Source organism: Pontibacter russatus, from assembly GCF_009931655.1.
Lineage (GTDB): Bacteria > Bacteroidota > Bacteroidia > Cytophagales > Hymenobacteraceae > Pontibacter > Pontibacter russatus.
The window spans coordinates 2,175,515-2,290,857 of sequence record NZ_CP047984.1; the positions used below are offsets into that span (position 1 = coordinate 2,175,515).

The 115,343-nt window shown below is 55.9% G+C and carries 92 protein-coding genes, 3 tRNA genes and 3 rRNA genes (2 of these 98 running past the window's edge); 52 read left to right on the top strand and 46 right to left on the bottom strand.

Translation table 11 applies throughout. The features are described from left to right. Window positions 1-863 carry the 3' portion of a glycosyltransferase family 39 protein gene (locus tag GSQ62_RS08680; protein ID WP_161889141.1) on the top strand. It extends 766 nt beyond the left edge of the window, so 863 of the gene's 1,629 nt are visible here — the last part of the coding sequence; the start codon falls outside the window, past its left edge; the stop codon is at window positions 861-863. A gap of 5 nt (window positions 864-868) precedes the next feature. Here the strand turns inward: GSQ62_RS08680 and GSQ62_RS08685 are convergent, their stop codons facing one another. Together GSQ62_RS08685 and GSQ62_RS08690 are read right to left on the bottom strand one after the other, a co-directional pair. Continuing rightward, complete coding sequence (locus GSQ62_RS08685; protein WP_161889142.1) at window positions 869-1,264, bottom strand: GtrA family protein; 396 nt, start codon at window positions 1,262-1,264, stop codon at window positions 869-871. A gap of 583 nt (window positions 1,265-1,847) precedes the next feature. Then, entirely contained in the window at window positions 1,848-2,294 is a 447-nt protein-coding gene (locus GSQ62_RS08690) for a hypothetical protein (protein WP_161889143.1), read from the bottom strand. Between the two features lie 306 nt (window positions 2,295-2,600). On the opposite strand from GSQ62_RS08690, the gene GSQ62_RS08695 reads away from it, so the two are divergent. From GSQ62_RS08695 to GSQ62_RS08715, 5 genes are all read left to right on the top strand, one after another. Next, on the top strand, window positions 2,601-3,155 hold the full coding sequence (locus GSQ62_RS08695; RefSeq protein ID WP_237587096.1) for a hypothetical protein: 555 nt from the start codon (window positions 2,601-2,603) through the stop codon (window positions 3,153-3,155). Window positions 3,156-3,335: 180 nt separating this feature from the next. Beyond that, window positions 3,336-3,791, top strand: coding sequence for a nucleoside deaminase (locus GSQ62_RS08700; protein ID WP_237587097.1), 456 nt, complete (start codon window positions 3,336-3,338; stop codon window positions 3,789-3,791). Between the two features lie 76 nt (window positions 3,792-3,867). Beyond that, window positions 3,868-4,473 (top strand): superoxide dismutase, encoded by a 606-nt coding sequence (locus GSQ62_RS08705; protein WP_161889145.1) that lies wholly within the window; start codon window positions 3,868-3,870, stop codon window positions 4,471-4,473. Between the two features lie 198 nt (window positions 4,474-4,671). Further along, window positions 4,672-6,159, top strand: a complete 1,488-nt coding sequence (locus tag GSQ62_RS08710; protein ID WP_161889146.1) for an MBOAT family O-acyltransferase — start codon at window positions 4,672-4,674, stop codon at window positions 6,157-6,159. Window position 6,160: 1 nt separating this feature from the next. Continuing rightward, window positions 6,161-7,198: a DUF1574 family protein gene (locus GSQ62_RS08715; RefSeq protein WP_161889147.1), complete on the top strand. Its 1,038-nt coding sequence runs from the start codon at window positions 6,161-6,163 to the stop codon at window positions 7,196-7,198. A gap of 204 nt (window positions 7,199-7,402) precedes the next feature. On the opposite strand, the gene GSQ62_RS08720 is transcribed toward GSQ62_RS08715, so the two are convergent. After that, a complete protein-coding gene (locus GSQ62_RS08720; protein WP_161889148.1) occupies window positions 7,403-9,592 on the bottom strand; it encodes a protein-disulfide reductase DsbD family protein in 2,190 nt (729 codons plus the stop codon). A gap of 622 nt (window positions 9,593-10,214) precedes the next feature. Here GSQ62_RS08720 and GSQ62_RS08725 point away from each other — a divergent pair. From GSQ62_RS08725 to GSQ62_RS08735, 3 genes are all read left to right on the top strand, one after another. Further along, window positions 10,215-10,526, top strand: a complete 312-nt coding sequence (locus GSQ62_RS08725) for a hypothetical protein (RefSeq protein WP_161889149.1) — start codon at window positions 10,215-10,217, stop codon at window positions 10,524-10,526. Window positions 10,527-10,740: 214 nt separating this feature from the next. Next, a complete protein-coding gene (locus tag GSQ62_RS08730; RefSeq protein ID WP_161889150.1) occupies window positions 10,741-12,060 on the top strand; it encodes a hemolysin family protein in 1,320 nt (439 codons plus the stop codon). Continuing rightward, window positions 12,060-12,515 carry a hemerythrin domain-containing protein gene (locus GSQ62_RS08735; protein WP_161889151.1) on the top strand — a complete coding sequence of 152 codons (456 nt, stop codon included), beginning with the start codon at window positions 12,060-12,062 and terminating at the stop codon, window positions 12,513-12,515. The genes GSQ62_RS08730 and GSQ62_RS08735 overlap by 1 nt, the downstream gene beginning before the upstream one ends. Window positions 12,516-12,518: 3 nt before the next feature. On the opposite strand, the gene GSQ62_RS08740 is transcribed toward GSQ62_RS08735, so the two are convergent. Together GSQ62_RS08740 and GSQ62_RS08745 are read right to left on the bottom strand one after the other, a co-directional pair. Beyond that, window positions 12,519-13,037, bottom strand: a complete 519-nt coding sequence (locus GSQ62_RS08740; protein WP_161889152.1) for a gamma carbonic anhydrase family protein — start codon at window positions 13,035-13,037, stop codon at window positions 12,519-12,521. A 183-nt stretch (window positions 13,038-13,220) separates the two neighbouring features. Beyond that, on the bottom strand, window positions 13,221-14,198 hold the full coding sequence (locus GSQ62_RS08745; protein ID WP_161889153.1) for a radical SAM protein: 978 nt from the start codon (window positions 14,196-14,198) through the stop codon (window positions 13,221-13,223). A gap of 114 nt (window positions 14,199-14,312) precedes the next feature. On the opposite strand from GSQ62_RS08745, the gene GSQ62_RS08750 reads away from it, so the two are divergent. From GSQ62_RS08750 to GSQ62_RS08765, 4 genes are all read left to right on the top strand, one after another. After that, window positions 14,313-14,705: a RidA family protein gene (locus tag GSQ62_RS08750; protein WP_161889154.1), complete on the top strand. Its 393-nt coding sequence runs from the start codon at window positions 14,313-14,315 to the stop codon at window positions 14,703-14,705. 182 nt (window positions 14,706-14,887) lie between these two features. Then, window positions 14,888-15,490, top strand: a complete 603-nt coding sequence (locus tag GSQ62_RS08755) for a porin family protein (RefSeq protein WP_161889155.1) — start codon at window positions 14,888-14,890, stop codon at window positions 15,488-15,490. A gap of 187 nt (window positions 15,491-15,677) precedes the next feature. Then, window positions 15,678-16,601 (top strand): S66 peptidase family protein, encoded by a 924-nt coding sequence (locus GSQ62_RS08760; protein WP_161889156.1) that lies wholly within the window; start codon window positions 15,678-15,680, stop codon window positions 16,599-16,601. A 158-nt stretch (window positions 16,602-16,759) separates the two neighbouring features. After that, a complete protein-coding gene (locus tag GSQ62_RS08765; RefSeq protein ID WP_161889157.1) occupies window positions 16,760-17,497 on the top strand; it encodes a DUF4184 family protein in 738 nt (245 codons plus the stop codon). Here the strand turns inward: GSQ62_RS08765 and GSQ62_RS08770 are convergent, their stop codons facing one another. After that, window positions 17,498-18,205 carry an endonuclease III domain-containing protein gene (locus tag GSQ62_RS08770; protein WP_161889158.1) on the bottom strand — a complete coding sequence of 236 codons (708 nt, stop codon included), beginning with the start codon at window positions 18,203-18,205 and terminating at the stop codon, window positions 17,498-17,500. A gap of 232 nt (window positions 18,206-18,437) precedes the next feature. On the opposite strand from GSQ62_RS08770, the gene GSQ62_RS08775 reads away from it, so the two are divergent. Both GSQ62_RS08775 and GSQ62_RS08780 read left to right on the top strand, forming a co-directional pair. Continuing rightward, the gene (locus GSQ62_RS08775) at window positions 18,438-19,127 is read left to right on the top strand and encodes an MBL fold metallo-hydrolase (RefSeq protein ID WP_161889159.1); all 690 of its coding nucleotides are present in this window, start codon (window positions 18,438-18,440) and stop codon (window positions 19,125-19,127) included. 176 nt (window positions 19,128-19,303) lie between these two features. Further along, a complete protein-coding gene (locus tag GSQ62_RS08780; RefSeq protein ID WP_161889160.1) occupies window positions 19,304-19,930 on the top strand; it encodes a DUF2238 domain-containing protein in 627 nt (208 codons plus the stop codon). 254 nt (window positions 19,931-20,184) lie between these two features. Here the strand turns inward: GSQ62_RS08780 and GSQ62_RS08785 are convergent, their stop codons facing one another. The 7 genes from GSQ62_RS08785 to GSQ62_RS08815 form a co-directional block, all read right to left on the bottom strand. Next, on the bottom strand, window positions 20,185-20,892 hold the full coding sequence (locus GSQ62_RS08785) for an OmpA family protein (RefSeq protein ID WP_161889161.1): 708 nt from the start codon (window positions 20,890-20,892) through the stop codon (window positions 20,185-20,187). A 299-nt stretch (window positions 20,893-21,191) separates the two neighbouring features. Further along, a complete protein-coding gene (locus GSQ62_RS08790; protein ID WP_161889162.1) occupies window positions 21,192-21,947 on the bottom strand; it encodes an OmpA family protein in 756 nt (251 codons plus the stop codon). Window positions 21,948-22,229: 282 nt separating this feature from the next. Then, window positions 22,230-23,132 (bottom strand): acetyl-CoA carboxylase, carboxyltransferase subunit beta, encoded by a 903-nt coding sequence (gene accD / locus GSQ62_RS08795; RefSeq protein ID WP_161891376.1) that lies wholly within the window; start codon window positions 23,130-23,132, stop codon window positions 22,230-22,232. Between the two features lie 160 nt (window positions 23,133-23,292). Then, window positions 23,293-24,351 (bottom strand): class I fructose-bisphosphate aldolase, encoded by a 1,059-nt coding sequence (locus GSQ62_RS08800; RefSeq protein WP_161889163.1) that lies wholly within the window; start codon window positions 24,349-24,351, stop codon window positions 23,293-23,295. Between the two features lie 350 nt (window positions 24,352-24,701). Next, window positions 24,702-25,709 carry a M28 family peptidase gene (locus GSQ62_RS08805; protein WP_161889164.1) on the bottom strand — a complete coding sequence of 336 codons (1,008 nt, stop codon included), beginning with the start codon at window positions 25,707-25,709 and terminating at the stop codon, window positions 24,702-24,704. Further along, window positions 25,699-27,189 (bottom strand): cysteine--tRNA ligase, encoded by a 1,491-nt coding sequence (cysS, locus tag GSQ62_RS08810; RefSeq protein ID WP_237587099.1) that lies wholly within the window; start codon window positions 27,187-27,189, stop codon window positions 25,699-25,701. The genes GSQ62_RS08805 and cysS overlap by 11 nt, the downstream gene beginning before the upstream one ends. A gap of 105 nt (window positions 27,190-27,294) precedes the next feature. Then, a complete protein-coding gene (locus GSQ62_RS08815; RefSeq protein ID WP_161889165.1) occupies window positions 27,295-28,425 on the bottom strand; it encodes an endonuclease/exonuclease/phosphatase family protein in 1,131 nt (376 codons plus the stop codon). 333 nt (window positions 28,426-28,758) lie between these two features. Here GSQ62_RS08815 and GSQ62_RS08820 point away from each other — a divergent pair, with 333 nt between their 5' ends. The 3 genes from GSQ62_RS08820 (at window position 28,759) to infB (ending at window position 33,644) form a co-directional block, all read left to right on the top strand. Further along, window positions 28,759-29,232 carry a ribosome maturation factor RimP gene (locus GSQ62_RS08820; protein WP_237587100.1) on the top strand — a complete coding sequence of 158 codons (474 nt, stop codon included), beginning with the start codon at window positions 28,759-28,761 and terminating at the stop codon, window positions 29,230-29,232. 7 nt (window positions 29,233-29,239) lie between these two features. Continuing rightward, window positions 29,240-30,493, top strand: a complete 1,254-nt coding sequence (nusA, locus tag GSQ62_RS08825; protein ID WP_161889166.1) for a transcription termination factor NusA — start codon at window positions 29,240-29,242, stop codon at window positions 30,491-30,493. Window positions 30,494-30,617: 124 nt separating this feature from the next. Next, window positions 30,618-33,644, top strand: coding sequence for a translation initiation factor IF-2 (infB, locus tag GSQ62_RS08830; RefSeq protein WP_161889167.1), 3,027 nt, complete (start codon window positions 30,618-30,620; stop codon window positions 33,642-33,644). Between the two features lie 441 nt (window positions 33,645-34,085). Here the strand turns inward: infB and GSQ62_RS08835 are convergent, their stop codons facing one another. Next, window positions 34,086-34,421 carry a hypothetical protein gene (locus GSQ62_RS08835; RefSeq protein WP_161889168.1) on the bottom strand — a complete coding sequence of 112 codons (336 nt, stop codon included), beginning with the start codon at window positions 34,419-34,421 and terminating at the stop codon, window positions 34,086-34,088. A 95-nt stretch (window positions 34,422-34,516) separates the two neighbouring features. Beyond that, complete coding sequence (locus GSQ62_RS08840) at window positions 34,517-35,467, bottom strand: DUF3078 domain-containing protein (protein ID WP_161889169.1); 951 nt, start codon at window positions 35,465-35,467, stop codon at window positions 34,517-34,519. A gap of 275 nt (window positions 35,468-35,742) precedes the next feature. Here GSQ62_RS08840 and GSQ62_RS08845 point away from each other — a divergent pair, with 275 nt between their 5' ends. The 21 genes from GSQ62_RS08845 to GSQ62_RS08940 all read left to right on the top strand — a co-directional run bounded on the left by GSQ62_RS08845 (window position 35,743) and on the right by GSQ62_RS08940 (window position 62,114). Further along, a complete protein-coding gene (locus tag GSQ62_RS08845) occupies window positions 35,743-36,525 on the top strand; it encodes an enoyl-CoA hydratase/isomerase family protein (protein WP_161889170.1) in 783 nt (260 codons plus the stop codon). Window positions 36,526-36,557: 32 nt separating this feature from the next. Continuing rightward, a complete protein-coding gene (locus GSQ62_RS08850; RefSeq protein ID WP_161889171.1) occupies window positions 36,558-38,054 on the top strand; it encodes a lipopolysaccharide biosynthesis protein in 1,497 nt (498 codons plus the stop codon). 18 nt (window positions 38,055-38,072) lie between these two features. After that, on the top strand, window positions 38,073-38,522 hold the full coding sequence (dut, locus tag GSQ62_RS08855; protein WP_161891379.1) for a dUTP diphosphatase: 450 nt from the start codon (window positions 38,073-38,075) through the stop codon (window positions 38,520-38,522). A 123-nt stretch (window positions 38,523-38,645) separates the two neighbouring features. Continuing rightward, the gene (locus GSQ62_RS08860; RefSeq protein WP_161889172.1) at window positions 38,646-39,653 is read left to right on the top strand and encodes a nucleotidyltransferase family protein; all 1,008 of its coding nucleotides are present in this window, start codon (window positions 38,646-38,648) and stop codon (window positions 39,651-39,653) included. A 4-nt stretch (window positions 39,654-39,657) separates the two neighbouring features. Beyond that, window positions 39,658-41,415 carry a tetratricopeptide repeat protein gene (locus GSQ62_RS08865; RefSeq protein ID WP_237587101.1) on the top strand — a complete coding sequence of 586 codons (1,758 nt, stop codon included), beginning with the start codon at window positions 39,658-39,660 and terminating at the stop codon, window positions 41,413-41,415. Next, window positions 41,408-42,160, top strand: a complete 753-nt coding sequence (locus GSQ62_RS08870; RefSeq protein ID WP_161889173.1) for a DUF4292 domain-containing protein — start codon at window positions 41,408-41,410, stop codon at window positions 42,158-42,160. The genes GSQ62_RS08865 and GSQ62_RS08870 overlap by 8 nt, the downstream gene beginning before the upstream one ends. A gap of 74 nt (window positions 42,161-42,234) precedes the next feature. Continuing rightward, on the top strand, window positions 42,235-43,470 hold the full coding sequence (locus GSQ62_RS08875) for a murein hydrolase activator EnvC family protein (protein WP_161891381.1): 1,236 nt from the start codon (window positions 42,235-42,237) through the stop codon (window positions 43,468-43,470). 790 nt (window positions 43,471-44,260) lie between these two features. Continuing rightward, window positions 44,261-44,479, top strand: a complete 219-nt coding sequence (locus tag GSQ62_RS08880) for a Sec-independent protein translocase subunit TatA/TatB (protein ID WP_161889174.1) — start codon at window positions 44,261-44,263, stop codon at window positions 44,477-44,479. A 25-nt stretch (window positions 44,480-44,504) separates the two neighbouring features. Further along, complete coding sequence (locus GSQ62_RS08885; protein ID WP_161889175.1) at window positions 44,505-44,723, top strand: Sec-independent protein translocase subunit TatA/TatB; 219 nt, start codon at window positions 44,505-44,507, stop codon at window positions 44,721-44,723. Further along, window positions 44,720-46,156 (top strand): Asp-tRNA(Asn)/Glu-tRNA(Gln) amidotransferase subunit GatA, encoded by a 1,437-nt coding sequence (gene gatA / locus GSQ62_RS08890; RefSeq protein ID WP_161889176.1) that lies wholly within the window; start codon window positions 44,720-44,722, stop codon window positions 46,154-46,156. Before GSQ62_RS08885 ends, gatA begins: the two co-directional genes overlap by 4 nt. Before the next feature lie 8 nt (window positions 46,157-46,164). Beyond that, window positions 46,165-47,697 (top strand): lytic transglycosylase domain-containing protein, encoded by a 1,533-nt coding sequence (locus tag GSQ62_RS08895; RefSeq protein WP_237587103.1) that lies wholly within the window; start codon window positions 46,165-46,167, stop codon window positions 47,695-47,697. Window positions 47,698-47,954: 257 nt separating this feature from the next. Further along, complete coding sequence (locus GSQ62_RS08900; RefSeq protein ID WP_161889177.1) at window positions 47,955-50,228, top strand: NADP-dependent malic enzyme; 2,274 nt, start codon at window positions 47,955-47,957, stop codon at window positions 50,226-50,228. After that, entirely contained in the window at window positions 50,229-50,819 is a 591-nt protein-coding gene (gene ruvA, locus GSQ62_RS08905) for a Holliday junction branch migration protein RuvA (RefSeq protein WP_161889178.1), read from the top strand. It begins immediately after the preceding gene. A 49-nt stretch (window positions 50,820-50,868) separates the two neighbouring features. Next, window positions 50,869-53,541: a T9SS outer membrane translocon Sov/SprA gene (sov, locus tag GSQ62_RS20985; RefSeq protein ID WP_262886650.1), complete on the top strand. Its 2,673-nt coding sequence runs from the start codon at window positions 50,869-50,871 to the stop codon at window positions 53,539-53,541. After that, window positions 53,424-58,028 carry a T9SS outer membrane translocon Sov/SprA gene (gene sov, locus GSQ62_RS20990; RefSeq protein WP_262886656.1) on the top strand — a complete coding sequence of 1,535 codons (4,605 nt, stop codon included), beginning with the start codon at window positions 53,424-53,426 and terminating at the stop codon, window positions 58,026-58,028. Before sov (GSQ62_RS20985) ends, sov (GSQ62_RS20990) begins: the two co-directional genes overlap by 118 nt. 59 nt (window positions 58,029-58,087) lie before the next feature. Continuing rightward, entirely contained in the window at window positions 58,088-58,468 is a 381-nt protein-coding gene (gene gcvH, locus GSQ62_RS08915) for a glycine cleavage system protein GcvH (RefSeq protein WP_161889179.1), read from the top strand. 17 nt (window positions 58,469-58,485) lie between these two features. After that, window positions 58,486-58,860 carry a VanZ family protein gene (locus tag GSQ62_RS08920; protein WP_237587105.1) on the top strand — a complete coding sequence of 125 codons (375 nt, stop codon included), beginning with the start codon at window positions 58,486-58,488 and terminating at the stop codon, window positions 58,858-58,860. 544 nt (window positions 58,861-59,404) lie between these two features. Continuing rightward, complete coding sequence (locus GSQ62_RS08925) at window positions 59,405-59,812, top strand: hypothetical protein (RefSeq protein ID WP_161889180.1); 408 nt, start codon at window positions 59,405-59,407, stop codon at window positions 59,810-59,812. A gap of 18 nt (window positions 59,813-59,830) precedes the next feature. Further along, a complete protein-coding gene (locus GSQ62_RS08930) occupies window positions 59,831-60,358 on the top strand; it encodes a hypothetical protein (RefSeq protein WP_161889181.1) in 528 nt (175 codons plus the stop codon). A gap of 29 nt (window positions 60,359-60,387) precedes the next feature. Then, the gene (locus GSQ62_RS08935; protein ID WP_161889182.1) at window positions 60,388-60,732 is read left to right on the top strand and encodes a hypothetical protein; all 345 of its coding nucleotides are present in this window, start codon (window positions 60,388-60,390) and stop codon (window positions 60,730-60,732) included. 110 nt (window positions 60,733-60,842) lie between these two features. After that, on the top strand, window positions 60,843-62,114 hold the full coding sequence (locus GSQ62_RS08940) for a M28 family metallopeptidase (RefSeq protein ID WP_161889183.1): 1,272 nt from the start codon (window positions 60,843-60,845) through the stop codon (window positions 62,112-62,114). Window positions 62,115-62,214: 100 nt separating this feature from the next. Here GSQ62_RS08940 and GSQ62_RS08945 read toward each other — a convergent pair whose 3' ends face one another. Further along, window positions 62,215-63,093, bottom strand: a complete 879-nt coding sequence (locus GSQ62_RS08945; RefSeq protein ID WP_161889184.1) for a YicC/YloC family endoribonuclease — start codon at window positions 63,091-63,093, stop codon at window positions 62,215-62,217. Window positions 63,094-63,213: 120 nt separating this feature from the next. On the opposite strand from GSQ62_RS08945, the gene purQ reads away from it, so the two are divergent. After that, window positions 63,214-63,906 (top strand): phosphoribosylformylglycinamidine synthase subunit PurQ, encoded by a 693-nt coding sequence (gene purQ, locus GSQ62_RS08950; RefSeq protein WP_161889185.1) that lies wholly within the window; start codon window positions 63,214-63,216, stop codon window positions 63,904-63,906. A 341-nt stretch (window positions 63,907-64,247) separates the two neighbouring features. Next, the gene (locus GSQ62_RS08955; RefSeq protein ID WP_161889186.1) at window positions 64,248-65,780 is read left to right on the top strand and encodes a SulP family inorganic anion transporter; all 1,533 of its coding nucleotides are present in this window, start codon (window positions 64,248-64,250) and stop codon (window positions 65,778-65,780) included. Window positions 65,781-65,925: 145 nt separating this feature from the next. Here the strand turns inward: GSQ62_RS08955 and GSQ62_RS08960 are convergent, their stop codons facing one another. From GSQ62_RS08960 to GSQ62_RS08970, 3 genes are read right to left on the bottom strand one after another with little or no spacing between them, the layout of a single operon-like run. Beyond that, window positions 65,926-67,077, bottom strand: coding sequence for a serine hydrolase domain-containing protein (locus GSQ62_RS08960; protein ID WP_161889187.1), 1,152 nt, complete (start codon window positions 67,075-67,077; stop codon window positions 65,926-65,928). 9 nt (window positions 67,078-67,086) lie between these two features. Beyond that, complete coding sequence (locus GSQ62_RS08965) at window positions 67,087-70,305, bottom strand: hypothetical protein (RefSeq protein ID WP_161889188.1); 3,219 nt, start codon at window positions 70,303-70,305, stop codon at window positions 67,087-67,089. A gap of 4 nt (window positions 70,306-70,309) precedes the next feature. Next, window positions 70,310-71,398: an NAD(P)/FAD-dependent oxidoreductase gene (locus GSQ62_RS08970; protein WP_161889189.1), complete on the bottom strand. Its 1,089-nt coding sequence runs from the start codon at window positions 71,396-71,398 to the stop codon at window positions 70,310-70,312. Window positions 71,399-71,477: 79 nt separating this feature from the next. Between GSQ62_RS08970 and GSQ62_RS08975 the strand changes: the two genes are divergently transcribed. The 6 genes from GSQ62_RS08975 to GSQ62_RS09000 all read left to right on the top strand — a co-directional run bounded on the left by GSQ62_RS08975 (window position 71,478) and on the right by GSQ62_RS09000 (window position 79,529). Continuing rightward, complete coding sequence (locus GSQ62_RS08975) at window positions 71,478-72,113, top strand: MBL fold metallo-hydrolase (RefSeq protein WP_161889190.1); 636 nt, start codon at window positions 71,478-71,480, stop codon at window positions 72,111-72,113. A 19-nt stretch (window positions 72,114-72,132) separates the two neighbouring features. Next, the gene (gene pssA, locus GSQ62_RS08980; RefSeq protein ID WP_161889191.1) at window positions 72,133-72,840 is read left to right on the top strand and encodes a CDP-diacylglycerol--serine O-phosphatidyltransferase; all 708 of its coding nucleotides are present in this window, start codon (window positions 72,133-72,135) and stop codon (window positions 72,838-72,840) included. Beyond that, the gene (gene purS, locus GSQ62_RS08985; protein WP_161889192.1) at window positions 72,837-73,088 is read left to right on the top strand and encodes a phosphoribosylformylglycinamidine synthase subunit PurS; all 252 of its coding nucleotides are present in this window, start codon (window positions 72,837-72,839) and stop codon (window positions 73,086-73,088) included. Before pssA ends, purS begins: the two co-directional genes overlap by 4 nt. A gap of 108 nt (window positions 73,089-73,196) precedes the next feature. Next, on the top strand, window positions 73,197-77,057 hold the full coding sequence (gene porU / locus GSQ62_RS08990; RefSeq protein ID WP_237587106.1) for a type IX secretion system sortase PorU: 3,861 nt from the start codon (window positions 73,197-73,199) through the stop codon (window positions 77,055-77,057). A 48-nt stretch (window positions 77,058-77,105) separates the two neighbouring features. Then, entirely contained in the window at window positions 77,106-78,221 is a 1,116-nt protein-coding gene (porV, locus tag GSQ62_RS08995; protein WP_161889193.1) for a type IX secretion system outer membrane channel protein PorV, read from the top strand. Between the two features lie 18 nt (window positions 78,222-78,239). Further along, window positions 78,240-79,529 carry a M16 family metallopeptidase gene (locus GSQ62_RS09000; RefSeq protein ID WP_161889194.1) on the top strand — a complete coding sequence of 430 codons (1,290 nt, stop codon included), beginning with the start codon at window positions 78,240-78,242 and terminating at the stop codon, window positions 79,527-79,529. Window positions 79,530-79,728: 199 nt separating this feature from the next. Here the strand turns inward: GSQ62_RS09000 and rrf are convergent. From rrf to GSQ62_RS09050, 10 genes are all read right to left on the bottom strand, one after another. Continuing rightward, window positions 79,729-79,840 (bottom strand): 5S ribosomal RNA (rrf, locus tag GSQ62_RS09005). A gap of 99 nt (window positions 79,841-79,939) precedes the next feature. Further along, window positions 79,940-82,833 (bottom strand): 23S ribosomal RNA (locus tag GSQ62_RS09010). 215 nt (window positions 82,834-83,048) lie between these two features. Next, a tRNA-Ala gene (locus tag GSQ62_RS09015) sits at window positions 83,049-83,122 on the bottom strand. Window positions 83,123-83,204: 82 nt separating this feature from the next. Next, window positions 83,205-83,278 (bottom strand) — tRNA-Ile (locus GSQ62_RS09020). Between the two features lie 112 nt (window positions 83,279-83,390). Further along, window positions 83,391-84,913, bottom strand: a 16S ribosomal RNA gene (locus GSQ62_RS09025). The 16S, 23S and 5S rRNA genes sit together here with 2 tRNA genes alongside, the layout of an rRNA operon. 565 nt (window positions 84,914-85,478) lie before the next feature. Continuing rightward, window positions 85,479-85,724: a hypothetical protein gene (locus GSQ62_RS09030; protein WP_161889195.1), complete on the bottom strand. Its 246-nt coding sequence runs from the start codon at window positions 85,722-85,724 to the stop codon at window positions 85,479-85,481. Between the two features lie 483 nt (window positions 85,725-86,207). After that, window positions 86,208-87,491 (bottom strand): adenylosuccinate synthase, encoded by a 1,284-nt coding sequence (locus tag GSQ62_RS09035; RefSeq protein WP_161889196.1) that lies wholly within the window; start codon window positions 87,489-87,491, stop codon window positions 86,208-86,210. Window positions 87,492-87,499: 8 nt separating this feature from the next. Further along, window positions 87,500-87,850 carry an STAS domain-containing protein gene (locus GSQ62_RS09040; protein ID WP_161889197.1) on the bottom strand — a complete coding sequence of 117 codons (351 nt, stop codon included), beginning with the start codon at window positions 87,848-87,850 and terminating at the stop codon, window positions 87,500-87,502. Further along, window positions 87,822-88,322: a Fur family transcriptional regulator gene (locus GSQ62_RS09045; protein WP_161889198.1), complete on the bottom strand. Its 501-nt coding sequence runs from the start codon at window positions 88,320-88,322 to the stop codon at window positions 87,822-87,824. Before GSQ62_RS09045 ends, GSQ62_RS09040 begins: the two co-directional genes overlap by 29 nt. 11 nt (window positions 88,323-88,333) lie before the next feature. Next, window positions 88,334-90,544 (bottom strand): RelA/SpoT family protein, encoded by a 2,211-nt coding sequence (locus GSQ62_RS09050; RefSeq protein WP_161891385.1) that lies wholly within the window; start codon window positions 90,542-90,544, stop codon window positions 88,334-88,336. Window positions 90,545-90,802: 258 nt separating this feature from the next. On the opposite strand from GSQ62_RS09050, the gene GSQ62_RS09055 reads away from it, so the two are divergent. The 4 genes from GSQ62_RS09055 (at window position 90,803) to clpX (ending at window position 94,642) form a co-directional block, all read left to right on the top strand. After that, window positions 90,803-90,884 (top strand) — tRNA-Leu (locus GSQ62_RS09055). Window positions 90,885-90,958: 74 nt separating this feature from the next. Next, window positions 90,959-92,284, top strand: coding sequence for a trigger factor (tig, locus tag GSQ62_RS09060; protein ID WP_161889199.1), 1,326 nt, complete (start codon window positions 90,959-90,961; stop codon window positions 92,282-92,284). Window positions 92,285-92,368: 84 nt separating this feature from the next. Further along, complete coding sequence (locus GSQ62_RS09065; protein WP_161889200.1) at window positions 92,369-93,067, top strand: ClpP family protease; 699 nt, start codon at window positions 92,369-92,371, stop codon at window positions 93,065-93,067. Between the two features lie 351 nt (window positions 93,068-93,418). Further along, window positions 93,419-94,642, top strand: coding sequence for an ATP-dependent Clp protease ATP-binding subunit ClpX (clpX, locus tag GSQ62_RS09070; RefSeq protein ID WP_161889201.1), 1,224 nt, complete (start codon window positions 93,419-93,421; stop codon window positions 94,640-94,642). Window positions 94,643-94,768: 126 nt separating this feature from the next. Here clpX and lpxB read toward each other — a convergent pair whose 3' ends face one another. The 4 genes from lpxB to GSQ62_RS09090 form a co-directional block, all read right to left on the bottom strand. Next, entirely contained in the window at window positions 94,769-95,887 is a 1,119-nt protein-coding gene (lpxB, locus tag GSQ62_RS09075; RefSeq protein WP_161889202.1) for a lipid-A-disaccharide synthase, read from the bottom strand. A gap of 76 nt (window positions 95,888-95,963) precedes the next feature. Next, window positions 95,964-96,386: a 6-pyruvoyl trahydropterin synthase family protein gene (locus GSQ62_RS09080; RefSeq protein ID WP_161889203.1), complete on the bottom strand. Its 423-nt coding sequence runs from the start codon at window positions 96,384-96,386 to the stop codon at window positions 95,964-95,966. Then, window positions 96,387-97,394, bottom strand: a complete 1,008-nt coding sequence (locus tag GSQ62_RS09085; protein ID WP_161889204.1) for a FecCD family ABC transporter permease — start codon at window positions 97,392-97,394, stop codon at window positions 96,387-96,389. It lies immediately after the preceding gene. Then, entirely contained in the window at window positions 97,391-98,284 is an 894-nt protein-coding gene (locus tag GSQ62_RS09090) for an ABC transporter substrate-binding protein (RefSeq protein WP_237587109.1), read from the bottom strand. Before GSQ62_RS09090 ends, GSQ62_RS09085 begins: the two co-directional genes overlap by 4 nt. Before the next feature lie 92 nt (window positions 98,285-98,376). On the opposite strand from GSQ62_RS09090, the gene rfaD reads away from it, so the two are divergent. Further along, window positions 98,377-99,342: an ADP-glyceromanno-heptose 6-epimerase gene (rfaD, locus tag GSQ62_RS09095; protein ID WP_161889205.1), complete on the top strand. Its 966-nt coding sequence runs from the start codon at window positions 98,377-98,379 to the stop codon at window positions 99,340-99,342. Window positions 99,343-99,511: 169 nt separating this feature from the next. On the opposite strand, the gene GSQ62_RS09100 is transcribed toward rfaD, so the two are convergent. From GSQ62_RS09100 to GSQ62_RS09160, 13 genes are all read right to left on the bottom strand, one after another. Then, window positions 99,512-102,982: a hypothetical protein gene (locus GSQ62_RS09100; protein ID WP_161889206.1), complete on the bottom strand. Its 3,471-nt coding sequence runs from the start codon at window positions 102,980-102,982 to the stop codon at window positions 99,512-99,514. 22 nt (window positions 102,983-103,004) lie between these two features. Next, window positions 103,005-106,703 carry a sensor histidine kinase gene (locus GSQ62_RS09105; RefSeq protein ID WP_237587111.1) on the bottom strand — a complete coding sequence of 1,233 codons (3,699 nt, stop codon included), beginning with the start codon at window positions 106,701-106,703 and terminating at the stop codon, window positions 103,005-103,007. 66 nt (window positions 106,704-106,769) lie between these two features. Next, window positions 106,770-107,156, bottom strand: a complete 387-nt coding sequence (locus GSQ62_RS09110) for a DUF983 domain-containing protein (protein ID WP_237587113.1) — start codon at window positions 107,154-107,156, stop codon at window positions 106,770-106,772. Continuing rightward, window positions 107,153-107,398, bottom strand: a complete 246-nt coding sequence (locus GSQ62_RS09115; RefSeq protein ID WP_161889207.1) for a hypothetical protein — start codon at window positions 107,396-107,398, stop codon at window positions 107,153-107,155. The genes GSQ62_RS09110 and GSQ62_RS09115 overlap by 4 nt, the downstream gene beginning before the upstream one ends. Before the next feature lie 53 nt (window positions 107,399-107,451). Further along, entirely contained in the window at window positions 107,452-108,012 is a 561-nt protein-coding gene (locus GSQ62_RS09120; RefSeq protein WP_161889208.1) for a DUF420 domain-containing protein, read from the bottom strand. Next, window positions 107,990-108,601 (bottom strand): SCO family protein, encoded by a 612-nt coding sequence (locus GSQ62_RS09125; protein WP_237587143.1) that lies wholly within the window; start codon window positions 108,599-108,601, stop codon window positions 107,990-107,992. The genes GSQ62_RS09120 and GSQ62_RS09125 overlap by 23 nt, the downstream gene beginning before the upstream one ends. A gap of 52 nt (window positions 108,602-108,653) precedes the next feature. Beyond that, window positions 108,654-108,998 carry a cytochrome C oxidase subunit IV family protein gene (locus tag GSQ62_RS09130; RefSeq protein ID WP_161889210.1) on the bottom strand — a complete coding sequence of 115 codons (345 nt, stop codon included), beginning with the start codon at window positions 108,996-108,998 and terminating at the stop codon, window positions 108,654-108,656. 95 nt (window positions 108,999-109,093) lie between these two features. Next, window positions 109,094-109,840, bottom strand: coding sequence for a cytochrome c oxidase subunit 3 (locus GSQ62_RS09135; RefSeq protein ID WP_161889211.1), 747 nt, complete (start codon window positions 109,838-109,840; stop codon window positions 109,094-109,096). 22 nt (window positions 109,841-109,862) lie between these two features. Next, window positions 109,863-110,447 (bottom strand): cytochrome c oxidase subunit 3, encoded by a 585-nt coding sequence (locus GSQ62_RS09140; protein WP_237587115.1) that lies wholly within the window; start codon window positions 110,445-110,447, stop codon window positions 109,863-109,865. Between the two features lie 9 nt (window positions 110,448-110,456). Then, the gene (cyoE, locus tag GSQ62_RS09145) at window positions 110,457-111,311 is read right to left on the bottom strand and encodes a heme o synthase (protein ID WP_237587121.1); all 855 of its coding nucleotides are present in this window, start codon (window positions 111,309-111,311) and stop codon (window positions 110,457-110,459) included. A 38-nt stretch (window positions 111,312-111,349) separates the two neighbouring features. Beyond that, on the bottom strand, window positions 111,350-112,432 hold the full coding sequence (locus GSQ62_RS09150) for a COX15/CtaA family protein (protein WP_161889214.1): 1,083 nt from the start codon (window positions 112,430-112,432) through the stop codon (window positions 111,350-111,352). Window positions 112,433-112,440: 8 nt separating this feature from the next. Further along, complete coding sequence (locus GSQ62_RS09155) at window positions 112,441-114,267, bottom strand: cytochrome c oxidase subunit I (protein WP_161889215.1); 1,827 nt, start codon at window positions 114,265-114,267, stop codon at window positions 112,441-112,443. 19 nt (window positions 114,268-114,286) lie between these two features. Beyond that, window positions 114,287-115,343, bottom strand: the 3' portion of a protein-coding gene (locus GSQ62_RS09160) for a cytochrome c oxidase subunit II (RefSeq protein WP_161889216.1). The gene runs 14 nt beyond the window's last position; the window shows 1,057 of its 1,071 coding nt (coding positions 15-1,071); its start codon lies off the right edge, out of view — the gene reads right to left on this strand; it ends in the stop codon at window positions 114,287-114,289.

The following is a 115,343-nucleotide window of genomic DNA, read 5'->3' on the forward strand; positions in this document are numbered from 1 at the left end:
ACTCCATCGTAGCGTACTTTATATATAACTCCGAGAACGCCACAAACTACAGCACCGGCCCTGTTTACCGCTTTGCCCTGACGGTGCTCGGTTTCCTGGTGCCGCCCGTGAGTGTGTTCCTGGTGCTGGGCTATGCCCGCACCGCGCGGCTGGCTCCCACGCTTTTCTGGGGCGGCCTGATCTTTTTCGTGGCGCACTCGCTCTTCCCGAACAAGCAGGAGCGCTTCATTCTCCCCCTGCTCCCGCTGGTCATGATACTGGGCGTGATCGGGTGGCGGCAGTTTGTGCAGACTTCCGCGTTCTGGCACCGCCGCCGCAGGCTGCTGGCGTTCTGCTGGGTCTTCTTTTGGGTGCTGAACATAGCGGCTGCGGTGGGGATGGCCTTTACCTATACCAAAAAGAGCCGCGTGGCCCCGCTGGTGTACCTGTCAGAGAAGCCGGGCCTGGATGGCGTGGTGCTGGAGTTCGGCAACCACAGCGTAAAAAAGCCGCCGCTCTTTTACCTGGGCCACATGAGCGCCGAGTACGACAGGTATATAATGGATAAGGACATGGTGTGGGAGGAGTACCTGCAGGGTCGGACACAGCTGCCGGCGGATTTTGTAATGGCCTATACCCTGAACGAAGACAAGGCGCCGCAACAGTTGCAGCAGGAAATCACCGCCTCGCCCTACAAGCCGGACTACGTCATCGTGGTGGGCACCGACGATATGGAGGAGCGCATGGCGCGGCTGCACAGCCTGTTCCCGAACCTGAGACTGGAGCACACCATCACGCCCTCGTTATACGACCGTCTGCTGCACTTCCTGAACCCGCGCGTACACAAAGACGAGCATGTGCAGCTTTACCAGGTGCTGCCGTAGCCGCACTACCGCGTGAAAGTGTATATATAGTTGACAGAGAAATTCCAGAGGAAGACCAGCACCACCGCCACGAACTTGGCGATATAGAAGCTGAGCCGGGCGCGCTCCGTGAGCAGGTACACGATGAGGTTGTTGAGCAGCAGCCCGACCGCCGCCACGAAAAGAAACTTTGAGAACTGCCAGCCAATCCCGGGATCCAGACTGTGGAAGGTCCAGGTGCGGTTGAGGTAGTAGTTGCTGCCGCTGGCCAGCAGGAAGCCCAGGCTGTTGGCGATGTACTTGTTCCAGCGCAGTTGCTCCTTGGCAATATAGGTAACGCCGAAGTCCAGCAATAGGCCTGATAAGCCCACCACGCCAAATTTAAGAAACTTAAAGAAGAGGCTCTGCAGGCTTTCATTCATTCGCTCTGGCGTTACGCTTACCGACTGGGCCCAGCCACGGGGCACTGTTTGTTTCAGCGGAAGCAGCAAAAGTAGCAGACTTTGGCCATGCAACCAATTTTTCGCGGCGGGCACCATCCAGGCAGCCGCAAGTGGCGCCGTATTGGGGTAAGCTTGCTGGCACCATCGGGGAAAGTCTCCTGCACATGAAATATATTTCGGGGTGGCACACCAGAACAGCCCAGCTGCGCGTTATAGCCTAAGTGGTGGCTGACGGGGCGCTGTATATAGGCGGTTCGAATAATTTATCACTCGGCCCCTGTTATCCTGAGAGAATACTGGTAGAGGGGAAATTAAGCTTTTACGGCTTGCCGAAAGGTTCTCCGGATCAGGTTCATGACTCAGAACTTGCAGGGTTACAAAAATTTAAGCTAATTTTGACCCAATGCTTATAAAGACATTGCCGTGAGCGTTAAGCCCCCGGCGATAGGGCGCTCTTGTTTAAAGGGGGGAGCGCCCTTCCGATCCAAACAACCAAAGTGACGTTAACAAAGAAGCCGCACCTGCTGGGTGTGGCTTCTTTCATTTATATATGCCGGAGGCTTTATTTGAACAGGCCGCCCAGCTTTCCGCCAAGCCCTTTGGACACGGCGTCCTTAAGGCCGCCGCCCAGCAGGCTGCCCATAATGTCGGACTGGCCCATGCCCTCGGAAGTTACCTTGCCCGAGAGCTTGTTCATGATGAAGGTCATCACAAACGGTGCCACCTGGCTGGCCACGGAGGCCGGGATGCCCAGTTTGGTGGTCAGGTCGCCTACATACCGCTGGATGGCGCTGTTGACGGTGGCGCTCTGGGCGGCCGCCTTGTTGCCTTTCAGCACATCCATGATGTCGCCGAAATCGCCGCTGCCGGCGCGGGTCTTCATCTCGTCCCCCAGGTCGTCCTTGGCCAGGTCCACCGATTGGTTCGCTTTCTGCGGATCTAAATTAAACTTGCTTTGCAACTCGCCAGTCAGCTGCCCTTTTACACTGTTCATGATGTTTTCAAGCATGGTGTTAGTTTTTTGAATGGTATAATATTGATTGAAATTCCCCGAGAGGCACTAAGCGCGCAGCACGGCAACTCGCTGTTCCTGCTTCCATAGGAATACATTCCTGCTGCTGTCATCAGCACGCAAGCTTTGCGTGTGACTCTATCGCCACACACTCTATAACGGCAACCGGCCCCAGAGGATGCTGCAGATGCAATGACGGGGCGCCGAACTTCGTTAGAGACTTTGGCAGAGAAATTGCATCATTTGTGGCTAAGGCAACTATGCCCGCCATTTTTATAACTTTGCCTTCCGAAACACATGAATATGCGCTATATAGCTTTTTTAGGAGTTCTTTTCCTGGCAGGGGTGGCCTTTGCCCAGCCTAAACTGAAGAAGGTGCAGATTACCAAGGAGCTCAGCGTCATGCTGCCGCAGGATTTTACGCCCCTGCCCATCGAGGAAATTGCCCGTGAGTATCCGGCGTCTGTCGAGCCGCTGGCCGTATATACCAGCCCGAACGGCCAGGTCGACTTCAGCGTGACGCAGAAGCCCACGCAGTTCAGGCAGCAGGACCTGGATATGCTGCGCGAGTTTTACAAGGCCAACCTGCTGGAGACTTTCAGCAAAATAGACTTTATCCGGCAGGAGGTGACCCAGGTGAAAGGCAAGGATTTTATCGTGTTCGAGTTTGTGTCGACGGTGGCGGATGAGCGCGGCGTCACGAACCTGGCACCGGTGAAGAAGTACAGCATTGTGCAGTATACCATTGCCGGAGACCAGCTGCTGATCTTCACCCTGCACGTCCCTTTTATGATGAAGAACGACTGGCAGCAGCCGGCCCGCGAAATCATGAGCTCCATCGCCCTCAAGAAAAACTGAGGTTCATATATAACCCGCACATGCCTTGGGAAGCCTCTCCTTTTCCGGGGGGGCTTTTTGATTCTGTGCCCGCAGTGCCTTAACTTTGATAGGCTTGGTTATATGACTTCAGCCATATAACCTTCCTTCTTATATATAGCAGCCCGCAAATTCATGCGGGCTCCACCTGAGAGACTTGCCATGGCCACAGACTTCCTATCCATCTACAGCGACGACCACTTTATGCAGCAGGCCTACACGCAGGCAAAACAGGCCTACGCCGAAGGCGAGGTGCCCATCGGTGCAGTCATCGTCGCCAATAACCGCATCATCGCCAAGGCCTATAACCAGACCGAGAAACTGAACGACGTGACGGCGCACGCCGAGATGCTGGCCTTTACGGCCGCCGCCGAGTACCTGGGCAACAAATACCTCCACGACTGCACCCTGTACGTGACCGTGGAGCCCTGTGTGATGTGCGCCGGCGCCAGCTTCTGGGCGCAGCTCAAGCGGGTGGTGTTCGGAACATCTGAGCCCAAGCGCGGTTATAGACGTGTAGGGAATCTGCTGCACCCCAAAACAGAGATGGTGAGCGGCATCATGGCGCAGGAGTGCGCCGACCTGATGGCCGCTTTCTTTGCGGCTAAAAGAAATTAACTAACTTTGAGACCAAGCCGTACACCTTTAACAAGTGTACTGACATCATTTTTCAACCTATAACTATTATAAAACTATGGCTTTCGAACTTCCGAAACTACCTTACGCGTACGACGCCCTGGAGCCGCACATCGATGCGCGCACTATGGAAATCCATCATACCAAGCACCACCAAGCCTATACCACCAACCTGAACAACGCCATCAAGGGCACTGAGCTGGAGAACAAGTCCATCGAGGAGATCCTGCGGAACGTGGATGGCAACACGGCTGTCCGCAACAACGGCGGCGGCTACTACAACCACAACCTGTTTTGGACCATCCTTTCGCCGAACGGCGGCGGGAAGCCCTCCGGCGAGCTGGCCGATGCCATCGACAGCGCCTTCGGCTCGTTTGACGCCTTCAAGGAGGAATTCAACAAGGCAGCGGCCACGCGCTTCGGCTCCGGCTGGGCCTGGCTGTGCGTAGACGGCGGCAAGCTGACGATTTGCTCCACTGCCAATCAGGACTCGCCCATCATGAACGTGGACCAGGCCTGTGACGGACAGCCGATCCTGGGCCTTGACGTGTGGGAGCACGCTTATTACCTGAACTACCAGAACCGCCGCCCGGACTACATCAATGCTTTCTGGAACGTTGTGAACTGGGAGGAGGTAACGCGCCGCTACAACGAAGCGAAGTAATCTTCAAACACTATATATAAAAGCCAAAAGCCCCGGTCCTATAGGACTGGGGCTTTTGGCTTTTATATATACTTATTATGACCCTAAACATATATCAGTAAAATAAGCATCAAAATATATAAAAACCTGCATACGGTTATTAGTTTTACAGCCGTTTATCAGTAGTTGTAGCATCATTAAAATCTCCTTCGGCATCACATGCTTTTTAATTCACTTGATTTCCTTGTCTTTTTCCCGACGGTTGCAGCACTCTACTTCCTGCTGCCCTACCGTCTCCGGTGGGTGCTGCTGCTCATTGCCAGCTATACCTTCTACATGTTCTGGCGGGTGGACTACGCCATCATCCTGGTCATCTCCACCCTGATTGACTACGTGTGCAGCCGGATGATGGACAGGTACGCAGAATCAGAAAGGGCAAAGCGCAAGCCCTGGCTTTGGCTGAGCCTGCTTTCCAACCTGGGCATCTTGTTTACTTTCAAGTATTATAATTTCTTTAACGAGGCCGCTGCCGACCTTGCGCGTTTGCTGGACGTGCCGTACGCGGCACCCGCCTTTGAGCTGCTGCTGCCCATGGGCATCTCGTTTTACACCTTCCAGACGATGAGCTACACCATTGATGTGTATTATGGCAGGATAAAGGCGGAGAAGCACCTGGGCATCTTTGCCCTGTTTGTCACCTTCTTCCCGCAGCTGGTGGCCGGGCCGATTGAGCGGGCAGGGAACCTGCTGGGCCAGCTGAAGGAGAAGCATGACTTCAATTACCAGAATGCAGCTAATGGCCTCAAATTGATGGCCTGGGGCTTGTTCAAGAAAATCGTTATTGCCGATCGCCTTGCGGTGATGGTAAACCATGTGTACAATAACCCGACAGATTATGAGGGCATTCCGCTCATCATCGGCACCGTTTTCTTCGCTTTCCAGATTTACTGCGACTTCTCGGGTTACTCTGACATCGCCATCGGGGCGGCGCAGGTGATGGGCTTTCGGCTGATGGAGAACTTCCGCAGGCCCTACTTCTCCAAGTCCATCCGGGAATTCTGGGCGCGCTGGCACATCTCGCTCTCCACCTGGTTCCGCGACTATTTATATATCCCCCTGGGCGGCAATCGCGTGGTGAAGTGGCGCTGGTACTACAACCTGTTTATCGTGTTCCTGGTGAGCGGGATATGGCACGGGGCCAACTGGACTTTCGTGGTGTGGGGGGCGTTGCATGGGTTTTACTTGGTGTTTGCGGAGCTGACGAAGAGAAGACGCAACGCAGCCGTGGACGCCCTCGGGCTGGCTGGCCGGCCACAGACCTACAAGGTCGCCCAGATAGGCACCACATTCGCCCTGGTTTGCCTGGCATGGGTGTTTTTCAGAGCAAACACAATCGGAGACGCCTGGTATATAACAACGCACCTTTTTAGCGGACTGGCAGAAACTGCACAGGCCATCGTAACAAACGAAGACGGCGCACGGGGCAATCTGCTTTACCTGGGGCAAAGCAGAGAAATCTTCACGATAGGTTTGCTGGCCATTTTGGTGCTCATGCTGGTGGAACTTGCGCAGCGGAGCGGGAGCCTGCGCCTTGCGATTTCCAGCTATCCCTTCCCGGTGCGCGTGGCAGCTTATAACATCCTCATCGCTTCAATCCTGCTGTTTGGCAGTTTCTCCGAATCAGAATTTATATACTTTCAGTTTTAAGATGAAAAAGTTATTCTTCTTCAGAGGGTTTATCGTAATCGCGACAACATTTATCTTCTATTCCCTCGTCTCATTCCTTTACCTGGGCGTGCTGCCTACAGAGTCGAATAGCTTCAGAAACTGGATCCCCAACCTGTTGAACACCGCTGGTGGCTATGGCTATACCCTGTTGCGGTTAAATGAGGCAGAAAAAGCGACTGACGTGGACATGCTTTTTATCGGGTCGTCTCAGGTAAACAGGGGCTTTGACGTGCGCATTTTTGAAAAAAACGGCCTGGAGGCCTTCAACCTGGGCACATCCGCCCAAACCCTCTTTAATTCCTATTACCTGTTAAAGGAGTACCTGCCAACCCTCAAACCTGAGTATGTGGTGCTGGATCTTTATTGGGGGGTGGCAAAGAACGATGGCATAGAGCCTGCTATTGATATACTATCTAATTCGGACCTGGATCAGAGCACACTTCAAATGGTGCTTGACCTGGAAAACGGAACAGTTTACAACAGTCTGTTCGCAGCCTATATTACGAGGCTGCAAACTCCGCTCCATGAAATCAGGCAGCAGAAATTCGAGGAGTTCAGATACGTTTCCGGCGGCTACACAGAGTCGCTCTCAACTCAGAATGAACTGGATAAGGAAGAGCTTGCGGATATAGAGTATCAGAAAGCCACGATTCATGACCTTCAGCTAGCGTACCTGCAAAAGATCATCAGGCTCTGTAAATCCCACAACAAGAAGCTGATATTTGTCATGACCCCCGTTACAAAGGAGTATAAGCGCAAGGTAGTAAACTACAGCAGCTATACGAGCACTATCGCCAGAATCGCCAGGGAGAACAACATTCCTTACTTCGACTACAACGAGCGGAAAGAACTTTCCCTCATATCCTCTACCGACTTCTCAGACATGAACCACTTATCCCAGAGCGGGGCTGAGAAGTTCGATAAATTATTTATAAGCGATTTAAAATCTTCAGGCATCCTGAACCACAGCTTGACCATCCAGCCTAAGCAGGACAAACAGCCCTATGCCCCGCTATAAGCGGATGAGCCGGGAAGTGGTATCGCGCCGCTACAACTAAGCGAAGTAATCTTCAAACACTATATATAGAAATCAAAAGCCCCGGTCCTATAGGACCGGGGCTTTTGATTTCTATATATGAACTCGCAGCGTCCGAAGGTCCTGCGAGTGTCTGGTAATCAGCAACAAACGCTCGCAGGAGCTGCGAGTCATATATAAACAAACCTATTCCGCCAGCGCCGTAGCGTCGTGTCTGGCTTTGTAGGAGGCGACGCCGGCATCCAGGAAGTTGACAAAGTTCTCCACATCCAGATCGTAGGCTATGGGCTTCACCAGCACATTCTCCTGGGCGTCCATCAGCACGTAGTAGGGCTGCGCGTTCACGTTAAACTTCGTAATCTGGTAGTCTGCGTTTTGCTTGCCGATGGTTTTCTTCTCCTTGCTGTCGTAGGCGCTGGTGTACCACTCCGCCTCCGGCAGCTCGGTTTTGTCATCCACGTACAGCGCGACGATCACATAATTTTCGCGCAGGCGCTGCAGCACTGCCGGGTCCGACCACACGTTGGCCTCCATCTCGCGGCAGTTCACACAGCCGTGGCCGGTGAAGTCGATGAAGATAGGCTTGCCCTGCTGGGCCGCGCAGGCCTTTGCCTGCTCCAGGTCGAAGTAGCCCTGCAGCCCGTGCGGCAACTCAAATATGTCGCCATACTTCGGCTCCCCGCACAACTGATCTGCCCCGGCTGTTGCGCCGCCTCCGCCCGCATTCTGGCGGATGATGCTGTTCAGGTCAAAGTCGTGGGTAGACTGCGGCGGCAGGTAGCCTGCCAGCGCCTTCAGCGGCGCCCCGAACATACCCGGTATCAGGTACAGCACAAAGCCGAAGGTGGCGATGGCCAGGAAGAGGCGCGGCACGCTGATATAGGGCAGGTCCGAGTCGTGGGAGAATTTAAGCTTGCCCAGCAGGTAAAAGCCCATCAGCGTGAAAATCACGATCCAGAGCGCTATATATACCTCCCGGTCCAGAATACCCCAGTGGTACACCTGGTCGGCCACGCTGAGGAACTTGAGCGCCAGTGCCAGTTCAATGAACCCGAGCACCACCTTTACAGAATTGAGCCAGCCACCGGACCTGGGCAGGCTGCTCAGCCACGACGGGAAGACGGCAAAAAGGGTAAACGGCAGAGCGAACGCCAGCGAGAAGCCGAACATGCCCGCCACCGGGCGTATGGTCTCGCCTCCGGCCGATGCCACCAGAATGCTTCCCACAATGGGGCCGGTGCAGGAAAAGGACACCAGCGCCAGCGTAAAAGCCATGAAAAAGACGCCCGCCCAGCCGCCTTTGTCGGCCTGCGCGTCTACTTTGGTGAGCCACGAACTGGGCAGCGTAATCTCGAACATGCCGAAGAACGACATGGCAAAGAGCAGGAAAATGGCGAAGAACAGCAGGTTCGGCAGCCAGTGCGTGCTGATGAAGTTGGCCCCGTCGGCCCCGAAAAGCTTGGCCACCACCGTACCGATGAGGGTATAGATGGCGATGATAGAAAGGCCATATACCAGCGCCTTCAGCACTGCCTGCCCTTTGCTGCCGCTGCTGCCGGTGAAAAAACTCACTGTCATGGGCACCATCGGGAACACGCAGGGCGTGAGCAGCGCCACCAGCCCCGAGCCGAAGGCCACCAGCATAAACGCCCACAGGCTGTCCTGCCCTGTCATGGGCTCTGACGCCGGAACTGTGGCCGAAAACGTTTCAGTAGCCGCCCCCTCGGTTGTGCCCGGCTGCTGCGCAAAGGCCGAGGAAAGTGCTTCCGTTCCACTGGTATCCTCGGCGGTCATGTCCTGAAACGCGGCAACGGTGTCCCGAACGGGCTGTTGCGGGGCGGCCGACTTGGTTTTCGCGGGCGCTTTGTCTGCGGGCTTGGCGGCAGGTGTAGCAGCGGCCGTAACGGCTATCTGCTGGCTCGTGAAGGCAAAGGTATCGTCGAAGGGGATGCACTGGCCGGTCACGTCGGTACACACCTGGTACTCGTAGCCGCCCTTTACCTGCAGGTCGGGCTGCAGCACGCGGATTTTCTGCCGGAACTGCGCCGTGCCGGTAAAGTAGGTGTACTCCCCCTCCCATATATCGTCGTATTTTTTCTTGGGGTTGACGGGCTGAACATCGCCTACCAACTCGTAAGACGGGTGCTTCTGAAAGGAGAACTCCGTAACCATCGGCCCCAGGTCGGGGTCAAAGTCCGAGGAGTAGAGGTACCAGTCCTTGTCAATCTTCGCGTTGAAGATGAGGTCCACTTCCTCCCCCACCGCCACCTGCTTTTTAGAAACATCGTAGCTCCAGGAGGCGGGCTTCAGCACCTGCGCCTGCGCCAGCAATGCCACCAGGCAGAGCAGCCAGGTGGCGAGTAGTTTTGATCTCATGTTATAGCTGTCAATCATATATAGCCTGGCTCCTTATATATACTGGTGGAGGCGGTTGCAACCAGCGCGCCTTAGGTCTTGCCTCGTACAAAAATAGGCATTTTTGCCCTCACCCGGCACCTCCATTTACAGGTGCCCGCATAAACAACACGCAAACCTTCCTTAACGTTGCCTGCACCGCCACATAATACCTCCGGAGCGGCTCAATCTTTTATCAGTCTCAAATAAGGATTGCCCTCTTGCCAGGTTCTGCGGATTATTTTTTGTTTCTGCAGTGCAATTCATTTTACAGTAAAACAACCCCAAAAGCTTATACAGAGCACTTTATGCATATATATGCAATTTAAGTGCAATAAATTGCCATGAATCAAGTGCAACTTTTAATAAATATTCAACAAATTTTATATAATCCTATAACTATAATTAAACATTTTCCGTTGAACATGCTATATGAATCGCCGTTTACCACTTAATATTCAAGTTACACCCTTTAATCTGTAGGGTCTACGTAATAAAAGCGGCAAAAAGGCAACCTTTTATATGAAATGAAAAAATATCTTGCAATATTTACATAACACAACGCGCCAAACCACCACTTTTACCACCCTTTAACACATTAGATATGGATACGACCTTACAGAGCTATGTTGACTTCACCCTCCGGACTGAATGCGGCAAAACGTTTGAGAATGTATTCAAAGCCATTAAGCTGATGCGTGACGAGCAGCACAACTTCCACGTCATCTACCGGACTTTTTCGGATGAGTATATCTACTCCTTCTGCAACCCCTTCCAGGACGACATGATTTCGAATGTCTACAGAATCATCTCTGAGCCGGAGGCGAAGCGGATATTTCAGCACCGCCTGTCTCAGGACAACGCCCGCGAGTTGTTTACCACCGCCCAGGCGTCCTATACGCAGTTGCGCTCCTGATTTTCGTTGCATGTCTGAAAACAAAAAGGTGCTTCGCGGCACCTTTTTGTTTTACCGGCGTCCGGGCGCTGGCTATATATAAAAAAACCCCATCCTCTGCCCGCTACGGGCATTTCCGGAATGTTTTAGCGGCAACGGCTTGTACTCTTGCGCCAAAAGCGCGTATTTTAGTTAATTTTACACCTTTGCTGCTACATCACAGCAAATGCTCCCTATGGCGTTAGACATCCTGTTAACCATATTCCTGGTATTTCTGAACGGTTTCTTTGTTGCGGCTGAGTTTGCCATCGTCAAGGTGCGCTCCTCGCAGATAGAATTGCGTGCGCAGGCAGGCAATACCATGGCCCGGATGGCGCAGAACATGCTCACCCACCTCGACGCCTACCTCTCGGCCACGCAGCTGGGCATCACGCTCGCCTCCCTGGGCCTGGGCTGGATTGGCGAGAGCGTGGTGTCCCAGATTGTGATCAACGTGATGGGGTTCTTTGGTTTTGGGGGAAGCGAGGAGCTGGCGCACAAGATAGCCCTGCCCATATCCTTTGCCATCATCACGGTGCTGCACATCGTGTTCGGCGAGCTAGCCCCGAAGTCGCTGGCCATCCAGCGCTCCGAGTCCACGGCCCTGGCCATCGCCTTTCCGCTCCGGTTCTTTTATATCATTTTCAAGCCGTTTATATGGCTGCTGAACGGTTTGGCCAACATGGTGCTGCGCGCGCTGGGAATCCAGGCAGTGCATGGCGCGGAGGTACACTCGGCCGAGGAGCTCCGGCTCCTGTTTGAGCAAAGCGTGGAGAGCGGCGCCATCCAGGACGCGCACCACCAGCTGATTGAGAACGTGTTCGAGTTTAACGAGCGGATGGTGAAGCAGATACTCGTGCCGCGCACCAAGATGGTGGCCGTGGACGTGAATGTGTCGGAGCACGAGCTGATGGAGCTCATCTTCAATGAGGGCTACTCGCGCCTGCCCGTTTACAACGGCAACATCGACAACATCGTCGGCATCCTGTACGTGAAGGACATCCTGAGCATCGTGCGCCGGGGCGAGCCCATCGTGATTGAGCAGCTCATGCGCCCTGCCTATTTTGTGCCGGAGACCAAGAAAATAAACCTGCTGCTGAAACAGTTCCAGCGCCGCCACATGCACATGGCCGTGGCCACCGACGAGTTCGGCGGCGTGTCGGGCATCGTCACCATCGAGGACATCATCGAGGAACTGGTGGGCGAGATACAGGACGAGTACGACGAGGAAGTGCCCATTGTGGAGAAAGTCGGCGATTTCGACTACAAGGTGAGCGGCTCGGCCACCATCTCCGACGCCAACGATTTCCTGCCCTACCCGCTGCCCGAAGGTGAAGACTACGAAACAGTGGGCGGCCTGCTGAACGTGATATATGGCCAGATACCCGAAAACCTGAACGAGGTGACAGACTTTAACGAGTACGAGGTGCGGGTGCTGGAGAAATCAGAGCGGCGCGTGGAGTGGGTGCTGCTGAAGGTGCGCCAGGAAGTGCTGCAGGGAGAGGAGGACAACTAATGAAACGCCATGAAAGCCTTGCCCCTATCTCGCGCCAGCACCAGGAGGGACTGCTGGCCGCCCGGCTGCTGCAACACGGCGCGCCGCCGTTCAAAGGCATGCCCACCACGCCCCCCGGCAAGCGCGACCATATCCTGGGCCTGCTGCAGCGGCACCTGAAGCCGCATTTCAAACTGGAGGAGGAGACTGTTTTCGCGCTGTCCGCCTCCCTTTCAGAGGATCTGCGCCGCCAAACAGAGGAATTGCAGGCGGAGCACCGGCAACTGGAGGCACTGATACTGGCGCTGCCCCGAATCGCTGAAGACCTGCTGCCCGACAAGCTGCACGAGGCGGGGAAACTCCTGGAGCAGCACATCCGGAAAGAAGAGCGTGTATTTTTTGAGCAGGTGCAGGGCGATATGACAGAGCAGGAGCTACAGCAGTTGCAGGAAATGGTGGCCCTGCACATGCATTGATTCTTACCCTCTGCCCGTAAACCAGCTGCTGTACAGCACGTAGTTGTCTGCTGTTTTCGCCAGCCCCTCCACCTGCTCCGGGCTCAGTTGCTTCACCTTTTTGGCCGGGATGCCCGCATATATATAACCCGCTTCACACACGGTGTTTTCCAGCACAATAGCCCCCGCCGCCACGATGCAGTTTTGCTGCACCACCGCATTGTCCATCACGATGGCCCCCATCCCAATCAGCACATTGTCCTCCACGGTGCAGCCATGCACAATGGCATTGTGCCCCACCGACACGTTGCTGCCAATGGTAGTGGCGGCTTTTTGGTAAGTGCAATGAATCACGGCGCCATCCTGTATGTTGGTTTTGTCGCCGATACGGATGCTGTTCACATCCCCCCGAATCACCGCGTTGAACCACACCGAGCACTCATTGCCCAAAATCACGTCGCCCACAATCGTGGCGTTCTCGGCTATATAGCAATCGCGCCCCATCTGCGGCTTCACGCCTTTTACCGGTAGTATAACTGGCATATTGTTGAATTTTGAATAAATTTGAATGGCTTGATTATGAAATGGCTAAATTGTTGATTGTTGATTGTTTATATATAAGCTGCTCTTAACGGCTCCTGCAGCTACCCATATTCTTCTATCTAATTCATGAATCAACCATTTAACAATTAAGCCATAAAGCCTTCAACAATCAACAACCAACCATCAAACCAGCCGCTTCCAGGTGCCTTTCATGTAGTTGTATTTGAGGGTGCTGGGCAGGGCCTTCCAGAAATATTTGTTCACCTCCACCGCGAAGCTGGGCTGCATATAGCAGTTGATGGTGCAGCCTTCGCATTCCGGCAGCCGCCCCTCCAGCCGCTTCAGCTCCTCCACCTCCCCTGATTTGTAGAGCGCATAGAGTTGTCCGTTGATGAGGTAGCTTTTGGTGCCGAGGTGGTAGCAGGGCAGCACCAGTTCGTTTTCGGGCGAGATGACCAGCGTGGTGCTGGCGGCCTTGCAAACCGGGTCGGCTGTATGGTTGCCGCCGTCGCGGCGCAGCTGCAGAAAGCCCTCGTTCATATACACGCTTTTGCGCTTCCCAAAGGCGGTCAGGTAATCCAGTTCTTCCTCCGTCAGTTGCTCGCCGGTTTCCACGGTGTTGTACTCAAACGCCGGGTTGATGATGAGCAGCAGCTTGTTCGGGAGAATAATCTTCTGGTACACCTCCTCCAACTGGTGCAGGTTGCTCCGGAACACCGTGAACAGGATGTCCGGCCGCTCCCCCAGCGCCTTCGCCACCTGAATCGACTCCATCACAAAATCATAGCAGGCCACGCCACGTCCCTTGTCGTGCTCGTCCTTGTCTGAAGAGTCCAGTGAGAAGTGCAGCATATCGATTTTGCCCTTCAGCCGCTCGGCCAGTTTGGGGTAGAGCATGCCGTTGGTGGTGAGCGTGGTGATAAAGCCCATGTCGTGCGCCAGGCCCAGCATCTGGTCTATCTGGCGATGCAGCAGCGGCTCACCGCCCGTAAAGTCTATCACCTGCACACCCAGCCGCTTCAGGTCGCGGAGGTTCTGCGCCACGTCCTCCAGCGTGATATAGGGCGAGGGCTTTTCCCAGATATCGCAGAACGAGCACTTTGCGTTACAGCGGTAGGTAACGTAATAGTTGCAGAGCACAGGTTTGGAGGTCAGGCGCATTCTTGAGTCTTATAAAATCAAAATTAGGGATTATGCCCGGGAAATAAAGGGGGAACCTGCTTTCGCCTGTCTCAACCCCAATTTATATATAGATACGAAACAAAGCCGTAAAAAATGAAAAGACAGAATATCTCCTCCGGGGCGGTGTGGGAAGACCAGATAGGCTACAGCCGCGCCGTGCGCATGGGCAACACCATTGAGGTTTCCGGTACCACCGCCACCGAAGGCGACCACGTAATCGGCAAAGGCGACGCCTATGAGCAGGCCATATATGCCCTCCGCAAAATAGAGCAGGCGCTGGCGCAGGCCGGGGCCTCGCTGCAGGATGTGGTGCGCACCCGCATCTATATGACCGACATCAGCCAGTGGCAGGAAGTGGGCCGCGCGCACGGGGAGTTCTTCCGGGATATAAAACCGGCCTCCACCATGGTGCAGGTCAGCGCCCTCATCCACCCCGACCACCTCGTGGAAATCGAGGCCACCGCCGTCCTGCCCGCCTCCACCTGAAAAAGTTTTGCACTCCCTCAGCTATATATAAATGCTGCTTGAGCCGGATACCCCTCCCCCTCGTCTCCCTTAAAAGCCGAAAGCCCACACGCCCTGCGGGATGGTTTTTGCCGTATAATACCAATTCTTGTTCGCAGCCGTTATGAGTAGGCAAACAAACATAGACTTAAACGATAACAGATATGAGGAGAATCGTGCTATTGATGGCATTTGTGGCGACGAGCGTGGCTGCAAAGGCGCAGATACAGGCGGGTGTGAAAGCAGGTTTGAGCACCGCTAACGTGGAGATTCAGGAAGTCCGCAACGACCCGTGGCAGTATGCCAAAGCCGAGAACGTGACCGGCTACCATGCCGGTGCCTTTGTGCGGCTGCAGTTTGGAGGCGTTTTTCTGCAACCGGAGGCCATCCTGACCTCTACGGGCGGCAAGGTGGAGATTTCGAGCGCCGACGATACCATGCCGGTGCATGTGGAGGACATCAAATTCAACCGCCTGGATATCCCGCTGCTGGTAGGCTATAATTTCGGCAACGTGTTCCGGGTGCAGGCCGGGCCGGTTGCCTCGTCCCTGCTCAGCGCCCGGCGCGAGGGACAGGATATAAAGGAATATATGAACAACTCGGACTGGGGCCTGCAGGCTGGCGTGGGTGTGGACATTGGCAGCATCACCGCCGATGTGCGCTACGAGCGCATCAACCGCCAACTGACCAACCCCACGCAGCAATCGGGCATGGAGTTCAACAACCAGCAGTTTATCGTGAGCCTGGGTTATAAGCTGCTCAGGTAACGCTGCTTTCTTATGGGAAGGCCGCCGGAATATACATTCCGGCGGCCTTCCCATATATAGGATATATGAGGCGACCTCAGCCTAGCACCCATATATAACCAGAGGCCTTTTTGTCTCCGACGATGTAACTCCTCGCCGGAACTTTACCTGAAAAACGCTAACTTAGCCCCAACACCCCTTACAAAGCATGATACCAGCCCTACGCCCCGGCGACCGCATCGCCATTGTTGCCACTGCCCGAAGAATTACGTTTCCTGAAATAGAGTTGGCGGTGCGCACCTTCGAAAGCTGGGGGCTGGAGGTGGTGCTGGGCGAGACGATTGGCGCCAGCTACAACTATTTTGCAGGCGATGACGCCCTCCGCCTGCAGGACCTGCAAAAGGCGTTGGACGACGAAAGCATCAAAGCCATTGTGTGCGCGCGCGGCGGCTACGGCACCACCCGCATCATCGACCAGGTTGATTTCACGCGTTTCAGGAAACACCCCAAGTGGCTCGTGGGCTTCAGCGATGTCACCACCCTGCACAGCCATGTCCATACCCTGGGCATCGAAAGCATACACGCCATCATGCCGCTGCTTTTCCCCCAGGCGGGCACTGCGGATTCTATTGAGACGCTGCGCAAAGTCTTGTTCGGCGCGGAGCTTATTTATACCGTGGCACCCCACCGCTTCAACCGCACCGGCACGGCGCAGGGGCAACTGATAGGCGGAAACCTCTCACTGCTCGGCTCCCTCATAGGCACCCGCTCCGATAGCAGCACCGCTGGCAAGATTCTTTTTCTCGAAGACCTGGACGAGTACCTCTACCACATCGACCGCATGCTGGTACACCTCGACCGCAGCGGCAAACTGGAGAAACTGGCGGGTTTGGTTGTGGGCGATATGAGCGACATGAAGGATACTGCTGTTCCGTTTGGCAAAACGGCTTATGAAATCATTCTGGAGCACACGGGCAAATACAACTACCCGGTGTGCTACGGCTTTCCGGTAGGGCACGAGCCGCTGAACCTGGCCCTGGTCTGCGGCCGCGAAGCAAAGCTGGAGGTGCAGCCGGAGGGCGTCAGCATGCGTTATATAGCTGCAGACAACGCCGTTTCCGCTTCCCTTTAACATCCCGTGCCGGAGTTCATTCTCCGCTCTTAATCCTATATGATTTATATATAACCTTTCTGTTTCAACTGCTTTCGGGCCGCTGCCTGCGGGCAACAATATGTTTTCTGTGGCAGTATAAAGCCGAAATGCCGCCGCAAAAGCTACTACCCATCTAAATGCCCTTTACGTTTTCGCACCCTGCCCTTGTTTTGCCTGTGTATGCCGTTTTCAGGCGCTGGACCTCTCTGACAGGATTGGTGGCAGGCAGCCTGGCCCCGGACTTCGAGAAGTTCATCCGCATGTCGGCTAACGACCCCTACAGCCACACCTGGCGCAGCATTTTCTACTTCAACCTGCCCGTCGGGCTGCTGATTGCCTTTATCTTCCACCTCATCGTGCGCGACGCCCTCATCAACAACCTGCCCGGCTTTTTACGCAGGCGTCTCGCGGGGTTCAGGCACCAGGACTGGGTCGGCTACTTTAAGAAACACTACCTCATCGTCATTCTCTCCGTTTTGCTTGGCGCTGCCTCCCATATATTCTGGGACAGCTTTACCCACAAGGGGGGCCGCGGGGCCAACTTGCTGCCCTTCATGCTGGGCCACGTATATGTTTCAGGCGAGAAGTTCTCTGCTTTCTACATCATGCAGCGCCTCAGTTCGCTGGTGGGGGCGTATGTGGTGCTATATGTTATTATCCGGATGCCGGCAGCCCCGCCGCTGCCCGTTTGCCGCAGCGTCGCCCCCTACTGGCTGGCTGTCAGCGCCGTGGCTGTTACCGTTGCAGGCCTGCAGCTTTGGCTCGGGGAATACATCAGCAGAGATCTCATCTACATCTATATCGCGGCTGTGCTTGTGGGCCTGGTGGCGGCCCCGCTCGTCCTGAGAAAGCTAGGGCTTCGGCAGTATACATAGCTACCCCGCCTGGTCTGTTCCCTTCTGCCGTACATCCTGATAATAGTTGCAGAAACCGTTGAGCACGCACTGCCCGCACCTGGGGCTGTAGAACGTGCAGATGCGCTGGCCGTGCCAGAACAGGTGCTTATGGAAGTTGAAAAGCTCGGTAGCATCCGGGGGGAGCATCTTCAACAGGAGCTCGTGGGCTTTGTTGGCGGTCACCCTGGCCCCAATCAACCCTACCCGCTGGCTCACCCGGAACACGTGCGTATCGACGGGCAGCACCGGCTTTTTGAAGTTGAAGAGCAGGAGCAGCGTGGCGGTTTTCAGGCCGACGCCGGGCAGGCGCGTGAGCCAGGCCATGGCCTCCTCCACCGGCATCTCCTGCAGGAAACCGATGCTGATCTCGCCGCGCTCCTCCTTAATCATCCGCAGCGCCTGCTGTATCTGCGGCGCCTTCTGGCCGGGGTAGCGGGTGGTCCTGATGGCGTCCGCCAGTGCGTCCGGGTCCGCATGCAGCACCCCCTCCCAGTCGCCAAAGCGCTCCAGCATGGTATAGTAGGCCTTTTCCTCATCGGCGTGGTTGGTGCGGTGCGAGAGCATGGTTGAGATCAGCTCGTGCATGGGGCTGCGGCGGCTGTCGAGGGTCAGCCGTTTGTAAGCCTCGTTCAGCAACTGGTGGGTCAGCAGCGTTTTCTCCTGCGGCGGCAGCGTGTGGGCATCCATGGGCGGCGTGTCTTACAGCTTTCCTATACGGCGGCGCGGGCGCCTCCGTTAGCTGCAGGGGCGGGCATTTCAGGCAGCAATTATCCGAAATTTGCATCCTACAGGCCTTCATTTTGCCATACATGCACTAATCGACAGAAATTATAACTATATGCAAAACTATTTTAAAGGTTTCCCGCTATATGCTTTAGTCAATATGGTATTGTCCTGCTGACACTTTTTAGGAACCCGTATGCAGATAAAATTTTTAGGGACAGGAGGCGCGTTTGACACCGATTACCGAAACTCAGCCGCCTTGCTGGAGTTCAGAGACATCCATATACTGATCGACTGTGGCTTCACAGTGTTCCCGACGCTGGTAGAGAAAGGCCTTGTACGGAAGGTGGGGTACATCCTCCTCACGCACCTGCACAACGACCACTGCGGCAGCCTCGCTAACCTGCTCCTGTACAAGCATATCATCGAGAAGAGCCCCCGGCCCATTATTCTTTACCCATCCGAGCAGTTCAGGCAGCAGGTATACCAGTTTCTGCAGATACAGGTGAAGGACCCGGAGAAATACGTGGAGTTCGTGCCGCTGGAGCAGGTGGAGGGCATTACGCCCATCGACACTTATGGGCAGCACGCGGAGGGGATGCAAAGCTACGCCTACATCTTCGACAACGATACCCGCATCGTGTACTCCGGCGACCTGGGCAGGCCCGAGGGGCTGTTTGAGCGCCTGGAGCGGCTGCCCGAGAAGAGAACCTGTGTTTTCCACGACATCACCTTCTCGGCCGACAACACCGGCCATACCTACTACAAGAAGCTGCTGCCCTATATGAGCGGCATCACCATGTTCGGCTACCACTGCGACCCTACCAAAAGCCCCGACGACAATCCCATCCGGCTCGTGTTCTACGAAAAGGCCCTGATGGCCTGAGACTAAATTGTTCGCCCAGATACCATACCTTCGGGCAGCACTGTACACGGCCCCCTGCGACAGCTGGCATATAAATCTATATATGCCCTGATATGGCCTGCGCGCACCGAAACTATATATCCTTTTTGTGGTTATTGCAGCGGAACAAGAGCTTCTGAAAGAGGCACCCACAAAGCATGACCGCGCCCCGCGCCACTAACCCCTCTTACCTGCGCCAGCCGCTGCACCTGCTGTACAGCGTGCTGTTTGCCGCCTTCTGGGTATATACCGGCCTCACCACGCCGGATTTAGAAAACTGGCTGATGGAGAACACGCTCACGCTCTCGCTTATCATCTTTCTGACAGCTTTTTACAACATCTTCCGCTTCTCCGACACCAGCTACACCCTTATTTTCCTGTTCCTGCTGCTGCACGTGTATGGCAGCCAGCACCAATATGCCGACAACCCGTTTGGCGAATGGCTAAAAGACCAACTGGACCTGCAGCGCAACCACTACGACCGCCTGGTGCATTTTGGCTTCGGCCTGCTGCTGGCATACCCCCTGCACGAGGTGCTGGCTCACGCCCTCGGCAAGAGAAATGTTTTAAGCTACCTGCTGCCTGTGGAGTTCATTCTCTCGCTCAGCGCGCTGTACGAGGTGGTGGAGTGGCTGGTGGCCGATGTGGCATATGAGGGCGCCGCGCAGGGCACGGCCTTTCTTGGGATGCAGGGCGATATATGGGACGCGCAGAAAGACATTGCGCTGGCCTTGCTTGGCGGTATGCTTGCCATGGGTGCAGCGTTCGCGCTGCGGAAGAAGTAGCAGCATCTGCTGCCAGCCCCGCCGTTGCCAGTAAGCGCCTCTACAGCCAGTAAATCCAGGATGCGATTGCAGCCACTAATATAGCCATGATCAGCACGCTCAGCAGTGCAGTGAATCCCCTTTTTCATTTTGATGAATGCCCATACAACGCGCCATAGCTACAGCTGCTTCTTTATATATAGGCTAAACTGGCAGTATAAAAAACCAGCCGCACCTTTGGGCGCGGCTGGCATATATTTAAAACTGTTATCTTTTTATAACTCGCCTTTCTCAGCGGCTTTCTTCATTTTCTCGTTCGCGAAGATGGCGATCTCCACACGGCGGTTCTGCTGACGGCCGGCTTCGGTCGAGTTGTCTGCAATCGGTTGCTCGGCAGCGTAGCCCTGGGTCGTCATACGGCTCCGGTCTACGCCCATGGAGGCGGCATAATCGGCTACGGCCTGCGCACGGCGCTCCGAGAGCGGCTGGTTGATGGCTGGCGAACCCGTGTTGTCTGTGTGGCCTTCAATCAGGATGTTGGTATCAGGATACTTCTTCAGCGTCTCGGCCAACTTGGCAATCTCAGTTTCGGCACTTGGCTGCAGTTGTGCAGAGTTCGTGTTGAACAGGATGCCGGAGTCGAAGGTGATCTTAATGCCTTCCCCCACACGCTCCACCTCGGCGTTCTCCAGGTCGCGGCGCAGTTCCTCGGCCTGCTTGTCCATGCGGCGCCCAATGATGGCACCCGTGGTGCCGCCCACCGCGGCCCCGATAATAGCGCCTGCGGCCGTGTTACCCGCCACCCGGCCGATAACGCCGCCTACCACGGCACCGGAGCCCGCACCGATGATGCCGCCTTTCGCGGTTTTGCTCATGCCACGGTCGTTGCCGGAGCTTGTGCCTGCCTGCTGGCCTGTTGTACACGAGGTGGAGAGCAGGCTCAGAATAGCAAATATGGAGAGATAAATTCTTAAGTTTTTCATGGTTTTAGTCATAAGTAAGTTTTACGAACCCAAAAGCTCTGTGGTACATACTCCTATAATTTCAAAATGTTTTATTTACAGGAGCCCCATACTCCTGTTACGTGCCGATGCAAATAAGCGCCCGCCTATGCTGCCTGGAGACTAACACGTCATATACTCTATACTATATACTTAAACGTCAGCAATATTTTCAGGTTGTAGCCGCGCCTAAGCTAGACCGTGACGGAAGCAGGCGTCGTAAAAAAGGCGCCTGCCGGTTCACACCCGCAGACGCCGCTTTAATAGAACAGGAATTTATTTTACTCCTGTATCTCGCCGCTTTCAGCAGCCTGTTTCAGTTCCTCGTTCGCCACGATAATGATTTCCACGCGGCGGTTCTGCTGGCGTCCTTCTGCCGTGCTGTTGTCTGCAATGGGCTGGTCGTAGCTGTAGCCTTTGGCCTGCAGGCGCGAACCGTCCACACCCAGGCTGCGGGCGTAGGCGGCCACGGCCTCTGCGCGGCGCTCCGACAGCTTCTGGTTCAGCTCGTAAGAGCCGGTGTTGTCGGTGTGGCCTTCAATGATCACGTTGGTGCCGTCGTACTCTTTCAGCGTCTGGGCCAGTTTCTGCACATCGCTTTTGGCGCTTGGGCTCAGCTCGGCAGAGTTCACCTTGAAGAGAATACCGGAGTCGAAGTTTACGCGAATAGCCTCGCCCACACGCTCTACCTTCGCGTTCTCCATCGATTTCTCAAGCTCCTCAGCCTGCTTGTCCATGCGCCGCCCGATGATGGCACCGGTGGCACCGCCTACCGCCGCGCCCACGATGGCGCCCGCCGCCGTGTTGCCCAGCCTGTTCCCGATAAGGCCGCCTATCACGGCGCCGCCACCGGCCCCGATCAGTCCACCCTTGGTGGTCTTCTTCATGCCCGGCTTGTCCGCTCCCGTATCATCGGTTTTGGCTTGCGTCGTTGTTTCTGTATTGCCTGAGCCTGCCACAGGTGCCGTGGTCTGGCACGAGGAGAAAAGCACGGTAACGGCTAAAAGCGAGCTCAGGGATAAGTTTCTTAGTTTCATGGTCTTGTCTGTAAATTTTCGCAATATAGGTTTTGGTGATACTGTTTATATGGTGTTTCTGTCTGTTGTGCTGCCTGCACGCCTCACTGTTTGCAACTCTTATGCCAAAACGCAGGGAAGGCGCGTTTATATATTCTGCTGGCCATATATCTTTCCTGCTTTATCCTTAACCTCATGGCTTCCAGCCATATAAAATTACAGGCTCGCATTGATCATATAGGCATATAAAAGGCGTGGCCTGCTGCCGGCAGCAGGCCACGCCTTTTATATGGAACCGCGTACTCAGGAGGCTTTGGTGGAGGCTGCCAGCTTTTTGGGTTGCTCACGCTTTGGCGCCTCTGCCGGCATCACCATCGCCAGCAGGTCTGTCAGCTTCTGCTTCAGCGCCTTGCGGTCCACGATAAAGTCGAGGAAGCCATGCTCCAGCACAAACTCCGCGCTCTGGAAGTCCTTGGGCAGGTCCTTGCCAATCGTCTCGCGGATAACGCGCGGACCGGCGAAGCCGATCAGGGCGCCCGGCTCGGAGATATTAAAGTCGCCCAGCATCGCATATGAGGCGGTCACGCCGCCGGTGGTGGGGTCGGTGAGCAGCGATATATAGGGCAGGCGGTCTTCTGACAGCAGCGCCAGCTTTGCCGACGTTTTCGCCATCTGCATCAGCGAAAAACCGGCCTCCATCATGCGGGCGCCGCCCGATTTGGAGATCATCAGGAAAGGCGTGCGGGCCTCGCGGGCATGGTCGATGGCGCGGGCAATCTTCTCGCCTACCACCGAGCCCATCGAGCCGCCGATAAAGGCGAAGTCCATACAGGCGATGGTGATGTCCTGGCCGTTCATTTTGCCGTAGGCTGTCCGTACGGCGTCTTTCAGGCCTGTCTTTTTCTCTGTGGCGGCAATGCGCTGCGGGTACGGCTTGGAATCCACGAAGTGGAGCGGGTCGCCGGAGGTCAGGTTATCGTCCATCTCCGTGTACTTGTTGTCGTCGAACAGGATGGCAAAATACTCCTCCGAGCCAATCCGGTCGTGGTAGTCGCACTTCACGCAGGTGTTCAGGTTTTTGCGGTGCTCGGCCATGCTGGTCACTGCTTTGCACTCCGGGCACTTATACCACAACCCGTCCGGCGTCTCCTTTTTCTCTTCTGTGGGGGTGTGTATTCCTTTCTCGACTCTTTTAAACCAAGGCATCATAGACAAAAGCGTGCTAGCCGCACTTTTAAATTTGGGTGTATGCTTTGCCGGGCAGCAAGGCATCTATAAACGCACTACCTGCCCCGTACATCCCCTAAAAGAGGTGCCGGAAAGGCAGGCCACAAAAATATGTAATTATCCGCAGTTGTGCTACAAATTACGCGACTGTAATCTCGCTGGCCAGGTACACGTCCTGCACGGCGTTCAGCAGCTCCACGCCGTCGGCAAACGCCCGCTGGAACGCCCGCCGCCCCAGAATCAGGCCCATACCGCCCGCCCGCTTGTTGATGACCGCCGTGCGCACCGACTGCTGCAGGTCGGTATCGCCCTGCGACTCGCCGCCGGAGTTGATGAGCCCCGCGCGGCCCATATAGCAGTTGGCCACCTGATAGCGGCACAGGTCAACCGGATGGTCTGTGCTCAGCTCGGTGTACATCCGCTTGTCTGATTTGGAGAAGCCGATGGCGGTGAAGCCGCCGTTCGTTTCGGGCAGTTTCTGCTTGATGATGTCGGCCTGGATGGTGACACCCAGGTGGTTGGCCTGCCCGGTAAGGTCGGCGGCCACATGGTAATCGGTGCCGTCTTTTTTGAAGGCGCTGTTGCGGGTGTAGCACCACAGGATAGTGGCCATGCCCAGCTGGTGCGCCCGCTCGAATGCCTCTGCCACCTCCAGGATCTGCCGCGACGACTCCTCCGAGCCGAAGTAGATGGTGGCCCCCACGGCCACTGCGCCCAGGTTCCAGGCCTCCTCCACCGAGCCAAACATAATCTGGTTGTATTTAGTGGGGTAGGTCAGCAGCTCGTTGTGGTTTATCTTGACGATGAAAGGAATCTTGTGCGCGTACTTTCTCGACACCATGGCCAGGTTGCCGAAGGTGGTGGCCACGGCGTTGCAGCCGCCCTCCAGGGCCAGCTCCAGTATATTTTCCGGATCGAAGTAGATGGGGTTCGGGGCAAACGAGGCGCCCGCCGTGTGCTCGATGTCCTGGTCTATGGGCAGAATGGATATATAGCCAGTACCCGCCAGGCGGCCGTGGCTGTAGAGCTGCTGCAGGTTGCGCAGCACCTGCGGACTCCTGTTAGTCTGCGCAAAAACCCTGTCCACGAAGTCTGGGCCGGGCAGGTGCAGTTGCGCCCTCGGGAAAGTTTTGCTCTCGTGCTGCAGCAGGCTCTCCGCATCAGCACCAAGCAGCGAGACAATGTCTTTGTAGGTCATATGCCTTACGTTTTGGTGATGGGATATGATTTCCTGTTTACGAGTCTGCAGGGAATTCAGGCGAAAGGCGCGGCCGTAGCGGGATAACAGGGCGCGCTGCCGCAGGTGCCGTTGGGCTGCTCGGTTAGCGGCGACTACATATTAACGGGGTTTCTAAAACATACTGCCTCTCGCTGATGGCTATATGAACCGAGCTGGCCGGGAGGGCCCCAGGCTATATATCGGTTTAGAAAATGGCAATGGCCGTACACGCTACAGCCCTATATGCCTATATATAAGAAGAGCGTCCCGCAGTGCAGCGGGACGCTCTTCTTATATATAGGCATAAATTATATAGGCTCAGACGCCGGTTACTCGTTATATATAACATGCAGCAGCGTCTGCCCCACCGCCTTCAGCGTATTTTTGCTGATTACGTCCATGTTGTCGGAGTGGCGGTGATGGTACGGCCCGAAGTAATCGTCCGGGTTGCTCATGTTATACTCAATAATGTCGATCATGCGGATGCCGCCGAGCTTGTTCACGTAGTAGTGGTCGTCGATAATGGCCGGGGCATTCTCGTATTTAAAGTAATCGGAGTAGCCGATGCTGTTTCCGGCCTTCCACACTTTGCTCACTATCGGGCGTGCATACTGCATGGAGTGGCCCTCGCGTGCAAAGCGGGCGTTTTCGGCGCCCACCATATCCAGCAGTATGCCGTAGTTGGCCCTGTAATTGGGCACATGCTTGTTCTTGCTCCAGTACTGCGAGCCCAGCGCCCAGGTGTCCTGCTGGTAAGGCAGGTCGCTGTTGTCCGGCTGCCCGTAATCCTCTCCGTCAAAGAAGACCATATCCACGCCCACGCCCGGCTTTTTCTCCGCCTCGTGCAGCGTTCTGGCAATTTCCAGCAGCACGCCCACACCGCTGCCGCCGTCGTTGGCCCCGTCTATCGGCTCATCCTTCTTCGTTTCGTCTTTGTCGGCGAAGGGGCGGGTGTCCCAATGGGCTGCCAGTAGCACCCGGTTAGCGGCGCCAGGGTTAAAAGAGGCGATGATGTTGCGCAGGTTCAGGGTGGTGCCGTCGTAGGCCTTCGCCTGAAACTTCTGCTCTGTCACCTCCGCGCCGTATTCCTTCAGCTTTTGTACTATCCACTCTCCAGTGGCGTAATGAGCCGCCGTGTTCGGCACGCGCGGCCCGAAAGCCACCTGTTTTGCCACAAAGGCGTAGGCCGAGTCGGCGTTAAAGGCGGGTGCCTGCACCGTCTCCTTCTGCTCCTCTGCCTGCGACTGTTGCGCGCCGCCCTTCTCTGCCGAGTCGCACCCGTAAAAGAAGAGGGAGCAGCACAGGAGCAGTGTCAGCATATTCAATCTATTCTTCATAAGCCCAGTCAATTCCTGTTTTCAGGTCTTTGATCGTGATGCCCTGCTTCTTCAGCTCGGCCCGGATCACGTCTACCTTGTCGTAATTTTTAGTTTCTTTGGCCTCTTTGTAAAACTGCAGCACCAGGTCCAGCATCTCCCCCAGGTCGCCCACCGGCTCTTCCTGCAGCCCCAGCACGTTCAGCACCAGCTCCTGGTAAGTGCTCCGGACGGTGTCGAAGGTGCCGCGCGACAGCTGCTCCATCCTGATCTGCCCCAGGTTCAAACTGTTGATCTTCTTCAGCAGGTTGAACAGCGCGGCGATGGTGCGGGCGGTGTTCAGGTCGTCGTTCATACCCCGGTAGCAGTCCTCCGCCAGCTTCAGCAACTCTTCGTTCAGTTTGGCGTCCGGCTCCGCCGGTTCCTCCGGGTACTTCAGCTTCTTCAGTATGCCCAGGCCGTTCATCAGCCTGGTGTAGCCTTTGCGGGCCGCCTGCAGCGCCTCGTTGCTGAAGTCGAGGGTGCTGCGGTAGTGCGCCTGCAGGATAAAGAAGCGCACCGTCATCGGCGTATAGGCCTGCTCCAGCATCTCGTGGTTGCCGCTGAACAGCTCGCTCAGGTTAATGAAGTTGCCCAGCGACTTTCCCATCTTCTGGCCACCCACCGTGATCATGTTGTTGTGTATCCAGTAGCGGGCGGCGTCGGTGTGGCTGTTGCTGGCCTGGCTCTGGGCAATCTCGCACTCGTGGTGCGGGAACATCAGGTCCAGCCCGCCCCCGTGTATATCAAAGGTTGTGCCCAAATACTTGCGGCTCATGGCCGAGCACTCCAGGTGCCACCCCGGAAAACCCTCGCCCCACGGCGAGGGCCAGCGCATGATGTGCGCCGGGGAGGCCTTCTTCCAGAGGGCGAAATCTACGGGCGAGCGCTTTTCCTCCTGCCCCTCGGTGTCGCGGGTGTTGCCGATCAGGTCGTCGATGTTGCGGCCCGACAGCTTGCCGTAGTGGTGGTCCTTGTTATAGGCCTGCACATCGAAGTAGATTGACCCGTTCACCTCGTAGGCCAGCCCGTTGTCCAGGATTTCCTGTATCATCTGTATCTGCTCGATGATGTGGCCGGAGGCGCGCGGCTCGATGTCCGGGGGCAGCACGTTCAGTTTCCGCAGTTCCTCGTGGTAGATGTTGGTGTAGTGCTGCACCACTTCCATCGGTTCCAGATGCTCCAGCTTTGCCCGCTTCTGGATTTTGTCCTCCCCCTCGTCGGCATCGCTCTCCAGGTGGCCCACGTCCGTCACGTTGCGCACGTAGCGCACTTTGTAGCCCTCGCTTTTCAGGAAACGGTAGAGCACATCATAGGTAACGGCGCTGCGGGCGTGGCCCAGGTGCGGCTCGCCATATACGGTCGGGCCGCACACGTACATCCCCACAAAAGGGGGGTGCAGCGGCTCAAACACTTCTTTCTTTCGCGTCAGCGTATTGTACAGGTTCAGTTTCTGTTGCATAATTCATTTCGGGTATTCATATCGGCAGGTGCCGCACTTCTATATTCGCTGCCTTTATCGGAAGGCCTACCGCGGCCCAAAGCTATATATATTGCCTTCTATCTCCTAACGGGTTTCCGCTGCGCGCGGCTCCACCACGTAGGTGGCGGAAATGGGGTAGTGGTCGGAAAGGCTCATTTCGTGGTGCGTCTCAAACTTGACAGCCCGGAGCCCATCCGTGTAAAACTGGTTGTCGATGCGCAGGAAAGGGAGCGGCCCGTTGTAGGTGGCGCCTATGCCTGCGCCGGCTTCCACAAACGCATTGTCCAGCTCCTCGGCCAGTTCGTTGTAAGTATAGCTGAAGGGGATGTCGTTGAAGTCGCCGCACACGATGGACCGGTAAGGCGACTCCCGCACATGCTCCAGCAGCATATCCACCTGCTCCCCCCTGGCCACGAAGCCGCTCCGGAGGCGCCTGGCCAGGTTACGGCCTTCCTTTTTAAAGCTCTCCTCGTTGCCGATGGCTGAGTACGTGTTCTCAATGTCCTCCGATTTGATGCTCATCGACTGCAGGTGCGCCGCATAGATGCGTACGGTGTCGCCGTTCACCTCCAGGTCAGTCCAGATAACACGGTTGGCGCTCGACTTGTTAAAATTAATCACCCCTTTCTCCACAATAGGGTACTTCGAGAAAATAGCGACCCCGATGTCACCTTTTTCCCGGTCTATGTTGGCCACCGAAAAGAACCGGTGCTTGTTGTACCGCACCCCTATCTTGCTGATGGTGTTATACAGGTTGGAGTGGCGCTTGCTGTAAAACTCCTGCAGGCAGTAAACATCCGCCGGGTGCTCGGCAATCCATTCAATCATCTCCTTGGCTGCCTCCGCCTCTCGCGGTGTCTGGCCCAGGTAAGCGTTGAACATGTGCGTGTTGAAGCTGAGCACCTGCAGGGTCTTGGCCTCCTGGGGCAGTTCCTGGCCGAAGTTGATGGGAAACAGGCGGGCGTAGTAGTTCCAGCCGAGCAGCAGCACGGCCAGCGGCAGCACAAACAGCCACGAGCGGCGCAGCGCCCAGTATAACAAAAAAAAGAAGTTGAACACGAGCGCACCTGGCAGCGAGAAGGCCACAAAACCGGCGGGCCAGAACTTTTGCGGCGGCACCTGCAGGCACAACACGCCCGCCAACACCCACAACACCACCCCGATGTTGAGGACAAGCCATATACGCCTGCGTATTTTTTTGAAGGTACCCGACACAAGAGCAAACTTACGAATTAAGAGAGTATGTACCCTACGCCGGAAGGCAGAATATATATAACCCCACTAAACCACACTGGTTTATATATAGACAGCCCCGGCCTTACCCGAACTATTGCCCGCGCGGTTTTGTCACATAACAGGCCTGCAAACAGCCCCTGCCCGAGCCGGTTTCTGCCGCCGCCGCTGTCATAATTAGAGCATTCCGATAATTTAATAGAGGCATCGGCGGCACCCCATGTTGTTTATCTTAGGATTTTGTAGTAAATTTGCCATTATTTCCAAGGAGATGAGGGGACACGGAGTCCCCTTCTTTATTTCTTAAAGTTTGCTATGGCACTTACCGCAACAACCATAAGAGCGATGGCGGAGGCAAGCCTGCCGGATCAAGACCTGTTTATCGTGGACGTGGCCGTGTCTGACACGCCGGTGCGCCCGAAGATAACAGTGCTGGCCGACGGCGAGCAGGGCATCACCATTGACCAGTGCGCCACCATCAGCCGCCGCATTAACAAAAGGATGGAGGAGGAGTTTGGCGAAGAAGTAAGCTACGTGCTGGAGGTAAGCTCGCCGGGCCTCGATTTCCCGCTTACGCAGCCGCAGCAGTTTAAGCGCAATCTGGGCCGCAGCCTGAAACTGAAGCTGCAGGACGGCTCGGAGAAAACCGGGAAGCTGGAGGAAGTGACCGAAGCGGGCCTCGGCCTGCTGGAGGAAGTTAAACTAAAAGGCAAGAAGGCTACGTATGTGCCTGTGCAAATACCTTACGCGGATATTGTGAAAGCAAATGTTGTAATATCTTTTAAATGATAAACAAATGAACAGTTCAGTCCTGATCGAGTCGTTCGCAGAGTTTGCGAAATTCAAGAACATTGACCGCCCGACCATGATGCGCATCCTCGAGGATGTGTTCCGCACCATGATCCGCAAGAAGTGGTCCACCGACGAGAACTTTGACATCATTCTGAACGTGGAGAAGGGTGACCTGGAGATATGGCGCAACCGCGAAATTGTGGACGACAACTCTGAGGACATCTGGGACCACGACAAGATCAGCCTTTCGGATGCCCGTAAGATTGAGCCTGACTTTGAGGTGGGCGAAGAAGTGTCGGAAGAGGTGAAGTTGGAGGACTTTGGCCGCCGCGCCGTGCTGACCGCCCGCCAGACCCTGATCCAGCGCATCAAGGACATGGAGAAGGAGCTGGTTTTCCAAAAGTACAAGGACCAGGTGGGAGAGATTATCTCCGGCGAGGTGTACCAGGTATGGAACCGCGAGGTGTTGTTGCTTGACCAGGAGGAGAACGAGTTGCTGATACCGAAGGCGGAGCAGATCCCAAAAGACCGCTACCGCAAAGGCGACGTGGTGCGGGCCGTGGTGCAGCGCGTGGAGATCGTGAACGGCAACCCGAAAATCATTCTTTCCCGCACCTCCCCCGCCTTCCTGGAGCGCCTGTTCGAGAACGAGGTGCCAGAGATATATGACGGCCTCATCGCCATCAAAAAAATTGTGCGCGAGCCCGGCGAGCGCGCCAAGGTGGCGGTGGAGTCGTTCGACGACCGCATCGACCCGGTGGGCGCCTGTGTGGGCATGAAGGGCTCCCGCATCCACAGCATCGTGCGCGAGCTGGAGAACGAGAACATCGACGTGATCAATTACACCGAGAACACGGAGCTATATATACAGCGCGCCCTTAGCCCGGCCAAGATCAGCAGCATGAAGATTGACGAGGAGAACGGCCGCGTGTCGGTTTTCCTGAAGCCGGATCAGGTGTCGCTGGCCATCGGCAAAGGCGGGCAGAACATCAAGCTGGCAAGCCGCCTGGTAGGCCTTGAGATAGACGTGTTCCGTGAGTCGGAGAGCTACGAGGAGGACATCAGCCTGGAGGAATTCACGGACGAGATCGAGGACTGGGTAATCGCAGAACTGCGGCGCATCGGCCTCGACACCGCGAAGAGCGTACTGGCCGTGAGCAAGGAGGATCTGCTGCGCCGCACCGAGCTGGAGGAGGAAACCATCGACGATGTGCTCTCGATCCTGCGCGAGGAGTTGGAAGAAGAAGACAATCAATAGTTGTGAGTTGTGCGCTGATACCTTAATTTTGAAGTAATTACGGTTGCGTGCATCTTTTCTGCTCTCTGGCAGGGCAACTATATATTTATTTAGACAGAATTAAAAGACAGCATATTAGAACAAAATGGCAGAAGAAAAAACAAGGAGGCTCAAACAGGTTGCGACGACATTGAACATTGGTACCTCTACCATTGTGGATTACCTCTCTGCTAAAGGCTTCGACGTGGAAAACAAACCCACGACCAAGATCTCCGCAGAGCAGTTCAATATGCTGGCTAAAGAGTACGCTTCTTCTATGCAGGACAAGCAGGAGGCAGAGGAAATTAACATTGGCAAGAAGCCGCAGGGCAACCAGGTGATTGACTCTGACAGGCACCCATACCAGGAGCCGAAGAAGCAAAGCGAGCCTGAGCAGGAGATTCTGATAAAGAACAGCAGCCAGCACAAGCAGGAGGCACCGGCCGCGCCGGCGCCTAAGCCCGTGGCTGCACCGGAACAGCCCGCCGCGAAGCTACCCGGCATAAAAGTGTTGGGCAAAATTGATCTGGACGCCAAGGGCCGCCCTGTTCCGAAGCAAGCGGAGCCCGCCCCTGAACCAGCGCCGGCCCCGACGGAAGCCCCGGCTGCAGCCGCCCCCAAACCAGAGGCTGCGCCGCCTGCGCCAGAGCAGACGGCGCCGGTTGCCCCCGAGGCTCCGAAGGCCACTGCGCCTGCCCCCCAGGAACCCGTTCCTGCCAAAGCTCCCGAGGCTCCTGCCAGGCCAGAGGAACCAGCGGCCCCGGCAGCGGCTGTAACGCCTGCCCCAGCCGCTGCGAAGCCAACGGCCGAGGCACCACAAACACCTGCACCAGCGACGGCGCCCCAGCAACCGGCCACTCCTGAGACAGACAGTAACCAAGAAAACAAGGAAAACATAGAAACGATCTCAGGAAGAGCAGACCAGCTAAAAGGTCTGACGGTGCTTGGCAAGATAGAATTGCCGGTAGAGTCGCGCAGAAAAGGTTCCAAGCCGGTGGCGTCTTCGGACGACAAGAAGGGCAAGAAGAAAAAGCGCAAACGCATTATTGTGGGCACGGAAGGTGGCGCCACGCAAGGCCAGGGGCCAGGACAGGGGAACCAACGCCCTACCGTTCCGGCGCAGCAACGCGGCGGCGCACAGCAGCGCCCGCCAAGGCCAGGTGCCGGCGGAAGAGGTGCTCAACGCCCGGGCGCCCCAACAGGCCGGCCGGTTAAAGCGGAGGTTACCGACAAGGAAATCCAGGAGCAGATAAAGGCAACGCTGGCAAAGCTCAGCGGTGGCAAGGGCAGCGGTGGCAACCGCGCCAAGTACCGCCGCGAGAAGCGTTCGGCCATTGCCGATGCCACGGAAGAGCGCCGCATGGCCGAGCAGGCTGAGTCGAAGACACTGCGCGTTACGGAGTTCGTGTCGGCCAACGACCTGGCGTCGCTGATGGACGTGAGCGTGAACGAGATCATCAAGGTGTGTATGCAGTTGGGCATGTTCGTGTCCATCAACCAGCGCCTCGACGCCGAAGCCATCACCATCATCGCAGATGAATTCGGCTACGACGTTGACTTCATCACCTCTGAAGACGAGCAGGCGCTCGAAGATATAACCGAGGAGAACGAGGAGGACCTGGAAGAGCGCGCGCCAATCGTAACGATCATGGGCCACGTTGACCACGGTAAGACCTCCCTGCTCGACTACATCCGGAACGCGAACGTGACAGCCGGCGAGGCCGGTGGTATTACGCAGCACATCGGCGCCTATAAAGTGAAGACCGAGAGCGGCCGCACCATCACCTTCCTCGACACACCTGGCCACGAGGCCTTCACGGCCATGCGTGCCCGCGGTGCCAAGGTAACGGACGTTGTCATTATCGTGGTGGCCGCAGACGACGCGGTGATGCCGCAGACAAAAGAGGCCATCAACCACGCGCAGGCGGCGGGATCGCCCATCATCATCGCCCTGAACAAGGTAGACAAGCCGTCTGCCAACCCAGACAAGATCCGGGAGGAACTCGCCCAGATGAACATCCTGGTGGAGGAGTGGGGCGGCAAGTACCAGTCGCAGGAGGTGTCGGCCAAATCAGGCGCCGGCATCCCGGAACTGCTGGAGAAGGTGTTGCTGGAGGCCGAACTGCTGGAACTGAAAGCCAATCCGAATCGTGCGGCAGTGGGTACGGTAATAGAAGCCTCGCTGGACAAAGGCCGGGGCTATGTGGCGACGGTGATGGTGCAGACAGGCACGATGAAAATCGGTGATGTGGTGCTGGCTGGCTCCCACTACGGCAGGGTGAAAGCCATGACCGACCACCGTGGCAAGAAGATGAAGGAGGCCGGGCCTTCCACGCCGGTGCAGTTGCTGGGTCTGGACGGTGCGCCGCAGGCCGGTGACAAGTTCCTGGTGATGGAGTCGGAGCGCGAGGCGCGTGAAATCGCCTCTAACCGCTCGCAGGTGCAGCGCGAGCAAAGCCTGCGCACCCGCAAGCACATCACCCTGGATGAAATCGGACGCCGCCTGGCCATCGGTACATTCAAGGAGCTGAACGTGATTGTGAAAGGTGACGTGGACGGATCAGTGGAAGCCCTTTCTGACTCGCTGCTGAAGCTGTCTACGCCTGAGGTGCAGGTCAGCATCATCAACAAAGGCGTGGGCGCCATCTCTGAGTCTGATGTGTTGCTGGCCTCCGCCTCCGACGCGATTATCATCGGTTTCCAGGTGCGCCCTTCGGTGAACGCACGCAGGCTGGCGGAGCAGGAGCAAATTGACGTGCGCCTGTACTCTATCATCTACGACGCGATCAACGAGGTGAAGGACGCCATGGAAGGCATGCTGGCCCCAACGCTGAAAGAGGAGATAACCGGAAACGCAGAGGTGCGCGACGTGTTCAAGATTACGAAAGTGGGCACCATCGCCGGCTGTATGGTAACGGATGGCAGCATCCAGCGAAACTCCAAGGTAAGGCTGGTGCGCGACGGTATTGTGGTGATGGACGGTGAGATACTGGCGCTGAAGCGATTCAAGGATGATGTTTCTGAAGTGAGGCAAGGCTTTGAGTGCGGTATCAGCCTGAAGAACTACAATGACATTCAGGAAGGCGACGTGATTGAAGCCTACACCGAGAAGGAAGTGAAGCGCACGCTGTAGTAGCACCAGCATTTATATATACACAGGACGCCCCGGCCGCTCAGGTAGCCGGGGCGTCCTGTGTATATATAAATGCTGTAATTTCTGGAGGTGACTTACATATGCCTGCGGATGAAAGTTGGATCTATATATAAATCACCTCCTCCTAAAGGAGAACCGTCTATTGTCCCGTCATCCTGAAAGGATGAAAATAAAATAGCTTCTTTGCCCTCAGGTGTTGCATAGGGTAACAGCGTGCCATATGGCAACAAGCCATATATGCTTCTCATGTGCCGCAGCAAAATGAAGGGCGAGCGTTGCGGAACCAGACAGTTATATATTAAAGCCATATATAAAGGAGCAACAGCGAGATCATTTTTGCTTCAGCAAAGAAGGGACATAAACACAAAAGAGCCTGCCACAGTATATATGGCAGGCTCTTCTATATAGAAAGCAGTGGCGCTACCGCTGGGCGCGGCGCAGGCGGCGCTTGTCGCGCCGGTGCTTCTTCATCATCTTCTCCTCTTTTTTCAGGATCTCTTTCATCCGCTTGCTTTGCGCAATCTTCTTCTTGTCGAAAGCTTTGCGTCGGCCATCTTCGTAGGTGTTAAAGCGGGTGTCCAGCCCCTCGGCGCGGCGGCTCACAGCATCCACAGCGGCGGCTTTGGGCGCCGCCTTGGCAGTTCCCCAGTATTCGTCCTTGGTGGATGCGGTGCTGCTCTGGGAGTTCTGTGCGTTCGCTTCAGCGCAAAACAGCACCATTGCAAATGAGCACAGCAGCAGGGTTAGTTTCTTCATATAGCGTGGTTCGTTCGCGTGTCAGCGATATAACGTGGAATCTACGAAAAAATTATTGTTCTCCCCTAACACGCAGTATTGAGGCAAAAGTTCTTTTATTTAAAATTATATGACAGGCCGATGCCCAACGTCTGTTTTACCTGCACGCGCGGGCCTCTGCCGTCCGCTTTGCCGTCGTCGTTCCGGTCCACGCTCACCTTGATGTCATCGTCGTAAATCATGTGCGCGAAGAGGCTGGCCGCTATGTATTTGTTCACCCGGAAGTTCACAAGGTTCTCCCAGGCCACGTCCACGTTCTTTGGGTTGCGGAGGTAGTTGGTGAAGAGGTCGAGCTTAGATTGCAGCGTCACGTTCTGGACAATCTCATTTTTATAGCGCACGTTCACGTAGCCGCCAAACTCCTTCCGGAAGTGCTCCCCTGTGCCCGGCACCGGGTTCCCCTCCACGTCCTTGCGGGCCGCCCTCACCCCAAAGGCGCCTTGGTCGGCCAGCGCCTGGCTGCTCACCACCGTAAACTTGCCCGTGAACGGCGACAGGAACACCGACAGTTTGTTGTTTGGCTTGTAGTCCATGCCCAGGGAAGTGAGGATATGGGCCGGTGCGAAGAAATCCGACAGCAGCGTGTCGCGCGTGATGGTGTAAGTGGGGGTAAGCTGCGTTTTGAGGTTTACCTGCGCGGTATAATACCAGCGCTTGGAGGCGCGGTACCCGTATTTCAGGTTCAGCTCCAGCCTGTCGTCGCTCTTCTGCATGCGCCTGCCCTCCAGTTTCACCAGCCCGTAAGTCATATCGAGGGAGTTGTTCCAGGTGTTTTTCCCGTGCTTGTAGTTGGCGTAGCCCGTGGCAATGCCCAGCACCGAGAGCGAGTTCTGCCCGCCGGCGGCCCAGTTGGTCAGGCTCACCTGGCTGAAGTTAAGGGTGCCGGTGCCCCCGAAGTCCCATATATTGGCTGTGTCTGCCAATACCGCCTGGGCGGCGGCGGCGAGGGGGTTTATATAGGCGAGGGTGATGCACAGGAATAAGGAGCGTCTTAAGAATACAAGCATTATGAAAACGTAAACATTACAAGGGGTTCTGCTATATAATTTTAGTGGCAGCCCGGTGGCGTTGCCCTGCAAACATCCCGGGTTCCGCCGGGTCAGGCATTTGCCTCCCTCCGCTGCAGGTTGAAAAAGATTCTGCAAACATAGGTATTACGCCAGACTTTCCCAGCCCGTAAGGCCCCGCTCTTGCGGCGCGGCGCGCATTTAGCGCTTTCTAATAAATGAAATCACTATCTTTGCGAAAGAAAAAATTGGTTTTAACCGGAGTTAAATCAACCATGGCTACATTCAAAAACCTGCTGCTTCACCTGGAGAACGGCATCCTTACCATCACCATCAACAGGGAAGACAAGCTGAACGCACTGAACATAGAAACCATCAGGGAGATAAGGGACGCCATGCAGCAGGTGTATGACGACGCTGCCGTGCGGGGCGTTATCATAACGGGGGCCGGTACAAAAGCCTTTGTGGCCGGGGCCGACATATCGGAGCTGACGGAACTGAGCGAGGTAACCGCCCGGAGCTTCTCGGAGCGCGGGCAGGAGACCTTCGACTTGATTGAGCAATGCAACAAGCCCGTGCTGGCCGCCGTGAACGGCTTTGCCCTGGGCGGCGGCAACGAACTGGCCATGGCCTGCCATATGCGGATTGCCAGCACCAGCGCCCGCTTCGGGCAGCCCGAGGTAAACCTGGGGCTGATACCGGGCTACGGCGGCACGCAGCGCCTGACCCAGCTGGTGGGCAAAGGCAAAGCGATGGAGCTGCTGATGACAGGCGATATGGTGACGGCGGAAGAGGCCCTGATGCTTGGACTGGCTAATTACGTGGTGGCGCCCGAGAAACTGCTGCCCCGCTGCGTGGAGATACTGCAGAAGATCATGAGCAAAGCCCCGCTGGCCGTCGGCCTGGTAATAGAGGGCGTGAACGCCGTGTATGACAAAGAGGAGAACGGCTACCAGACCGAGGCAAACGCCTTCGCCCGCTGCTGCGCCTCCGAGGATTTCGTGGAAGGCACCAACGCGTTTATGGAGAAGCGCAGGCCGGTGTTCAAAGGCATCTAAAATTTCCTCCCCCGAGTCCTCAACCACGCAACATGAGTATAGCCAAGAAACTGGTCGGGCAGACTGCCGCCTACGGATTAAGCAGCATCGTCGGCAGGGCCCTGAACTATCTGCTCGTACCCATCTACACGGCCGTTCTGGCAACAGAGGAGTTTGGCGTGATGTCTTACCTTTACGCGGGCGTCGGCTTTTTCAACATCCTGTACACCTATGGCATGGAGACGGCTTTTTTCCGCTTCGCCAACAAGACCGGGGCCGACAGGAACAAACTCTACAACCAGGTACTCAGCCTGATTATATGCAGCAGCCTCCTTTTCACAACGGTACTTATCCTGGCATCGGGGGCCATCGCCAGCTATATAGGCTTTCCTGAGCAGCGGGAGTATGTGGTGTGGCTGGCAGTGATTCTGGCCGTGGATGCGATTGTGGCCATTCCTTTTGCCAGGCTGCGGCTGCTGAACAAAGCCTTGAAGTTCGCCACCGTCAAACTCGCGAACATCCTGCTGACGGTGGGGGCCAACATGTTTTTCCTGGTGCTTTGCAGGGCTATATATAATGGCGACTACCTGCAGGAACTGCAACCGCTGGTTGCTTATATATATGATCCTGCTTTCGGCATCGGCTATATCTTCCTAATTAACCTGGTGGCCAACGCGCTGATTATCCCCATGCTGTGGAAAGAATTCGCCAGTTTCCGGTTCGAACTGAACATGGAGTTGCTGCGCCCCATGCTGGTGTATGCCTACCCGCTGCTGTTCATGGGCCTGGCAGGCGCTGTAAACGAACTGCTCGACCGCATTCTGCTGCAGGAGTGGCTGCCGGCGGGTTTTTACCCGGGGAAAAGCAATTTTGATGCGATTGGTATATATAGCGCCTGCTACAAACTGGCTATTTTCATGACGCTGGCCATACAGGCCTTCCGCTATGCCGCCGAGCCGTTCTTCTTTTCCCAGGCCGAGGAGAAAGACTCTGCTCATTCATTCGCCCTTATCATGAAGTGGTTTGTGATTGTCTGCGCCTTTATCTTCTTATTCATATCCGCCAACTTAGAAGATTTTGCCTTCTTATTTCTGCGTGGAGAGGATTACCGCGAGGGCATCATGGTGGTGCCCGTGCTGCTGCTGGCCAATCTGTTTCTGGGGGTGTATTACAACCTGTCAGTGTGGTTTAAGCTCACGGACAAGACAAAGTTCGGCACCTACATCAGCTTTGGCGGCGCGGCCATCACCATCATTTTTAACCTCCTGCTGATTCCGGTGCTGGGGTATATGGGCTCGGCCATCGCCACGCTCGTCTGCTACTTCAGCATGGCGCTGGTGAGTTACCTGCTCGGCAACCGCCACTACCCTATCCCCTACCCGGTCAAAACCATTGTCGGCTATATACTGCTGGCGGCGGGGCTGGTGTGGCTCGCGCTCGGGGTGGAGGTTGAGAACTTCTGGCTGCGCCATCTGTACCACCTGGCCATATGCGCCGCCTTTGCCGTGGTGGTGTGGCTGCGCGAGCGGCCGCGCTTTCTTAAATTTTAATCCTTATATTGAAACATGATGCACAGAGAACGCCTCCCGGTTGATGTGATAAACAAATCGAAACACGCGCTGCCGTCTTACCAGACGGTCCATTCGGCGGGCATGGACCTGCGGGCAAACCTGGAGGCGCCGGTTACGTTGAAACCACTGCAGCGCGCCCTCATCCCGACGGGTTTATATATAGCCCTGCCGGAGGGGCACGAGGCGCAGATACGCCCGCGCAGCGGCCTGGCCTACAAGCACGGCATCTCCATCGTGAACAGCCCCGGCACCATCGACGCCGATTACCGGGGTGAGTTGAAGGTGCTGCTGGTCAACCTCTCGGACGAGGAATTTGTGGTGGAGGACGGAGAGCGCATTGCCCAGATGGTGGTGGCCCGCTACGAGCGCATCGCCTGGCAGGAGGCGGAGGCGCTCACTGACACGGCGCGGGGCGCGGGCGGCTACGGCAGCACCGGCACCAAATGACGTTGTTCGTGTGTCGTTTTCCGTTGCTCGTTCTTTATTTATTTCGAAAAACGAATAACGATACACAAAAAACGAAACAAAAACCGGGTAAATAACTCAGAACTTAAAAATAAAAAACAGCTTATGAGAATCATCATACCAATGGCCGGTATGGGCAAGCGGATGCGTCCCCACACCCTGACTGTGCCGAAACCGCTTATTCCGATTGCCGGCAAGCCCATCGTGCAGCGCCTGGTGGAGGACATCGCCAAAGTTTGCCACGAGCCCATTGAGGAGGTGGCGTTCATCATCGGGCACTTCGGCGAGAAGGTGGAGCAGAACCTGATAAAGATTGCGGAGGCCGTTGGCGCCAAAGGCAGCATCTACTACCAGGAGGAAGCCCTGGGCACGGCCCACGCCATCCTTTGCGCGCAGGCGTCGCTGCAGGGGAAAGTGGTGGTGGCCTTTGCCGACACCCTGTTCAAGGCCGACTTCCAGCTCGACACCAACGCCGACGGCACCATCTGGGTGCAGCGCGTGGAAGACCCGCGCCCTTTCGGCGTCATCAAGCTGAACGAGCAGAACGAGATCACCGATTTCGTGGAGAAGCCGGAGCACTTCGTGTCCGACCTGGCCATCATCGGCATCTACTATTTCCGCGACGGCGAGTACCTGCGTAGCGAGCTGCAGTACCTGCTCGACAACAACATCAAAGACAAGGGGGAGTTCCAGCTAACCAATGCGTTAGAGAACATGAAGAACAAAGGCACCACCTTTATTCCTGCCGTCATATCGGAGTGGCTCGACTGCGGAAATAAAAATGCAACCGTATATACTAATCAACGCTATTTAGAGTATATAAGGGATGAGGAAGGCCTGGTGGCCCCTTCGGCGCAGCTGGAGAACGCGGTGATTATCCCCCCTGTGTATATCGGTGAGCATGTGCGCATCACAAACTCGGTGATCGGCCCGCACGTTTCCATCGGGAACAACACAAATGTCTATAACTCAGTGGTGAGCAACTCGATCATCCAGGAAGATACTTCCCTCAAAAACGGCAACGTTGCAAACTCAATGCTCGGCAACTTTGTTGTGTTTGAGGGGCGCCAGTCTGATCTCAGCCTCGGCGACTTCAACACGCTTACAGAGTAGAACCATGACCACATTCAGAAACGTCCTTATCGCCTCCTGCTGCCTGGCTTTGGTGGCAACCGGGGAGAGCAACGCGCAGTTCTCTAAAAAGAAAGCGAAAGCTGCCCCCGAAACGGCCCAGGCCACACCAGCCCAGCAGCCAACAGAGCGGGACCGGCAGGTGAGCGAGGCGCTTTTTCTGGATGGGATGAAATACTTTATGCTGGAGGACTACCAACAAGCCCTCCAGCTTTTTCAGAAAGCCTACACCGTCACACCTGACAACGCCGCCATCAATTACAAGATTGGCGAAACATACCTGCACCTGCAGAACGCGGAGGCGGCCCTGCCCTTTGCCAAGGCTGCCATCGCCCTGGAGAAGCAGAACCCCTACTACTACCTGCTGGCAGCCCAGCTGCACGCCGAACAGAAGCAGTTCGACCAGGCCGCTCAGGCCTACAACGACCTGTTGAGCAATGTGCCTGACTCCGAGGAGTACCTCTTCAACCTCGCCGACCTCTACCTGTCGCAGTCGCGGTATGAGGACGCGCTGAAGACATATGAGCGCATCGAGAAGCAGTTTGGGGAGATGGAGCAGCTACACGTAAACCGCCAGCAGATATACCTGCGCCAGAAGAACATAGGCAAGGCGATTGAGGAAGGAAACAAACTGCTGGCCAGCAACCCCACCGAGATACGCTATTTCCTGGCCCAGGCTGAACTGCTGAACGCTTCAAAGAAGCCGGACGAGGCCATCGCCATTCTGGACAAGGCGCTCCGCCTGGAGCCGAACAACCCCTTCGCCCACCTCATGCTCTCCGACCTGAACCGCCAGAAGGGCAATATGGCAGCGGCAGAGAAAGCAGTGACAACAGCGTTTGAGAGCCCGGAACTGGATATAGACACCAGGGTGCGCATTCTCGTGGACTTTATCCGCCAGCTGCCCAACCCGGAGATTGAGGGCGTGGCGCTGGAACTGGCGGACCTGACCATCGCAGCGCACCCGGAAGAAGCCAAAGCATATGCCGTAGCCGGCGACCTGCAGACGATTGCGGGAAAAAAAGAAGTGGCCCGCGACAACTATTTGAAAGCTGTAAAGCTTGACGACTCCCATTTCAAGATATGGCAGCAGATTGTGCTGCTGGATGCGGAGCTGTCGCAGGCCGAGGCAATGGTGGAGCACTCGGAGAGCGCGCTCGAACTCTTCCCCAACCAAGCTGTGTTCTGGTTTTACAACGGCACCGGCCACCTCATCACAAAAGAGTACGCCAAAGCGGTAAAATCTCTGGAGCACGGGAAGCGCCTCTCAGCGGGCGAGCCGGAGTTGCTGATGCAGTTCAACATGCAGCTCGGAGACGGCTATAACTCCATGAAGGAATACGCGAAGTCGAACGAGGCATATGAGGCGGTGCTGGCGCAGGACAAGGACAACGAGCACGTGCTCAACAACTACAGCTACTTCCTGTCGCTGCGCAACGAGAACCTGGAGAAGGCCATCGCAATGGCAGAGCGCCTCGTAAAACTGCACCCCACCAACCCCACCTACCTCGACACGTACGCCTGGGTCCTCTATAAAAACGGCGATTACGCCGGAGCCCGCAAGTACCTGGAGCAGGCAGTCGCCATCTCGGACGATGCCACCATTGTGGAGCATTACGGCGATGTGCTGTTCAAGCTGGGGAAAAAAGAGGAGGCCGTGAGCCAGTGGCAGAAAGCCAAACTGAAGGGGGAGGCCTCCGCCTATATAGACAAGAAAATAAAAGACAAGAAACTGTATGAGTAAGCCCCTTTTGCTTTGTCTGCTGGGGCTTTTCCTGCTGGCAGGCTGCAAAAAAGAGGCGGTGCCCACCGCTGCCTCCACCACTACAGAAAATATCGGCACCGTAGAGGTCAACAACTTCGATTTCAACTACCTCAGCTCCAAAGCCCAGATTTCGCTGAAAGACAGTGACGACAACCTCTCGTCCGGTGTATCCTTTCGGATGAAGAAGGACAGCGTGATATGGGTGTCGGTGCAGCCGGGCCTGGGCATTGAGGCCGCCCGCGTCATGCTGACCCAAGACTCGGTATATATAGTCAACCGCCTGCAAAAGGAGTATGTGGCCGCCGATTACGCGTACCTGCGCCACAAGCTGCAGGTGGACGTGAGTTTCGATTTGCTGCAGGCCATCCTGCTGGGCAACTACCAGGCACAGGGGGCGGAGAAGGCGCTGAACGAGGGGGACATGCAGCACGTGCAGCAGCTTCGCCAGAACCTCACCTTCGACTACTTCATCGGCCGCCTGAACAGCAAGCTGCAACAGCTCCGCGTGCAGGACAACAACACCGGCAACACCATTACCGTGAAGTATGACGGCTTCGAGAACGTGGGGCAGGTGCCGTTTGCGCACGACCTGGCGGCGCAGGTGCTGCAAAAAGGGCAGGTGTCGGACTTCTCCATCAGCCACAGTCGCATCAGCGTATCCGACGAGCCCCTCTCTTTTCCCTTCAGCATACCAGCCGGTTACGAACGCCTCGCGCTCAATTAAATCCCGCTGGCAGTTGGTTCTTCAGGTATAGTTTTACCATCTTTGTAGCCTTAGAGTAGAAGAACCCCCTTGTGATGAACGCCCTTTACAGATTCACTTTTTTCCTGCTAATCCTATGCCTGCCGCTGGCCTCCCAGGCCCAGAAACAGAAAAGCAAGGCGCAGCTGGAGAAAGAGAAGAAAGAAAACCTTGCCCGCATCAAAGAGGCCAACCGCATCCTGCAGCAGACAAAAAAGAAGAAAGAGGCTTCCATCGGCCAGCTCAATGCCATCAAAGAGAAAATAACGGTTCAGAAGGGCGTCATCAGCAACATCTCGCGCGAGATAAATTACATCGAGTCGGATGTGCGGGAGACGGAGGGCATGGTGAGTGCGCTCCAGAACGACCTCGAGAAACTGAAGGCCGAATACGCCACGATGGTATATGCGGCCTCCAAAACCGCCAACAGCTACAATAAACTCATGTTCCTGTTTGCCTCCGACTCCTTTAACCAGCTGGTGCGGCGCATGCGCTACCTGCAGCAGTACTCAGATGCCCGCCAGAAACAAGCCGAGCAAATAAACAAGGCGCAGACCGTCTTATCAGGCCAGTTGGCGATACTGGAGTCTAAGAAAAACCAGAAGGAGCGCCTGCTGAGCAAGCAGGTGGCGGAGAGCCAGAACCTCCAGAGGCTGCGGCAACAGCAGGACAGCGTCATCACCAACCTCACCCAGCAGGAAACCGGCCTGAAGAAGGAAGTGGCCGCCCGCCAGGAGTCGGTGAAGAAACTGGAGAGGCTGATTGCCGACATTGTGCGGGAAGAGATAGAGCGTGCGGCGCGTGCGGCGCGCGCAGCCGGCAAAGCCACGAGCGGCAGTTCCAACAAAGTGACGCTAACGCCGGAGGCGGCGCTTATCTCCTCTTCTTTCGCCGGTAACAAGGGGCGTCTGGCCTGGCCTGTGGAGCGCGGCTTCATCTCACAGACGTTTGGCCGCCACAACCACCCGGTGCTGAAGGGCGTGGTGGTGGAAAACCACGGCGTGGATATACAGACATCGCAGGGGGCCAGCGCCCGCGCCATATTTGAGGGAACCGTGCTCACGGTGGCCTCAGTGCCAGGCATGAACAACATTGTGATGGTGCAGCACGGGGAGTACTTCACGGTATATGCCAAGCTCAAGTCCGTGAACGTGAAACCGGGCCAGACCATCAAGATGAAGGACCCCATCGGCACGGTATACACCGACGGAAGCGGCACCACTGAGCTGCAGTTCCAGGTCTGGAAGAACCAGCAGAACCTGAACCCGGCCACCTGGATTGCCCCCAAATAGGACTCCCCTTTCACACCCGCGCCTCAACAGGAAAGCCACCGGTAATAGAGTGGCTTTCCTGTTGAGGCGGCTTTACCTGCCGGCCATATATAGCAGGCATAAGAGCCTGCTATATATGGCGATAGAACCTGGTACCCCTAAATAAAAAAACACCCCACAGTGCAGGGTGCCTTTCCAAGCTATGAAAACAAACTTAATTTTTTTATCTGAATGCAGCCCTGGCGGGCCTGCAGCAAATTCTGATTCAAATGTACGACGATCTGACTAATAATGCAACTTTATTACATCAGCCCGTAATATCGCATCATTCATGTATATATATACTTATATTTAAGAAAAATGTTACTTTGGGTTCCCTTTTATTTTTAACAATTCACGAAGCCCGGAAGTTGCTTTGCCAGCGAATAAGTTTCGGGCCTTCCGGCACCGGGATTTCCATCAAAAAATGCGCTGCGCCTGGGCCTCTATATGCTACAGCAATTTGATTAATTCGCCTTTTCTGTTTACTTTTCGAAAGCGTGTCCCTCCGCTTATACAGGCCTGCTGCCCTTGCTCAGGGTTCTGAAAACATACAGGCTGTTCTGTCTGCAGATAAAATGCTGCCAGCCTCCGCGTAATTACAATGTGCGGGTATGGCAGAAAACACAGTGCACGGCCCTTATTCGCCTTTGCTGCCGGAGGTTAAAAATAATTCAGGGCGGAAAAGAGGCACTTTAAACTTAAAGAATCCGTTTTGGGTTTAATCAAAATATAACTCTAATTTTGTAGCATTCATTTAAAATCGAAAAAGATGGCTATCAACAACATTTTCTTATTCTTAGGAGGCTTGGGAGGCACAGAGATCCTTTTGATCCTTTTCGTTATCCTGCTTCTGTTCGGTGCCAAGCGCATCCCGGAACTGGCAAGGGGCATGGGCCGCGGCATTCGTGAGTTCAAAGACGCCACTAAGGAGATCAAGAGCGACATCGAGAACTCCGTGAAGGACGATAGCCACAGCACTACGAAGTAATCCTCATCTAGCTTTCAGTAGCTCTATGAACGTTACATCTTTGCTTCTCTTTCTGGGGGATCTGGGGGGAGGAGAAATGCTTGTCATCCTAATGGCTGTGCTGCTATTGTTCGGCGCAGATAAAATTCCGAACATCGCGCGCTCCCTCGGGCGCGGCATCCGCGAGTTCAAGGATGCGACAAATGAAATCAAGAACGAACTCGAGCAATCCATCAAAGACGATCCTAAGTCAAAAATAGATTGAGACAATATAACACGCTACGCGATATCCGCGCCGCTATTGCCGACAGACAATTGACATGCCGGCAATTGGTAGAGCAGTACCTACAGAATATCAAGGAAAAGGCATCCCTGAACGCCTTCCTGGAAGTATTTGAGCAGGAAGCCTTTACACAGGCAGACATCGTGGACCACAAAATCACCAATGGCACAGCCGGGAAACTGGCTGGCATGGTGATTGGCATCAAAGACGTGCTTGCTTACAAAGGCCACAGCCTGCAGGCCTCCAGCCATATCCTCGATGGCTTCAAATCACTTTATACCGCATCTGCGGTGGAGCGGCTGCTGCAGGAGGACGCCATTATTATCGGGCGCCAGAATTGCGACGAGTTCGCCATGGGCGCCTCTAACGAGACATCCGCTTTCGGCAACGTGCTGAACGCCGACGACCCCTCCCGCGTGCCGGGCGGTTCCTCGGGCGGCTCGGCCGTGGCCGTGCAGGCTGATCTGTGCTTTGCCTCCATCGGCTCCGATACCGGCGGCTCTGTGCGCCAGCCCGCCTCGTTCTGCGGGGTGGTTGGCTTCAAACCCACCTATTCCCGCATTTCGCGCTACGGCCTGATTGCGTATGCCTCGTCCTTCGACCAGATTGGCGTCATTACGAAAAGCGTGCCGGATGCCGCCCTGCTGCTGGAGGTGATGGCCGGCAAAGACGATATGGACAGCACCGCCAGCCAGCGCGAGGTGCCACCCTACAGCGAACTGCTCTCCTCCGAAAAGAAGTACCGGATCGGCTATATCCGCGACTGCTTTGAGAGCGAGGGCCTGAACACAGAAGTGAAAGACGCCATCCTGGGTGTGAAAGAGATGCTGCGCGAATCGGGCCACCAGGTGGAGGCTGTGGATTTCCCGTACCTCGACTACATTGTGCCAACCTATTATATCCTCACCACCGCCGAAGCCAGTTCCAACCTGGGCCGCTACGATGGGGTGAAGTACGGCTTCCGGTCCGGGAACGTCACCGACCTGACCTCGCTCTACAAAAAGACGCGGGCAGAGGGTTTCGGGCAGGAGGTGCAGCGCCGTATCATGCTGGGCACCTTCGTATTGAGCGCCGACTATTACGATGCCTACTACACCAAGGCGCAGAAAGTGAGACGACTGATTAAAGAGAAGACGGATGAGTTGCTTCAGGCATATGATTTTCTTATATTGCCTACCGCCCCAACCACTGCGTTTAAAATAGGGGAAAACACAGCGAATCCGTTGGCCATGTACCTGGCGGATATCTTTACCGTGCAGGCCTCACTTGCTGGCGTGCCAGCCATCTCCATACCGGTTGGCCGCGATGCCAACGGCCTGTCCATCGGGTTGCAGCTAATGGCCCGATCATTCGAGGAACCGCAACTGCTGGCCTTCTCGAGTCAAATTATGGACATGATTTCCGTTGAAGCATAGATAATGCCATGACCTCTACAAAATTCCTTACACTGCTTTCGGCTGTGGTCTGTAGCATGTGGGCGGCTAACGCCCCCGCTCTCGGCCACGGCCGTTTGTTTGAACAGCCCGCCCCCGGCGACACGCTGACCAAGCCGAAGATGGACACCACCGTTCTCTCCCCAGACGAACTGGCGCTGCTGATTGAGTATATCCCCAACGAACCCGATGAGGTGATCGCCGACAGGCTGAGCTGCATTGAGACGGAGATCCCGCTTGAGTTTAACAACTATGTAAGGAACTTCATCGACTACTTCACCATCCGCAACCGGAAGTACACCCGCACCATGATAACGCGCGAGAACGTTTACTTTCCGATGTACGAGCGGTACCTCAAGAAGCACAACATGCCGATGGAGCTCAAATACCTCTCCATCGTGGAGTCAGGTCTTAACCCGAAGGCGCAATCTCCGGTGGGCGCGGCGGGCCTGTGGCAGTTCATGAAACCTACTGCCGGCGACTTCGGCCTGAAGTTCAACCAGTATATAGACGAGCGCCTGGACCCTGAGAAATCAACGGATGCCGCCCTGCGCTACCTGCGCCGCCTGCACAACACCTACGGCGACTGGGAACTGGCCCTGGCGGCCTACAACTGCGGCCCCGGCAACGTGAGGAAAGCCATTCGCAGGGCGGGGGGCGGCAAAAAGACGTTCTGGGAGATTTTCCCCTACCTGCCAAAAGAAACCCGCGGCTATATCCCGTCGATGACGGCGGTTATATATGCCATGCATCACGCCGCCGACCACAACATCTTCTCCGACTCTATCCTGTACCAGCCGGAGGTAGCCTACCTGGAGGTGTCGCAGGAACTGGACCTGGACCGCCTGGCTGCGGAACTGCACATTACGCCGGAACAGCTGATGGCGCTTAACCCCGAACTGAAGCAGACGGTTATTCCGAAGCACCTGCACTACAGGCTGCGCATCCCGGCGGCGCGCGCCGCCCTGCTGGCCTCTACTGACGATAAAAGCTGTATTCTGATGGCTGCCGCCCCTGTCCGGGAGCCAGCTCTAAAGCTGACGCCTGCAGAGACTCCCGCCATGCTGGCTTCCGCTAAGACGGATGAACCCGCAGAGGAGAAAAAGACTTTAGCGAAACAGGAGGACAAAGCCGCCAGGAAAAAGACACTCTACACCGTGCAGCGCGGAGATAACCTGACGCAGATCGCATCGCGGCACCAGGTGACACCTGCCCAGCTGCAGGAATGGAACAACCTGAAAGGCAGCCGCATACAGCCTGATCAGAAGCTGGTGATATATAAGCCCGCCTCCGCAGAAGAACAGACGGTGGCGCTTGCCTCCAATAGCGAGGCAAAGGCACCCGACAAAACTAAACAGGCGGCTGAGATGGGGCAGGAGCAGCTCATATACCACGTGCAGCCCGGCGACACCCTCTGGAACATCTCGCAAAAGTACAACGGCATCAGCATCGAGCAGATCAAGAAGCTCAACAAACTGAAGTCTGACAACCTGAAGCCAGGGCAAAAGCTGATCCTGAGTTAGCATTCACCGGCGGGCCACAGCAAAAGAGCACCTTCAGCAAGAGGGTGCTCTTTGCTTATCCGGGAGACTCCAGCGGCAGGGCCATATTAAAAAATTGATAAATGCTGCCCTTAAAACTGCTATACCCCTTATCTTTGGCAGTGCAACTTGGATAACCGCCGAATTCTTACAAAATTGGTATCCAGCACTATATTTACAAAGGCGGGCTGGCACCCAACGGCCTGTTCCGCAACGACAAAGCAAACGACCACGCATCTATGAGCAAAGTAAACAGAGAGGACGCACTCGCCTACCACCTGGAGGGAAAGCCCGGGAAGATTGAGGTGATCCCCACGAAAATGGTCAGTACCCAGCACGACCTGGCGCTGGCCTACTCCCCCGGTGTGGCAGAGCCCTGCAAGGAGATTCACGCCGACAAAGACAACGCATATAAGTACACGGCCAAGGGCAACCTGGTGGGTGTCATCTCCAACGGCACGGCGGTTCTCGGCTTAGGCAACATCGGCCCCGACGCCTCTAAGCCGGTGATGGAGGGAAAGGGCGTTCTCTTCAAGAAATTCGCGGGCATCGATGTGTTCGACATTGAGATTGATTCCACAGACCCGGAGGAATTCATCCGGATCGTAAAGTCGCTGGAGCCCACGTTCGGCGGTATCAACCTGGAGGATATAAAAGCGCCGGAGAGCTTCAAGATAGAAGTGGCCCTGAAAGAGCAGATGAACATCCCGGTGATGCACGACGACCAGCACGGCACGGCCATCATCTCGGCCGCCGCCCTGCTGAACGCGCTGGAGATAACCGGCCGGAAGATAGAGGAAGTGAAGATGGTGATGAGCGGGGCCGGTGCCGCCGCCATCGCCTGCGCCAAGCTATATATAGCCCTGGGCCTGAAAATAGACAATATCGTGATGCTGGACCGGGAAGGCGTTATTCACCCGGGGCGCAACGACCTGGATATATACAAGGCGCAGTTCGTGACGACACGCAGCATCCGCACGCTGGCAGAGGCCATGGAGGGCGCCGATGTGTTCGTGGGTCTGTCGGCGGCCAACGTGCTGGCCCCGGAGTTGGTGAAGACCATGGCGCCAGACCCCATTATTTTCGCGCTCGCCAACCCTGATCCGGAAATCTCCTACGATGTGGCCATGGCCACCCGCGACGACCTGATCATGGCCACCGGCCGCTCCGACCATCCGAACCAGGTAAACAATGTGCTGGGCTTCCCCTATATCTTCAGGGGGGCGCTGGATGTGCGGGCCACCGAGATAAACGAGGCGATGAAACTGGCGGCCGTGCGCGCGCTTGCGGCGCTGGCCAAAGAGCCGGTGCCGGACGTGGTGCTGAAAGCCTACAGCGACACCACCATCAACTTCGGACGCACCTACCTGATCCCCAAACCGCTGGACACACGCCTGATCACCACCATATCCCCGGCAGTGGCGCAAGCGGCCATGGAGAGCGGCGTGGCCCGCAAGCAGATCACCGATTGGGAGGCCTACGAGCATGAGTTGCGGGAGCGCATCGGCATCGACCAGAAGCTGATGACGCGCATCACGAACCAGGCCAAGAAAGACCCGAAGACAGTGGTGTTTACCGAGGCAGACAATTACAAGATCCTGAAGGCGGCCCAGATTGTGAAGGAGCAGCGCATCGCGCAGCCGATTCTGCTGGGCAACCGCGAGCGGATAGAGGCCATCATCGCCGAAAACAAGATGGACCTGCAGGGCGCCACCATCATCGACCCCTTTCTGGAAGACGCCAAACGCGCGGAGTATGCCGAGCTGCTCTTCCAGAAACGCCAGCGCAAGGGCCTGACGCTGTTTGATGCGGAGCGCCTGATGCGCGACCGCAACTACTTCGGCAGCATGATGCTGAACAGCGGCGAGGCGGACGCCCTCATCTCCGGCCTCACCCGCGACTACTCCAAAACCATTGTGCCGGCGCTGCAGGCGGTGGGCGTGGAGGAAGGCGTTAACAAAGTGGCCGGGATGTACATCATCCTGAGCCAGCGCGAGCCGCTTTTCTTTGCCGACACCACCGTGAACCTGAACCCGACGGCCGACGAGTTGGTCGACATCATCGGGCTGACGGCACGCGCCGTGAGGTTCTTCGACACGGAGCCGCGCGTGGCCATGCTGTCCTACTCCAACTTCGGCTCGGTGCGCGGCGAGGTGCCGGACAAATCAGCCGAGGCCGTGCGGAAGGCGAAGCAGCGCTACCCGGGCCTGCTGCTGGACGGCGAGATGCAGGCCAACACCGCCCTCAACCGCAACCTGCTGCGCGAGCACTACCCGTTCAGCGAACTGGCCGAGAAGGGCGCCAACACGCTGGTGTTCCCCAACCTGGCCTCCGGCAACATCGCCTACAAGGTGCTGCAGGAGATAGGCGGCGCCGAGGTGATCGGGCCGGTGCTGATGGGCATGCGCAAGCCGGTGCATATCCTGCAGTTGGGCAGCTCCATCCGCGAAATTGTGAACATCGTTTCCATCGCGGTGGTAGATGCCCAGAATTACAACAACCAGCATATATAAATGATAGCTTACATCGACGGCAAACTGACGCACAAAGACCCCACCTTCGTTATCATTGACGTGGGTGGGGTCGGCTACCAGATCAAGGTGTCGCTGAACACGTATTCTGCGCTGCCAGGGGGCGAACGCTGTAGGCTGCACACCTTTCTGCATATAAAGGAGGACGCGCACACGCTCTACGGCTTCAACACCGTTGCGGAGAAGGAGCTGTTCCTGCTGCTGATCTCCATATCGGGGGTGGGCCCCAACACCGGGCTCATGATTTTGTCTTCGTTGTCGGTGGAGGAGGTGCAGCAGGCCATTGTGCGGGAAGACGTGCGCACCATCCAGCACGTGAAGGGGATCGGGGCGAAAACAGCGCAGCGCATCATCCTGGAGCTAAAAGACAAAGTGAAAAAAGACGTGATGCTGTCGGAGGTGGGCGCGCCTGCGGCAGCGTACAATACGAACAGAGCAGAAGCGTTATCTGCATTAGTGACACTGGGCTTTGCGAAGAACGTGGCCGAGAAAACCCTTGACTCAATCATCAAACGCGAGGGCGGCAGCCTGAGCGTGGAGGAGTTGATCAAGTTTGCGTTGAAGTCTTCATAAGAGAATATATCCTGTTTTGATCTGGAAGAGTAAAAAAGGCCACCTGCTTTTGGCTACGGTTGCTACTATTTCTATGCTGGGCTGGTGGTCGCAGGCGGAAGAACTGCGCTCGGCAAGCCGTTTCAAATTTACCATCCTCAAAAACCTTCAGCTGCCGCAGGACACGGTCCGCAAAGACTCTTCCGAAGCGTATATCCCGAGCCGCAGGCCTACCTTTGTCCCCTCCGACAGGCGGGGGAGCCCTTTCAGCACGCGCCCCAACTCCTCCCCCCTGCTGCTGGGCCAGCCCAGCAACCTCCAGTTGAACGTGGAGTTGGACGACAGCCTGCAGGAGTACCGGATCACCGAAACCATCGGGGACATCAACTACCGCCCGCCCTCCACCATGTCGCTGCGCGAGTACTCGGAGTGGCAGCAGCGCCAGGCCATCCGCGACTACTGGCGGGCCAAGTCTGCCGGGCTGGACGGCGAGAGCGTGGTGAGCAGCAACCGCCTTATCCCCAAGCTATATATAAGCCCCATGTTCGACCGCATCTTCGGCGGCAACTACGTGGACATCCAGCCCAACGGCAACGTGTCGCTCAAGTTCGGGGCTCGCTTTAACCGGAACCAGAACCCCAGCATCCCGCTCAGCCAGCAGCGCACCGGCGACTTCGACTTCGAGCAGAACATCTCGCTGAACCTGGTGGGCCAGATCGGGGAGAAAATGCGCCTCAACTTCAACTGGGACAACAACGCCAACTTCGACTTCGAGAACAACATGAAGCTGGACTATACCGGCTACGAGGAGGAGATAGTGCGCAAGGTGGAGGCCGGTAACGTGAGCCTGCCGCTCAACAACTCCCTCATCATGGGCGCCCAGAACCTGTTCGGCATCAAGACGCAGCTGCAATTCGGCCGCCTCGGCGTCACCACCATCGCCTCCAGCGTGCGAGGCACCAACGACGAGGTGGTGGTGCAGAACGGGGCGCAGAACAAGCGTTTCTCCATCCGGGTGGATGAGTACGACAACAACCGCCACTTTTACCTGTCCCAGTTTTTCAGGGGCCGCTACAACGAGTCGCTCAAGAACCTGCCGCTGGTCAACTCCGGCATCGTCATCCGCCGCCTCGAGCTGTACGTGACCAACAACAACCGCTCCACCGAGAACCTGCGCAACATGGTGGCCTATATGGACCTGGGCGAGGCAGACCCCTTCCGGGACCAGTTCGGGAGCGGGAGGCCCGCCACGGCACCCGCCGACAACGCCGCCAACACCCTATATGGCCAGATAGCCCGGAACAGCAGCGCCCGCGACAACTCGCAGGTAGACACGTACCTGAACAGCCTCGGCCTGAAGAAGGGCATCGACTTTGAGCACGTGCGCGCCCGCAAGCTGGACCCGCGGGAATATAAGTTCAACCCGCAGTTGGGCTATATATCCCTGAACACGCAGCTGCTGCCCGACCAGGTGCTGGGCGTGGCCTTTGAGTACACGTACAACGGCAAGACCTACCAGGTGGGCGAGTTGGTGGACGATTACCAGAACCTGAACTCGGAGGAGGTGGTACACCTGAAACTGCTGCGCGCCACGAGCCCCTCGCTGGAGTACCCCACCTGGGACCTGATGATGAAGAACGTCTACAGCCTTGACGCCACGCAGCTGAACCGCGAGAACTTCCAACTCCAGCTTATATATAAAGACGACGAAACAGGCGTAGACATCACCAGCATCAAGGAGCCGAGCCCCATCCAGAACATCCCGCTGGTGGAGGTATTCAACCTCGACAACGTAAACACCAACAACGACAAGCCCAGCGACGGCAACTTCGACTTCCTGTCGGGCATCACCATCGACCCGGAGACGGGCCGCATCTTCTTTCCGCAGGTGGAGCCCTTCGGCGACTACCTCGCCCAGAAACTGGAGGGCCGCCCGGAGCTGATCGAGAAGTACGTGTTCCAGGAATTGTACGAGCAGACACAGACCGACGCGCAGCAGAACAACGTAAAAGCCAAGTTCTATATAAACGGCCGTTTCCAGGCCTCCTCCGCCGATGAGATCATGCTGCCGGGCTTCCGGATAGCGGAGGGCTCCGTGGCGGTGTACTCGGGCGGCACGCGCCTGGTGGAGGGCACCGACTACCAGGTGTTCTACGACCTGGGCCGGATCAAAATCCTGAACCCAAGCTATATCAGCTCGGCCAACGACCTTCGCGTGACCTACGAGAAGGCCGAACTGCTGAACATACAGCCCCGCACCATGCTGGGGGCCCGCTTCGACTACCGCCTGAGCGACGACGTAAACCTGGGCGCGACGGTGCTCACCATCAACGAGCAGGCCTATATAAACCGCGTGAGCATCGGCGACGAGCCCACCAACAACACCATCTACGGCTTTGACCTCAACCTGCAGAAAGAATCCCGTTTCCTGACGAAGATGACGGATGCCATTCCGCTGATCCAGACGAAGGAGCCCTCGCTCGTGACCTTCAGCGGGGAGTTTGCGCAGCTGATTCCGGGGCAGACCAAGTCCAACGCCAACGAGGACGGCGCTTCCTATATAGACGACTTCGAGGGGCGGAGACGCCTTACAGCCTGGGCGGCTTCAACAACACCAACTGGCGCCTGGCAGCCACGCCTGCCCCGCTGGTGCCGGGGCCTGGCCTGGAGTACTCGTACAACCGCGCCAAAATCGCCTGGTATACCATCGACCAGATCTTCTACCGCAACAGCGACAACCTGAAGCCCGACAACATTTCGGACGAGGATTTGGAGAACCAGTACGTGCGGCCGGTAAGGCGCACCGAGGTGTTCCCCGAGCGCGACGCGGAAATGTCGAACACGTTTGAGTACACGTTCGACGTGGCTTACTACCCACAGGAAAGAGGCCAGTACAACTACAACCCGGACCTGACGCCGCAGGGCCTGCTGGCCGGAGACCCGCGCAACAACTGGGGCGGCATCAGCCGGGAAATCTCGTTCGACACGGACTTCGACAACGCCAACATCGAGTATGTGGAGTTCTGGCTCCTGGACCCCTTTATTGGGGGCCCGAACGGCCGGACAGACGCGGAGGGCAATGAAATAACAAGCAACGAGGGCGGCGAACTGGTCCTGAACCTGGGCAGCGTGTCAGAGGACATCCTGAAAGACAACGAGTACGCCTTCGAGAACGGCCTGCCGACCGGCGCCGAGGATGTGCAGGACCTGGAGGAGACCATCTGGGGCCGCGTGACGCAGCAGCAGTTCCTGACAGACGCCTTCTCTGCCGTGCCGGGTGCGCGCCAGAGCCAGGACATCGGCCTGGACGGACTCGGCGACGCCAACGAAGGCACCTATTTCCAGCAAAGCTTCCTGGACCGCATACCGGGCACCCCGCCGCAGACGGTGCTCGATGACCCCTCGGCCGATAACTTCCTCCACCACCTCGACCCTATATATGACCAGCGTAACGCAGGCATCCTGGCGCGCTACAAGAACTACAACGGCATGGAGAACAACTCTCCCGAGGACAGCCGCTTCGCCAATTACGCCTTCCCCGACAAGGAGGACCTGAACCGCGACAACGTGATAAACGACCTGGAGCAGTACTACGAATACAAGGTTAGCCTGCGCCCCGGGCAGTTGGAGGTGGGCCAGAATTATATCGTGGACGCGGTGCAGGACGAGGAGACCGACGCCACGTGGTACCAGTTCCGGATACCGGTGCGCCAGCCTACCAACACCGTGGGCGGCATCAGCGGCTTCAAGTCCATCCGGTTTATGCGCATGTACCTCACGCAGTTTGCCGATCCGGTGGTGCTGCGCTTCGTGCAGTTCCAGTTTATCGCCAACCAGTGGCGCAAGTTTGAGCAACCCATCACCGACGGCACCCCCTGCCTCACCTGCACCGACGACGCCCGCAGCTTTACCGTGTCCACCGTCAACATAGAGGAGAACGGGCAGGCGCTGGCAAATGAGAACAATATTCCGTACAAGGTTCCGCCGGGCATCAACCGCCTCCGCGACTACGCCTCCGTGAACGACCGCCGCCAGAACGAGCAGTCGCTGCAGCTGTGCGTGGAAGACCTGAAAGACTCTTTCTCCAAAGCGGTATATAAGAACATCTCCCTCGACATGCTGATATATAAGCAGCTGAAGATGTTCCTGCACGCCGAGTCGAGCGACCCGTCTGTCCGGGACGGCGATGTGCAGGCCTTTATCCGGATCGGCACCGACTTTACCCAGAACTACTACGAATATGTGGTGCCCCTGAAAATAACCGCGCCGGGCAGCAACATGGTGGAGGACATATGGCCCGAGCAGAACCAGATAGCGATAGCGCTGCAGGACCTGGTGGATGCAAAGGTTGAACGAAACAGTGACCCCGACCACACCTTTTTATATGTGCCTTATGAGAAAACGCTGCCGGACGGCACCCTGATACGCGTGGTGGGCAACCCGGACTTCAGCGAGGTGGAGGGCATTATGATTGGCGTGCGCAACCCCCGCGACGCCAACGGCGACAACCGCCCGCACTCGGTGTGTATATGGGCGGATGAGCTGCGCGTGACTGACTTCCGCAACCAGACCGGCTGGGCGGGCAACGCGCGCCTGAACACCAAGCTGGCCGACTTTGCCAACATTACCGCCACGGGCGCCTATACCACCATCGGCTTCGGGGGCCTGCAGCAGAAAATAGCGCAGCGCGCCCGCGAGAACACCGCCCTGTTCGACGTGAGCGCCAACATTGTCATGGACAAGTTCCTGCCGCAGCAGTGGGGCATTAAGGTGCCGCTTACCCTGCAATACGGCACCCTCTACAGCGAGCCGCAGTTTGACCCGCTGGACAAGGACGTGCCGCTGGAGCAGTCGCTCACCAAGTTTGACTCGGACGATCAGCGGCGGGCCTACCGGAAAGAAGTGACCACCCGCGAAACCCGCAGAAGCATCAGCCTGCTGAACGTGCGCAAAGAGCGGGTGGACCCGGCGGCGCGGGTGCGCCTGTACGACGTGGAGAACCTCTCTTTCTCCTATTCCTACGCCGAGCGCCTGTTCACCAACGTGGAGACAGACCGCGACTACAGCAAGACCTACACGGGCGGCGTGGCCTACACCTACAACAACGAGCCGAAGAACTACACGCCGTTTGCCAATGTGCAGGGGCTCAACTCGCCGTACCTGCGCCCGATTAAAGACTTCAACTTCTCGCTGGTGCCGAGCCGCTTTGCAGTGCGCGCCGACCTCAACCGCTTCTACAACGAAGTGTACCTGCAGCGCCCCGACCAGGAGACCGGCTTCGTGACGACCAGGGGGCTCACGCCGACCTTCCAGAAGTACTTCTACTTCAACCGCATCTACGACATGCGCTGGGACCTGACCAAGAGCCTCTCGCTGGACTACACGGCCACGAACCGCGCCGTGGTGGACGAGCCCTACGCACGCATCAACAACGAGGTGGATTCCCTGCAGTACAAGAACAGGGTGATATGGGAGAACCTGATGCGCGGGGGCCGCAACACCAACTTCAACCAACTGGTGGCCCTCAACTACAAGCTGCCCTTCGACAAGTTCCCGCTCACCGACTGGCTGGATGCCGAAACCCGCTACGCCGCCACCTATATATGGACGGCGGGCTCCACGGCCCTCAACCAGGCGGCGGATTTCCAGCTGGGCAACACGGCCGAGAACAGCACCGAGCTTAGCGTAAACGGCAAGATCGACATGGTGAAGCTCTACAACAAGGTGAAGTTCCTGAAAGATGTGAACTCGCCCACGCCAGCCAGCCCGGTGGCTGCACCGGTTCCCGGCGACACGGCAGCCGCCACCAAGCCGAAAGCCGACCTGAAGGTGCTGAGGGGGCTGGCGCGGCTGCTGATGATGACGCGCTCGCTGAACGTGGCCTACCTCGAGAACCGCGGCTCCATGATGCCGGGCTACCTGCCGACGCCTTCTTTCTTCGGCTTCGACGATGACTTTGAGGCACCGGGGCTGCCGTTTATCCTGGGCCGCCAATATGATCTGGACGACCTGTATTACCGCGCCCACACCAACGGCTGGTACACCGACAGCAGCCAGTACCTCAACACGCCGTTCAGCGCCCTCAACACCCAGACCTTTACCGCACGCGCCAACCTGGAGCCGTTCCGCAACTTCAACATACAGCTGGATGCGCGCCGCACCAAGTCGGTGATCGATGAGATATTCTACCGCAAGGAGTTTGATGATTTCGGGGACATCAGCGAGACGGACCAACGCCAGAACCCGTTTACCTCGGGCTCGTTCAGCACCTCGTTCCTGGCGCTGGGCACGCTGTTCGAGTCAACGGCAGACGGTACGTCGGAGGCCTTCAACAACTTTGTGCGCTACCGCCACAACGTACACGACAAGCTCACCGTCGCCAACGAGTTTGCCGGAGACTCCGGCTATACCCTGAACTCGCAGGAGGTACTGATGAAGTCGTTCCTGTACGCCTACCAGGGCCGCGACATCAACGGGTACGAGGCAAAGGCCGAGAAAAGTCCCTTCGAGCGCCTGCCCATCCCGAACTGGCGCATCGATTACAACGGGCTGGAGCGCCTGCCGCTGTTCCAGAAGTGGTTCAGCCAGATCAGCCTCTCGCACGCTTATAACTCCAGCTACAACATCACCAGCTTCACCACCTCGCTCATATATGACCAGGAACCCGGCGGGTTCCCGACACAGCTGAACGAGAACGGCCGCCTGGAGTCGTACTACATCGTGAACCAGCTGACGGTGCTGGAGCGCCTCGCGCCGCTGCTGGGCATTAACTTCCGCACCAAAAACAACCTGACCGGCCGCCTAGAGTACAAGATCGAGCGGAACCTGTCGCTGAACCTGACAAACGCGCAGGTGACGGAGACCAACGTGAAGGACTATGTGATCGGGCTTGGCTATACCACCAGCAACTTCCGGATTCCATTCAAAATCGGCGGGGAGCGCAAAGTGCTGGAAAACGAGCTGACCATGCGCCTCGACCTCTCGGTGCGCGACAACCAGACGGTGCAGCGGGCCATCTCCACCGACGACGCAGGGACGGAGCGCATCCAGAACCAGATCACCAACGGCACGCGCCAGTTGCAGCTGCGCCCCACCATCGACTATGTGCTGAGCCAGCGCCTGAACCTGCAGTTCTACCTGCTGCGCACCGTGTCGGACCCGAAGATTTCGACCTCGTTCCGCAACAGTGTGACCGAGGGCGGCGTTCAGCTGAGAGTAAGTCTGCAATAAAATTTTAGCATTGCCAAAAAGACCGTAATTTTGACGGGAAACAACTTCAAATAAAACTCATGAACTTACCTGATAACCTAAAGTACACCAAAGACCACGAGTGGGTGCGCGTGGAAGGCGATGTGGCCGTGGTGGGCATCACCGATTTTGCACAGAGCGAGCTGGGTGACATCGTTTACGTAGACATCGACACTGTCGACAAGGAAATCAGCCAGCACGACGTGTTCGGGACGGTAGAGGCTGTGAAGACGGTTTCAGACCTGTTCAGCCCGCTGAGCGGCACGGTGCTGGAGGTGAACCCGAAGCTCGACAACAGCCCGGAGCTGGTGAACTCTGACCCCTACGGCGACGGCTGGATCATCCGGATGTCCATCGGCGACGCCAGCCAGATTGATGGCCTGCTGACGGCTGCGGGCTACCGCGAGGTGATAGGCCAGTAGTTTATATATAGATAGGCTTGATACTCCGATACAACCTGTTTACCATTCTTTGGGCAGCAGTGATTCTCGTCACGACGCTGCTGCCCTCTTCTTCCCTGCCCGCTGTCTCGGTTTGGGAACTGTTCTCCTTCGATTCCTTTGCCCACGCCTTTCTGTTCAGTGTGCTGACTTTCCTGATGATTGTGGGGTTGGCAAAACAGTTCACCTTTCTTCGGCTCCAGCACTACCCTATCCGCTACGCCCTCCTCATCAGCAGCATGTTCGGCATTTTCATCGAGCTGATGCAGCACCACTTCATCCCTGGCCGCCAGGGCGACATCATCGATGTGCTGGCCAACACCATCGGCTGCCTCCTCGGTATTTTGCTCTTTAAGTGGATATATGTCTGGTAAATCTGAGGTGTATAAGCTAAAGTCCTCCTTCTCGTACCGAAAGCCTTAGTACAATACTATTTAACCTGCTCCTCCTTCCATAGCAGGGAAGATAATGTAAGCGTTTTGCTGATGAAAAGATAAGCCAATTTGTTAGTTGGTGTAGACCGTAGCCGTGCTGGTTCATGCTCCGGTTCTTCTTTGTTATTGAAGATACTTGAGTTATTAATATGCCGTAGCGACGCTCTATCTATACCACCTATCATGCATTGAAGAAGAAGCCTAATATCCTATTATCAAAAATATTATCTCAATTATATATTACTTTTTTTATATCTATATAATTGCTATATTGTTGTATAGGAATGGCAACAAGAGACGCGCCTTTCCCATGCCTGCTGCATATTATATAGCTTGTAATGAGTATGCGGAGTATACACTGCTACTGAACAGACTACTGCATTGCTACCACAATTAGAGACACAGACGCTAAAACTGCCATAATGAGCGTATATGTAAGATGCTGAATGCCCGCTACTAAGCTACTTTAACAAATTTGTATACCATGAAAAAATCAATTCTAATGATGGCTCTCTTTGGGGGCCTCGCCTGCTCAGAGGCCTTTGCCCAGGACACGTTAAGCGTCGCCCCACCACAGGTAGCACAGGCCATGCTGGAGAAGCTGGACCATGAGCTTTCCCTCACCAGCCAGCAGGAGACGGAGGTGTATGCCCTGCTGGTAGAAAGGTCTGAGGAGTTCGCCCAAATCAGGGAGAGAAACAAGTCAAAAATCCTTTCTAAGGCCTCCTTTCAGCAAGCCAACGAACAGGCACTCAGAAAGTTGCAGCAGGCGCTGACGCCGGCGCAGTATGAAAAGCTAAAGGCGCTCCGCCAGGAGACACAACGGCAGAAAGCCGCCTATCGGGAGGAGGAGCTTTATAAAACCACCCAGGACATAGAGCTTGACTTTTAACCTTCATAGGAAACTGCCATGAAACGCTTAACTAAATACTTACCCTTACTGGGGCTGTGCATGCTGCTGCTGTCCTGCAAGAAAGACAAAGTAGAACCCTCCCTGCCAGAAGCAACCATGGAAGGAAAGGACACTTTCGGAGCTATGGTGAACGGGGAGATATGGGTGCCGAAGGGAAGGCCAAGTACTTTTGAACCAAATCTTGATGTTGTGTATAACCCAAACTACTCAGGTGGCTCCTTTGATATCAGGGCGTTCAGCAAGATAAAAGATGATCCAGCATTTTATGAATACTTCTATATTTATATGACTCAGCTTGACCATGAAGGAATCTATACTTTTGGTAATCCGGATATAGGTACAGTAACCTTCAGTTCACAGACCTGTGAATATGAGAGGGAGGATAATGTTCAGGGTACGCTGGAAATCACGAAGCTGGACATGCAGAGCGGCATCATCGCTGGCAAGTTTGAGTTTACGCTTTCAAAGCCTGGCTGCGATACCATCCGCGTCACCGAAGGCAGGTTCGACAAAAAGCTGTTTTAAATTAATTAAGTACTAAACCATATAACTTTATGAAAACAATATTACCCCTTTTCAAGGGGCTGGGATTACTGTGTGCTTTCCTGCTCCTGTTCTCCGGCAGCCTGCTTGCCCAGACCACCGTTACTATTGGCCCTGGGGCTAACTGGGCTGACGCGATGCTCTATAAAAGCTACCAGAACCTGAGCCTGGAGAATACCAATCTGCACACTCAAAACAGAAACCTGGCCAGTGCCTGGTCCAGTGGCGGCCAAAACACCTTCTTCCGGACGCTCTTTAGATTTGATTTGAGTAGCATTCCTTCGGGGGCTGTCATCCAAAGTGCAACGCTACGGCTTATCTCCCGGGGGAAGGGGCCCTGGTCCCTTTCAGGATAACAGTTATAAGAGGGAGCGTGGCTTGAATTAATTTTGTCCGCATACTTATTTATACAATGCTGCTTCACGGCGGGCCGTTTATATAGGATGATAAAATTTATCTTTAGCCGATGAAGCGACTCTACATCCTGCTCCTGCTGGTATATATGGCTGCCACGGCGGGCACAGCGCAGGACATGCCCCACGTGCGCCAGACCATCGACACCCTCACCTCCGCCGCCATGCACGGCCGCGGCTATATATACAACGGTGATGCCAAAGCGGCCGATTATATACAAAACAGGTTCCGGCAACTGGGGCTGCAGCCGCTGGGCGGCAGTTATATGCAGCCTTTCAGCTTTGCGGTGAACACCATCACGGAAACGCCCCGGTTACAGGTGGCGGGCAAGGCGCTGCAGCCGGGCAGAGATTTTGTAGCCAACGCAGCTTCCGCCTCCGGCAAGGGCAAGGCCCATATTCTTCCGCTGGATACCGCCGTTTTCAGTGATGCCGTGGCGGCCCGAAAGTTCTTCTCCCAGAGCTTCAGGAACAAAGCCCTTCTATATAAGCAACAGGATCAGAAACGGATAGGCCAGTTGCCAGCACCTTATCAGCAGCAACTGCGGCAGGCAAAGCTGCACGTGGTGCTGCAGCCAAAGGCGCTGCTGACCTCTGTGGCGCGGGATCAGGCGCCGCTGCCGGTGCTGGAGGTGCTGGAACAGGCTTGGCCTGCTAACGCTGAAAGTCTTACGTTTGAGGTGCAGGCCAAGCTACAGCCGCAGCACGAGGCAAACAACGTGATAGCCTACGTAAAGGGCGCTACTCAGCCCGATTCATTTCTGGTTTTCACGGCGCATTACGATCACCTGGGCGGCCAGGGCAAGGGCGTGTATTTCCCGGGGGCGAACGACAACGCCAGCGGCACCGCCATGTTGCTGGAACTGGCCGCTTACTACAGTCAGCCGGAGAATAAGCCCGATTACAGCTTGGTATTTATGGCCTTTGCTGCCGAGGAAGCCGGGCTGCTGGGTTCGTTTTATTACACGGAGCACCCGCTTTTCCCGCTTTCCCAAATCCGCTTCCTCATCAACCTCGACCTGCTGGGCACCGGCTCCGAAGGCATGATGGTCGTGAACGGGAAGGTACACGAGTCCGAATACAACCTGCTGCAACAGATCAACGAAAAGCACTACTACCTGCCGCAGCTCAGAAGCCGGGGCAAAGCCGCCAACTCCGACCACTACCCTTTCTCCGAAAAAGGCGTTCCGGCCTTCTTCTTCTACACCCTGGGCGGCACCGCCGCCTACCACAATCCCAACGACTACGCCGCTCAACTGCCCCTCACCGAGTTCAGGGATGTGTTTCAGTTGATCGTGGATTTTGCGGCGGCCCTGCAGCAGTAACTATATATACCCAAAGCGCCTGCTACATATAAGCAGCAGGCGCTTTCAGTTTGGCGGCAGCCGAGTCAGTTATATATGCCCGGTATACAAGTCTTCTGCCTTACAGGATGTTGTTGATCTGCTCCTTTATCTTCTCCAGTTCTTCCTTCATCTCCACCACATGGTGCTGGATGGTCGCGTCGTTGGCCTTGGAGCCGATGGTGTTGATTTCGCGGCCGATCTCCTGCGAGATAAAGCCGAGCTTTTTGCCGGTGGGCTCGGGCAGGTAAACAGTCTCGGTGAAATAGTGCAGGTGGTTTACGAGGCGCACTTTCTCCTCGGCAATGTCCAGCTTCTCTATATAGTACACCATCTCCTGCTCAAAACGGTTCTTGTCGAAATGCTCCGACAAGGATATTTCCTTTATATGGCCCCGGATGCGGTTGCGGATGTTCTCCATCCGCACCGGGTCGTGCTTGTCTGTCTCGGCCAGCAGAATCCGGATCCGGTCTATATACGACATAATCTCGGCTGTCAGCGCCTTTCCCTCGTCCGTCCGGAAGGCGTTGAGGCTTTGGATGGCCTCCTCCAGCAGGGGCTGCACCTTGCCCCAGTCGGCATCGGTCACTTCCTCTTCCTGCTCCTGCTGCAGCACCTCGGGCATGTGCAGCGCCAGCCGGAACAACTCCTCTTTCCCTGCGCCCAGCGTGTCGGCCACCGCATCCAACTCTTTGTAGTAGGCCTGCAGCAGTTCTTTGTTGATGGTGTTCTTCGCCTTCTGGGCTCTGTTCTTCGAAAACTCGATGTTCACGCTCACTTTGCCGCGCACCAGCGCCCGCTGCACCATGTTCCGGACGTCGTATTCCCGGTCTGAGATAAACTTGGGGAGGCGCACGCTCAGGTCCATGCTTTTGGAATTCAGCGAGCGGATTTCAACGGAGATAGAGTACTGGTCGGTATCGAGGCGTGCACTGCCAAAGCCTGTCATGGACTGCAACATAAGCTAATCATCAGATGGTACAGTGGCAAAGTAACTAAAATTATCCAACTTTGCTCGGCAGCCTCCACGAAAGCTGCTCTCAGGTATGTTGCCAATCATAATTTGTTTTAACTTTGTGCCATGAAATTTGGTGTAGTCGTTTTTCCGGGGTCCAACTGCGACCAAGACCTTGTGGATGCCATCGGCATTGGCATGCAGCAGGAAGTTGTAAAGCTGTGGCACAAAGACCACGACTTGCAGGGCTGTGATTTTATACTATTGCCGGGTGGCTTCTCCTATGGCGACTACCTGCGCTCCGGTGCAATTTCACGCTTCTCCCCCATCATGCAGGAGGTGATTCAGCACGCGGAGCGCGGCGGGTATGTGATGGGCATCTGCAACGGTTTCCAGATTCTGACGGAGGCCGGGCTGCTGCCGGGCGCGCTGCTGCGCAACGTGAACCAGCAGTTTATATGCGACAACGTATATATAAAACCGGTGACCACCAACCTGCTGCCCACGCAGCTGCTGGACCTGAACAAGGCCTACAAAATACCGGTGGCGCACGGCGAAGGCTGCTATTATGCCGACAAGGAAACGCTGAAACAGCTGCACGACAACGACCAGATCATGTTTAAGTACAGCAGCAACGTGGCCGACACGCACGAGATATATAACATCAACGGCAGCCTCCTGAACATTGCCGGTGTGAGCAACGCCCGGAAGAACGTGTTCGGGATGATGCCGCACCCGGAGCGCGCCGTAGACCCCGAACTGGGCAATACCGACGGCCGCGCCATTTTCGAGTCGCTGCTGCACCTGGTGAACGCGTAATTTTCCTTTGGAACTTATATATGGCAATGAGCCCCGCCTGCTCCGGTAGCAGGCGGGGCTCATTGCTTTTCAGGCTGTTGCCAAAGCCTCCCTGGCATATAACTATAAGATACGCTTCCATCTTACCTGCGAAAGTCCTACCTTTGCCCCCTCTATGAGAAAAGCCACTCCCTTCCTTTCGCTTACTCCCCCGTGAGTTCCTTCTGATTAAATTCTTTTGCTTCTCCAGCGCCTCCCTACACAGGCACTGGAGCCATCCCTCTTTATATATGCCCGTATTTTCAGCACCCGCTGGTTGCTGCCAGTACCGTTTTCCCTATTTTTTGTATTAATGTTCAAGGATGAAACAGTATTTACGCCTTTTCGACTTCAGTAACAAAGTAGCTTATAAAACCGAGGTGCTGGCCGGGCTTACCGTCGCCATGACCATGATTCCGGAATCCCTTTCTTTCGCCATATTAGCTGGTTTTCCGCCACTGGTGGGTTTGTATGCCGCCTTCATTATGGGTTTGGTGACAGCGGTGTTTGGCGGCAGGCCGGGCATGGTGTCGGGTGGGGCCGGTGCCACAGCCGTGGTGCTTATTGCCCTGATGCAATCGCATGGGCTTGAGTATGTGTTTGCCGCAGTGGCGCTGGCCGGTGTTCTTCAGATTGTGGTGGGGGTATTTAAGCTCGGGAAGTTTATCCGCCTCGTGCCCCAGCCGGTTATGTTTGGTTTCGTGAACGGGCTGGCTGTCATCATCTTCATGTCGCAGCTGGCGCAGTTTAAGACGGTGGTAAACGGGGAAGTTACCTGGCTCTCCGGCGGGCCGCTCTACGTCATGGCTGGCCTGGTGGCGCTCACCATTGCCATTATCATACTGCTGCCCAGATTCACGAAAGCCATCCCCCCCTCCCTGGTCGCCATTATGGTTGTCTTCGGTATTGTGCTCGGCTTTGGGATAGAGACTAAAACGGTGATGGACATTGCCTCCGTAAGCGGCGGCTTTCCTCCCCTCCATATACCACAGGTTCCGCTTACCCCCGACACGCTGCAGATCATCTTTCCATATGCCCTGATTATGGCGGGTGTCGGCCTGACGGAGAGCCTGCTCACCCTGAACCTGGTGGATGAGATAACCGGAACGCGCGGGAGCAGCAACAGGGAATGCGTGGCGCAAGGCGGTGCCAACCTCCTGAACGGCTTTTTCTTCGGGATGGGTGGCTGCGCCATGATCGCTCAGACACTCGTCAACCTTTCGGCTGGGGCACGGGCGCGGCTGGCGGGCATTGTAGCGGCGCTCACCATACTGGCCATCATCCTTTTCGGAGCCCCCGTCATCGAAAGAGTGCCAATGGCAGCTTTAGTAGGCGTCATGATCATGGTGGCCTTCGGCACGTTTGAATGGATCAGCTTCAGGATCATCAATAAAATGCCCCGGCATGATGTGTTTGTAGGCATCCTGGTAGCCGTTATCACTATATGGCTGCACAACCTGGCCCTGGCCGTGCTGATTGGTGTGATTATAGCCGCACTGGTGTTTGCCTGGGAAAGCGCCAAGCGCATCAGGGCCAGAAAGTATGTTGACGGCAGCGGCGCAAAGCACTACGAGTTGTACGGCCCACTGTTCTTCGGTTCCGTGGCCGCTTTTACGGAGAAATTTGATGTGGTTAATGATCCGGAGGAAGTGATCATCGACTTCAGGGAAAGCAGAGTGGCAGACATGTCTGGCATAGAGGCCCTGAACAAATTGACGGAGCGCTACCATAAGGCAGGCAAAAAGCTGCACCTGCGCCACCTGAGCCCCGATTGCATGAAGCTGCTCAGAAATGCTGACAAAGTCATCGACGTCAATATCCTGGAAGACCCGAATTATGTTGTGATGGGCGATTAGGATATTTTGAGCGAAGCTGCCTATATATAGGGCCGGCTTTGGAATCCCAGCCCCTTCAGACATGAGCGGCGTTTTGCAGGGTATTAAACCGCAGCGCGAGCGTTCCGCCGCGCCTGGTGCGCCCCGTAGTATAACACCTGTAAGGCTACGACACCACCTTATTTACCGCATCCACTATCACCCTCACATCAGAGGGGTGGTTGTTTACTACCTCACTGCGCTCCTTGCCCAGCCGCACAATGATAAGGTTCTTCTCAGGGATCACGATGATGTACTGGCCCAGGATGCCGCGCGCGTAGAAGATGTTATGGCCTTTGTAGCCGGGCAGCAGCCACCATTGGTAGCCGTAGAAATCGGTCTTGCTGCCGTCGGATGCCTTGGGGAGATTGGTTGGCGTGAGGGAGGCTTTCACGTAATCGGGCGGCACGATGGTGTCGCCGTTCCAGACGCCGTTGTGCAGGTACAGTCTGCCGAGGCGCGCCAGGTCGCGGGCGTTGGAGAAAAAGCAGCAGTAGGCTTTCTCCATGCCGTCGGGTTTGTCCACGCTCCACTCCGCGTTGTGCGCCGCCCCCAGCGGCCTCCACAGCTTTTCCTCCACCAGTTGGCTCAGGCTTTTGCCGGTGGCCGCCCGCAGCACGAAAGCCAGCACCTGCGTGTCGCCGCTTTTGTAGGTGAAGGCCCTGCCCGGTTCGTCCACCGCCTCCAGCCTGTCAATTATCTTTTTCAGGTCAGAGCCATAATAGCTCTCAGTGGTCATGGAGAAGGGATTTATATAGGACTCGTCCCAGTTAAGGCCGGAACTCATCCGGAGCAGATCATGTATCCTGATTTTGGCTTTGACCCCTTCCCGAAACTCCGGCAGGAAGTCCCCCACCGGCTGGTTCACGCTCTTGATGTCCCCTTCTTTGATGGCGATGCCGACCAGCATGCTCACAATGCTTTTGGCCATAGAGAAAGAGTTGCTCAGCGATGCGCTGGAATATCCGTCCCAGTACTGCTCGTGCAGGAGCGAATCGTCTTTCACGACCAGAAACGCCACCGACGACAGTTCTTCGTGCAGGCGCTCCAACTCCTCCGGAAAGGTGATTTTATTATACGCCGATGCTTTGGACCACGGTTGGGTCACCTGCGGGGCCATTATCACGCGCTGCTCAAATATCTCGTTGTCATCTATGTCTGCCAGGTTGTAGAAGAGCGCCCTGTACACATAGTTTTTGTCAGCCATGTGGATCCAGGCGGCCAGCAGCCCCAGCAGCAGTATGCTTCCAATACTCAGGCGCCTGGTTCCCCGACTCATAAGGCTTCTTTAGAAATCATAGCCCAGCGTCACATAAAACTTAGGCCCCGTGCGGCTTTCCTCTGCCTCGCCCCAGGCCACATCCAGCTTGCCATATACGCCCAGCAAGGTAGTGCGTGCGCCCACCCCATACCCTATCAGGAACGGGTTGCGGTAGTTGACCACGGTAATCTCGAAGTTATCCCGATCGGTGGGGCTGAGGACGCCGCCAATCACGCGGGTGTTGATCGAGTTCTCGCCTGTAAAGGGATTGGCGCCGTCATAGGCAGAGCCGGCATCCGCAAAGGCCGTCAGCTGCAGGTTCCGGAAAAAACCCGAGGCGATGGGCCCGTTGTAGATGTACTGCACAATCGGGATGCGCAGTTCCGCATTAGCCAGCAGGTGCCGGCTGCCCGTGCGCACGTTGTAGTTAAAGCCCCTAAGCGGCGTCACGTACTCCAGGTAGAACAGGTCGGCAGGCGAGCCGACCTCCACGTCGTTCAGTTCGGAGGTTTCGTCCTGGTCGGCCAGTAGCCAGTTGTCCATGCCGCCAATCAGGAATTTCTTGTCGGAGTTGCCGAAAAAAGCGCCATAGCTGATGCGCGTGGCCAGCACAATCTCCCGGTGTATTTTCAGGTAATTCCTGAAATCGACATAAACTTTGTTGAAGTTGCTTTCAGAGCCGTTAAACCCTTTGAGCGACAAGGCTCCTATCTTCAGGCGGGTTCCCTCCAGCATATTGATGCCGGTCCGGACGCTGTTGTCATATACCAGTTCCACGTTCCCTCCCCAGAAATTCTCCACGCTGTCGGGTATATAAAAGTCGTTCATATACGTGAAGCGCGTGCTCACGAATTTGGGCATGACGTGGATGCTGGTGCTGTGGCTCAGCGGGAACACCACCTTCGGGCTCAGCTCGTTCTTGGCGAAACGCACCCGCGACCCCGGCACATTCAGCAGCCCCCCTTCCAGCGTCTCGCGCTCAAACTCCACCCCTACGTCCAGGCGGTTTTTCAGGTTCATATACTGGGCCCAGAAGCTGCTGGACCCGAGGTCGGTGCGCAGAAAAGCCGTGCCCTGTATATGGTGGTTCTCGAACAGGTCGCTCATGCCCACGCCCGCCACAATGCCGAAGCCGAGCAGCGGGTCGGCATGCACCGACGTCACAATCTCCTGCACGCTGAAGCGCACGTCGTAGTCCAGGGGCCCCACCATCTCAAACGGCCTGGCGGTAGTGGCCCGGCGGATAGCTGCCCTGGGTTTCGTTTCGGCATTCTCCTCCGTGGCCGTGGCGGCAGTGTCGCTCTCAAACTCGTAATCGTCGATGTTCACTTCCCCGTCCTGGCGCCTGCTGGGGCTGGCGCGCCTGGTCACGGTGCCGTTGTCCTCCACTATTTTCTGCGTGTTGGTTGTATTGCTTGCTGTGCGGGCGCGGGTCTCCAGAATAATCTGGCGTGAGGTGCGCGGGAGTTCCTGAAGTGTGGCGGGCGTAAACTGCGGCAGCAGGTACACAAAGGGGTGCGCATCTTTTTTCGCAACCAAAGCCAGCACATTGGCAGACGGCACATAGTCGTAGGCCTCGATGCCCTGGATAAAACTGGTGACGGGCGTGCTGGCGCCCGTGCTGAGGTTGTAGGAGTAGAGGCTGCGGATGCCGCTTTGCTCGCCCAGGTACACAAAGCTGCCGTCCTGCGTTGCCCTTGGCAGCAGCTCGCTGGCAATAGAGGTTGTCAGCTGCCGTATGTTGGCGTCAGGTCCCTGCTCCTGCTGCAGCAGAAAGATGTCGTAGTTGTTCACAACGCTGCTGAAGGTGGCGGCTCCGGCGCTCCCCGTGCTATTGGCGGGGCGGTTAGAGCTGAAGACAATGCCACTGTTGCCTTTCAGGAAGGCAGGGTCAATATCATCGTATATGTCGTTGGTGAGTTGCCGCTGCAGGCGGCCGGTGGCGCGCAGCAAAAACAAGTCAGTTTGCCCGTTCTGCACCGCGCTTATCACCAGGCTGTTGCCGTCCTCTGAATAGCTCATGCCGTTTACCAGCGCAAAGGGCTCCAGCACCGTACCGGCAGTGGTCAGGTTCTCCACGAAAGGGATAAAGGAGTAGCCGTCGCGGGCGTCTACCTGCCGCAGCAGCATCTCTCCCCTCCTCGACTCAATAAAGCCAAGCGTTGTGTTAGAGCGCCAGGCCAGCACCGGCATCTTGTAGTCCACTTTCTGGTCCACACTCTTGTAGCCAGCGCGCCATACCACACGGTCGCGCTTGCGGCGCACATCCTGCACAAATATCTTGAAGATGCCGTTGTCGTTCTTCACGTAGGCCAGCATCGTGCCATCCGGGTTCAGCACCGGCTCGCCGTAGTAGTGGCCCTCTTTGTTCTTGCTGAACAGCTTATGCTCTTCGGGCAGCGGCACCAGCGGACTGTCGGCGCTGGTGTTTATCTGCACATAGTAGTTGTACCAGTCCTGCAGAAAGCGCTTGTACGGGATATTGAGGCTGCTGGTGATGCCAATCTCCACGTCACGGGTAATGCGGGTCAGGTTCAGGATGTTCTGGATGGCGGTGTAGCCATAGCGCTCCGCTATATAGTTCCAGACCGACTGGCCGGTGAGTTCGGGGTTGATGGCGAACAGCTTCTCCGGGCGCTGCCTGTCCTGCCTCAGCAGCATATCGCGCATATAGTTGTCCATGCGTATGCTCCACCCTTCTGCCGTGTAGGCCGCCACGCCGCCTATAAACCACTCGGGCAGGCGCAGCAGGTAGCTGCTCTGGAGCGCCTCTTTCAGGCTGCCGCCGTACATCATGTCGTTCATGAGCAGCTGCGTCAGCTCGAAGCTCAGGTCGCGCTTAAACTCCGTCTGGGTGCCCTGGTAGGCCATCTCAATCTTGCTCTTCATAAAGAGCGTCTCGCCGCCGGTCTGGTACTGGTCGTTGCTCAGGCCGATGTTGCTCTGCAGCAGGTCGGTGGGCGAGTTGTACAGCATCAGGGTGATTTTAGAGTACGGGTAGTACCCGATCAGGCTGGTGATGCGGCGCAGTTCCTTCTCGGCATACTCCGCTGCGTTTTTGGCCACCTCCTCGCCGCCCTGGTAAAAATAGACGTTAAAGTTCTGCGTGCTGTAGAGCTTCCACTCGAAGTTCTTGTATTGTATCCGGCTCTTGCCGAACATATCGCGGTTTGGCTGCGCATGCAGGGCGGCACCCGTTAGGGAGCAAAGCACAAACAGCAACAGAAACCTAATGGGGAAACGCATGCGCTTAGGGTTGAGTGTTTTGTGGTTTTATATAGTCGTAATATAACGATAAATACCTTGAAATTCGTATGTCAGGCATCACTTCTGCCTCACCGGCCAGGGCGGCGGCGAAGTGCTGCGCCAGGTAAGGCGCCATCAGCACCCCCTTCGACCCCATGCCGTTGAAAACGCTCAGCTGCGGGTACTGTGGGTGCACCCCCACCAGCGGTTTCCGGTCGCGCACGGCTGGCCGGATGCCAGCCCGGTGGTTAGTAATGCTAAAATGCTGTGAAGTGATCTGGCTGAAGCGGGTGGCGAGTTCCTGCCGTCCTTCCGCGCTAGGCTGCTCGTCAGGCTCCCGCCAGTCGTAGGTGGCCCCGACCAAAAACCTGCTCCCTCCTATCGGAACAACGTAAACGGCTTTGTTATAGATGCATTCGGGGTTAAAATTCTGCGCCTGCACCTCCAGCACCTCGCCCTTGGTGGGCTGCACCGGCAGCCACCGAAAGTACGGGTTGTGTATCACCTGAAATCCCTCGCAGAAAACAAGGTGACGCGCCTCGTACTCTTTGTATTTTACTCCCTGCGAAGTGAGCTGCAGTTCGTCCATCTCAAACCGCTCCGGCAGCAGCAGCCCCTGTGCCAGCAGTTCCTCCGTCAGCAGGTGCAGCATAGTCTCCACCAACAGGTTGCCGGCCCGGCCAATCATGAGGCCGCCGTAAGGGTCGTGAATGTCCGGCTGCCCGGTGCGCTGCGTGTAGGTGCCGAGTATAAAATCATTCCAGCCCTCGTTGCCGCTCCTGGCCATCCAGGTGTTCTGTTCTTCGATGGAGGAGAAGATTTTATAGATCGGTTTGTGGGTGAAGAGTTCCTGCCCGAAACGCGCCTCCAGCTCCGCGTAAAAAGCGTCGGCGGCAGGTATAAACTCGTCGGCCATCCACGACTTGGCAAAGCGCTTCCCGGCGACGGGGTTCAGCAAACCGGCTGCCACCCGCGAGGCGCTGCTCGGCCGGGGCTCGTCGATGACCAGCACCTGATGGCCGCGCTTGCGTAAGGTATAGCTTAGTATGGCGCCAGCCAGGCCGTGCCCAACCACTATAAAATCGTATTTCATCGGGGCAAGTTACGCGATGTACAGGTGAAATCAGTAACTTAGGAGCCTCTTTTGTGCTTGCCCCTCAACCCACAAACCTATGAACGTTACCTGCCTTACCTTTAACCCGTTCCAGGAAAACACCTACCTGCTGCACGACGACACCCGCGAGTGCGTGGTGATAGACCCAGGCTGCTATGAGAAAGCAGAGCACGAGCAGCTAAAGCAGTACATAGCAGAAAACAGCCTGAAGGTGGTGCGCCTCCTGAACACCCACTGCCATATAGACCACGTGCTGGGCAACAAGTTTGTGGCCGACACCTACAGCGTGGGCCTGGAGATTCACCCGCAGGATGAGCAGACGCTGCGCGCCGTGCCCACCTACGCCCCGGCATATGGCTTTCCGCTGTATGCGGAGGTGTTGCCGACAAGCTTTCTGGAAGAGGGCGACCGTGTGAAGTTCGGGAACACGGAGCTGCAGGTGTTCTTTACGCCGGGCCATGCACCGGGCCATATCGTGTTTTACAACGGGCCGGAGAAAATCTGCATCGGGGGCGATGTGCTGTTCCAGGGCAGCATCGGCCGCACCGATTTGCCCGGCGGCGATTTCGACACGCTCATCACCAGCATCAGAGAAAAGATGTTCGCCCTGCCCGACGACGTGACGGTATATCCGGGCCACGGCCCCGAGACCACCATCGGCTACGAAAAAAGGCATAACCCCTTCCTGCGCTAAGCTGCGCCGCGATTTATATATGAAAAAGCACATCCCCAACGCCATCACCTGCCTCAACCTGTTCGCGGGCTGCCTGGCGCTCTACTTCGCCTTCGAGGGCCAGTTGGTCTATACGGCTTATCTGGTGGGCGTTGCCGCCGTGTTCGATTTCCTGGACGGGATGGTGGCGCGCGTGCTGAAGGCCTACTCCGAAATCGGCAAGCAACTGGACTCGCTGGCGGATATGGTGTCCTTTGGGGTGGTGCCGGGCACTATCATGTTTGTGCTGCTGCAGCGGGCCGATGCGGAAGTGCTGGGCATTCCCGCCTATATAGTGGCCTTCTTCGGTTTTCTGATCACCATTTTCTCGGCGCTGCGGCTGGCTAAGTTCAACATCGACACGCGCCAGACCACCTCGTTTATCGGATTGCCTACTCCGGCCTGCACACTCTTCGTGGCCTCGCTGCCGCTTATCCTGCGCTACGGCGACCTCATCCATTACGAAATCATCCTGAACCCGCTGGTGCTGCTGGTGCTTACGGTGCTGCTCTCGTTTCTGTTAGTGGCCGAGCTGCCGCTGTTCGCCCTCAAGTTCACGAACCTGACGTGGCAGGACAACTCGGTGCGGTTTATTTTCCTTGGTTTGTCGGTTATCTTGGTGGCTCTTCTTAAATTCGCAGCGATACCCCTGATTATCGTGTTGTATATACTTTTGTCCATCATCAAAAAAACATCCCAATCCTCATGAAATTTGTCGCTGAAATAGATATAATGCCCCGCCCCGAACTACTCGACCCACAGGGAAAAGCCGTGCTGCTGGGCCTGGAGCACCTGGGCCTGGACCAGGTGAACGACGTGCGCATCGGCAAGCACATTACGCTGCAACTGGAAGCGGAGACGGAGGACATTGCGCGCGAGAAAGTGGAGAAAGCCTGCAACAAGCTCCTGGCAAACCTCATCATGGAGTCGTTTACCTACGAGCTGCGGCAGGCCTGACACCCGCTGACATACAATAAATTACCTGTATATTTGTTGGTTGAGAAGGCTGCCTGCCGCTATATATAGGTGCGGCAGGCAGCTTTTATATATACTATACAGGAGTAGATGATGATGCGGCCTCCCCGACTGGCTTATGTATGCGCGCTTTTCCTGCTGTGCTTACTGACGACGGCGCAGGCGCAGGCCCCAACAGCCACAGTCACGCTGCAATGGCAGGGACAGGCAGCTGTACTCCCCACGCACCACCCATCCGGCAAAGTCCCTACATTTACAGGCGCCTCCGTGGATGCGGTGGAAGGACTGCCGTACTTCCGCCTGCAACTGCCGGGCGTCCATGCCTCCAACTTCCAATTGAAAGACACGCAGTACCAAGCCTTCACCCCGGAGGAGCAGAAACTCCTGGACATATATAAATTCCTATCCGAGCCGCAGGTATATATAAACCCTGCCACGCAGCACAGGCAGCCGGTCAGCCTGATAACCATTCTTCCCATCCGGCGCAACCCGAACAGCAACCAGTTGGAGAAGCTGGTGCGCTTCCGTTATTCCTATACCGCCAACGGCACCAACACCACGCAAGCCCGCACGGCCAGTGCCAGCAGCTTTGCAGCTAATTCGGTGCTCCGTAGCGGGGAGTGGTATAAACTGGCCGTGACGGCATCGGGCATATATAAAATTGATAAAAGCGTGCTGCAGGCGCTGGGCCTAAACACCCAAAATATCGACCCGAAGAAGCTGCAGGTGTATGGCAACGGCGGCGGTATGCTGCCCCAGCCCAACAGCGCCCCCCGCCCCGACGACCTGCAGGAGAACGCCATTGTGGTGGCAGGCGAGGCGGACGGGAAGTTTGATGATGGGGATTATGCGCTGTTTTACGCGCAGGGGCCGCACACCTGGGCCTATGACACCACGCAGCAGCAGTTCCGGCATACCTACAACCTCTACTCCGACACCGCCTATTACTTTCTACGGGTTAATTATGAAGCTGGCTTACGGGTGGGCACCCGGGCCCCGGCACCCGGCGCCACCCAAACCATCAGCACCTATGAGGAGCACCTGTTTCATGAGCAGGATTTGAAGAATATGGTATACTCAGGCCGCGAGTGGTATGGCGAGGAGTTCAGCAGCTTCAGTGCCTCCCGCGATATTTCCTTTGCCGTGTCGGATGTGGCGCCGAATTCTGAAGTGCAGCTGACGGCGGCGCTGATGGCGAACTCCCCCGCCGCCTGCTCTTTTACCGTAAACCTGAACGGCCAGGAACTCGGCTCCCAGAGCATTCCCTCGCGCGGCACGTATGACTATCACCCGGAGGGCACCAACAGCACCATAACCTACACCCTCAACCAACAGGCCCTCGGCAACGCCACCGATTATAAAGTGAACCTGGCTTTCGGCACCGGCGGCAGTTCCACCTCCCTCGGCTACCTCAACTACCTGGAGCTTATATACAAGCGGCAGCTCAAGCTATATGGCGAGCAAACCAGTTTCCGGTCGGTGGCGAGTTTAGCCGCGCCGGTGAGCGCATTCAGCATAGCCGGGGCGCCAGCAGCAGCCACTGTGTGGGATGTGACGAACCCGCAGCACCCCGAGGCACAGCAACTCAGCAACGGCACTTTCAGCGCACCCACCGCTATACTCCGCGAGTTCGTGGTATTTGACGGCAGCAGCATCAGCGCAAAACCAACGGCCGTAGGCAAAGTGCCGAACCAGAATTTACACAGCGTCAACGCCGACGGCTCCCTCGACTTTGTGATTGTGGCGCACCCGGCTTTTCTGCAGGAGGCAAACCGGCTGGCGGCCCACCGGGCGCAGCACAGCAACCTGCAGGTGCAGGTGTTCACGCCGCAGCAGATCTACAACGAGTTCTCGTCCGGGGCGCAGGACGTAACCGCCATCCGCGACTTTATGCGCCTGGTACACAGCCGCAGCGGCAAGCGCGGAGATGACGTGCTCTACCTCCTGCTCTTCGGCGACGCCTCCTACGACTATAAAAACCGCATCCGCAACAACACCAACTTCGTGCCCATATATGAGTCGCGGGAGTCGCTGCACCCCATTAACAGCTACTCGTCGGAGGATTATTTCGGTTTTCTGGATGAGGAGGAGGGCGAGTGGGCGGAGAACACCTTGGGAGACCATCTGCTGGACATCGGCATTGGGCGGCTGCCGGTAAAATCAGCGGCGGAGGCGGCGACTGCCGTGAACAAAATCATCGCCTATGACAGCCCCGCCCATTTCGGAAGCTGGCGCAGCCGCATTACCTTTGTAGCCGACGACGGCGACCGCAACGAGCACCAGGACGACGCCGAGTACCTGGCCCGCTACGTGGAAAATAATTTCCCAACCTACACGCCCAACAAGGTATATATAGATTTATATCCGCAGCAGGCGGTTTCTAACGGCCAGCGGGTGCCGGAGGCCACCGAAGCCGTCAACCGGGCCGTGGAGCAGGGCTCGCTTATCATCAACTACACCGGGCATGGTAATGAGGTGAGCCTGGCGGCCGAGCAGATTCTGACGCTGCCCCAGGTCAACAACTGGACGAACAAGGACAAGTTGACTTTCTTCCTGACGGCCACCTGCGAGTTTGGCCGCTACGACGACCCGACCCGGGTATCGGCGGCGGAAACAGCCCTGCTGCTGGAGGGCGGCGGTGCCGTGGGCCTCGTCACCACCACCCGACCCGTGTACTCTACCGACAACCGGGTGTTGAACCGCAACTTCTTCAAATTCGCCCTCACGCCGCTGAATGGCCGTATGCCACGCCTCGGCGATTTGGTGCTCCGGACCAAGAACAACAGCATCACCGACTCCATCGGCGGCTCCACCGGCGTCAACAACCGCAACTTCTCGCTCCTCAGCGACCCCTCCATGCAACTGGCCTACCCGGCGCTGCAAGCACAGATAACGCATATAAACGGCACCGCAACCACCACAGACACTCTCAGTGCCCTGAGCAAAGTAACCCTGAAAGGCCATATAGCAGCAACTAACGGCAGCGTAGCCTCCGGTTTCAGCGGCGATCTGCACCTGACGGTATACGAGAAGCCGACCACCCGCTATACCCTCGGGGATGAAAGCTCGCAGAAAGTGCCGGTACAGGTGCGGGAGAATATTATATACGACGGCAAGGCCACCGTGCAGCAGGGGCAGTTCGAGACCACGTTTGTGGTGCCCAAAGACATCGCCTACGACTACGGCTCGGGCAAGATTTCGCTGTACGCCAGCAACAGCACCACCGACGCCATGGGCGCCAACCAATCCATTGTCATCGGCGGCACCGCCACCAACGTTCCCGCAGACAATCTCCCGCCCACTGTTAAGTTATATATGGATGATGAGTCTTTCGTGCATGGGGGCAGCACCGGCAGTACCACCACCCTGCTCGCCAACCTGTTCGACGACAACGGCATCAACACGGCGGGCATGGGCATCGGACACGAGATTACCGCCATCCTGGATGAAAATCCCGACAACCTCATTGTGTTGAACGACTATTACACCGCAGCAAAGGACAACTACCAGAAGGGCCAGGTAAAGTATATGCTGAAAAACCTGGAGGCGGGCCCGCACTCGCTCCGGCTGAAGGCCTGGGACACGCACAATAACTCTACAGAAGAATATATAGAGTTTTTTGTATCTATTGATGCCGGTCTTGCGTTAGAGCATGTGTTGAATCACCCAAACCCGTTTTCCACGAACACCACCTTCCACTTTGACCATAACAGAGTAGGCCAAAACCTCGAGATACAAGTGCAGATTTACACCATATCCGGCAAATTAGTAAAAACCCTGCAGACGACTTCTTATGCCAGCAAAGCCCATGTGGCGGACATTTCCTGGAATGGCCGGGACGAATACAATGATGTGCTTGCCCGCGGCGTTTATGTCTATAGGGTGAGTGTGCGTTCGCAGCAGGACGGCTCAAAAGCCTCCCGTTTCGAGAAACTTGTGATATTAAATTAGCTTAGTTATTCTTAATATTTATATTTGATACAGCTATCAACCCAATATATGTACAATAAACGTCAGATTTTAAAGGCTACAGCGTTTGCATTCGCCTTGTTCTCAGCGCCTGCTGCTTTTGCACAAACCACTACCGGCCAGGAAGTTACCGCCGTAACCACAGCAGTTCCTATTCTCACGGTAGCGCCCGATACCCGCTCTGCGGCCCTGGGAGACGCCGGTGTGGCCCTGTCGCCGGACGCCAACGCAGCCTATTGGAACGCAGCCAAGCTGGGCTTTGTGGAAAATGACATGAGCGTGGCCTTCTCTTACGCCAAGTGGCTGGGCAATATCGTGGACGACATGTCGCTGAACTACCTGTCTGGCTATAAAAAGCTGAACGAAACCTCCGCTTTATCTGTGTCCTTGATGTATTTTGACCTGGGCGAGATACAGTTTATTGACGCCAGCCAGAATCCGCTGCAGAACTATAATCCCAAAGAGTATGCTGTTTCCGTGGCTTATGGCCAGGCCCTGAGCGAGAACTTCAGCGTGGGCGTGGCGGCCCGCTTCATCCACTCGAACCTTGCTGGCGACGTGAACGTGAGCGGGAGCAACATTGAGTCGCAGCCGGGAAACACGGCTGCCGTAGATGTGGGCGTGTATTACAACAAAGACATCAACCAGAACCTGAACCTGGGGCTGGCTGCCAACGTCTCCAATATAGGTGGTAAAATAGCCTACTCCGAAAACGAGGACAAGAGCTTCCTGCCCACCAACCTGAAAGTGGGTACGGCCCTGACATATAACTTGGATCCCTACAACTCCCTTACCCTGGTGGTGGATGCCAACAAGTTGCTGGTGCCGTCTCCGGGCGCTGACACGGACCAGAGCGTGGTGAGCGGCATTTTTTCCTCCTTTGGCGATGCTGCGGGCGGCGGAAGCGAGGAACTGAAGGAAGTGAATTTCTCGACGGGTGTGGAGTACTGGTATAACGAACTGTTTGCGGCCCGCGCCGGTTATTTCTATGAGCACCCCGAGAAAGGCGGCAGAAAGTACTTCTCAGCCGGTATGGGCATCCGTTACCAGAAGTTTGGCCTGGACGCCGCTTACCTTGTCCCCGGCGACCAGAGCAATCCGCTGGCAGACACCTGGCGATTCACACTCGCCCTGAACCTTGAATAGATAATTAAACAATACAGAATGCTTGATAGAACAAAAGCACCAGAAACATACGAAATAGATGCCATCACGCTCCAGGTTGCGGAGGTAACCAATCTGAGCAACGGAGCGAGGTTGCATGTCATCAAGAGCGAAACCCAGCCTGTCATCAGGCTGGATTTTGTTTTTAAAGCCGGGAAGTGGTTTGAGGAGAAAACTGGGGAATCTGACCTGGCCGTGAAGATGCTGCAAGAAGGCACCCTGAACCACACGGCAAAGCAGATTGCCGATAAAGTGGCTTTCTACGGCGCTTCGTTCGAAAATAACCACGGCTACGACCGCACCGAGTTCACGCTCTACTGCCTCTCTAAATATGTGCAGGAATTACTTCCGCTCGTGCTGGACGTACTGCAGAACCCTGCGTTTCCGGAGGAGGAATACAACCTTCTGAAGCAACGAACTATTCAGAACGTAAAGGTGCAGCGGCAGAAGAACAGCTACCTCGCCACGCACAGCTTCACCAAACAACTCTTCGGGGAGGAGCACCCCTATGTATTTGGCTTTGATGAGGGTGCTCTGAAGACGCTGACAAAGGAAGATTTGCAACAATTCTACAGGAACAGGTTCCTGACGCAGGAGTTAGAGGTATTTGCCTGCGGCGCGATAGATACGCCCATGCAGCGCTACCTGGAGCATGGAATTCAACAGCTACAACTACAGCCTTCTAAGGCGTCATATATAACCGCTCAGAAAAAAGCGGCCGTATATGCGGCAGATAAATCCAGCCTGGTCTATATGGAAGACAGCCTGCAGTCCTCTATCCGGATGGGGCGAAGGTTTCCTCATATAAAGGACAAGGACTACCTCCAGCTTTTAGTGTTGAATGAGATATTCGGCGGTTACTTCGGCTCCAGGCTGATGCGCAACATCCGGGAAGACAAAGGCTATACCTATGGCATCAGTTCTGTCATATCTACCAAAGAGAAAGACAGCATGTTCTATATAGGAACAGATGTGAACTATGCCGTCACAGATAGCACCATTGAGGAAATAGTGAAGGAGATGAGGCTGTTGCAGCAAGTGGCGGTGCCGGAGGATGAACTGCAGACCGTTAAGAACTACATGCTGGGTAAATTTTTGAACGACCTCAACACCATCTTCGAGCAATGCGACCGCTACAAGAAAGTGGTGCTACATGACCTGCCGCTGAGCCACTACAACGAGTTTGTGACGACTGTAAGAACAACTACCGCCCCAGAACTGATGCAATTGGCCCAACGCTACCTGCAGCCTGATGAACTATACACAGCTGTTGCCGGTCGCAAGTCCTAGTTCACGCTATTATATAACAGTAAGAAGCCCCGGCTATATATAAGCCGGGGCCTCCCCGCGCTTTTTGTAGCTATATATAGGGTAGCTCAAGCCCGCTCTTGTTCAGATATACAAAAGGCTTTGTACCTCTCCGCCTGCCGGCTTTTCTTAAACGCGGACACCCCTGCGCTGTCTTTAGCGCAGGGGTGTGCTTGCGTGGGGTTGGCGGCCACCTACTCTCCCGCCGGTGAGGGCAGTACCATCGGCGCGTCCGGGCTTAACTTCTCTGTTCGGGATGGGAAGAGGTGCTCACCGGAGCCATAGCCGCCATTCTCTTCGCACGGTTGCCGGCCGTGCCTGATGGCTTTGTAGTCGATTGGCATGATGGGGGAAAGAGAGGGGAGGGAAGGGGCGGGCCGTGTGCGGCCCTGTTGGGAACGCGCCCGGGCAATTAGTATGGCTCGGCTGTGGTGTCTCCACCTTTACACCTGCCACCTATCGACGTCATCGTCTCTGACGGCCCTTCAAGGGAGATCTCATCTTGGGGCGGGTTTCGCACTTAGATGCTTTCAGCGCTTATCCCGTCCGAGCGTAGCTACCCTGCGCTGCATCTGGCGATACAACAGGTCCACCAGCGGCTCGTCCAACCCGGTCCTCTCGTACTAAGGTCAGGGCCCCTCAAATCTCCGACGCCCGCAACAGATAGGGACCGAACTGTCTCACGACGTTCTGAACCCAGCTCGCGTGCCACTTTAATCGGCGAACAGCCGAACCCTTGGGACCTTCTCCAGCCCCAGGACGTGACGAGCCGACATCGAGGTGCCAAACCTCCCCGTCGATATGAGCTCTTGGGGGAGATCAGCCTGTTATCCCCGGCGTACCTTTTATCCTTTGAGCGATGGCCCTTCCATGCGGAACCACCGGATCACTATATCCGCCTTTCGGCCCTGCTCGGCTTGTGGGCCTCACAGTCAAGCACCCTTCTGCTATTGCGCTCTGCGCACGGTTACCAAGCGTGCTGAGGGTACCTTTGAAAGCCTCCGTTACTGTTTTGGAGGCGACCACCCCAGTCAAACTACCCACCAAGCACTGTCCCCCCTCAAGGGAGGTTAGGCGCCAGGCAACCCAAGGGTTGTATTTCAAGGACGGCTCCGCGATGCCTGGCGACACCGCCTCACAGCCTCCAACCTATCCTACACATGGGTTACCCAGCGTCAATGCTAAGCTATAGTAAAGGTGCACGGGGTCTTTCCGTCCCGTTGCGGGTACTCGGCATCTTCACCGAGACTACAATTTCACCGAGCTCACGGCTGAGACAGCGCCCAGATCGTTACACCATTCGTGCAGGTCGGAACTTACCCGACAAGGAATTTCGCTACCTTAGGACCGTTATAGTTACGGCCGCCGTTTACCGGGGCTTCGATTCAATGCCTCGCCTCGCGGCTAACATCCCCTCTTAACCTTCCGGCACCGGGCAGGTGTCAGGCCTTATACTTCATCTCTCGATTTCGCAAAGCCATGTGTTTTTGTTAAACAGTCGCCTGGGCCTCTTCACTGCGGCTTCTCATGTTGCCATGAGGAAGCACCCCTTCTCCCGAAGTTACAGGGTCATTTTGCCGAGTTCCTTGGCCGTGATTCACTCGAGCACCTTAGGATTCTCTCCTCGACCACCTGTGTCGGTTTGCGGTACGGGCGGCAAGCCATTTAAACGCTTAGCGGGTTTTCTCGGGAGCCTGATTAGGGACACTATCTCCTCGGCCGGGGCCTTGGAGTACTATCAGCTTTCAGCAAGCCTGGCGTACTTCACAACCAGGCCTATACCTACGGCCTTCAACGCACTATTCCGTCAGTGCGCGGTCCTTTCACTTCTCCGTCACCGCGTCGCTATGGCGTGCCGGTGCTGGAATATTAACCAGCTGTCCATCGAGCTGCGCCTTCGCCTCGCCCTTAGGACCCGACTAACCCTGATCCGATTAGCGTTGATCAGGAAACCTTGGTCTTTCGGTGTGCGGGTTTCTCGCCCGCATTATCGTTACTTATGCCTACATTTGCTTTTCCCTGCGCTCCAGCATACCTCGCCGGTACGCCTTCACCGCAGCAGGGAATGCTCCCCTACCAGTGTATAAATACAATCCGCGGCTTCGGTACTACGCTTGATGCCCGATTATTATCGATGCCCTGTCGCTCGACCAGTGAGCTGTTACGCACTCTTTAAAGGAATGGCTGCTTCCAAGCCAACCTCCTGGCTGTCACTGCAACTGGACCCCCTTTGTTCAACTTAGCGTAAATTTGGGGACCTTAGCCGGCGGTCTGGGTTCTTTCCCTCTCGGCGCGGGACCTTAGCACCCCGCGCCTCACTGCCGCGTATGTCATGCGGCATTCGGAGTTCGTCAGGATTCGGTAGGATGTGACTCCCCCTAGTCCTATCGGTAGCTCTACCTCCGCATGACTCCACCGCGACGCTGCCCCTAAAGGCATTTCGGGGAGTACGAGCTATTTCCCAGTTTGATTGGCCTTTCACCCCTACCCACAGGTCATCCAAATCCTTTTCAACGGAAACTGGTTCGGACCTCCAGCTGGTTTTACCCAGCCTTCATCCTGCCCATGGGTAGATCACAAGGTTTCGCGTCTGCCCCCCCTGACTCTGCGCCCTGTTCGGACTCGCTTTCGCTGCGGCTCCGCGCTTTCAAACGCTTAACCTCGCCAGGGAGGAGCAACTCGTAGGCTCATTATGCAAAAGGCACGCCGTCACCCCACGAAGGGGCTCCGACCGCTTGTAGGCGCATGGTTTCAGGATCTGTTTCACCCCCCTATTCGGGGTGCTTTTCACCTTTCCCTCACGGTACTGGTTCACTATCGGTCTCTCAGGAGTATTTAGCCTTGCCGGATGGTGCCGGCGGGTTCAGGCGGGATTTCTCCGGTCCCGCCCTACTCAGGATACCACTAGGGCCAAAGAGCTTGCGCGCACGGGACTATCACCCCCTATGGCCAGGCTTCCCAGCCTGTTACGCTTCAATCTTTGGTCCCACCGCGTGGTCCTACAACCCCGGCCCTGCCTTGACAGGGCCGGTTTGGGCTGTTCCGCGTTCGCTCGCCACTACTTGCGGAATCACTCTTGTTTTCTCTTCCTCCGGGTACTTAGATGTTTCAGTTCCCCGGGTTCGCCCCCCGTAGGGTAGTGTATCTTCAATACACTGGGTTGCCCCATTCGGATACCCGCGGATCAATTCGTATGTGCCGATCCCCGCGGCTTGTCGCAGCTTGTCGCGTCCTTCATCGCCTCTGAGAGCCTAGGCATCCCCCATGCGCCCTTCTCTGCGTTCTCGGCCGCCGCATCGCTGCGGCGGCCCGCCTCTTTCTCAAGAATTGCATGGGCTGCCCGAAGGCAGCCTAAACTTTACTTTTTCTCTCTCTTTCCCATCATGTCAAAGAACTTCCCTTAATTGCTGGCTGCCTGTTGCTGTAAAGCAAGGAGCGGCATCCATCCTTAAGCTGGAGGCGGGGACCTGCCGTCCCCGCCTTGTTGTTGTGTGCGCTGTGTGGAGAATAACGGAGTCGAACCGTTGACCTCCTGCGTGCAAAGCAGGCGCTCTAGCCAGCTGAGCTAATCCCCCTTTTTCAGTCACGGGCCAGGAGCCGTGGGTTTTCCAACCCTGGGCCCTGCACCCTGAACCTGCCCAGCTTCGCTGGGCTGAGTGGGCCTGCGTGGACTCGAACCACGGACCTCTACATTATCAGTGTAGCGCTCTAACCACCTGAGCTACAAGCCCTGGCGTCTCTGCGCGCTCCGGGCGCCTGGCAGTCGCCTGCAATGTTAAAATACGTTTTGATCGATCGGTGAGACAGAAAGAGAAAGGCCCGGGGGCCGGGGGACGGCCCTAGAAAGGAGGTGATCCAGCCGCACCTTCCGGTACGGCTACCTTGTTACGACTTAGCCCCAGTTACCAGTTTTACCCTAGACGGCTCCTGTGACGGTCACCGGCTTCAGGTCTCCCTGACTTCCATGGCTTGACGGGCGGTGTGTACAAGGCCCGGGAACGTATTCACCGCGCCGTTGCTGATGCGCGATTACTAGCGATTCCGGCTTCACGGGGTCGAGTTGCAGACCCCGATCCGAACTGAGACCGGCTTTTTGAGATTGGCGCCCCGTTGCCGGGTGGCGACCCTCTGTACCGGCCATTGTAGCACGTGTGTAGCCCTGGGCGTAAGGGCCATGATGACTTGACGTCGTCCCCGCCTTCCTCGCTCCTTGCGGAGGCAGTCCCTCCAGAGTCCCCGCCATGACGCGCTGGCAACTGAAGGTAGGGGTTGCGCTCGTTGCGGGACTTAACCCAACACCTCACGGCACGAGCTGACGACAGCCATGCAGCACCTTGCTTTGCGCCCCGAAGGGAAGGCCCATTTCTGGACCCGTCGCGCGCATTCTAGCCCAGGTAAGGTTCCTCGCGTATCATCGAATTAAACCACATGCTCCACCGCTTGTGCGGGCCCCCGTCAATTCCTTTGAGTTTCACCCTTGCGGGCGTACTCCCCAGGTGGATGACTTAACGCTTTCGCTTGGACGCCGACAGTGTGTCGCCGACATCGAGTCATCATCGTTTACGGCGTGGACTACCAGGGTATCTAATCCTGTTCGCTCCCCACGCTTTCGTGCCTCAGCGTCAGTTTCGGCCCAGCGAGCTGCCTGCGCAATCGGGGTTCTTGGCGGTATCTAAGCATTTCACCGCTACACCGCCAGTTCCGCCCGCCTCGACCGAACTCAAGCCCGCCAGTATCAACGGCAGTTCCGGGGTTGAGCCCCGGGATTTCACCGCTGACTTAACGGGCCGCCTACGCACCCTTTAAACCCAATAAATCCGGACAACGCTTGCACCCTCCGTATTACCGCGGCTGCTGGCACGGAGTTAGCCGGTGCTTATTCACCAGGTACCGTCAGTTACCCCCGCAGGAGCGTTTTCTTCCCTGGTAAAAGCAGTTTACAACCCAGAAGGCCTTCTTCCTGCACGCGGCATGGCTGGGTCAGAATCTCTTCCATTGCCCAATATTCCCTACTGCTGCCTCCCGTAGGAGTCTGGTCCGTGTCTCAGTACCAGTGTGGGGGACCATCCTCTCAGAACCCCTAGCCATCGTCGCCTTGGTGGGCCCTTACCCCGCCAACTAGCTAATGGCACGCATGCCCATCTTCTATCGCCTCAGCTTTAACCGTCCTCGGATGCCCTCGGACGGTGTCATGCGGTATTAATCCCGGTTTCCCGGGGCTATCCCCCAATAGAAGGTAGGTTGCATACGCGTTACGCACCCGTGCGCCACTAACCCAGAAACCGAAGCCCCTGGGTCCGTTCGACTTGCATGTATTAGGCCTGCCGCTAGCGTTCATCCTGAGCCAGGATCAAACTCTCCATTGTAAGAATATGATGCGGCAGCCGAAGCTGCCAATGTGTCTGTCCGACCCCGGCCCCTCTTCCCCCTCCCCCCGGCGGGGGAGGGGGCCCGCGCCGCGCCCGCCCCGAGGCCGGCGCCGCGCGGGCAACCTTAATCTTTCTGTCTCAACCAATCTCTCAAAGAACTTACCGGAGGAACTTCCTTCCTCCCTTGCAACACCCCTTGCCGGTGTCGTTTGCTTTACCCCAAAGAGCCGTTCGCCCTTTTCCGGGTCGCAAAGGTCGGCGTTTCCCTCCAAACAACCAAACCTTTTTCAATACTTTTTTTCTCTCCTTCTTCTCGCCTCCCCGCCGGAAGCGGATGCAAAGGTAACAAAAACTTTTCGCTTCGCAATGAAAAAGGAAACTATTTTATCGGCCTCCTCCGCCTCCCCTCCAGACTGCCTCCGAAGCGGGATGCAAAGGTAGCAAACCTTTTCCCTTTTGCAATGCCCGGGCGGGAATTTTATTTCCCTCCCCCCGGGCTGCCCCCGGAGCGGGCCGCAAAGGCAGCAAAACCTCCCCGGTTTCCAACAGGCAGCGGAAAAATTTATCCTCCCCCCTTCACCTCAACCGCCCCCTGCCGGAACGGGATGCAAAGGTAAAGAGATCCACACAATTTCCAAACAACACCCGCAGAAATATTCTGAATATTCCCAAAGCGGCTCTGGCTCTGGGAGGATAAATTATCCCGCAACCGCCTGCCGAAGGAAATGCCCGGGCGCTGAGCTTCAAAGCGGAAAGAAAAAGAAGGGTGTTCTTTATATATAGCCGCTTCGCCTTCTCTGGCTTTCATATATCCTGCGCCACTGTACCTGCCCATACATCATATATAGTGGGGGATTTTCGACTGCCTTAGCCGAGGCTCCTTATATCCGACGTTAAGAAAAAAGCAAAACGGTTTAAAAGCCTTCTTCGCGTCCCTGCTCGTGGCCTGCTATTCTGCTGCCTCCGGCCGCATATATGAGTCCAACTGCCATTCCGGAAGCCCATCCATTTCAGCCCGCAGCTTAGCTACTGGCAAAGTTATAGATGCAGTTTATATATGAATGCAGTCTATATATGGAATCAATCTATGTATGGATGTAGCCTGCATATGTGTGCGGGCCAGAGGCCGCGGGACAGCGGCCACGAGTAGGCGCGCGCCATATATGCGTTACTTTCAAAGGGAGACAAAACGAAGCTTGCGGAACAGCAGGTATAACAATCGCAACCTGAGTTAAACAGAAGTGCCCCGGCCAATAGGCCAGGGCACTTTATCAGGCGTTCTATATATACTTTAAGCAATCACTGCTTCTCTTCTTAACGTGCTCTTTCTATCCGGCCCTACAGACACAATGGTGATGGGTACCTGCAGGTGCTCCTCCAGGAAAGACAGATAGCTTTTGAAAGCTTCCGGCAGTTCGTCCACCGTTTCTATTTTATTCAAATCAACTTTCCAGCCTGGCAGATCTTCGTAAACCGGCTCCAGCTTTTCCACCTCCAGGTTATAGGGCACATGGTCTGTTACCTCCCCGGAAGCAAGCTTATAATGGGTGCACACTCTTATAGTTTCGAACTCTGTCAGCACATCCGCCTTCATCATGTTCAACTGTGTGACGCCATTCAGCATGATAGAGTACTTCAGGGTGGGCAGATCAATCCAGCCGCAGCGGCGCGGACGGCCCGTGGTGGAGCCAAATTCCTTACCTGCCTGCCGTATATCCTCCCCTACCTCGTCCAGCAACTCTGTAGGAAACGGGCCGCTGCCCACACGGGTGCAGTATGCTTTAAAAATTCCATACACCTCTCCTATATGCCGCGGCGCCACGCCCAGGCCCGTGCAGGCCCCCGCCACCAGCGTAGTAGAGGACGTAACAAACGGGTAGGTGCCGAAATCCACATCCAGCAAAGAGCCCTGCGCACCTTCTGCCAAAATTTTCTTCCCGCTCAGGAGGGCGCTGTTAATCATATACTCGGTGTCTGCCAACTTTAGCGTACGCAGGTAATCCACGGCCTCGAAGAATGCCTGCTCCTGCTCCCCAAGCTCTAACTGCTCGCCATAGAACTCAATGATGCTGCGGTGGCGGTCTACCAGCCTGTCGTAGCACTCCCGGAAATTGTCAGAAAGAATATCCCCCACGCGCAAGCCCACACGGCCAATCTTATCCTGGTAGGTGGGGCCGATGCCTTTTAGGGTAGAGCCGATTTTACTCTTGCCCAACGCCTCTTCCGAAACCCTGTCAAGCACCCGGTGAGAGGGCACGATGAGGGACGCTTTCTTGGATATGAACAGATTCTGGGCGGCGTCCACGCCCCTTTCTGTCAGCTTCAGCATTTCGTTGCGGAACACGACGGGGTCCAGCACCACGCCGTTGCCGATGATGTTCTGGATATGCGGGTGGAAGATACCGGAGGGAATCTGGTGCAGCACGTGCTTGGTGCCTTCAAACTCAAGGGTATGCCCGGCATTCGGGCCGCCCTGAAAGCGGGCTACAATGTCATAGGTCGGGGCCAGTACGTCAACGATTTTTCCTTTGCCTTCGTCGCCCCATTGCAGACCTATTAATATATCAACTGCCATTTACGTATTTAATAAATTGATTCTTTTAAAAATTGCGCCGCAAAGTTATCATTTTCTGCGATAGTGAAAATGGCGTTCAGCTTTGTCACGATCAAGAGCTTGCGGATATGGTCGGAAGGCTTGATGAGCACGAGCTCGCCGCCGCGGTTGCGGAACTTGGTGAGCAGCGACACCAGCACGCCCATGCCGCTGCTGTCCATAAAGCGCACATCAGAAAGGTCTACCGCGCAAAGCAGCGAGACAAGCGGCTTGCCACCGTCCACATCGTCTATCAGGCGCTGCGTATCGGTGCCGGCTACCAGGTCCCCCTTCAGCCTGATAAAGAGAATGTCATCTTGGAGCTCTGTCTGATACTTCATGTTGCTGCGCTACAGTCGCTTTTTTGGCGCGGCAATCGCCGCAGATACCATATAAATTTAGGGAATGATGCAAGATATGAAAATTTAGCAGGTCGCCCACCATGGTCTGGATATTATGGATGCGCGGGTCGCAGAACTCCACCACCTTGTGGCACTCGGTGCAGATAACGTGGTCGTGCTGCCGGTAGCCGTACGATTTCTCGTACTGCGCCAGGTTGCGCCCGAATTGGTGCTTGCTCACCAGGTCGTTCTCCACCAGCAGGTCCAGGGTGTTGTATACGGTGGCGCGGCTCACCTGATAGTTCTTGTTTTTCATGCTGATGTAGAGCGACTCTACGTCGAAATGCCCGTCGCGCGAATATATCTCTTCCAGGATAGCATAGCGCTCCGGCGTTTTCCGCAGGCCCTTGCTCTCCAGGTATGCCGTGAAAATCTTCTTTACTTCTTCGAACTTAGCTGTATTTAGTGCCATATATGTTTTACTTATAGCCTCCCCCCATCAAAGCGCTCTACCGTGAGAACGCCGCTTACCCTGCCCATGCGCTGCATCAGCAGGTCGAGGTGGCCGGTATCGTTTACAAAAACCATGATGTTGCCCTCAAAAATCCCGTCGTTGGAGTCGATGGTGATGGAGCGCATGTTCACTTTCAGGCTGGTGGAGATCACCTTTGTCAGGTCGTTCACCAGGCCCACCCGGTCGGTGCCCTTTATATGGATGCCAGCCAAAAAGGCCAATTCCTTCTGATCCGTCCATTTTGCCCGGATGATGCGGTTGCCGTAGTTGGACATGAGTTCTATGGCACGCTTGCAGTTGGTGCGGTGAATCTCAATGTCCTCGTCTCCCGTCTCAAAGCCGAACACATCGTCGCCGGGGATGGGGTTGCAGCAGGGCGACACTTTGTAGTTCATGTTATGGCTGTGCTCCCCTATCACCAGCATGTCCGGGTTCACGCCGCGAATCTTCTGCACCTCCTTGTCAAACGACTTCGGGTCGAGCATCGACATGCCTTTCTCGGCGGCGGCCGTAAAAATAACCTCCTTGATGCTCTTGATATCTATATGCCCTGTGGCGATGCGGTAATATAAATCCTGCACCGACGCCACATTGAAGTATGCCTGCAGCTTGTTGATGTTGGCCTGCGTGTCGGCCACCTCCAGCTGCTTCATCCGGTTCTCCAGCATCGCCTTGCCCAGTTCCGCCTTATTTTTACGGTCCTCGCGCAGGGCATCCTTGATGCGGGTGCGCGCCTTGGAGGTAACGGCGTACTGCAGCCACTCTTCGTTCGGCTTCTGCTTCTGCGAGGTCAGAATCTCCACCTGGTCCCCGTTTTTCAGTTTGTAGCTCAGCGGCACCAGTTTCTGGTTCACTTTGGCGCCGAGGCACTGCAGGCCGATGTCGGTGTGTATCTCGAAGGCGAAGTCGAGGGCGGTGGCTTTGTCGGGCAGGATGATCAGCTCGCCTTTCGGCGTGAACACGAACACCTCCTCCACAAACAGGTTCTTGCGGAACTCATCCATGAACTCCAGGGCGTTGCCTGTATTGCCTTCCAGCATGTCGCGCACCTTGTTAATCCACATCTCCAGCCCGGACTCTGCGGAGGCGGCCCCTTCCGTTTTATACTTCCAGTGGGCGGCGTAGCCCCGCTCGGCAATCTCATCCATGCGCCTGGTGCGTATCTGCACCTCCACCCACTGCCCCGAGCGGCTCATCACCGTGGTGTGCAGCGACTCGTACCCGTTCGCCTTCGGCGTGTTCACCCAGTCGCGCAGGCGGTCGGGGCTGGGCTGGTAAAAGTCGGTGATGATGGAGTACACCTGCCAGCAGGCCGCCTTCTCGTTCTCCAGGGGCACATCCAGTATAATCCGGATGGCGAAGAGGTCATATATCTCATCGAAGGTGATGTTCTGTTTCTTGATCTTCTTCAGGATGGAATAGATGGACTTTGGCCTGCCCTTGATGGTGAACTTGAAGCCGTACTTCCGCAACTCCTCCTCAATAGGGTGCGTGAAGTCCTTAATAAACTTGTTGCGCGCGCTGCGTGTCTGCCGTATTTTGTTGGATATATCCTTATACGTCTCAGTGTCGGTGTATTTGAGGTATAAATCCTCCAGCTCCGACTTAAAGGCATATAAGCCCAGGCGGTGCGCCAGCGGAGCATATAAGTACATGGTTTCGGAGGCGATCTTCAGCTGCTTGTGGCGCGGCATGCTGTCGAGGGTGCGCATGTTGTGCAGGCGGTCGGCCAGTTTGATCAGGATCACGCGCACGTCGTCGCTCAGCGTGAGCAGCATCTTGCGGAAGTTCTCGGCCTGCTGCGAGGTGCCGTAGTCGAACACGCCGGAGATTTTGGTGAGCCCCTCGATGATTTTGGCCACGCTCGGCCCGAACTCGCGCTCCACATCCGAAATCTCCATCTCGGTGTCTTCCACCACATCGTGCAGCAGCGCCGCCACGATGGAGGTGGTGCCCAGGCCTATCTCTTCCACCGCAATCTGGGCCACGGCCAGCGGGTGCAGGATATAGGGCTCGCCCGATTTGCGGCGCATGCCGCTGTGGGCCTCCAGCGAGGTGTTGAAAGCTTTCTTGATTATCTTGGCATCGTTGTCCTTCAGGAAAGGCTTGGCGTAGCGGAGTAACCGCCGGTAGTGTCTTAAGATCTCTTTGCGTTCTGCTTCTGGATCAATCATGTTAATCTATGCTGGGGGAATCAGGTATATATACGCCCTTTTGCGGGCGCTACATACCTTCTGTGTACTATAAAATGAGGCGGCCTGTTTATTCGTTCAAATATAGCTGAATATAAGACGCAACCAACGGGCTGCCCCTGAGAATGGCGGCGGAAAGCCATCACCCTCTGTAAGTTAAAAAATTCTCATAAATTTCAGGGGCTGGTATTGCATTTAAAAATTCAGATGGTAACTTTGCACCACTGTTCCAAAAAGCACTATCAAGCGGATGTGGCGAAATTGGTAGACGCACTAGACTTAGGATCTAGCGCTGCGAGGCATGGGGGTTCGAGTCCCTCCATCCGCACAATCACAAACCCTCAACAGCCATGTTGGGGGTTTGTTTTTAGGAGATATTTCAAATATTAAAACTGATAAGCCTTGAATATTACATTAAACCAAACCGACAGCACCAACGCACAACTGAAGGTGATACTCGAAGAGGCCGACTACGCCCCTAAAGTGGACCAGCAGGTAAAAGAATTCAGCAAGAAAGCCCAGATCAAGGGCTTCAGACCTGGCAAAGTGCCGGCAGGGCTTGTAAAGAAGATGTATGGCAAGAGCATTCTGGTGGAGCAGATAAACAAGCTGCTGCAGGAGGAGATCTCCAAGTACATCCGCGATAACGATGTGAAGCTGCTGGGCGAGCCGCTCCCGGAGCCAAACCAGGACCAGATTGACTGGGACAACCAGAAAGAATTTGAGTTCAACTACCAGGTGGGCCTGCTTCCGGAGATAAACCTGCCGCTGGACAAAAGCGTGGAAGGCTACGCGATTGAAGTAGACCAAAAGACCATTGATGAGGCATATGAGAACCTGAAGCGCCAGTTTGGGAAGACCGTGAACCCCGAGACTTCGGAGCAGGGCGACTTTATATCTGGTGAGTTGAAGGCGGTAGAGGGCGATTTCCTGTCCAAAACGCTTATCCCTACCAGCCGCGTGGTAGAAGGCCAGGAGCAGTTTGTGGGCGTGAAGGCGGGCGATGTCATCCGCTTTGACATCCGCAAGACCTTTGGCGACGACAACGCCGCGCTGGCGCACGTTACCGGCCTGAGCAAGGATGAGGCGGCTGACCTAAGCGGTGAGTTTGAGTTCACGGTGGAGAAAATCAACCGCACCGAGCCTGCCGAGCTGAACCAGGAACTTTTTGACAAGCTTTTCGGTAAAGACGAAGTAACAACAGAGGAAGAGTTCGATGCGAAGCTCCGCGAGACCATCAAGGAGAACTACGAGCGCGAGTCGGACAACCTGCTGTACCGCAACATCATCGACACGCTGGTGGACAACACGGAGGCGGAACTGCCGACGGAGTTTTTCAAGCGCTGGCTGCAGGTAACCAACGAAGGCAAACTGACGCCAGAGCAGATAGAGGAAAACTTCGACAAGTATCTGCGCGAGCTGAAGTGGTCGATGATCAAGAACAAGGTGGTGGAGGAGAACGAGCTGAAGGTGACGAACGAGGAAGTAATGGACAGCACCATGGACAAGATGCTCGCCCAGTTCAACATGCCCGAGGTTCCTGAAGAACTGAAGGAGAGCATGAAGAATTATGCGCAGCAGCACCTGCAGCAGGACAACGGCCGTAATTATATACAGGAGTACGAGCAGCTGCTGGCCGAGAAGGTGCTCGCTAAACTAAAAGAGCAGATGACTGTTGTAGAGAAGACAATCACTGCAGAGGACTTCAGAAACGGTTCGTACGAATAGGCGAGCCTGAAACTATATGAGAAAAAAGGTCCTTTTTTTGAGGACCTTTTTTATTTTTGAGTAAACCGTAAACCTAAACAAGATATGTTTAACAAAGACGAGTTCCGGAAATTTGCCGTAAAAGGCCAGGGCATGAGCAGCCTGGGCGTAGATCAATACCTCCACCACGTGGAGAGCAAGGCCATGCACACCATCGAAAGCATGACGCGTTCTGTGATTGAGGAGCGCCCCACCAACTTCCGTGAGATTGACGTGTTCTCCCGTCTGATCATGGACCGCATCATCTTCCTCGGCACACAGGTAGATGACTTTATCGCCAACATCATTACAGCCCAGCTGCTGTTCCTGGAGTCGGCGGATGCCAAAAAGGACATCCTGCTGTATATAAACAGCCCGGGCGGCTCAGTATATGCAGGCCTTGGCATATATGACACCATGCAGTACGTGAGCCCCGATGTAGCGACTATCTGTACCGGTTTGGCCGCCTCGATGGGCGCTGTGCTGCTGGCAGGAGGTGCCGCCAACAAGCGCTCCGCGTTGCCGCACGCCCGCGTCATGATTCACCAGCCGATGGGCGGCGCCCAGGGCCAGGCATCTGACATTGAGATTACGGCCCGTGAAATCCTGAAGCTGAAGAAGGAGCTGTATGAAATCCTGGCGCAGCACTCCGGCAAAACATACCAGGAGGTATATGACAACTCTGACCGCGACTACTGGATGAAAGCTGACGAGGCCAAGGAGTACGGTCTGATTGACGAGGTACTGGTGCGCAAGAAGGGATAGGCACTATATAGATTAAAAATTGCACAAAACCCGCTTCAAAAACAGGAGCGGGTTTTTGTTTGCCTCCCTTACGCTGAAAGACACTGCTGCCATGGCTCCTTTTCTCCTTAAAATCTCATAATTCTGAAATAGTTATCAACAGGCACATGTGGAAAATGTATTCATGTATTCTTCTGTCGATCAACCATATAATCAATTATATAAAAATATACATCTTAAAATTTAAGCTATTCTTTTAACGCTATCACAACATTTCCGTTAAAAAAATTGTGCTTGCATAACTTTTCAATTTTGTACCTTTGTTTCGGGCTTTGGCATTCGAGGCCCTGATAATTGGCTCAACTGGTTCTTATGGCAGAAATTACATGCTCATTTTGCGGCAAAAACAAGAAGGATGTATCAGTGATGATATCCGGTATCAACGCGCACATCTGTGACCGCTGTATCGGGCAGGCGCAGCAAATACTGAACGAGGAGAACAAGATACGCGCGAACAGCCGCACTCCGAAGTTCAACCTGATGAAGCCGAAGGAGATGAAGAGCTACCTCGACCAGTTTGTGGTGGGGCAGGATGAGGCCAAGAAGGTGATGTCGGTGGCGGTATATAACCACTACAAGCGCCTGATGCAGCCGACCGAGAACCAGGACGTGGTGATCGAGAAATCCAACATCATTATGGTGGGCGAAACGGGCACCGGCAAAACTTACCTGGCGCGCATGATGGCGGGCATCCTGCAGGTGCCGTTCTGCATTGCCGACGCCACCGTGCTGACAGAGGCCGGCTACGTGGGCGAAGACGTAGAGAGCATCCTGACGCGCCTGCTGCAGGCCGCCGATTATAATGTGGAGTCTGCCGAGCGCGGTATCGTATATATAGACGAGATCGATAAGATTGCCCGCAAGAGCGACAACCCCTCCATCACCCGCGACGTGAGCGGCGAGGGTGTGCAGCAGGCCCTGCTGAAACTGCTGGAGGGAACCTCGGTGAACGTGCCGCCCCAGGGAGGCCGCAAGCACCCGGAGCAGAAAATGATTACCGTAAACACCGAGAACATCCTCTTTATATGCGGCGGCGCCTTCGTCGGCATCGACAGGCTGATCAAGAACCGCCTGAACACCCGCCCCATCGGTTTCTCCAAGTCGAAGCAGGATGGGGAGGAGGAAAGCGAAAACTTCCTGAAGTACCTGACGGCGCAGGACCTGAAAAACTTCGGGCTGATACCGGAGCTCATCGGCCGCCTGCCGGTGGTGACGCACCTGGACCCGCTCGACAAGGAAACCCTGCGCCTGATTCTGGTGGAGCCGAAAAACTCCATTGTGAAGCAGTACAAGCGCCTGTTCGAGATGGAGAACATCAACCTCACCTTCGACGACAGCGCCATGGACTACATTGTGGAGAAAGCCGCCGAGTACAAACTGGGTGCCCGCGGCCTCCGCTCCATCTGCGAAGGCATCATGACCGACGCCATGTTTGAATTGCCCTCCGAGGAAGGCACCAAAGAACTGGTTATCACCGGAAAGTACGCCCGCGATAAGTTTGAGAAATCGACCCTGAAGCAGCTGAAAGTAGCTTAAAGGCTTCTTTCTATATATAAACAGAGAGCCCCCAGCATATATAACTGCCGGGGGCTCTCTGTTTATATATAGGATATTTCATATATGCTGGCTATATATGATTAAGACGATAGCAGTTTTAATCTGCTACTTCCCCTCCTCCAGGTACTGCACCATCAATTCGGCGGCACGCTCGGCTGTCCGGAAATCGCCAATCTTCTGGCGCACGAGCGCGTAGCCCTCTTCCTGCTTCTTAATAAAGTGCTTGTCGAACAGGATCTGCTTTAGCTCCGCCACGATCTTCTTCGGCGTGAAATCGTCCTGTATCAGTTCGGTGACCACCGGCTTGTCGGCAATCAGGTTTACCAGCGATATATAGGGCACCTTGATCACCATTTTGGCGATGGAGTAGGAAATGGCGCTGGTCTTGTAGCACACCACCTGCGGCACGCCAAAGAGCGCGGTCTCCAGGGTGGCCGTGCCCGAGGTTACAAGCGCCGCCTGCGCATGCGCCAGCAGGTCGAAGGCCTGGTCATATATAATTTTGATGTTGGGGTCCTTGTTGTACTGCTCGTAGTAGGCTTTGGAGAAGTTGGAAACCCCCGCCACCACAAACTGGTAATCGCGGAAAGACGGCAGCACACTCAGCATCACGTGCAGCATGTTCTCGATCTCCTGCTTCCGGCTGCCGGGCAGTATGGCAATGATGGGTTTGTTGTTGTAGAGTTTGTTCCGGGTCCGGAAGTCGGGGGTGCGCACGAAATCGGTGACAGAGTCGTTCACCGGGTTGCCCACATAGTCTACCTTGTAATCAAAACGGGCGTAGAAGTCCTCCTCGAAGGGCATGATCACGAACATCCGGTCCACCACTTTTTTGATGTTGTGTACCCGCCCCTGGTTCCAGGCCCATATCTTCGGGGATATATAGTAGAACACTTTGATGCCGCGGGCCTTGGCAAATTTGGCGATGCGCATGTTAAAGCCCGCGTAATCCACCAGTATCACCACATCCGGCTGGTATTGCCTGATATCGGATTTGCACGCCTTCAGAAAACCCAGCACTTTCCCGATATTCCTGATGACCTCCGCAAAACCCATGAAGGCCATCTCGCGGTAGTGGTATACCAGATCCATGCCTGCCTCCTGCATCATATCGCCGCCCCAGCCCCTGATCTGCGCCTCCGGGTCCTTTTGCCGGAGCTGCCTGATGAGGTTGGAGGCATGTAAATCGCCGGATCGCTCCCCGGCTATGATGTAGTATTTCATGCAGTTTGTTTCTGTTTGCGGCTACCGGAACAGGTACAGGAATGGCAGCGGTGGATAAGAAGAGAGACGCCTGCCGTTACTCGCCGAAGTACTCTACGTAATTGCGCGGCGTTTCGTAAAGCTTCAGGCTGTGCAGCTGCGCATTTTTATTGGAGATGTCCTGTACGCGGGGCTGCAGAATCCTCCAGAATTCCACAACCAGGTTCTCGGTGCTGGCCAGTTTGTCCTCCATAAAGTCCACATCGAGGTTCAGGTTCTTGTGGTCCACCTTCTGGATGATGTGCGTGCGGATGAGGGTGCTGAGCTTTTTGAGATCAATCACAAAGCCTGTGTCCGGGTCAGGCAAGCCTTTCACGGTCACGATCAGCTCGTAGTTGTGCCCATGCCAGTTGGCGTTGGCACACGGCCCGAATACCTCCTTGTTCTTCGCCAGCGACCAGTTCGGGTTGTGCAGTTTGTGGGCTGCGTTAAAGTGCTCTAACCTGCTTACGTAAATCATCTAACCTTTAAAAGCGTAATTTTTTCTAATCAACAAATATACGAAGAAAGGAACACCAAAGAACGAAGTAATAATTCCGATCGGCAAACCGGCGGGCGGGTAAATCAACCGCGACAGCAAATCGCAGAGCAGCATGAACAGGCCGCCCACAAAGGCGCAGAAAAGCAGGTTCGCCTGCCCCGTGGTGCCCATCAGCCCCCGCGTCACGTGCGGAATGATGAGCCCCACAAACCCGATGGGCCCGGAAGTGGCCACCGCAAAGCCCGTCACCACCGACACCGTCGCCAGGATCACCCAGCGCGTCTGCGCCACAGGCACACCCAGCGCCTGCGCCCGCTCCTCGCCCAGCAGCAGGATGTTCAGCTGCTTCTGGTAATACACAAACAGCAGCAAGGCCAGCAGCAGCGCCGTCGCCGGGTAAGGCAGCATGCCCCAGCTGGCGCGCTCAAAACTGCCCATTGACCAGAAAATCACCGTCCGCAGCTTGCTTTCCGAATCAGACAGAAACGTGAGCAGCCCGACCATGGCCGTGCCCAGCGAGCTGATGGCGATGCCCGCCAGCAGCAACTGCGACGGAATGAGCTGCCGCTTGCGGTAGCCCAGCGCCACCACCACCAGCGTCACGGCAAAGGCTCCGAGCAGCGCAAAGACTGGCGGCATATATAGCCCGAGCACCGTGACCGGCACAAAGCCGAAAAAAACGATAATGGCGCCCAAAGAAGCGCCGGAGGCGGTGCCCAGCAGGTACGGATCGGCGAGGCCGTTATTCACCATCGCCTGCATCAGGTAACCGGACAAGGCGAGCGAGGCCCCTACCACCAGGGCCAGCAGCAGGCGCGGCAGGCGCAGGTGTACAATAGCAAAGTGCGTGGTATTGGCCGCGTCGTAGTGCAGGAAAGCATTGGCTATGGTGCCCAGGTCAGATTCGAAGGAACCCACCTGCAGCCCCAGCACCAGCACCACCAGGATGAGCAGCAGCGCGATGATGAACGACACCGCCCGGCTCATGGGTACAGGAATTTTTCCAGCTCCCTGATGGATTCCACCACGCGCGGCGAGGGGCGCGACATCAGGTCGAAGTCGGGGGCGTAGAGGCGCTGGTTCTGGTAGGCCTTAATCTTGCGGAGCTCGGGGTATATACTAAAAAAGTTCCTCTCCAACTCCTGCGGCGTCCCGCCCAGCAGCACATCCGGGTTGCTTTTTAATATAAACTCCCGCGTCAGGGCGTCAAACGTTTCATCTGCCGCATTCTCGGCACCCAGAATCCGCAGCTTATCTGATATAACCGTGCTGGAACCATATACATAGATGGGGTCGTAGCCGGCGAGGCCGAGCACGCGCAGCGGAGGCTCCTCCTGCCGGTGTCGTGCCGCTATCTGTGCCACCTCCCGCCGCAGCGAATCGGTGAGTAGCGTGGCCTGCTCCTCCCTGTCCATGATCCGGCCGATGTCCTCCAGCCCCCTGAAAATATCCTCCACCGAGGCGTATTTCTGGTAATACACCGGGATGCCCAGTTCCTTAAGCCGTTCCGCCACATCCGGCGGCGTGATGCCCTCCACGGTAAAAACCAGATCCGGCTTCAGGCGCAGCAGCTGCTCATAGTCCATGGGGTAGTTGTTCACCACCGGTTTCGTGAGCGCCGCTGCCGGGTAATCGTCGTTTTGGGTGCGCCCCACGATGGCGCTGCTGTCGAGCACGGCAAACAGCATCTCCGTCATGGAGGGGGCCAGCGCCATTACGCGTTCGGGCTGGCCGTTCAGTGTTACCTCCCGACCCAGATCGTCTTCCAGCACCAGTTGCTTTTGTGTTTCCTGCTTTGTTTGGCCGCAGGAACCCAAAGCCAGCCACAGGCACAGCATCCACGGGAATTCATATAGCAGGCGCGGCTTCTTTTTCAATTGTGGGGGTGTTAGGGGTTTTCCCTTGCAGGGCGGCTTCATTTATTTTCGTAAATTTAACGCAATTTACGTTAGAGGTCTAAAAACTGATTATGATCGTAGTAACCGGTGCCGCAGGATTCATCGCCAGCTGCCTTGTCGGCAGGCTCAACCAGGCTAATTTCAACCACATCGTGGTGGTAGACAATTTTTCTGTCGCCAAAAAAGAAGACAACCTGCGGGGGAAAAAGATAAAGGAGTTTGTGGACCGCGACACGTTTTTCGAGTGGCTGGACGAGAACTACGAGGAGGTGGAGTTCATCTTTCACCTGGGCGCCCGCACCGACACCACCGAGTTCAACAAGGATGTGTTCGACCTTCTCAACCTGAACTACTCCAAAAAGGTGTGGAACGCCTGCTGCGAGTACCAGATCCCGCTGGTGTATGCCTCCTCGGCGGCCACCTACGGCGCAGGAGCGCTGGGCTACGACGACGACGAAACCCTTATCCCGCTGCTGAAGCCGCTGAACCCTTACGGCGAGTCGAAGAACGATTTTGATATATGGGCGCTGGAGCAAACGGCCAAGCCGTTCTTCTGGGCCGGTCTGAAGTTCTTCAACGTATATGGCCCCAACGAGTACCACAAGGGCAAAATGGCCTCGGTTGTATACCATGCCTTCAACCAGATAAGGGAGAAAGGCAGGCTGGCGCTGTTCCGCTCCCATAACCCCGATTTTGCCGACGGCGAACAGATGCGCGACTTCATCTATGTGAAGGATGTGGTGGACGTGTGCCTCTTCCTGATGCACCACCGCAAGAACTCAGGCATATATAACCTCGGCTCCGGCGAGGCCCGCACGTTTATGGCGCTGGCCCTGAACACCTTTGCCGCCATGGGTGCCGAAGTCAACATCGATTTTATGGACACGCCGGAGAACATCCGCGACAACTACCAGTACTTTACCGAGGCCAACATGAGCAAGCTCCGCTCCATCGGTTACGACAAGCCATTTTATACGCTGGAGGAAGGCGTAAAAGACTACGTGCAGCACTACCTGATTCCGGGAAAGTACTACTAATTTCACTCAAATCGAAAATGCCACCCTGTGAATTTGCATTCTAAGGGCGGCATTTTTTGCTTAAGGGCAGTCTTAGTAATTATCTATATATAACCCATCCATATATAGCTGGCACATCTTCTTCAGGGGCAAAAAGTCCTGTGTCTTACCTCCTATATCCTGTGTCCTGTTAAAACAGCACCGATACCTGCGTGCGGCCGGTATGCACCGCGCCCACGCCGTTCGCTTTGCGGCCGTCGTAGTTCAGCGAGATGTTGAGGCCGTTGCTCAGGCGCTGCTGCAGGTTCAGCGACCAGGTCATGTTGTTGCCGGGGCGCAGGGCGTTCAGGATTTCGTAGCCGACGTAGGAGAACTCGTCTCCATCAAAATCGATGTTGACGTACTTGAGGTTGCCGGTGAAAGTGCGCTTGCCTACCTGGCTCAGTTTCGCCTCCACCCCCAGTTCATGGAAAATCCCCTCCTGCTCCGCCTCCGCCGAGGACAGCACATCCGCCCGCAGAGCATACTGGTATTTGCCCGTAAAGCGTAATCTGATATTTGGCTGGTACGACAGCTCCGGCGACACCTCGCGGCTCTCGATCTCGAAATTCTTCGAGGTCAGAAAGTTGGACTGGTTTTCCCGCACGTTCCATCCAAAATTCAGCTGTGAGCTCAGCACTTCGTTCAGGCTCAGGCGGCCGGTCAGCACATGGCTTCCCACGTTGCGGGTTTCGGAGCCGTTGGTGAGCAGCGACTTCTGCTGGTTTTGCTGCACGGTGTACTCGACGCCGTATTTGGGGTTGCTGCGGTTAAAGTACACGGTGTGGCGCAAAGACTTCACCAGCGAAATCAAAAACTGGTCTTCTATATCCTGTGCAAAGGGGTTGAAGCGCTGCTCCAGGTCTTCGTCCGTCGTTTTTTTGTCGATGCTGATAAACGTGAGCATGGAGAAGTTCGACAGGCTGGCTTTGATGCCTTTGCCAGTGCGCCAGCTGCGGGGCGTGTTGCTGGTGAGGCGGTAGGTGAAACGGTTGGTGTAGGCGTTTATATACTCGTCGGTGGGCAGGTAAATTTTGATGTAGCGTTGCTGGTCCACGGTCTGCGCCTCCAGGTAATCGTTCAGGTTGCTGGGCTGCCCGCCCTCGCGCAGGTAGTGCGTGCCCTGCCCCGGCAAGGTCTCCTGGAATATATAAATCCGCTTCAGTTCGCGGCCGGTGCCCGTGGCATAACTCAGCTCCGATCGGAAACTGCCGTCCAGGAAACCCGCGCTCCAGTCCACCCGCGACTGGATGGTTTCCTCATCATCGCCGGTAACCACCTGCAGCTTGCGGTAAGTACCCTGCAAGGCCAAATCATTCTCGCCGCCCAACTTCGTTTGCAGCACGGCGTTGTACGTCTGCCCCACTTCCGGCCGCCCCATGGTGCCGACACCGGTGGGGCGCCTGTCGGTGCGGTGGCTGTAGTCGAGCCGGAACCTGGTGCGGGTCGAGTCGCCGCTCTCTATATACACCTGGTGCTCCTCAAAGTACATCGCCGAGCCCACTACCGAGTCGGTACCCAGTGCCGTAATCCTGTTTTTGTCGAAGCGGTATATATAGCCAGGCGATATTTTCCCGAAGTTGTAATCCACGCCCACATCACCCCGGTACCACTGCGAACCGCGCTGGTCCTGTTCACTGTTTAGCATGAACAGGTGGTTGCGCAGTTCCAGTTTCCCCAGCTTCTTCATTATGTCCAGGTAGTGCTGCGTTCCGTTCAGTTGATCGGCACGGTTGCGGCTGCTGATGCGGTAGTTGAACAGGTTGGCCGCATCCTGCGCCGCGCCCACCGAAAAGTTGAGGATGTGGTCTTCGGCTTTCTCCGTCGTCAGCAGGTTCCAGTCGCGGTCGAATTCGATGGGGCGGTAGCGGTCGATGGGGGCGAAGTTCTCGTCGGTGTACTCGTAGTTGAGCGTGCTATTCAGCCGGTACTTGCCGAGCAGCTTCACTTCCTTGTCCTGCACCAGGTAGCCCACCCGCACGGCTTTCCCCTGGTCATCCCCGGAATCTATGTCAGAGAAGCGGTTGATGTCGTTTTCGGACGCCGCGCCTTCCACGAAAAAGCTCACGCCCCGCTGCAGTTCGTAGCTGCCGCCCGCCGTTATCAGCTGCTTTTTCTTCGGCGTGGGCAGCACCCGCAAGGGGGTATAGTTGCCCTGCGGCACGCCGTTTACGGGCGCCACCCAACGGTACACGCGGCCATTTACCGCATTATTGGCCAGTACATAATCCCCCTTGTTGAAGCCGATCTCCGTAAAGTTCACGTTATAGAAAGCCGAGTCGGGGGAGCTGGAGTAGACATAGATGGACGCTGCGTTTTGCCCCTCGTTATACAGCGTGTCGCGCCGCGCGTACAGCACCTGCGTCGGCACGAAGGCCACGCTGTCGGCGCCGTTGCTCACGGCCAGTTCCAGGCTGTCGCCCACGCTGGCCAGCAGGCGCTTCTCCCCGTCCTGCAGGTTCAGGTTGATGAGGTTGTTCGGGTTGTCCGACTCGTTGTAGTAATTGCCATATACCTTCAGCTTCCCGAAGTTCTGGTAGTGGCTCAGGTTATATATGCCGCGGCTGTAGTTCTGGTCAGAGTACTCAAAATCCACTTTCAGGCGGGTGTTCTTGGTGATGACGTGGCGGGTGGTGAAGGTGATTTCGGCCTGGTTGTAGTCAATCACATAGTCGTAATCGTAGCCGCGCTGCAGCAGCCTGCCGTCCAGGAACACGCGCTCGGAGTTGGCCAGCACGATGATGAAGCGCTCGTTGTTCGGCCCGCGCAGCCTGTAGGGGCCCAGCACGCCCTCCTGCGCCTCCAGCACCTGCGAGGCAAACTTGCCTTTCGAGACAGAGGCCGCCACCGTCGTCACGCCTTCCCGCCCCGGTTTGCTCCCGAACCTGGTCTCAAAAGCCCCGCCCTGCACATTTTTATAATACTGCAGGAAGTAGGAAGGTTTGCTTTTGAGCACCACATCGCCCGCCGTCAGTTGCCAGAGCCGGTGCTGCAGGGTGATATATACCTTGTCGAACTCCTGCAACTGCTGCGTGTTACCCTCCGGCTGAAACGGGATTTTCTGGTCGGTGATGGCGGCCGTGATGCTGATATCTTCCGTGAGTTTCCCATCCAGTTGTAAATTTAAGGCTGAGTTCACGAACACGTTCTGTGTGTTGCCGAAAGAAATTCCTCTTGAAATGCTACCCGTTTTGTTCAGACCCGGTGTCCGGAAAATCTCCTCTTTGGTGGTGATGTCCTCCTGGTAAAAACCATCGCGGAACGAGTTCACCTCCAGCTTCGCGACGTCGCGCCGAAAAGCAGGTTTGGTCAGGTTCAGCGGCAGCACCCGGAAACACACCAGCACCGAGTCGCGGAGGGCCTGCATCGTACCCAGCGTGTCGATGGCCACAGAGTCGGGCGCCGGGAAACGGGTGAGGGTGAATTCGTTCAGGCTGTAGTTGTAGTCGAAGGCAAACGCCTCTTTCTTCGGGTGGGTGAAGGTGACAGACCCGGGCACCAGCGTAAGGGAGTCGAGTTGCTGGGGCATGGCGGGAACGGGCAGCCAGACGCAGCGCTGGTTGCTGGCGGGCGGGGTCTGCGCCAGGAGCGGCACGCTCCACCCGAGCAGCAGCAACGCCATATATACCCCCCTCCACCCCATGCTACGCCAGCGGCAAGGCAATATAAAACGTGGTGCCTTTCCCCTCCTCTGTCTCAAACCATATGCGCCCCCCCGCATTCTCGATGCCACGCTTGGCAACGGCCAGGCCAATGCCCGATCCGGTGTACTTGGTGCTGAAATTTGGAATAAAAACTTTGCCGCGAATCTCCTTCGGTATGCCACTGCCGTTGTCTTTGATGGAGATCAGCGCCTCTTTATCGCCCTGCTTCTCTAACTTCACCTCTATATGGGGCCTGCGGGTAGTCGGCACAGCCTGTATCGCGTTCAGCAGCAGGTTGTTGAAGGTGCGCACCATCAGGCTCTCGTCGGCCTTCACAATTACCTCCTCCTCCGGAATGCACTTCTTCAGCACGGCTGTGGCCGGGTCGTTGTGCAGGTCAACAGCCTTGTGCAGGGCGGCGGCAATGTCCATCGGCTCCGGATTGGGCTCCGGCATGTTCGTAAAACTGGAGAACGAGGTGGCGATGTCGCTGAGTATGTTAATCTGGGTGATGAGCGTGTGGGAGATTTTCTCAATCAACTGCTCTGCGTTCGGGCGCTTCTCAGATATGGCCTTCTGCAGGTACTGCAGCGAGAGCTTCATCGGCGTGAGCGGGTTCTTGATTTCATGGGCCACCTGCCGTGCCATCTCGCGCCAGGCCGCCTCCTTCTCCCGCATGGCCAGGTCCTGCTTGTTCTGCTCCAGCGTGAGCAGCATGCGGTTGTACTCGTTTACCAGCATCCCAATCTCATCCGCCCCCTCATAAGCCAGCATCTCGTTTTTCCCTGTCAGCGAGGTGCGCTTCAGCTTGTCGGCCAGCATGCGCAGGGGCACCGTGAGCGTGCGCGAGGCGAAGAAGGTGAGTACCATAAAGGTGATGAACATGACCGTGAAAATCTTCATGGTGGTGGTGATCAGCTCTATCAGCTTCAGGTCGAGCTCCTTCTCGGAGTCGAAGAAGGGAATGCCGATAAAGCCCATCAGCTCGCCGGAAATCTCCTCCTCGCGGAGCGGCAGGTAGATGGCGTTGAACGAGAGGTTGCTGGTCTGTTCCTCCAGCAGCACCCGCAGGGCCTGCCGCTCCGAGATGGCCGCGAAGGCGTAGGGGTTCATCAGGTTCGACAGCAGGCCGGTTTCAAATATCAGGGGCTGGCTTGTCACCAGCAGGCGGCCGTGGCGGTCGTACAGGTTGATGTCCGTCCCGGATATGGCCGCTATCTCCGATATCCTGTTCTCCAGCTGGCGCCGGCTCTGCAGCGGCCGCCTGCTCAATTGCTGCGTCAGGGCCTGCTGCACCGCCTCGCCGCGCTGCTCATATGTCTCCATCAGGTCTTTTTTGTAGGAGGCCGTCACCAGACCGGCAGTGGCGATGCTCACCATCAGCAAGGGCAGCAGAATACCGAAATTGAGGAATATCTGGATTTTGGTGCTGAAGTTGGGGCTGAACTCCCGCAGCCGGTGGCGCTGCAGCAGGAGGTATAGGAGCCCGCACAGCATCAGGCCCGCCACAAACAGCAGGAACAGGAACGAGAAATTAGAGAGGACTTCTGATGAGCCGTACTTTTCGGTGGTGATAACGAGCGTTTGCCCGTTGCTGCTGTGTACCCCGAAATGATGGAAATTATCGAGGTTGGTGCCCTGCCGGTACAGTTCCGGCCGCTGCAGCAGGCCCCGGTTAAAGTTGGTGGCGTAGTCGTAGTCGCCCTCGCTGTACTGTAGTTTGCCGTCGCTGTAGAAGGCGTAGCTCAGCATGTCGCGGCGGAAGGGCTGCTCATACCGCTGGTCGACCAGCAGTTCGGGCACCACACTGTTCGGCAGCAGTTTTTTCAGGGTCAGCTGCAGGGCAATCGTGCCGCCCTTCTGCATGTTATATATCGGCACCTCAATCAGCTTCAGGTACACGCGGGCATTGTAGCGGGTGGGCTCCTTGAGCAGGAAGAGATCCTCATGCTCCGTCTGCGACTGCGGCGTGTCGAAGCGCCTGCGGAGCTCCCGCAGGGTGGTGGCCGTGGTGTCGGCGCTTTCCAGGGCGTTCCCCTCGCTGTCGAACAGCATCACGTTCACCTCATATTTGTCGAAGTAGCTGGGCAGGTACTGCCGCATTATTTTGCGCTTGATGAGCGAGGCATCCACATAAGGGCCCATCATCTGCATCTGAATAACGGCATCGGAGGCGATTCTCCCGGCTACTTCCTCTTCCAGCAGGTACTCCCCCAGCACATCGTTGTCCTGCAGCATGTTGTAGGCGAACTCCTGCTTATACAGCTTCAGCTCGCTGTGGTAGTGGCTATACAGGGCCATGGCCCCGACCGCCGCGCTAACGATGACCACCAGGAAGAAGAACAGGTAGGTGCGGTAGGCGAGGCTCACGGCGTTGCGGTACTGTGCCGCCAGTATAATGACGAGCCAGAACAGGAAGCCTGTAAACGTAACAACCGTTAGCCCCCGGAAAACCGACAGGGATAGCAGCGCCGGAACAATCGCCACCCCCAACAGCACCTGGTAGACCCACAGCTTTTCTTCTCTCTGCACCAGCACCGACACCGCCGTGGCCAGCATATAGGTGAAGATGCACAGGGCAATGGTATGGAACAGCATGACCCCGTACAGCAGCAACTTGTATTTTGTGAAGTCCAAGGAGCGGCTGACATCCAGGGCCAGCGGTGTGTTGTGGTATATGTTGAAGTAAAACTGGTAGAGCAGCAGCAGCAGCAGGTAGAACACGCCCATACACCCGACCAGCAGCAAACGGCGCTGCCTTTTGGGTGTGACAAGCAACTGCGCCGGCACCCTGTTGCGGACAAACAGGTACAGGCCGGAGCCTGCCACCGTCACCAGCAGCAGCATGTTCAGGGCCAGGTCGCCGATGGAGGGCGACCAGAAGGAGGCCGCATATAGTTTTGGGTCGAAAAGCCGAACTTCGGCAATAGAGAAAGGCAGGTCGAAGAGCAGCAGCAAGCCCCGGAACACGACCAGCAACCCCAGGAACAGCAGGATTCCCGTGCTGTACCGGCCCCGGCGCATATAGCGTTTCGCCACAGCCGCACTAAACAGGACGAAGAACACCGACCCCGCCAGCAGGAGCAGCAGTTGCAACGTGTCGAGGGGCGACTGCCCTTCGGGCTGGGAGAAGGCTACGGCAAACAGGAAATCCCCCTGCCTGCTGTAGATCTTCGGGAGGTTGGCCGAGGGGTCCCACACCAGGCTCACCTGCCTGCTTTTCAGAATCCCACTTCCCGGCTCAGCGCCCCCACCGTCACTGCTGTTGTCCTGCTGCAGCGGGATATATGCTTTTATGTTATATGACCCTGCCCGGTACGGGACCACCAGAAAGCTTCCGTGCCGGTTGCTTATTGCCACCAGCCGGTCTGCCGAAGCGGGAAGGTCGAGGGAAGGGGCGATGGTATGGTCTGACCAGAAGACGAGGCTGCCACCCCTGTATATAAACATCGGGTAGTGGCACTGCTGCAGCAGAGACGTGAAGAAGACGCTGCGGTCGTTCAGCCGGCTCCCGATAAGTTTGGCGTTCTGCTGCGCCTTGTCAACTTCCTCCTGTATCTGCACCACCATGGCGGCTAGCTCGGCCTTGTGGTCAATGTCGGGCGCTTTGTAAGCTACATTGAAATAAAGCGCGGCTGTGGCCAGAAAGCTCAGCAGCGACAATATCAACAGGAACAAAGGGGTGTATTTCCGGTTCAAACCAACGTAGTTTATCTACGAATTTAAGCAAAACGCCTGATAACCCCTATTGATTCAAAAATCGTGCTACCGATTGACACTGTCCGGGTCGTACCTGATCCCTGAAAAGAAGTACAGCATCAGGATGCGGGCATACCGAAAGAGAAGCGTGGTGGAGAGAATGACGATGGCGGCAACTGTGGCGAGGTACACCCACATGGGCGGGTCGTTGGCGAGGTAGTAAAGCAACACGCCCACCACCAGCACGATAACCACCGAGAAGCCGTAGCTGATGTACATGGCTCCCCAGAACAGACCAAGCTCCACTTCGTAGTAGAGGCCGCACACCGGGCAGCGCTCATACATGCTGTCGAATTTGCGCAGGTTCAGGAATGAATGCGTAAATACATCCCCCTGCCTGCACCGGGGGCACCGGCAGGCCAGAATGGCCTCAAACCTGGAGGGTTGGCTCACGCCTTCTTGCGGCTGTTCTTATACCACAGGAAACCAACGGTGCCTATCAGCAGGTACGGAATCACCATCAGGTAAAGGATGCCTGTGTTCAGCCCGAGCCCTACCTTCGACTCCGGTTCGTGGTTATGCCGTTTACCCGTCCCGACGTTAGACTCTACGGTGGCGCGGCACATGGCACACTGGCTGTAGGCGTTGGTGCCGGCAAAAACCAGCAGCAGCGTTAGGGCTACTGCGGCAAGCATGTTTCTCAGCTTCGTTCTCATTGCAGTATTAACAATTATAAGTAGCGAGTAGTTTAAGTATAATACGGCGATATCAGCAGATAGACCAAAACCCCGGTTACAGCCACGTAAAGCCATATAGGGAACGTCCAGCGGGAAATGCGCCGGTGGCGCCTCAGTTGGTTGCTGATGCCGAAGTAAACAGACAGCAGCACCAGCGGCACAATGGCCACGGACAGTACGATGTGTGTCAGGAGGATGAAGTAGTATATATACTTCAGTGCGCCCTCACCGCCATAGGTAGTGCGCTCGCCCAGGAAGTGGTAGGTGACGTACGACACCAGAAAGATACAGGACAGCCCGAAGGCCGTGAGCATGGCCGCCCGGTGCGCCCTGATGTTCTGGCGCCTGACACTTATATACCCCACCACCAGCACGACGGCTGTGAGAGAGTTGATGCTGGCGTAGAAGCCCGGCAGCCACGACACGTCTGCCGCAGCCCCGCCTTCTTTCGGCATAAAAAAGAGCAGCGCAATCGTCACCGGCACCGCTACAGACAGCACTGCAATCAGTGTCAGGAACTTCCTGTCCCGGCTGCTCGCCAGTTTATCGTTATCTGCTCTTACCGTATTCATCCCGCAAAACGTTTATCTCTGTCACTAACCGTTCTATTTCTTTCTCGTCGGTGCCCTTGTAGATGCCCCTCACCTTTCCTTCCTTGTCCAGCAGCATCAGCCTGTCGGTCACCAGCACGCGCTGCTTCCCCAGCGGCAGCCCAAAACCCTGCTGCGCCAGCTCATTTATTTCCTGCCTGTCGCCGGTCAGCACGTGCCACTTATTTTCTTTTGCGCCATATATGGAGGCGTACTGCTGCAGCACCGCTGCGCTGTCGTGCTCCGGGTCTATGCTGATGGAGACGATCTCCACCTCCGGGTATTCCCCAAACTTCTCCTGCAGCCGAACCAGTTGCGAGGAGATTTCCTGAAGCTCCGGGCTGGCGGTGTCGAAGAAATGAACGACGGTGATATTGCCCTCCAGATCCGAAGCTGTGAACGGTCCTCCCTGGCTCGAGACAAGTGAAAAGTCCGGCACCTGCTGAAAAACCGTGTCGCCGCTGGCGGTATACTGCACCTCCCCCGACGCATCCACTTTGGGGAAATAAGTTCTGAGGGTGAAATGGTGCGTGCCGAAAATGCTGATAAAGGCGAAAATAAGAAGAGGCACCAATAGTAGGAATCCTAGTATCAGTGCCTTTGCCTTACCCATTACAGAAAATTTATTCGAAGTAGTTCGTGATCGACTCGTAATAATAGCTGCCTTCTGCAATCAGGGCCACCATCAGCCACACAATCAGGGCCAGGGGGATAATGATTGTCCAGATAAGCGCCTTGGTCTCATGCTTCAGGTGCATAAACTCCGCCACTATATAAAACGCCTTGAAAAGCGTCAGGATAATGAAGATGACGTTGCGCGTGGTGCCGGGCTCCATAAAGAAGGCAAACACGAACTCAAGTGCCGTAATCGCTACGAGTATTACAAATGTTCTCCAGATGGCCTTGGTCTGTGCCTTAGGAATTTCACCAGTGTGGTGCATGTCGTTGTCGGAATGGTGCATCGCCATATATCGATATCTTTAATTCTGCTTTGTTCTTCTTAGTTTATATATACCTCAGGTTTATATATACCCCAAGGTTTCGCCTCTTGTTTTTCTGCCTCTTAGATTAGGTAGAAGAATGTGAACACGAACACCCACACCAGGTCTACGAAGTGCCAGTAGAGTCCGATCTTTTCCACCATCTCGTAGTGCCCACGTTTGTGGTATACGCCGTTCACGGTGCTGATAAACGCGATGATCAGCAAAATAAAGCCAGTGAAGACGTGGGTGCCGTGGAAGCCCGTGATGAAAAAGAACAGGTCGGCGAACAGGGGCGGCCCGTACTGGTTGACGGTCAGGTTAGCGCCGAAAATCCTTGTTCCGTCGGCCAGCAACAACCCTTCCTCTGTGCCGGCAATAAAGTGAGACCACTCCCATGCCTGGCAGCCCAGGAAAGTACCTCCGAACAGGATTGTCCACAGCAGCCACTTCTGCACATCGTTTTTGTCCATGCGGTGCCCCGCCTCCACTGCCAGTACCATCGTCACGGAACTCAGGATGAGGATCATGGTCATCAGGGCGACGAAAGCGAGCGGAAGGTCTACGCCATGAAAGCCAGGGAAAGCGTTAAACACCTTCTCCGGGATGGGCCACCACTGCTGGGAGAACGTGAAAGCCTCCGCCTCACCGGTATATGGCAGATGCGTGTGGCGCGACAAGCCGTAAACGATCAGAAAAGCGCCAAACGTGAACGCATCTGAGAGCAGGAAAAACCACATCATGAGTTTTCCATAGCTCGCCTTCAAAGGCTCATTGCCACCGTCCCAGGTACCTGTGTTTGGTTTTTCCAGCGTAGATGAAGTAGACATAGATTATGTTTTGAAAACGTGTTTAGTGATTTATCCTTAAGAATATATACAAATATAGCCAAAGTCCTCCTAAAAAGTGCCAGTAGGTGGTACACAATTGGATGCGCAGCAGATTTTTGGAATGCACCTTGTATTTCAGGCTGCTCGCCAACGTGATGCACACGAAGATCAGCCCCGTTATCAGGTGGAAACCGTGCACGCCCGTCAGTACATACAGAAATGAGCCGGCGGGGTTGCTGCCGCTGCCCCCGAAATAGACATTGTTCTGCACCAGGATCGCCCAGGCGTTCCACTGCCCTACCAGGAAAGCCACCCCAAGCCCCAGGGTGACCAGCAGCATGATCTTCAGCCGCTGCAGGTTGTTGTGTTTGGCCGCCGCATAAGCCATCTGCATGGCAACGCTGCTCAGCACGATCACAATCGTGTTTATCAGCAGAATGCTTGGCAGGTCATACTCCAGCCAGTCGCCTTCCGCCCTCCTTACAATGTAAGCGCTCGTGAAGGCTGCAAACATCATAATAATACTTATAATAATCAACCACAGCGAGAACTTTAGCGGGTGTACCCCGGCGCCGTGATCGTTCTCTTTCAAGGTTTCGTTAGCCATGGCCATACGTTACAATTTATCTAATACAAAGGCTATCTGCACAATGGGCAGATATAGAAACGACCCGAACATAATGCTCATGGCTGCTTTCTTGGAGCAGGTGCGCATCAGGTAAAACGTCTGGGCCAGGAACAGCACGCCGCAGACAACCGCAATCAGCGCGGAGGTGGTGCCTGTCATGCCAAACTGCAGCGGCAACAGGCTCAGCGGTATCAGCACTAGGGTGTATATCATGATCTGGATGGCCGTCTTCAGGTTCTTGCCGCCCTCCATCGGGAGCATCTTGAAACCGGCTTTCTTATAATCTTCGTCGAGCACCCAGGCAATAGCCCAGAAGTGGGGAAACTGCCATATAAACTGAATGCCGAAAAGAATCCAGGCCTCCGCCCCGAGCACGCCCGTGGCTGCCGCCCATCCGATAAGCGGCGGCAAACCGCCCGGTATAGCGCCCACAAAAACACAGATGGGGCTGATGCGCTTCAGCGGCGTATATACGAAGCCGTAGAGCACCAGCCCGAGCAGGGAGAGTGCCGCCGTCAGCAGGTTGAAGTAAAGCCCTAACAGCGCCAGACCGCCTATGCCCAGCAGCACCGCAAACACAATAGCCTCTGTTACGGACAGTTGCCCCGTTGGCAGCGGACGCTTTGCCGTGCGCTTCATCATCCTGTCCAGGTCGCGCTCGATGATCTGGTTGATGATGTTGGCGGCGCCTGTCACCAACAGCCCCCCCAGCATTACCAGGGCAATGCTAAGATAGGAGGCATCCGGGAACCCCAGTATATATCCGATGGCGCTCGAAAAGGCGACAGTAAAGCTCAGCCTGAACTTCAGCAGTTTGAAATATGCTTTTGCCTTATGTGCCATGTTCGATGCCGGCAGTAGTGACGCAACTTCTTGTTGTACTAACATGATTGATGAATTGCTACTGGCTTTTTAAGTGCCTCACGGGAGGCATAATAATACAAGATCAGCAACTGGAACTGGACGCCGAAGAGCAGGGAGCCGAAAGTCAGGTGCAGTGGTTGCAGCACGGGCGGTATGGCGAAATAAGCCATGACCACACCGATGACAGTCTCAACGCCCACCAGCACCAGCATCACGTTCGTCAGCCTCGTGAGGATGGTGTTCCTTAGCCGGTAGAGCAGCATTGCCACGTACAAGTGCAGGGCCAGCACAACGATGGAGAAAGAGCGGTGTATATAGAAGCTCATCCCCAGTTTATCCACCCACGTGCCTCTGTCTGCGCCATTCATCGCGAACGACACCAGGTCCACCTCTTCCCGCACCTGCGTGCCCAGCATAATCTGGGCGAACGTGGCCACCGCCAGCACCCAAAGCAATGTGTTTACCTTGGGAGAATACGAAAGGTGGCCGCTTATATCCCGCTTCTGAGCGCGCACAACCGCATACTGCAGCATGGCCACGATTACCAGTGCCAGTGCCATATGTATTGTTATGGTTATCGGAAGCAGATTGGTGGAAACGACGATAGAGCCAAGCCATCCCTGGAAACCCACCAGCAAAAAGCTCACCAGCGCCAGGTAGAATATTGTCTTGTCGTGCTTTATATATGGCACGGCAAAAACAACCGTCAGGAAAATAAAAATACCTATCAGTACACCCACTAAGCGGTTCAGGTACTCGATCCAGGTCTTGGTTAAGTTAAACTCTGTCTCGATGTACTGGCTTGGATGAGAGAATATGGTGGCCGACAGCTTTTCGAACCCCATGTCGCCGAGGTAAGCCGCCAGTTTCTCATTCTTCTCAATCCGCTTCTGTTTGTATACCTCCAGGTAATCTTCCGGCAACTGGCTGACATCAGTCGGAGGAACCCAGTTTCCGAAGCACTTGGGCCAGTCCGGGCATCCCATTCCGGACCCGGTGCTGCGGACGATCCCTCCGACTAATATCAGGAAGTAAACAGCAAACACTGTTACTAACCCAAAATTGATGAATCTTTTACTATAAAATGACTTTTGAGCCATTAATCGGTTTATTCAAAATCTCTCTCCTGCGGCAGGTTGGATGACTGCGTCTGGGAGAAAGGTACGTTTTGCGGTATATAGTCTTCTACTGCACCCGGCTTGCTATAGTCGTACGGCCATCTGTAGACTGCAGGAATCTCTCCAGGCCAGTTGCCGTGGCCCGGATTCACCGGAGTGGTCCACTCCAGCGTGTTGGAGTGCCATGGGTTCAGGGTAGTCTTGCGGCCACGGAAGATGCTGTACACAAAGTTGAACAGGAAGATGAACTGTGCAGAGAACCCGAGGATAGCAGAAATACTGATGAACATGTTCATGTCCGTAAAGCCGTTGAACACCTCAAAGCCTGTCCAGGCGTAGTACCTTCTCGGGAAACCGGCGATACCTATATAGTGCATTGGCATAAATACGAGGTACACGGCAACGAAAGTCAGCCAGAAATGCACAAAACCGAGTTTGTCATCCATCATGCGGCCGAACATTTTCGGGAACCAGTGGTACACACCGGCAAACATCCCGAAGAAAGCCGCGGCCCCCATCACCAGGTGAAAGTGCGCAATGACAAAGTACGTGTCGTGCAACTGTATGTCCAGGGCTGAGTTACCGAGGATGATACCTGTAAGCCCCCCGGATATAAAAAGGGACACGAAGCCGACTGCAAACATCATGGCGGTCGTGAAGCGGATATTGCCTCTCCAAAGCGTAGCCAGCCAGTTGAAGACCTTCACAGCCGACGGCACCGCAATAATCAGCGTCAGGAACATGAAGACGGAGCCCAGGAAGGGGTTCATGCCTGTCACGAACATATGGTGCGCCCATACCACAAACGACAGCACCGCAATACCCAGCAACGAGCCGATCATCGCCCTGTAGCCAAATATCGGCTTCCGGGCATTAGTGGCAATCACTTCAGACACAATACCAAAAGCAGGCATGATCACGATATACACCTCCGGGTGGCCCAGGAACCAGAACAGGTGCTGGAAAAGAATGGCGCTTCCGCCGGAATGTGCCAGGGCCTCCCCTGCTATAAATATGTCGGAAAGGAAAAAGCTGGTGCCGAAGCTACGGTCGAAGATCAGCAAAAGGGCGGCGGAGAAAAGCACCGGGAAAGCGAGCAGTCCCAGCACAGCAGTAATAAAGAACGCCCAAATCGTAAGGGGCAGCTTCGTCATCGACATGCCCCTGGTGCGCAGGTTGATGACCGTGGTGATATAGTTAACGCCACCTAGCAACTGCGACACGATGAACAGGGCCATGCTGATCAGCCACATCGTCATACCGCCTTTAGAACCCTCAATTGCCTGAGGCAGCGCGCTCAGCGGCGGGTATACCGTCCAGCCACCGGCCGCGGGACCTGTTTCGAGGAACAGCGACAGGAACATGATAACACTGGAAATAAAGAATATCCAGTACGACAGCATGTTCATGAAGCCCGAGGCCATATCGCGGGCACCGATCTGCAATGGTATCAGGAAATTACTGAACGTGCCACTGAGGCCCGCCGTCAGCACGAAGAACACCATGATGGTGCCGTGCATGGTCACCAGCGCCAGGTAGAACTCCGGGTTAAGTTTTCCGTTCTCTACCCAGCCTCCCAGGATCGGCTCCAGGAAGGTGAACGTCGCCTCGGGCCAGCCCAACTGCAGGCGGAACAGGATTGAAAGGAAGCCACCGATGAAGGCCCAGGCGATACCTGTTATCAGGTACTGCTTTGCAATTACTTTATGGTCCTGGCTGAAGATGTACTTCTCGATGAAGTTTTGGTCGTGATGATGATCATGCTCCTCGTGCGGATGATGTACATCTTGGTTGATGGTAATATCTGTACTCGACATAGTCAACAGTATTTAAATGCTACAACTCAGTTTTATCTTCCTCTGCCTTTTCACCCGGCTTTGCGTCAAGTGCAAGATCCTGAGGTGCTTCAGTAGCGAACTTTGCCATTACGCCTGGATTCTGCTCCACAAACGGTTTCTGCTCCGCCAGCCATGCCTCGTACTCTGCCGGCTCGTCCACCACCAGCATAAACCGCATCGCAAAGTGCCCGCGGCCGCACAACTCCGCACAGGCCAGTTCATAGTTGAAATCCGGGTTCCCCGTCTCAGTCCGCATTTCAGCGGTGGTTTTCGTCGGCACGAACCAGAAACTCGTCGGCATGCCCGGCACGGCATCCATCTTCAGGCGGAAGTGCGGCAGGAACACGCTGTGGATCACGTCCCTTGATCTGATTTTGAGGAGCACGGGCTTTCCCACCGGAACGTGAATCTGGTTAGGGATAAAATCATCCTTCGCGCTTGGGTCGCTGAAATCAATGCCAAACTCGTTCGTGGCGTCTATCAGTGTTGTTTTAGACACGCCAAGCTGGCCATCCTGCCCTGGGTAGCGCACCATCCAGTTAAACTGCTTGCCCATCACCTCTACCACCACGGCGCTCTCCGGAGCGGCGCTGGTGATTTTTGTCCAGGTTTTCCAGCCGGCAAACACCAGCAGCGCCATCACAACGGCCGGAATCATCGTCCAGATGATTTCCAGTTTGTTGTTGTGCGGATAGTAATACGCCCGCTTGTTATCCTTGTGCTGGTATTTATAGGAGTAATAGAACAGCAGCACCTGCGTGATGGCGAATACTATTCCGATAACAATCATGGTTGTCCAGAACAGGCTGTCCGTCCATGTGCCATGCACCGAGGCAACCGGCAGGTTCATCCCCTCCCAGGAGTCTGCAAAAGACCAGATAAAAGCTGCACCGCCGCCTACCAGGAAAAGCAGGAGCAGTGTGCTGTTTACTCGGTTGCTGGTTTTAGTAGTGCCTGGTGCCCGCTCGCTGGAGCCCCTGAAGATGGAGGCCAGCGTCCCGATCCTGAAAAGGAGGAACAGTATGACAAATAAGAGAACTATGGATAAAACTATT

Excerpts from the sequence above, each read along its gene's own strand:
- GSQ62_RS08850 (WP_161889171.1), top strand. The coding sequence starts at position 36,558 with ATGAGTATAGCCAAGAAACTGGTCGGGCAGACTGCCGCCTACGGATTA.
- GSQ62_RS08800 (WP_161889163.1), bottom strand. The coding sequence starts at position 24,351 with ATGACCTACAAAGACATTGTCTCGCTGCTTGGTGCTGATGCGGAGAGC.
- GSQ62_RS08845 (WP_161889170.1), top strand. The coding sequence starts at position 35,743 with ATGGCTACATTCAAAAACCTGCTGCTTCACCTGGAGAACGGCATCCTT.
- GSQ62_RS08720 (WP_161889148.1), bottom strand. The coding sequence starts at position 9,592 with ATGAGATCAAAACTACTCGCCACCTGGCTGCTCTGCCTGGTGGCATTG.
- GSQ62_RS08695 (WP_237587096.1), top strand. The coding sequence starts at position 2,601 with ATGCGCTATATAGCTTTTTTAGGAGTTCTTTTCCTGGCAGGGGTGGCC.
- GSQ62_RS08865 (WP_237587101.1), top strand. The coding sequence starts at position 39,658 with ATGACCACATTCAGAAACGTCCTTATCGCCTCCTGCTGCCTGGCTTTG.
- GSQ62_RS09100 (WP_161889206.1), bottom strand. The coding sequence starts at position 102,982 with ATGGCGTTGCTGCTGCTCGGGTGGAGCGTGCCGCTCCTGGCGCAGACC.
- GSQ62_RS08925 (WP_161889180.1), top strand. The coding sequence starts at position 59,405 with ATGAAAAAATCAATTCTAATGATGGCTCTCTTTGGGGGCCTCGCCTGC.
- GSQ62_RS08785 (WP_161889161.1), bottom strand. The coding sequence starts at position 20,892 with ATGAAAAACTTAAGAATTTATCTCTCCATATTTGCTATTCTGAGCCTG.
- GSQ62_RS08780 (WP_161889160.1), top strand. The coding sequence starts at position 19,304 with ATGACCGCGCCCCGCGCCACTAACCCCTCTTACCTGCGCCAGCCGCTG.
- infB (WP_161889167.1), top strand. The coding sequence starts at position 30,618 with ATGGCAGAAGAAAAAACAAGGAGGCTCAAACAGGTTGCGACGACATTG.
- GSQ62_RS08935 (WP_161889182.1), top strand. The coding sequence starts at position 60,388 with ATGAAAACAATATTACCCCTTTTCAAGGGGCTGGGATTACTGTGTGCT.
- GSQ62_RS08710 (WP_161889146.1), top strand. The coding sequence starts at position 4,672 with ATGCTTTTTAATTCACTTGATTTCCTTGTCTTTTTCCCGACGGTTGCA.
- GSQ62_RS08930 (WP_161889181.1), top strand. The coding sequence starts at position 59,831 with ATGAAACGCTTAACTAAATACTTACCCTTACTGGGGCTGTGCATGCTG.
- GSQ62_RS09040 (WP_161889197.1), bottom strand. The coding sequence starts at position 87,850 with ATGAAGTATCAGACAGAGCTCCAAGATGACATTCTCTTTATCAGGCTG.
- GSQ62_RS08870 (WP_161889173.1), top strand. The coding sequence starts at position 41,408 with ATGAGTAAGCCCCTTTTGCTTTGTCTGCTGGGGCTTTTCCTGCTGGCA.
- purS (WP_161889192.1), top strand. The coding sequence starts at position 72,837 with ATGAAATTTGTCGCTGAAATAGATATAATGCCCCGCCCCGAACTACTC.
- GSQ62_RS08965 (WP_161889188.1), bottom strand. The coding sequence starts at position 70,305 with ATGCGTTTCCCCATTAGGTTTCTGTTGCTGTTTGTGCTTTGCTCCCTA.
- nusA (WP_161889166.1), top strand. The coding sequence starts at position 29,240 with ATGAACAGTTCAGTCCTGATCGAGTCGTTCGCAGAGTTTGCGAAATTC.
- GSQ62_RS09085 (WP_161889204.1), bottom strand. The coding sequence starts at position 97,394 with ATGAGCCGGGCGGTGTCGTTCATCATCGCGCTGCTGCTCATCCTGGTG.
- GSQ62_RS08895 (WP_237587103.1), top strand. The coding sequence starts at position 46,165 with ATGACCTCTACAAAATTCCTTACACTGCTTTCGGCTGTGGTCTGTAGC.
- GSQ62_RS08775 (WP_161889159.1), top strand. The coding sequence starts at position 18,438 with ATGCAGATAAAATTTTTAGGGACAGGAGGCGCGTTTGACACCGATTAC.
- GSQ62_RS09155 (WP_161889215.1), bottom strand. The coding sequence starts at position 114,267 with ATGTCGAGTACAGATATTACCATCAACCAAGATGTACATCATCCGCAC.
- GSQ62_RS09130 (WP_161889210.1), bottom strand. The coding sequence starts at position 108,998 with ATGGCGATGCACCATTCCGACAACGACATGCACCACACTGGTGAAATT.
- GSQ62_RS08960 (WP_161889187.1), bottom strand. The coding sequence starts at position 67,077 with ATGAGTCGGGGAACCAGGCGCCTGAGTATTGGAAGCATACTGCTGCTG.
- GSQ62_RS08735 (WP_161889151.1), top strand. The coding sequence starts at position 12,060 with ATGAAACGCCATGAAAGCCTTGCCCCTATCTCGCGCCAGCACCAGGAG.
- GSQ62_RS08975 (WP_161889190.1), top strand. The coding sequence starts at position 71,478 with ATGAACGTTACCTGCCTTACCTTTAACCCGTTCCAGGAAAACACCTAC.
- GSQ62_RS08835 (WP_161889168.1), bottom strand. The coding sequence starts at position 34,421 with ATGAAGAAACTAACCCTGCTGCTGTGCTCATTTGCAATGGTGCTGTTT.
- GSQ62_RS08690 (WP_161889143.1), bottom strand. The coding sequence starts at position 2,294 with ATGCTTGAAAACATCATGAACAGTGTAAAAGGGCAGCTGACTGGCGAG.
- GSQ62_RS08900 (WP_161889177.1), top strand. The coding sequence starts at position 47,955 with ATGAGCAAAGTAAACAGAGAGGACGCACTCGCCTACCACCTGGAGGGA.
- GSQ62_RS09065 (WP_161889200.1), top strand. The coding sequence starts at position 92,369 with ATGTTTAACAAAGACGAGTTCCGGAAATTTGCCGTAAAAGGCCAGGGC.
- GSQ62_RS08705 (WP_161889145.1), top strand. The coding sequence starts at position 3,868 with ATGGCTTTCGAACTTCCGAAACTACCTTACGCGTACGACGCCCTGGAG.
- GSQ62_RS08885 (WP_161889175.1), top strand. The coding sequence starts at position 44,505 with ATGAACGTTACATCTTTGCTTCTCTTTCTGGGGGATCTGGGGGGAGGA.
- GSQ62_RS09120 (WP_161889208.1), bottom strand. The coding sequence starts at position 108,012 with ATGAATACGGTAAGAGCAGATAACGATAAACTGGCGAGCAGCCGGGAC.
- GSQ62_RS08880 (WP_161889174.1), top strand. The coding sequence starts at position 44,261 with ATGGCTATCAACAACATTTTCTTATTCTTAGGAGGCTTGGGAGGCACA.
- GSQ62_RS08790 (WP_161889162.1), bottom strand. The coding sequence starts at position 21,947 with ATGAAACTAAGAAACTTATCCCTGAGCTCGCTTTTAGCCGTTACCGTG.
- GSQ62_RS08820 (WP_237587100.1), top strand. The coding sequence starts at position 28,759 with ATGGCACTTACCGCAACAACCATAAGAGCGATGGCGGAGGCAAGCCTG.
- GSQ62_RS08760 (WP_161889156.1), top strand. The coding sequence starts at position 15,678 with ATGATACCAGCCCTACGCCCCGGCGACCGCATCGCCATTGTTGCCACT.
- GSQ62_RS08955 (WP_161889186.1), top strand. The coding sequence starts at position 64,248 with ATGAAACAGTATTTACGCCTTTTCGACTTCAGTAACAAAGTAGCTTAT.
- dut (WP_161891379.1), top strand. The coding sequence starts at position 38,073 with ATGCACAGAGAACGCCTCCCGGTTGATGTGATAAACAAATCGAAACAC.
- ruvA (WP_161889178.1), top strand. The coding sequence starts at position 50,229 with ATGATAGCTTACATCGACGGCAAACTGACGCACAAAGACCCCACCTTC.
- GSQ62_RS08700 (WP_237587097.1), top strand. The coding sequence starts at position 3,336 with ATGGCCACAGACTTCCTATCCATCTACAGCGACGACCACTTTATGCAG.
- GSQ62_RS09035 (WP_161889196.1), bottom strand. The coding sequence starts at position 87,491 with ATGGCAGTTGATATATTAATAGGTCTGCAATGGGGCGACGAAGGCAAA.
- GSQ62_RS08730 (WP_161889150.1), top strand. The coding sequence starts at position 10,741 with ATGGCGTTAGACATCCTGTTAACCATATTCCTGGTATTTCTGAACGGT.
- GSQ62_RS09000 (WP_161889194.1), top strand. The coding sequence starts at position 78,240 with ATGCTTGATAGAACAAAAGCACCAGAAACATACGAAATAGATGCCATC.
- GSQ62_RS08745 (WP_161889153.1), bottom strand. The coding sequence starts at position 14,198 with ATGCGCCTGACCTCCAAACCTGTGCTCTGCAACTATTACGTTACCTAC.
- purQ (WP_161889185.1), top strand. The coding sequence starts at position 63,214 with ATGAAATTTGGTGTAGTCGTTTTTCCGGGGTCCAACTGCGACCAAGAC.
- porU (WP_237587106.1), top strand. The coding sequence starts at position 73,197 with ATGATGATGCGGCCTCCCCGACTGGCTTATGTATGCGCGCTTTTCCTG.
- GSQ62_RS08940 (WP_161889183.1), top strand. The coding sequence starts at position 60,843 with ATGAAGCGACTCTACATCCTGCTCCTGCTGGTATATATGGCTGCCACG.
- gcvH (WP_161889179.1), top strand. The coding sequence starts at position 58,088 with ATGAACTTACCTGATAACCTAAAGTACACCAAAGACCACGAGTGGGTG.
- GSQ62_RS08685 (WP_161889142.1), bottom strand. The coding sequence starts at position 1,264 with ATGAATGAAAGCCTGCAGAGCCTCTTCTTTAAGTTTCTTAAATTTGGC.
- GSQ62_RS09115 (WP_161889207.1), bottom strand. The coding sequence starts at position 107,398 with ATGCTTGCCGCAGTAGCCCTAACGCTGCTGCTGGTTTTTGCCGGCACC.
- pssA (WP_161889191.1), top strand. The coding sequence starts at position 72,133 with ATGAAAAAGCACATCCCCAACGCCATCACCTGCCTCAACCTGTTCGCG.
- GSQ62_RS08840 (WP_161889169.1), bottom strand. The coding sequence starts at position 35,467 with ATGCTTGTATTCTTAAGACGCTCCTTATTCCTGTGCATCACCCTCGCC.
- GSQ62_RS09045 (WP_161889198.1), bottom strand. The coding sequence starts at position 88,322 with ATGGCACTAAATACAGCTAAGTTCGAAGAAGTAAAGAAGATTTTCACG.
- GSQ62_RS08805 (WP_161889164.1), bottom strand. The coding sequence starts at position 25,709 with ATGAAGAATAGATTGAATATGCTGACACTGCTCCTGTGCTGCTCCCTC.
- GSQ62_RS08755 (WP_161889155.1), top strand. The coding sequence starts at position 14,888 with ATGAGGAGAATCGTGCTATTGATGGCATTTGTGGCGACGAGCGTGGCT.
- GSQ62_RS08765 (WP_161889157.1), top strand. The coding sequence starts at position 16,760 with ATGCCCTTTACGTTTTCGCACCCTGCCCTTGTTTTGCCTGTGTATGCC.
- cyoE (WP_237587121.1), bottom strand. The coding sequence starts at position 111,311 with ATGGCACATAAGGCAAAAGCATATTTCAAACTGCTGAAGTTCAGGCTG.
- GSQ62_RS08875 (WP_161891381.1), top strand. The coding sequence starts at position 42,235 with ATGAACGCCCTTTACAGATTCACTTTTTTCCTGCTAATCCTATGCCTG.
- GSQ62_RS08970 (WP_161889189.1), bottom strand. The coding sequence starts at position 71,398 with ATGAAATACGATTTTATAGTGGTTGGGCACGGCCTGGCTGGCGCCATA.
- lpxB (WP_161889202.1), bottom strand. The coding sequence starts at position 95,887 with ATGAAATACTACATCATAGCCGGGGAGCGATCCGGCGATTTACATGCC.
- accD (WP_161891376.1), bottom strand. The coding sequence starts at position 23,132 with ATGCCTTGGTTTAAAAGAGTCGAGAAAGGAATACACACCCCCACAGAA.
- GSQ62_RS09135 (WP_161889211.1), bottom strand. The coding sequence starts at position 109,840 with ATGTCTACTTCATCTACGCTGGAAAAACCAAACACAGGTACCTGGGAC.
- GSQ62_RS08725 (WP_161889149.1), top strand. The coding sequence starts at position 10,215 with ATGGATACGACCTTACAGAGCTATGTTGACTTCACCCTCCGGACTGAA.
- porV (WP_161889193.1), top strand. The coding sequence starts at position 77,106 with ATGTACAATAAACGTCAGATTTTAAAGGCTACAGCGTTTGCATTCGCC.
- GSQ62_RS08740 (WP_161889152.1), bottom strand. The coding sequence starts at position 13,037 with ATGCCAGTTATACTACCGGTAAAAGGCGTGAAGCCGCAGATGGGGCGC.
- GSQ62_RS09030 (WP_161889195.1), bottom strand. The coding sequence starts at position 85,724 with ATGAAAGCCAGAGAAGGCGAAGCGGCTATATATAAAGAACACCCTTCT.
- GSQ62_RS09150 (WP_161889214.1), bottom strand. The coding sequence starts at position 112,432 with ATGGCTCAAAAGTCATTTTATAGTAAAAGATTCATCAATTTTGGGTTA.
- GSQ62_RS08715 (WP_161889147.1), top strand. The coding sequence starts at position 6,161 with ATGAAAAAGTTATTCTTCTTCAGAGGGTTTATCGTAATCGCGACAACA.
- GSQ62_RS08860 (WP_161889172.1), top strand. The coding sequence starts at position 38,646 with ATGAGAATCATCATACCAATGGCCGGTATGGGCAAGCGGATGCGTCCC.
- clpX (WP_161889201.1), top strand. The coding sequence starts at position 93,419 with ATGGCAGAAATTACATGCTCATTTTGCGGCAAAAACAAGAAGGATGTA.
- GSQ62_RS09140 (WP_237587115.1), bottom strand. The coding sequence starts at position 110,447 with ATGGCTAACGAAACCTTGAAAGAGAACGATCACGGCGCCGGGGTACAC.
- cysS (WP_237587099.1), bottom strand. The coding sequence starts at position 27,189 with ATGCAACAGAAACTGAACCTGTACAATACGCTGACGCGAAAGAAAGAA.
- GSQ62_RS08770 (WP_161889158.1), bottom strand. The coding sequence starts at position 18,205 with ATGGATGCCCACACGCTGCCGCCGCAGGAGAAAACGCTGCTGACCCAC.
- GSQ62_RS08750 (WP_161889154.1), top strand. The coding sequence starts at position 14,313 with ATGAAAAGACAGAATATCTCCTCCGGGGCGGTGTGGGAAGACCAGATA.
- GSQ62_RS08945 (WP_161889184.1), bottom strand. The coding sequence starts at position 63,093 with ATGTTGCAGTCCATGACAGGCTTTGGCAGTGCACGCCTCGATACCGAC.
- rfaD (WP_161889205.1), top strand. The coding sequence starts at position 98,377 with ATGATCGTAGTAACCGGTGCCGCAGGATTCATCGCCAGCTGCCTTGTC.
- GSQ62_RS09080 (WP_161889203.1), bottom strand. The coding sequence starts at position 96,386 with ATGATTTACGTAAGCAGGTTAGAGCACTTTAACGCAGCCCACAAACTG.